At 62.7% G+C, this 90,746-nt stretch carries 98 protein-coding genes, 1 tRNA gene and 2 pseudogenes; 53 read left to right on the top strand and 48 right to left on the bottom strand.

Going from position 1 to position 90,746, the window contains the following annotated elements; genetic code table 11:
• Positions 1-504: 504 nt before the first annotated feature.
• On the top strand, positions 505-933 hold the full coding sequence (locus AC0L17_RS23710) for a CBS domain-containing protein (RefSeq protein WP_236392749.1): 429 nt from the start codon (positions 505-507) through the stop codon (positions 931-933).
• 201 nt (positions 934-1,134) lie between these two features.
• On the opposite strand, the gene AC0L17_RS23705 is transcribed toward AC0L17_RS23710, so the two are convergent.
• Positions 1,135-1,914 (bottom strand): alpha/beta fold hydrolase, encoded by a 780-nt coding sequence (locus AC0L17_RS23705; protein ID WP_473517594.1) that lies wholly within the window; start codon positions 1,912-1,914, stop codon positions 1,135-1,137.
• Positions 1,915-2,049: 135 nt separating this feature from the next.
• Between AC0L17_RS23705 and AC0L17_RS23700 the strand changes: the two genes are divergently transcribed.
• From AC0L17_RS23700 to AC0L17_RS23690, 3 genes are all read left to right on the top strand, one after another.
• Positions 2,050-2,979 carry a LysR family transcriptional regulator gene (locus AC0L17_RS23700; RefSeq protein ID WP_473517593.1) on the top strand — a complete coding sequence of 310 codons (930 nt, stop codon included), beginning with the start codon at positions 2,050-2,052 and terminating at the stop codon, positions 2,977-2,979.
• A gap of 259 nt (positions 2,980-3,238) precedes the next feature.
• Positions 3,239-4,399: an efflux RND transporter periplasmic adaptor subunit gene (locus AC0L17_RS23695; protein ID WP_128171160.1), complete on the top strand. Its 1,161-nt coding sequence runs from the start codon at positions 3,239-3,241 to the stop codon at positions 4,397-4,399.
• Positions 4,399-7,530, top strand: coding sequence for an efflux RND transporter permease subunit (locus AC0L17_RS23690; protein ID WP_473517592.1), 3,132 nt, complete (start codon positions 4,399-4,401; stop codon positions 7,528-7,530). Before AC0L17_RS23695 ends, AC0L17_RS23690 begins: the two co-directional genes overlap by 1 nt.
• A 31-nt stretch (positions 7,531-7,561) precedes the next feature.
• Here the strand turns inward: AC0L17_RS23690 and AC0L17_RS23685 are convergent, their stop codons facing one another.
• The gene (locus tag AC0L17_RS23685; protein ID WP_473517591.1) at positions 7,562-7,873 is read right to left on the bottom strand and encodes a hypothetical protein; all 312 of its coding nucleotides are present in this window, start codon (positions 7,871-7,873) and stop codon (positions 7,562-7,564) included.
• Positions 7,874-8,151: 278 nt separating this feature from the next.
• Between AC0L17_RS23685 and AC0L17_RS23680 the strand changes: the two are divergent.
• Positions 8,152-8,415 (top strand): annotated as a pseudogene (locus AC0L17_RS23680) (efflux RND transporter permease subunit); the annotation flags it as partial.
• Positions 8,416-8,422: 7 nt separating this feature from the next.
• Here the strand turns inward: AC0L17_RS23680 and AC0L17_RS23675 are convergent.
• Complete coding sequence (locus AC0L17_RS23675; protein WP_473510696.1) at positions 8,423-8,614, bottom strand: DUF2283 domain-containing protein; 192 nt, start codon at positions 8,612-8,614, stop codon at positions 8,423-8,425.
• Positions 8,611-8,874 (bottom strand): DUF4258 domain-containing protein, encoded by a 264-nt coding sequence (locus AC0L17_RS23670; protein WP_473517590.1) that lies wholly within the window; start codon positions 8,872-8,874, stop codon positions 8,611-8,613. The genes AC0L17_RS23675 and AC0L17_RS23670 overlap by 4 nt, the downstream gene beginning before the upstream one ends.
• 188 nt (positions 8,875-9,062) lie before the next feature.
• Here AC0L17_RS23670 and AC0L17_RS23665 point away from each other — a divergent pair, with 188 nt between their 5' ends.
• Both AC0L17_RS23665 and AC0L17_RS23660 read left to right on the top strand, forming a co-directional pair.
• Positions 9,063-9,878: an SDR family oxidoreductase gene (locus tag AC0L17_RS23665; protein WP_473517589.1), complete on the top strand. Its 816-nt coding sequence runs from the start codon at positions 9,063-9,065 to the stop codon at positions 9,876-9,878.
• 26 nt (positions 9,879-9,904) lie between these two features.
• Positions 9,905-10,399 (top strand): MaoC family dehydratase, encoded by a 495-nt coding sequence (locus AC0L17_RS23660; protein ID WP_268929563.1) that lies wholly within the window; start codon positions 9,905-9,907, stop codon positions 10,397-10,399.
• A gap of 5 nt (positions 10,400-10,404) precedes the next feature.
• On the opposite strand, the gene AC0L17_RS23655 is transcribed toward AC0L17_RS23660, so the two are convergent.
• Entirely contained in the window at positions 10,405-11,106 is a 702-nt protein-coding gene (locus tag AC0L17_RS23655) for a hypothetical protein (RefSeq protein ID WP_473517588.1), read from the bottom strand.
• 205 nt (positions 11,107-11,311) lie between these two features.
• Here AC0L17_RS23655 and AC0L17_RS23650 point away from each other — a divergent pair, with 205 nt between their 5' ends.
• Together AC0L17_RS23650 and AC0L17_RS23645 are read left to right on the top strand one after the other, a co-directional pair.
• Entirely contained in the window at positions 11,312-11,956 is a 645-nt protein-coding gene (locus AC0L17_RS23650; RefSeq protein WP_128173541.1) for a TetR/AcrR family transcriptional regulator, read from the top strand.
• A gap of 240 nt (positions 11,957-12,196) precedes the next feature.
• Positions 12,197-12,442 (top strand): DUF680 domain-containing protein, encoded by a 246-nt coding sequence (locus AC0L17_RS23645; RefSeq protein ID WP_473517587.1) that lies wholly within the window; start codon positions 12,197-12,199, stop codon positions 12,440-12,442.
• Between the two features lie 84 nt (positions 12,443-12,526).
• Here the strand turns inward: AC0L17_RS23645 and AC0L17_RS23640 are convergent, their stop codons facing one another.
• The 5 genes from AC0L17_RS23640 to AC0L17_RS23620 all read right to left on the bottom strand — a co-directional run bounded on the left by AC0L17_RS23640 (position 12,527) and on the right by AC0L17_RS23620 (position 18,023).
• The gene (locus AC0L17_RS23640; protein ID WP_023797528.1) at positions 12,527-12,757 is read right to left on the bottom strand and encodes a hypothetical protein; all 231 of its coding nucleotides are present in this window, start codon (positions 12,755-12,757) and stop codon (positions 12,527-12,529) included.
• Positions 12,758-12,808: 51 nt separating this feature from the next.
• The gene (locus AC0L17_RS23635; protein ID WP_473517586.1) at positions 12,809-13,387 is read right to left on the bottom strand and encodes a sarcosine oxidase subunit gamma; all 579 of its coding nucleotides are present in this window, start codon (positions 13,385-13,387) and stop codon (positions 12,809-12,811) included.
• A complete protein-coding gene (locus AC0L17_RS23630) occupies positions 13,380-16,388 on the bottom strand; it encodes a sarcosine oxidase subunit alpha (RefSeq protein ID WP_473517585.1) in 3,009 nt (1,002 codons plus the stop codon). The genes AC0L17_RS23635 and AC0L17_RS23630 overlap by 8 nt, the downstream gene beginning before the upstream one ends.
• Positions 16,385-16,681 carry a sarcosine oxidase subunit delta gene (locus AC0L17_RS23625; RefSeq protein ID WP_473517584.1) on the bottom strand — a complete coding sequence of 99 codons (297 nt, stop codon included), beginning with the start codon at positions 16,679-16,681 and terminating at the stop codon, positions 16,385-16,387. The genes AC0L17_RS23630 and AC0L17_RS23625 overlap by 4 nt, the downstream gene beginning before the upstream one ends.
• An 88-nt stretch (positions 16,682-16,769) precedes the next feature.
• A complete protein-coding gene (locus AC0L17_RS23620) occupies positions 16,770-18,023 on the bottom strand; it encodes a sarcosine oxidase subunit beta (RefSeq protein ID WP_091600443.1) in 1,254 nt (417 codons plus the stop codon).
• 260 nt (positions 18,024-18,283) lie between these two features.
• Here AC0L17_RS23620 and AC0L17_RS23615 point away from each other — a divergent pair, with 260 nt between their 5' ends.
• Both AC0L17_RS23615 and AC0L17_RS23610 read left to right on the top strand, forming a co-directional pair.
• Positions 18,284-19,042 carry an SDR family oxidoreductase gene (locus tag AC0L17_RS23615; protein WP_473517583.1) on the top strand — a complete coding sequence of 253 codons (759 nt, stop codon included), beginning with the start codon at positions 18,284-18,286 and terminating at the stop codon, positions 19,040-19,042.
• 82 nt (positions 19,043-19,124) lie between these two features.
• Positions 19,125-19,517 (top strand): SET domain-containing protein-lysine N-methyltransferase, encoded by a 393-nt coding sequence (locus AC0L17_RS23610; RefSeq protein WP_473517582.1) that lies wholly within the window; start codon positions 19,125-19,127, stop codon positions 19,515-19,517.
• A gap of 18 nt (positions 19,518-19,535) precedes the next feature.
• Here the strand turns inward: AC0L17_RS23610 and AC0L17_RS23605 are convergent, their stop codons facing one another.
• Both AC0L17_RS23605 and AC0L17_RS23600 read right to left on the bottom strand, forming a co-directional pair.
• A complete protein-coding gene (locus AC0L17_RS23605) occupies positions 19,536-19,967 on the bottom strand; it encodes a DUF6766 family protein (RefSeq protein ID WP_473517581.1) in 432 nt (143 codons plus the stop codon).
• Positions 19,954-20,463 carry a YciE/YciF ferroxidase family protein gene (locus tag AC0L17_RS23600; RefSeq protein ID WP_473517598.1) on the bottom strand — a complete coding sequence of 170 codons (510 nt, stop codon included), beginning with the start codon at positions 20,461-20,463 and terminating at the stop codon, positions 19,954-19,956. Before AC0L17_RS23600 ends, AC0L17_RS23605 begins: the two co-directional genes overlap by 14 nt.
• 409 nt (positions 20,464-20,872) lie before the next feature.
• Here AC0L17_RS23600 and rpsU point away from each other — a divergent pair, with 409 nt between their 5' ends.
• The 4 genes from rpsU to AC0L17_RS23580 all read left to right on the top strand — a co-directional run bounded on the left by rpsU (position 20,873) and on the right by AC0L17_RS23580 (position 24,485).
• Positions 20,873-21,145, top strand: a complete 273-nt coding sequence (gene rpsU / locus AC0L17_RS23595) for a 30S ribosomal protein S21 (RefSeq protein ID WP_023675331.1) — start codon at positions 20,873-20,875, stop codon at positions 21,143-21,145.
• A gap of 153 nt (positions 21,146-21,298) precedes the next feature.
• Entirely contained in the window at positions 21,299-22,144 is an 846-nt protein-coding gene (locus AC0L17_RS23590) for a tetratricopeptide repeat protein (RefSeq protein WP_473494290.1), read from the top strand.
• Positions 22,145-22,298: 154 nt separating this feature from the next.
• Complete coding sequence (locus AC0L17_RS23585) at positions 22,299-22,772, top strand: DUF992 domain-containing protein (protein WP_473517580.1); 474 nt, start codon at positions 22,299-22,301, stop codon at positions 22,770-22,772.
• A 276-nt stretch (positions 22,773-23,048) separates the two neighbouring features.
• On the top strand, positions 23,049-24,485 hold the full coding sequence (locus tag AC0L17_RS23580; protein WP_473517579.1) for an MFS transporter: 1,437 nt from the start codon (positions 23,049-23,051) through the stop codon (positions 24,483-24,485).
• On the opposite strand, the gene coaBC is transcribed toward AC0L17_RS23580, so the two are convergent.
• The 6 genes from coaBC to ubiE form a co-directional block, all read right to left on the bottom strand.
• On the bottom strand, positions 24,482-25,699 hold the full coding sequence (gene coaBC / locus AC0L17_RS23575) for a bifunctional phosphopantothenoylcysteine decarboxylase/phosphopantothenate--cysteine ligase CoaBC (RefSeq protein ID WP_473517578.1): 1,218 nt from the start codon (positions 25,697-25,699) through the stop codon (positions 24,482-24,484). The genes AC0L17_RS23580 and coaBC overlap by 4 nt on opposite strands.
• 19 nt (positions 25,700-25,718) lie before the next feature.
• The gene (locus AC0L17_RS23570; protein ID WP_353825807.1) at positions 25,719-26,126 is read right to left on the bottom strand and encodes a type II toxin-antitoxin system VapC family toxin; all 408 of its coding nucleotides are present in this window, start codon (positions 26,124-26,126) and stop codon (positions 25,719-25,721) included.
• Positions 26,123-26,377: a FitA-like ribbon-helix-helix domain-containing protein gene (locus tag AC0L17_RS23565; protein ID WP_023797510.1), complete on the bottom strand. Its 255-nt coding sequence runs from the start codon at positions 26,375-26,377 to the stop codon at positions 26,123-26,125. Before AC0L17_RS23565 ends, AC0L17_RS23570 begins: the two co-directional genes overlap by 4 nt.
• Before the next feature lie 2 nt (positions 26,378-26,379).
• The gene (locus tag AC0L17_RS23560) at positions 26,380-26,589 is read right to left on the bottom strand and encodes a FitA-like ribbon-helix-helix domain-containing protein (RefSeq protein ID WP_473517577.1); all 210 of its coding nucleotides are present in this window, start codon (positions 26,587-26,589) and stop codon (positions 26,380-26,382) included.
• A 75-nt stretch (positions 26,590-26,664) separates the two neighbouring features.
• Positions 26,665-28,239, bottom strand: a complete 1,575-nt coding sequence (gene ubiB / locus AC0L17_RS23555) for a 2-polyprenylphenol 6-hydroxylase (RefSeq protein WP_473517576.1) — start codon at positions 28,237-28,239, stop codon at positions 26,665-26,667.
• Positions 28,240-28,309: 70 nt separating this feature from the next.
• A complete protein-coding gene (ubiE, locus tag AC0L17_RS23550; RefSeq protein ID WP_091600456.1) occupies positions 28,310-29,086 on the bottom strand; it encodes a bifunctional demethylmenaquinone methyltransferase/2-methoxy-6-polyprenyl-1,4-benzoquinol methylase UbiE in 777 nt (258 codons plus the stop codon).
• A 148-nt stretch (positions 29,087-29,234) separates the two neighbouring features.
• Here ubiE and AC0L17_RS23545 point away from each other — a divergent pair, with 148 nt between their 5' ends.
• The 3 genes from AC0L17_RS23545 (at position 29,235) to AC0L17_RS23535 (ending at position 31,702) form a co-directional block, all read left to right on the top strand.
• Positions 29,235-30,209, top strand: a complete 975-nt coding sequence (locus AC0L17_RS23545; protein WP_473517575.1) for an adenosine deaminase — start codon at positions 29,235-29,237, stop codon at positions 30,207-30,209.
• 201 nt (positions 30,210-30,410) lie between these two features.
• On the top strand, positions 30,411-31,040 hold the full coding sequence (gene upp, locus AC0L17_RS23540; RefSeq protein ID WP_023797505.1) for a uracil phosphoribosyltransferase: 630 nt from the start codon (positions 30,411-30,413) through the stop codon (positions 31,038-31,040).
• A gap of 110 nt (positions 31,041-31,150) precedes the next feature.
• Entirely contained in the window at positions 31,151-31,702 is a 552-nt protein-coding gene (locus AC0L17_RS23535) for a TIGR02281 family clan AA aspartic protease (protein ID WP_473510716.1), read from the top strand.
• 61 nt (positions 31,703-31,763) lie between these two features.
• Here AC0L17_RS23535 and deoA read toward each other — a convergent pair whose 3' ends face one another.
• The 6 genes and pseudogenes from deoA to AC0L17_RS23505 all read right to left on the bottom strand — a co-directional run bounded on the left by deoA (position 31,764) and on the right by AC0L17_RS23505 (position 38,031).
• On the bottom strand, positions 31,764-33,083 hold the full coding sequence (deoA, locus tag AC0L17_RS23530) for a thymidine phosphorylase (RefSeq protein ID WP_473517574.1): 1,320 nt from the start codon (positions 33,081-33,083) through the stop codon (positions 31,764-31,766).
• Positions 33,083-33,887 (bottom strand): annotated as a pseudogene (locus AC0L17_RS23525) (purine-nucleoside phosphorylase). Before AC0L17_RS23525 ends, deoA begins: the two are co-directional and overlap by 1 nt.
• A 31-nt stretch (positions 33,888-33,918) precedes the next feature.
• Complete coding sequence (gene cdd / locus AC0L17_RS23520; RefSeq protein WP_473517573.1) at positions 33,919-34,311, bottom strand: cytidine deaminase; 393 nt, start codon at positions 34,309-34,311, stop codon at positions 33,919-33,921.
• Between the two features lie 78 nt (positions 34,312-34,389).
• The gene (locus AC0L17_RS23515; RefSeq protein WP_091600462.1) at positions 34,390-35,361 is read right to left on the bottom strand and encodes an ABC transporter permease; all 972 of its coding nucleotides are present in this window, start codon (positions 35,359-35,361) and stop codon (positions 34,390-34,392) included.
• Position 35,362: 1 nt separating this feature from the next.
• Complete coding sequence (locus AC0L17_RS23510) at positions 35,363-36,502, bottom strand: ABC transporter permease (protein ID WP_128169917.1); 1,140 nt, start codon at positions 36,500-36,502, stop codon at positions 35,363-35,365.
• Complete coding sequence (locus tag AC0L17_RS23505; RefSeq protein ID WP_473517572.1) at positions 36,499-38,031, bottom strand: ABC transporter ATP-binding protein; 1,533 nt, start codon at positions 38,029-38,031, stop codon at positions 36,499-36,501. Before AC0L17_RS23505 ends, AC0L17_RS23510 begins: the two co-directional genes overlap by 4 nt.
• 163 nt (positions 38,032-38,194) lie before the next feature.
• On the opposite strand from AC0L17_RS23505, the gene AC0L17_RS23500 reads away from it, so the two are divergent.
• On the top strand, positions 38,195-38,404 hold the full coding sequence (locus AC0L17_RS23500; RefSeq protein WP_091600472.1) for a SlyX family protein: 210 nt from the start codon (positions 38,195-38,197) through the stop codon (positions 38,402-38,404).
• Positions 38,405-38,693: 289 nt separating this feature from the next.
• On the opposite strand, the gene AC0L17_RS23495 is transcribed toward AC0L17_RS23500, so the two are convergent.
• The 3 genes from AC0L17_RS23495 to AC0L17_RS23485 form a co-directional block, all read right to left on the bottom strand.
• Positions 38,694-39,683, bottom strand: a complete 990-nt coding sequence (locus AC0L17_RS23495; protein WP_023797496.1) for a BMP family lipoprotein — start codon at positions 39,681-39,683, stop codon at positions 38,694-38,696.
• Positions 39,684-39,869: 186 nt separating this feature from the next.
• Positions 39,870-40,532 (bottom strand): peptide-methionine (S)-S-oxide reductase MsrA, encoded by a 663-nt coding sequence (msrA, locus tag AC0L17_RS23490; RefSeq protein WP_023797495.1) that lies wholly within the window; start codon positions 40,530-40,532, stop codon positions 39,870-39,872.
• A gap of 78 nt (positions 40,533-40,610) precedes the next feature.
• Entirely contained in the window at positions 40,611-40,928 is a 318-nt protein-coding gene (locus AC0L17_RS23485; protein WP_473517571.1) for a hypothetical protein, read from the bottom strand.
• Between the two features lie 363 nt (positions 40,929-41,291).
• Between AC0L17_RS23485 and AC0L17_RS23480 the strand changes: the two genes are divergently transcribed.
• Positions 41,292-41,381 (top strand) — tRNA-Ser (locus AC0L17_RS23480).
• Between the two features lie 338 nt (positions 41,382-41,719).
• On the opposite strand, the gene AC0L17_RS23475 is transcribed toward AC0L17_RS23480, so the two are convergent.
• The 4 genes from AC0L17_RS23475 to AC0L17_RS23460 form a co-directional block, all read right to left on the bottom strand.
• A complete protein-coding gene (locus AC0L17_RS23475; protein ID WP_473517570.1) occupies positions 41,720-42,364 on the bottom strand; it encodes a DUF1127 domain-containing protein in 645 nt (214 codons plus the stop codon).
• Between the two features lie 1,070 nt (positions 42,365-43,434).
• Positions 43,435-43,791, bottom strand: coding sequence for a hypothetical protein (locus tag AC0L17_RS23470; protein ID WP_473517569.1), 357 nt, complete (start codon positions 43,789-43,791; stop codon positions 43,435-43,437).
• A gap of 532 nt (positions 43,792-44,323) precedes the next feature.
• The gene (locus AC0L17_RS23465) at positions 44,324-45,040 is read right to left on the bottom strand and encodes a hypothetical protein (protein WP_473517568.1); all 717 of its coding nucleotides are present in this window, start codon (positions 45,038-45,040) and stop codon (positions 44,324-44,326) included.
• 360 nt (positions 45,041-45,400) lie between these two features.
• Positions 45,401-46,246, bottom strand: a complete 846-nt coding sequence (locus tag AC0L17_RS23460) for an ATP-dependent DNA ligase (protein ID WP_473517567.1) — start codon at positions 46,244-46,246, stop codon at positions 45,401-45,403.
• 122 nt (positions 46,247-46,368) lie between these two features.
• Here AC0L17_RS23460 and AC0L17_RS23455 point away from each other — a divergent pair, with 122 nt between their 5' ends.
• On the top strand, positions 46,369-46,557 hold the full coding sequence (locus tag AC0L17_RS23455; protein ID WP_091595632.1) for a DUF3606 domain-containing protein: 189 nt from the start codon (positions 46,369-46,371) through the stop codon (positions 46,555-46,557).
• A gap of 60 nt (positions 46,558-46,617) precedes the next feature.
• On the opposite strand, the gene AC0L17_RS23450 is transcribed toward AC0L17_RS23455, so the two are convergent.
• Together AC0L17_RS23450 and AC0L17_RS23445 are read right to left on the bottom strand one after the other, a co-directional pair.
• Entirely contained in the window at positions 46,618-47,025 is a 408-nt protein-coding gene (locus tag AC0L17_RS23450; RefSeq protein WP_091595630.1) for a hypothetical protein, read from the bottom strand.
• Between the two features lie 226 nt (positions 47,026-47,251).
• Complete coding sequence (locus AC0L17_RS23445; RefSeq protein WP_473517566.1) at positions 47,252-48,142, bottom strand: LysR family transcriptional regulator; 891 nt, start codon at positions 48,140-48,142, stop codon at positions 47,252-47,254.
• A gap of 138 nt (positions 48,143-48,280) precedes the next feature.
• Between AC0L17_RS23445 and AC0L17_RS23440 the strand changes: the two genes are divergently transcribed.
• From AC0L17_RS23440 to AC0L17_RS23350, 19 genes are all read left to right on the top strand, one after another.
• A complete protein-coding gene (locus AC0L17_RS23440) occupies positions 48,281-49,006 on the top strand; it encodes an SDR family oxidoreductase (RefSeq protein ID WP_473517597.1) in 726 nt (241 codons plus the stop codon).
• 85 nt (positions 49,007-49,091) lie between these two features.
• A complete protein-coding gene (locus tag AC0L17_RS23435; RefSeq protein WP_473517596.1) occupies positions 49,092-49,364 on the top strand; it encodes an Atu4866 domain-containing protein in 273 nt (90 codons plus the stop codon).
• An 84-nt stretch (positions 49,365-49,448) separates the two neighbouring features.
• On the top strand, positions 49,449-50,210 hold the full coding sequence (locus AC0L17_RS23430) for an NYN domain-containing protein (RefSeq protein ID WP_091595693.1): 762 nt from the start codon (positions 49,449-49,451) through the stop codon (positions 50,208-50,210).
• A gap of 132 nt (positions 50,211-50,342) precedes the next feature.
• A complete protein-coding gene (locus AC0L17_RS23425) occupies positions 50,343-50,573 on the top strand; it encodes a hypothetical protein (protein WP_473517565.1) in 231 nt (76 codons plus the stop codon).
• A 167-nt stretch (positions 50,574-50,740) separates the two neighbouring features.
• On the top strand, positions 50,741-51,001 hold the full coding sequence (locus AC0L17_RS23420; protein ID WP_473517564.1) for a DUF982 domain-containing protein: 261 nt from the start codon (positions 50,741-50,743) through the stop codon (positions 50,999-51,001).
• Between the two features lie 366 nt (positions 51,002-51,367).
• Entirely contained in the window at positions 51,368-51,556 is a 189-nt protein-coding gene (locus tag AC0L17_RS23415; protein ID WP_023797481.1) for a DUF3606 domain-containing protein, read from the top strand.
• Positions 51,556-51,738 carry a hypothetical protein gene (locus AC0L17_RS23410; protein WP_236375745.1) on the top strand — a complete coding sequence of 61 codons (183 nt, stop codon included), beginning with the start codon at positions 51,556-51,558 and terminating at the stop codon, positions 51,736-51,738. The genes AC0L17_RS23415 and AC0L17_RS23410 overlap by 1 nt, the downstream gene beginning before the upstream one ends.
• A 520-nt stretch (positions 51,739-52,258) precedes the next feature.
• On the top strand, positions 52,259-52,348 hold the full coding sequence (locus AC0L17_RS23405) for a K(+)-transporting ATPase subunit F (protein WP_023797479.1): 90 nt from the start codon (positions 52,259-52,261) through the stop codon (positions 52,346-52,348).
• A gap of 33 nt (positions 52,349-52,381) precedes the next feature.
• The gene (gene kdpA, locus AC0L17_RS23400) at positions 52,382-54,085 is read left to right on the top strand and encodes a potassium-transporting ATPase subunit KdpA (RefSeq protein WP_473517563.1); all 1,704 of its coding nucleotides are present in this window, start codon (positions 52,382-52,384) and stop codon (positions 54,083-54,085) included.
• Positions 54,086-54,109: 24 nt separating this feature from the next.
• Entirely contained in the window at positions 54,110-54,334 is a 225-nt protein-coding gene (locus AC0L17_RS23395) for a hypothetical protein (RefSeq protein ID WP_473517562.1), read from the top strand.
• Positions 54,331-56,424 carry a potassium-transporting ATPase subunit KdpB gene (kdpB, locus tag AC0L17_RS23390; protein WP_473517561.1) on the top strand — a complete coding sequence of 698 codons (2,094 nt, stop codon included), beginning with the start codon at positions 54,331-54,333 and terminating at the stop codon, positions 56,422-56,424. Before AC0L17_RS23395 ends, kdpB begins: the two co-directional genes overlap by 4 nt.
• Positions 56,425-56,436: 12 nt before the next feature.
• Positions 56,437-57,006: a potassium-transporting ATPase subunit KdpC gene (kdpC, locus tag AC0L17_RS23385; protein WP_473517560.1), complete on the top strand. Its 570-nt coding sequence runs from the start codon at positions 56,437-56,439 to the stop codon at positions 57,004-57,006.
• A 46-nt stretch (positions 57,007-57,052) separates the two neighbouring features.
• Positions 57,053-59,803, top strand: a complete 2,751-nt coding sequence (locus tag AC0L17_RS23380; RefSeq protein WP_473517559.1) for a DUF4118 domain-containing protein — start codon at positions 57,053-57,055, stop codon at positions 59,801-59,803.
• Positions 59,800-60,492, top strand: coding sequence for a response regulator transcription factor (locus AC0L17_RS23375; RefSeq protein ID WP_287122749.1), 693 nt, complete (start codon positions 59,800-59,802; stop codon positions 60,490-60,492). Before AC0L17_RS23380 ends, AC0L17_RS23375 begins: the two co-directional genes overlap by 4 nt.
• 403 nt (positions 60,493-60,895) lie before the next feature.
• Positions 60,896-62,122, top strand: coding sequence for a CAP domain-containing protein (locus tag AC0L17_RS23370; protein ID WP_473517558.1), 1,227 nt, complete (start codon positions 60,896-60,898; stop codon positions 62,120-62,122).
• Between the two features lie 78 nt (positions 62,123-62,200).
• Positions 62,201-63,961 carry a type I secretion system permease/ATPase gene (locus AC0L17_RS23365; RefSeq protein WP_473517557.1) on the top strand — a complete coding sequence of 587 codons (1,761 nt, stop codon included), beginning with the start codon at positions 62,201-62,203 and terminating at the stop codon, positions 63,959-63,961.
• Positions 63,958-65,412, top strand: a complete 1,455-nt coding sequence (locus AC0L17_RS23360) for an HlyD family type I secretion periplasmic adaptor subunit (protein ID WP_473517556.1) — start codon at positions 63,958-63,960, stop codon at positions 65,410-65,412. Before AC0L17_RS23365 ends, AC0L17_RS23360 begins: the two co-directional genes overlap by 4 nt.
• A gap of 394 nt (positions 65,413-65,806) precedes the next feature.
• Positions 65,807-66,049 carry a hypothetical protein gene (locus tag AC0L17_RS23355; RefSeq protein WP_287074527.1) on the top strand — a complete coding sequence of 81 codons (243 nt, stop codon included), beginning with the start codon at positions 65,807-65,809 and terminating at the stop codon, positions 66,047-66,049.
• Between the two features lie 129 nt (positions 66,050-66,178).
• Entirely contained in the window at positions 66,179-66,688 is a 510-nt protein-coding gene (locus AC0L17_RS23350) for an NUDIX hydrolase (protein WP_473517555.1), read from the top strand.
• Here the strand turns inward: AC0L17_RS23350 and AC0L17_RS23345 are convergent.
• From AC0L17_RS23345 to AC0L17_RS23325, 5 genes are all read right to left on the bottom strand, one after another.
• The gene (locus tag AC0L17_RS23345) at positions 66,664-67,515 is read right to left on the bottom strand and encodes a citryl-CoA lyase (protein ID WP_473517554.1); all 852 of its coding nucleotides are present in this window, start codon (positions 67,513-67,515) and stop codon (positions 66,664-66,666) included. The two genes, AC0L17_RS23350 and AC0L17_RS23345, sit on opposite strands and share 25 nt — an antisense overlap.
• Before the next feature lie 13 nt (positions 67,516-67,528).
• Positions 67,529-68,713: a CaiB/BaiF CoA transferase family protein gene (locus AC0L17_RS23340; protein WP_473517553.1), complete on the bottom strand. Its 1,185-nt coding sequence runs from the start codon at positions 68,711-68,713 to the stop codon at positions 67,529-67,531.
• Positions 68,714-68,728: 15 nt separating this feature from the next.
• Positions 68,729-70,252 (bottom strand): tripartite tricarboxylate transporter permease, encoded by a 1,524-nt coding sequence (locus tag AC0L17_RS23335; RefSeq protein ID WP_473517552.1) that lies wholly within the window; start codon positions 70,250-70,252, stop codon positions 68,729-68,731.
• Positions 70,253-70,256: 4 nt separating this feature from the next.
• Complete coding sequence (locus AC0L17_RS23330; protein ID WP_077379464.1) at positions 70,257-70,793, bottom strand: tripartite tricarboxylate transporter TctB family protein; 537 nt, start codon at positions 70,791-70,793, stop codon at positions 70,257-70,259.
• Positions 70,794-70,922: 129 nt separating this feature from the next.
• Entirely contained in the window at positions 70,923-71,900 is a 978-nt protein-coding gene (locus AC0L17_RS23325; RefSeq protein WP_091595596.1) for a Bug family tripartite tricarboxylate transporter substrate binding protein, read from the bottom strand.
• 192 nt (positions 71,901-72,092) lie between these two features.
• On the opposite strand from AC0L17_RS23325, the gene AC0L17_RS23320 reads away from it, so the two are divergent.
• On the top strand, positions 72,093-72,878 hold the full coding sequence (locus AC0L17_RS23320; protein WP_287222453.1) for an IclR family transcriptional regulator: 786 nt from the start codon (positions 72,093-72,095) through the stop codon (positions 72,876-72,878).
• Positions 72,879-72,923: 45 nt separating this feature from the next.
• Here the strand turns inward: AC0L17_RS23320 and AC0L17_RS23315 are convergent, their stop codons facing one another.
• Positions 72,924-73,463, bottom strand: a complete 540-nt coding sequence (locus AC0L17_RS23315; RefSeq protein ID WP_473517551.1) for a GNAT family N-acetyltransferase — start codon at positions 73,461-73,463, stop codon at positions 72,924-72,926.
• Between the two features lie 201 nt (positions 73,464-73,664).
• Positions 73,665-73,865: a YdeI/OmpD-associated family protein gene (locus tag AC0L17_RS23310; RefSeq protein WP_473517595.1), complete on the bottom strand. Its 201-nt coding sequence runs from the start codon at positions 73,863-73,865 to the stop codon at positions 73,665-73,667.
• Between the two features lie 182 nt (positions 73,866-74,047).
• Between AC0L17_RS23310 and AC0L17_RS23305 the strand changes: the two genes are divergently transcribed.
• Positions 74,048-74,503, top strand: coding sequence for a DUF2214 family protein (locus tag AC0L17_RS23305; protein ID WP_473517550.1), 456 nt, complete (start codon positions 74,048-74,050; stop codon positions 74,501-74,503).
• Here the strand turns inward: AC0L17_RS23305 and nth are convergent.
• Positions 74,497-75,300: an endonuclease III gene (gene nth / locus AC0L17_RS23300; RefSeq protein ID WP_473517549.1), complete on the bottom strand. Its 804-nt coding sequence runs from the start codon at positions 75,298-75,300 to the stop codon at positions 74,497-74,499. The two genes, AC0L17_RS23305 and nth, sit on opposite strands and share 7 nt — an antisense overlap.
• A gap of 22 nt (positions 75,301-75,322) precedes the next feature.
• Between nth and AC0L17_RS23295 the strand changes: the two genes are divergently transcribed.
• The 5 genes from AC0L17_RS23295 to AC0L17_RS23275 all read left to right on the top strand — a co-directional run bounded on the left by AC0L17_RS23295 (position 75,323) and on the right by AC0L17_RS23275 (position 80,171).
• Positions 75,323-75,817, top strand: a complete 495-nt coding sequence (locus AC0L17_RS23295) for a DUF2244 domain-containing protein (RefSeq protein ID WP_091595586.1) — start codon at positions 75,323-75,325, stop codon at positions 75,815-75,817.
• 236 nt (positions 75,818-76,053) lie between these two features.
• The gene (locus AC0L17_RS23290) at positions 76,054-76,932 is read left to right on the top strand and encodes a methylated-DNA--[protein]-cysteine S-methyltransferase (RefSeq protein ID WP_473517548.1); all 879 of its coding nucleotides are present in this window, start codon (positions 76,054-76,056) and stop codon (positions 76,930-76,932) included.
• A 146-nt stretch (positions 76,933-77,078) separates the two neighbouring features.
• On the top strand, positions 77,079-77,990 hold the full coding sequence (locus tag AC0L17_RS23285; RefSeq protein ID WP_473517547.1) for a ribokinase: 912 nt from the start codon (positions 77,079-77,081) through the stop codon (positions 77,988-77,990).
• A 5-nt stretch (positions 77,991-77,995) separates the two neighbouring features.
• Positions 77,996-79,444, top strand: a complete 1,449-nt coding sequence (locus AC0L17_RS23280; protein ID WP_473517546.1) for an amidase — start codon at positions 77,996-77,998, stop codon at positions 79,442-79,444.
• A gap of 112 nt (positions 79,445-79,556) precedes the next feature.
• Positions 79,557-80,171: a LysE family translocator gene (locus AC0L17_RS23275; RefSeq protein ID WP_473517545.1), complete on the top strand. Its 615-nt coding sequence runs from the start codon at positions 79,557-79,559 to the stop codon at positions 80,169-80,171.
• Between the two features lie 173 nt (positions 80,172-80,344).
• Here AC0L17_RS23275 and AC0L17_RS23270 read toward each other — a convergent pair whose 3' ends face one another.
• The gene (locus AC0L17_RS23270; RefSeq protein ID WP_473517544.1) at positions 80,345-81,286 is read right to left on the bottom strand and encodes a nucleoside hydrolase; all 942 of its coding nucleotides are present in this window, start codon (positions 81,284-81,286) and stop codon (positions 80,345-80,347) included.
• 142 nt (positions 81,287-81,428) lie between these two features.
• On the opposite strand from AC0L17_RS23270, the gene AC0L17_RS23265 reads away from it, so the two are divergent.
• Both AC0L17_RS23265 and AC0L17_RS23260 read left to right on the top strand, forming a co-directional pair.
• On the top strand, positions 81,429-81,854 hold the full coding sequence (locus AC0L17_RS23265; protein WP_023797450.1) for an Hsp20 family protein: 426 nt from the start codon (positions 81,429-81,431) through the stop codon (positions 81,852-81,854).
• Positions 81,855-81,917: 63 nt separating this feature from the next.
• The gene (locus tag AC0L17_RS23260; RefSeq protein ID WP_023797449.1) at positions 81,918-82,175 is read left to right on the top strand and encodes a BQ00720 family protein; all 258 of its coding nucleotides are present in this window, start codon (positions 81,918-81,920) and stop codon (positions 82,173-82,175) included.
• A 93-nt stretch (positions 82,176-82,268) separates the two neighbouring features.
• Here the strand turns inward: AC0L17_RS23260 and ptsN are convergent, their stop codons facing one another.
• The 6 genes from ptsN to lptC form a co-directional block, all read right to left on the bottom strand.
• Positions 82,269-82,733, bottom strand: coding sequence for a PTS IIA-like nitrogen regulatory protein PtsN (gene ptsN / locus AC0L17_RS23255; protein WP_023797448.1), 465 nt, complete (start codon positions 82,731-82,733; stop codon positions 82,269-82,271).
• Between the two features lie 129 nt (positions 82,734-82,862).
• Entirely contained in the window at positions 82,863-83,447 is a 585-nt protein-coding gene (gene hpf, locus AC0L17_RS23250; protein WP_473517543.1) for a ribosome hibernation-promoting factor, HPF/YfiA family, read from the bottom strand.
• Between the two features lie 269 nt (positions 83,448-83,716).
• Entirely contained in the window at positions 83,717-85,243 is a 1,527-nt protein-coding gene (gene rpoN, locus AC0L17_RS23245) for an RNA polymerase factor sigma-54 (protein ID WP_473517542.1), read from the bottom strand.
• A 189-nt stretch (positions 85,244-85,432) separates the two neighbouring features.
• Complete coding sequence (gene lptB / locus AC0L17_RS23240) at positions 85,433-86,251, bottom strand: LPS export ABC transporter ATP-binding protein (protein ID WP_027153062.1); 819 nt, start codon at positions 86,249-86,251, stop codon at positions 85,433-85,435.
• Positions 86,251-86,877 carry an LptA/OstA family protein gene (locus AC0L17_RS23235; protein ID WP_091595573.1) on the bottom strand — a complete coding sequence of 209 codons (627 nt, stop codon included), beginning with the start codon at positions 86,875-86,877 and terminating at the stop codon, positions 86,251-86,253. The genes lptB and AC0L17_RS23235 overlap by 1 nt, the downstream gene beginning before the upstream one ends.
• Positions 86,864-87,577 (bottom strand): LPS export ABC transporter periplasmic protein LptC, encoded by a 714-nt coding sequence (gene lptC, locus AC0L17_RS23230; RefSeq protein WP_091595571.1) that lies wholly within the window; start codon positions 87,575-87,577, stop codon positions 86,864-86,866. Before lptC ends, AC0L17_RS23235 begins: the two co-directional genes overlap by 14 nt.
• Positions 87,578-87,899: 322 nt before the next feature.
• On the opposite strand from lptC, the gene sppA reads away from it, so the two are divergent.
• From sppA to lhpI, 4 genes are all read left to right on the top strand, one after another.
• Positions 87,900-88,853: a signal peptide peptidase SppA gene (gene sppA, locus AC0L17_RS23225; protein ID WP_091595680.1), complete on the top strand. Its 954-nt coding sequence runs from the start codon at positions 87,900-87,902 to the stop codon at positions 88,851-88,853.
• Between the two features lie 68 nt (positions 88,854-88,921).
• Complete coding sequence (locus AC0L17_RS23220) at positions 88,922-89,206, top strand: integration host factor subunit beta (protein WP_023797441.1); 285 nt, start codon at positions 88,922-88,924, stop codon at positions 89,204-89,206.
• A gap of 81 nt (positions 89,207-89,287) precedes the next feature.
• Entirely contained in the window at positions 89,288-89,620 is a 333-nt protein-coding gene (locus AC0L17_RS23215) for a LapA family protein (protein ID WP_091595569.1), read from the top strand.
• A 134-nt stretch (positions 89,621-89,754) separates the two neighbouring features.
• Entirely contained in the window at positions 89,755-90,735 is a 981-nt protein-coding gene (gene lhpI / locus AC0L17_RS23210; protein WP_473517541.1) for a bifunctional Delta(1)-pyrroline-2-carboxylate/Delta(1)-piperideine-2-carboxylate reductase, read from the top strand.
• Positions 90,736-90,746 lie beyond the last annotated feature (11 nt).

The raw sequence follows: 90,746 nt of genomic DNA, 5'->3' as shown, positions 1-90,746 counted from the left end.
TCGTCGCCAGCGGCGCGCCGCCCTCGTTGGTGAGGCGTATATAGTCGGCGCCCATCCAAAGTGTCAACAACGATTTCAATCTTTTTTGCGGAGAACTGTTACGCTTTTGGCGTCTCAGTTCAGGGGCGCACTACACCATGTCTTAGGTGCGATTTGTTACCTATGTCTCCGCGCGGGACCCGGCGGAGGAACCGTCTCCCGTCCTTTCACCCTATATGGGAACAAAACGGGAAGCTTCAAGGGTCACGCAGCCCATGTCCGGTCTGCAAGGCGGTATTTACGGCAAACGGGACCGGAGCCCGATGGTTCCGACTGATATCTATGGCGGCGCGGCCACGGCTGGAACCATTCGGCCCGGCTGTTAGTTGCATCAGCGAAGAACGAGGCCGCCGAGCGAGCGTCGCAGCGCGACAGGCCTGAGGCCCTCAATACGTCTTCCAGACCAATCTCGCTCGACGACTGCCGGCGTTGATGCCGTTCTGGGCGCGAACAGGGAGATTCACCATGAAAGTCGCTGAGATAATGACCCCCAACGTCCATCTCGCCAGTCCTGGCGAGTCGTTGCAGAAAATCGCGAAACGCATGGCGGTTGACGATGTCGGATTCCTGCCCGTCGGAGAAAACGACCGACTCGTCGGAACGATCACCGACCGTGACATCGTCGTGCGTGCGGTCGCCGAAGGCAAGGACGGTAATGCCACGGTCCGCGACGTGATGACCAAGGATGTCAAATACTGCTTCGAGGACGAAGATATCGAGCACGTCGCCCAGAATATGGGTGACATCCAGGTCAGGCGGTTGCCTGTCCTCAATCGCGACAAGCGCCTGGTGGGCGTGGTCTCGCTCGCGGATGCGGCGCTGAAGGAAGATCCGGCAACCGCCGGAATCGCGATGTCCGGCGTGGTCGTACCCGGCGGCGCACACGCGACGTAAGCGATCTGCCCGGCTGCGTGGTCAAACTGAGTTCAGCGGCCCGCATTAGCGCTGTCGCGTCTCAAAGCGACGGCTCGACCGAGCAGTAAAAACCTTCCTGTCATAATGCCGGGGACGTCGATGACGCTCCCGGCTGCTCCAGTATCTTGCACGTTTCCCGCTTGCGCTCTTGGCGTGGCTCAGAGCTACGATTGGGCGATGTCAGTTCGGTGCCACCGCGGTATCGCCCAGCACCACACCCTTGGCAGCCTGTTCGATGACGTCGGCTACAGCCTGTGGCTGGGTAAGGAACACCACATGGCTGCCTTTGACCTCCGTGGTGACCGCCCCAATACGATCGGCGGTGCTCCGAAGCAGTTCGGGCGCGATAGCGCCGTCCTCAGTCGCGACAACGTACCAGCTTGGCTTGGTCTTCCACGCCGCCGTCGTCACCTTGGCCTCAAGCGCCTTCATAGCGATCGGCACCTGGGAGTCGCGCAGGAATGCGGCGTCGGCATTGTTGGTGTCCCCAGCAAAGCCGGCCTTAAACGTCTCAGTCTTCAGGAACGCGAAGCCATCGGGCTGCACATCAGGCTGAAAGTTCGGCGGCGGAGGAACCTCGGCATATTGGTCCAGCGTGGATTGACCGACCTCTGGCGCAAAGGCTGCGACATAGACGAGGCCCGCAACATTGGCAGCATCGCCGGCTTCTGTAATTACCGTGCCACCATAAGAATGGCCGACGAGAATGGCTGGCCCATCCTGCCGGGCGAGCACGCGGCGCGTTGCGGCGACATCGTCTTCGAACGACGTGAGCGGGTTCTGGACGATCGAGACTTTATAGCCACGACTTGTCAATTGGTCGTAAACGCCCCGCCATCCAGCTCCGTCGGCAAAGGCGCCGTGGACGAGAACGACGTTGCGGAGCGGCGCGCTTTTTGCGTCGGCAGCAGTTACCGAAAGCGTCAGCGCACCGACGGCGATCGCTAGGGATTTGATCATGGCAGTTCTCCAGTTGGTTTTTGCTGTTGATAGGACAATCATGATCTACCTTGACGGACCTGACTTGATTACCGAGCGGATTCGGACATCAATGTCTCAAAATGAGAGACAATCCGAACTTGCTGGAGGACTCATATGCTGCGCGACTTCAGCGATACGGTCGCTTTCGTAAAGGTGGTGCAGGAAGGGAGCTTCACAGCGGCAGCGCACGTGCTCAAGGTGCCGAAGACACGGGTCAGCCGGAAGGTGCAGGAGCTGGAATCCAGACTGCGGACACAACTGCTGAATCGGACAACCCGCAGCCTGAAGCTGACTGAAGCGGGAGCGGTATATTTCCAGCACTGCGAACGAGTGGTGAAGAATCTGGAGGATGCGGAGAACGCAGTGGCGGAGTTGCAGCAACATCCGCGCGGATGGCTTCGGATTGCCGCCTCGTACTGGCTGGCAACTCGCGTCCTCGCTCCGCTGCTCACAGAGTTTCGCCGCTTCTATCCAGAGGTGTTCCCGCAATTGCTTCTTGGGCACGAGGTCGTCGACCTTGTCGCCAAGGACATAGACATCGCTTTCCGGCTCCAGGAAGGCACCCTGCCCGATTCCACGCTCACGACTCGGCGGCTCGGCGCATTGCCGATGGGCATCTATGGGGCCCCGACCTACCTGGAACGTGCGGGGACGCCACAGCATCCATCGGAGCTGACGGAACATGCCTGTCTGTTGACAGAGTTCTATTTCAATCGTCCGGCAGTAGAATGGCCCCTATCGAGCGGCGGCGAGCGGTCCCAGTTCAAAGTACGAGCAATGGCCGTCGCCAGCGATCCAGAGGCTCTTCACGGGTTCCTGCTGGAGGGAGTTGGTCTGTTCATGACCAACCATGTGCGCGTCAAATCGGACGTTGCCGCTGGGAGACTGGTTCGTGTCCTACCCGAGTGGGCAGGACCCGAACCAACCCTCTATGCGATCCGGCCTGGAGGCGGCGTTCAGCCCCCCAAAGTTAAAGCATTTTTGGACTTTCTCATTCCGCGGCTCGATTTGAAGAGGATTGACAGCAAAGCGAGTCACATCTGAAGTCGATCCTGCCTACCATGCGCTTCTTCCACCGCAACGATTGTTTCAAACTGACCACTACCCCATTGGCTCAGCCGGCTGAGCCAGTTTGACTCAAGCGTAGGCCCTTACCAACGTTACACCGATTTAATGTGCAAGCGAGCGGGAGAATTGCCATAAAGCTTTGATATCGACGGGCCATCCCCTGTGTCGGATGGTGCCGTCGCATCTACTTCACCTTGGGAAGGGGTAGACGGTATCTTGCCAAACCGGAGTGCCGATGGCCGCCTGGAAACAGATTGTTTTTGCATTTGTGATCCTCGTCGCGGCCGCGGCCGCCTGGGTTCGCTTTTTTCCAGGCGCGCCGGATGTGCTGGCGCGCTGGGGCATCGAATGGGCTGATGCCGCGACGCCTCCGACAGCGACGAGCGCCGTCGACAACGCCGGGCAAGCGGGCCGCCGCAGCGACGCCGGCCAACTGGCGACTATCGTCGCATTGCCGGCGGCCACGGCCGTCATCAATGATCGCCTGCGGGCAATCGGCACCGGCCGAGCCTACGCCTCGGTGACGGTCAATCCCTACAGTTCAGGCCGCCTGGTCGAATTTCTGGTCGAGTCCGGCGCCCATGTCGAAAAAGGACAGATCATTGCCACCCTCGATTCCGACACCGAGGTGATCGCACAGGACCGCGCAAAGGTTGCCTTGCAGGACGCGCAGGCCAAGCTCGACCGGGTCAAATCGCTGCGGGCTTCCAACGCTGCGACGGCGGTTTCTGTTGCCGATGCCGAGGTGGTGCTGGCCAATGCAAAGCTGGCGCTTCGCGATGCGGAACTGGCCTTGCAGCGCCGCTCGATCGTCGCGCCGATCGCCGGCGTCGTCGGCATCCTGCCGATATCAGCCGGCAACTATGTGACCAGCCAGTCGGCGGTCGCCACCCTTGACGACCGCTCCAGCATACTGGTCGAATTCTGGGTACCGGAGCGCTTCGCCGCCGTCGTCAAAGTCGGCGCGCAATTGTCGGCGACGCCAATCGCCAACCCAAACAAAGCCTATACCGGCACGGTCTCCGCCATCGACAACCACATCGATGAAGCCAGCCGTACCCTTCTGGTCAAGGCAAAGATCGCCAATCCGGCCGATTCGCTGCGTGCCGGCATGTCCTTCCAGATCACCATGAAGTTCCCCGGCGACAGCTATCCTGCGGTCAGTCCGCTGGCGATACAATGGGGTTCGGACGGCGCCTATATCTGGACCATCGTGGACGGCAAGGCCAAGCGGGTTGCGGTGCGCATCATCCAGCGCAACACCGAGACCGTGCTGATCGATGCCCCGATCGTCAGCGGCGACATGGTGGTGACCGAGGGCACCCAGAGTGTCAGCGAAGGCGGCGAGGTCCGCATCGCCGGCGAACAACTGCGCGCCGCGGACGCCGACGGCTGATGACCGCAACCAACAACGCAGCCAGCGACACAGGATTCACCGCGCTGTTCATCCGCAGGCCGGTGATGGCCTTCGTTTTGAACACGCTGATCGCGGTCGCCGGCCTTGCTGCCTTTTACGGTGTCGAAATCCGCGAACTGCCGGATGTCGATCGCGCCGTCGTCACCGTCAACACGACCTTTGAAGGCGCTGCAGCCGAGACCGTAGACCGCGAATTGACCGACGTGATTGAGGGCGCGGTCGCCCGCGTCTCTGGTGTGAAGTCGATCTCGTCCACCTCGTCCTTCGGCACAAGCCGCGTCACCATCGAATTCAACGACGGCGTCGATCTCGACGTCGCCGCCTCCGATGTGCGCGATGGCGTCGGCCGCGTCGCCGACCAGATGCCGGATACGGCGGATGCGCCTCGCATCGTCAAGGCCGATGCCAATTCCGAGCCGGTGATGCGGCTGGCTGTCACCTCCGACACCATGTCGGTGCAGGACATGAAGGTGCTGGTCCAAGACCAGATCGAGGACGAGCTTGCCGCCGTGCCTGGCGTAGCCGACGTCCAGGTCTATGGCGACCGCGACAAGATATTTCGCATCGATGTCGATCAGAACAAGCTCGCCGGCCTGGGCTTCACCGTCGCCGACCTGAGGACAGCGCTGGCCTCGGTCGCTTTCGATTCGCCTGCCGGCTCGATCACCACGACCAACCAGGATCTGATCGTGCGTCCGACGGCGGACGTGACCACGCCGGAGGAGTTCGAAAACATCATCATCGGCGGCACGACCCGCATCCGCGACGTCGCCACCGTCACGCTCGGCCCCGACATCGGTCAGACCACATTGCGTTCGAACGGCAAGACCGGCATCGGTCTTGGCATCATCCGCCAGGCGGAATCGAACACGCTGGATATTTCGACCGGCGTCAGGGCCGCCGTCGCCGCGCTGCAGGCGGATCTGCCTCAGGGCATGTCGATCAAGGTCACCAGCGACGATGCGGTCTTCGTCAACGGCGCGGTGCATGAGGTCGAGATCGCACTCGGCCTGTCCGTCTCCATCGTGCTGATCGTCATCTATGTGTTTCTCCTCGACTGGCGCGCGACGCTCATTCCTGGGCTTGCGATGCCGGTCGCCATGATCGGGACAATCGCCGCCATCTATCTTGCCGGCTTCTCGGTCAACATATTGACGCTGCTGGCCCTGGTGCTGGCGACGGGCCTGGTCGTCGACGACGCCATCGTTGTTCTGGAAAATATCGTGCGACGACGCAACGAAGGCATGGGGCCACGCGCCGCGGCCGTGCTTGGCGCCCAGGAAGTGTTCTTCGCCGTCATCGCCACGACGCTGACGCTGGTCGCCGTCTTCGTGCCGATCTCCTTCCTGCCCGGCCAGACCGGCGGCCTGTTTCGCGAATTCGGCTTCGTTCTCGCCATATCGGTGCTTCTGTCCGCCGTCGTGGCGTTGACCCTTTGTCCGATGCTTGCCTCGCGCATGCTGTCGGTCGCGCCGCTTCATCACGAAGGCGGCAGCGGCATCGGCGCCCGCATCGGCGGCGCGCTGAACAGGCTCTACCGGCGCTGCCTGCGCACCTGCCTCGATGCGCCGTGGATCGTGCTCCTGGTCGCGCTGCTGTTTGCAGCCACCGCCTTCACGCTGTTCGGCACGATTCGCCAGGAACTGACGCCGACCGAGGATCGTGCCGTCGTGCTCATGCGCGTCGACGCGCCGCAAGGCGTCAGCCTCGACTACACGACGCAGCAGATGCAGAAGATCGAAAAACTGATCCAGCCGCTGCACGATTCCGGCGAAATCCGCAACACCTTCGAGAGCGCCGGCCGCAACGGCGCCTACAATGCCGGCTTCGTGGTGATGACGCTGGCGCCATGGGACGAGCGCACCCGCAGCCAGCAGCAGATCATGGCCGACATCAGACGGCTCACCCGGCAGGTGCCGAGCGTGCGCGTCTTTCCGATGCAGCCCAACAGCCTCGGTATTCGCGGCGCCGGCAACGGCCTGCAGTTCGCGCTGGTCGGCAACAACCGCGCGGCGCTCGGCAACGCTGCGGTGAAGATCATCGCGGAAATGCAGAAGGACCCCGGCTTCCAGTCGCCGCGGCTCTCCGTCGACCCGACGCAGCCCCAGCTTTCCGTCGCCATCGACCGCGAGCGCGCTTCCGACCTCGGCATCGACATCACCAGGCTGGCCGATTCCTTCCAGGCCATGCTCGACGGCAATGATGTCGTCGACGTCTATATCGCCGATCGCAGCTACGGCGTGAAGCTCGTCTCGACGACCAACCCGATCAACGATCCGACCGATTTGGAGAACATCTTCCTGAAGACGGCAGACGGCCGCTTCGTGCCGATGTCGACCATCGCCACTTTGACCGAGCGCGCCGTACCGCCCTCGCTGACCCGCGAGCAGCAGCAGCCGTCGGTGGCGATCACCTCCAACCTCAGCGGCGATTTCGCGCTCGGCCAGGCGCTCACCCGCGCCGAGGCAATCGCCACGCCGCTTCTGCCGCCGGGCAGCCGCATCGTCCCCTTGGCCGAGGCGGCGACGCTGGGCGAGACCAACAGCGCCATGATCACCATCTTCGGCTTCTCGCTTGTCATCATCCTTTTGGTGCTCGCCGCTCAGTTCGAGAGCTTCGTCAGCGCGGTCATCATCATGGCGACGGTGCCGCTCGGCCTCGCCTGCGCGATCTTTGCCCTTTTGCTCAGCGGCACCAGCCTCAACGCCTACAGCCAGATCGGCTTGGTGCTGCTGGTCGGCGTGATGGCCAAGAACGGCATCCTGATCGTCGAGTTCGCCAATCAGTTGCGAGACCGCGGGCTCGGCGTGCGTGAGGCGATCGAGCAGGCCTCCACCATCCGGCTGCGGCCGGTGATGATGACGATGATCTGCACCGTGCTCGGCGGCGTGCCGCTGGTGCTGGCGAGCGGCGCCGGCGCCGAGGCGCGGATCGCGCTCGGCTGGGTGATCGTCGGCGGCCTGGGTCTGGCCACCGTCTCGACGCTGTTCCTGACGCCGGTCGCCTATCTCCTGCTCGGCCGCTTCGTCACGCCGAAGGTGGAAGAGGCGTCACGGCTGAAGCGCGAGCTCGAACAAGCCGCCTACACCAATGTCGAGCCGGCTGAGTAGGCCTTCCGTTTGCGGAGAGGATGCCGTTTAACTAATTGCCTGTGAAATCCGGTAGTCGAAAATATGGCCTACGCGGATCATAGGGATACTTTGGTTCACCCTTGCCAGTTGAAACGGCACCGGCGATCAGCACCCCCTTCGGTCCAAATTGATAGTCGATGCCGGCGCAAAGGTGGGCGAGGTCCTGGTAGTTAAAACTACGCAGCGCACTACCACCTTCGAATGCAGCTGCCTTGAGTTGCTCAGGCGTGAGCGGGTCAATCATCCTATCGCGATAGGCTTTGACTTTGGCCTTATTGAGCTTGGACGACTGGCATTCCGCGCCGATAACTCGCGCCAGCATGATATTTCTAACTGCGGTCCCGGCTGGGTCATCCAAAAGGGGTCGAATATTTCTTGAGAAAGTAGTTCGTACTTGGATCGTTGGTCATCGACTTGCGCCAAAAAGGCGGGAACTTGTCTGCGGCCTCGGCGAAAATCGTACTTGCCATCGACACAAGGACAATCCCGACAAACCGTTGCAGCCGCATGGACGTAACCTCAAGCTATTCTGATTCTGGGCCCTATAAACACCTTGCCGTTGGGCTTCGCAAGTTCCGGCGGCAGCATCGCTTCGTCCATAGGCCGGTGATGATGACGATGATCTGCACCGTGCTCGGCGGCGTGCCGCTGGTGCTGGCGAGCGGCGCCGGCGCCGAGGCGCGCATCGCGCTCGGTTGGGTGATCGTCGGCGGTCTGGGCTTGGCCACCGTCTCGACGCTGTTCCTGACACCGGTCGCCTATCTCCTGCTCGGCCGCTTCGTCACGCCGAAGGTGGAAGAGGCATCGCGGCTGAAGCGCGAGTTCGAACACGCCGCCTACACGAATGTCGAGACCGCTGAGTAGGTTGGGGTCAGGCCGCCTTTAGGATCGCGGCGGGAAGGTGTTCTCGGGCATCCAGCACCTCCATGCCGACGATGTGACCGTCAGCATCATAGTCGAGGACTATGCCTGCGGAAACTTCCTCGCTTTCCTGGATCGCCTCCGAGGAAAAACGGATGTAGGCAGCATTAGCTTCCGGGTCATATTCGAGTTTGAGCGTCATTCCGGCCTTCTCGCCCCGCGATCGAAATAGACAGACAGTATACGGATTTCCTCAGGCGTTGCCACACAGACGACACGCAGGATGCGGCCGCCATTTTCGGGCACCTGCTTGTACAGACGTATCACCGAAGTGTCTTTCACATCAGCCGCTTGCCAATCCGGTTCCCACACAGCACGTTCGATCCACCGTTTGTCGAGAGACCGTTCACGAATGACGGTCTCGGCATGTTTGGTATACAGCAGTGGGCGTTTCGCAATCATTCCGCAGCTACATCCCGATGCACACTGTGCCGCCGGTCCTGGAAGTCAGCCAGCCCGCGTTTCATCGCCTCGGCTTTGGCACTTTACCCGCGGCAAGGATGATCGTAGTTCGGATTGCCTTGTCAGCGCGAGCCTTTTTGCCGGGAGCGCAAAGCAAGAGCGCGGAAGAATTGCCCAGAGGAATTGCAATGACCTATCTGGACGAGCTGTTTTCGGTGACCGGCAAGACCGCGCTTGTGACCGGGGCTGCGACCGGCATCGGCCGCATGGCGGCGACCGCTTTGGTCAGGGCCGGCGCCAGCGTGATGATCGCCTCGCGCAAGGGTGAGGACTGCATCAGGGTTGCCGATGAACTGAACGGCCTCGGCGGCACCGGCCGGGCCGAGGGCTTTGCCGGCGATGTCTCCAGCGAGGCTGGCATCGCGGCGCTGGTCGACGAGGTCAAGGCGCGGACCGAGCGGCTGAACATCCTGGTCAACAATGCCGGCGTCTCCTGGGGGGCGCCGCTGGAAAGTTTTCCCTACAATGCCTGGGCCAGGGTGTTCGGCGTCAACGTCACTGCGGTCTTCCAACTGACGCGCGAACTTCTGCCGCTGCTCGACGCCGCCGCCAGCGATGCCGATCCGGCCCGGGTGATCAATCTGGGTTCGGTGATGGGCACGCAGGCGCTGGCCGACGACGCCTACTCTTACTCTGCCTCGAAGGCTGCTGTTCACCATCTGACGCGCATCTTGGCGATCGAGTTCGCCGCCCGCCGCATCACCGTCAATGCCTTCGCCCCCGGCCCCTTCCAGAGCCGGATGACAGCTTTTGCCACCGCGAGCGAGGAACAGGCAAGACAAGTCGGCGGCCATGTTCCGCTTCGTCGCATCGGCGCGCCGGATGACATTGCCGGCGCAACGCTCTATTTGTGCAGCCGTGCCGGCAGCTATGTCACCGGCGCCATCCTGCCGATCGATGGCGGACAGTCGGTGCAGCATGGGCTGACACTGTTCAAGGAATGAAGCCGCTCGCGCTCCGGACGGTTGAAATGGAGGACATCAGCGTGGAACCGATCAGTCTCGATGTGCTTCTGGCCAGCGTCGGCAAGGAGGTCGGCGTGTCGCCGTGGCGGGTGGTCTCGCAGCGCATGATCGACCAGTTCGCCGACGCCACCGACGACCACCAGTTCATCCATTGCGACCCGGAGCGCGCCAAGCGCGAGACACCGTTCGGCGGCACCATCGCGCATGGTTTTCTGTCGCTTTCGCTTCTGTCGGCGATGACCTTCGAGACCATGCCGCCGCTCGAAAACAGCAAGATGGGCGTCAACCATGGTTTTGACTCGCTGCGCTTCCTGGCGCCGGTGAAGACCGGCGCGCGCATCCGCACCCGTTTCGTGTTGGCCGACGTCAAGGTCAGGCCGTCGGGGTGGGTGCAGACCGCGCATGACGTGACGATCGAGATCGAGGGCTCGAAAAAGCCGGCGCTGACCGCGCGCTGGCTGACGCTGACATTGATCGAGCGCGAGCCAGAAGCGGCCTGAACGGCTCAACGAACCTCGCCAGAGATCATCTTCATGTGCCGGCCGACCTGCAGGGCAATGTAGACGACCAGTGCGCAACCGATCGGAAACACGATCTCGTTGAGGCCGGTTGTGATCGCCCGCGGCAATTCAAGTGCAACGCCGTTCGCCGCGGCCGTCTCAATCGTCAGCACCGTGATTCCGCCGCCGAACACCGCGCCGATCGCGGTGCCTGCCAGCGCAAAATGGAGCGGACGGGGTTTTTCCTTCGACGCCAGCGAGGCCAGGATCCAGCCGAGCAGGCCGTATTCGATCGCCCGCAGCACGCCCAGCGTGGTGAGCGAGAGGGTGGCCGGTTTTGTGGCCGCATCAAGAGCAGTTACCATGACCTTTTGCGACCCCTTGGCGATGGCCATCGCCAGTGGTGCCGAGATCGCAGCGATCAGGCCGCCGAGCGAGGCTCGTACCTTGGCGATCGCCGTGCCGAGGCTGAGACCGGCGCAGACGAAGAACGCCCACGTCACGCCTTGCGCCAATTCGATCAGGATCAGGGTGGTAGCCGGGTGAGAACCCGCTGCAAGCCTGCCAGCCAGAGTAAGCGCCTCCATGGCGAATCCGAGCGCGATCGCCAACCATGCAACCATGACCACCCGCCTGAGGGCCAGCAGGGCATCGTGAGAAAGTGGATCTGCGTTTGGCGCAACGGAAGAAAGCTCGGTCATGGTCATCTCGCCCTAGCAACAAAATCTCTTGGCCGGGCCGCAGCTAACCTCTGGTTGTAACAGTCCGATGTCGCGTCGTTCTGCCCGGGTAACATTTGTGATCGATGTTTGGGCGAAAATGGCTGAGAAGGACGCCGATTTTTGACCGCGCCTTGTCCGATTCCGTACAGCGTATATAATTTAGCCAGCCACAACAGAAGGCAGGCGAAAATTGCCGCTTAGCGTCCAGACACGCCGCGAGAAACAAAAGGCCGAACTGCGCTCCGAACTTGTCGACGCCGCGCACAAGCTCGTCCAGGAAGAAGGCTATGAAGGCCTCACCATCCGCAAGCTGGCCAAGCGTGTCGGCTATGCGCCGATGTCGGTCTATTCCTATTTTGCCGACAAGCAGGACATCTTGTTCGCGTTGGCCGAGGACGCGTTCAAGACTCTGGCAAAGCGTATCGAGGATCACCCGGCCGACGATCCGATCGAGGCGCTGCAAGTGGTGATGACCGAATATGCGGCCTTCGGCCTTGGCAACCCCAACGAGTATCGCACGATATTCATGACCGAGAAGGTCAAGCCCCCGGAAGGCAGGACCTTCGCCGAGATGCAGGAGGGCAACCCGTTGATGAAGGTGCTGATCAAGAGGGTCGAAGCCTGCGTGGCCGCCGGCAGGCTGAAGGGCGATCCGCGCGCCATCGCCACCATGCTGTGGGCGGTCGGCCACGGCACGATCTCGCTGCTGATCACCTTTCCCTTCTATCCGTTCGGCGACCAGCAGGCTTTCGTCAAGCGGATGTGCGACTTCACGCTTGCCGCTCTGGCCACGCAGGACGTGCCGCCGCTGACCGAGACGCCGGTCAACTGCTGAAGGGTTTTTGTTCGGTTTCGGATAGCTGACAGGCAAGCGAAACAGGGCGAAGGCCTGGGGAATCAATCTATGCGTGTAGGATCCTGGTGGCTGGGATCGCGACCCGGCAGGCTAGCGCCACGCTCGCCGTCAAATATTTTGTACATGTACAATTTCCGACTTGAACTTCATATTCGCCGGTCGTATATGTACGCTATGTCGTACATGTACAACTCCAGTCATCCAGCCCGGAGACAGACCATGAAAAAGACAATCCTCACCGTCGCGGCAGTGCTTGCATTCTCGGGCGCTGCCTTCGCCGACCAGAGTCAGGCCGGCAAACAGGCGCCGGCCGCGGCCTGCGCCGACACCGGCATCAAGCTCGATTGCGGCGCGACCGGATCGGTCGAGAAGGCAGGCACGGCCACCCACAAGGGCTCAACGGAAAGCAAGGACCCGCGGCTCGGCATCGACATCGACCCGTGGATCGTGCCCAGCACGTTCTGACGTTCGAAAACAAAAGCGGCGACAGGAAATCCTGACCGCCTGCTCTCGTGGCCGGCGACCCGGCTCGCTGGAGCCTGATGGATGTTATTTCCTGCGCTTCTTCATTCCGGCCACGATCTTGGCCTTGCCAGGTCTTGCCGGTGCGCCGGGAATCGAAGTCCCGGTGATCGACACCGGATCGCTGGCCGGAAACGTGTCCTCGAGCCCTTCCTCGAGTTCCTCTTCAATGTTTGGTTCTTTGTGCTGCTCGTGTTCGAACGAGCGCACGGCCGGCGTCTTCTGAGCCGCTGGATTCGGCGCGGATTTCGACGGCATCGACATTCTCCCCGACTTGCTCCGGCAAACGGTCGAGCCCAGCGAACATTCCTAAGCCGCTGCGTCGCCGGCCGCCTCCGACAGGAAAGTAAAGACATAATCGGAAAAAGAGCGCCAGCATTCAACCCGGAACGCGTCGGCTGCGAAGCGCAACAGCACGATCTCGGCCTTGCCCAGGATGGTGCGCGAGGCCGCGCCCACCGGAAAGACGTCCAGCGACAGATCCTGCGGACAGCCTGAATTGATCGTCGCCGCCGCCGCTGGACCGATAACCGAGATGGCGACGTTGCGATGCGAGATGCCGACCGCCGAATGCAGCACTGTGACCTCGGCGCAATCGGCGAGCGGGTCTTTTCCCACCTCGTCGATGACCAGCCATTCGTCCGGCCCAAGCCACAATGCCGTACGCCCGGCCTTTGCCGCCGAGGTTTTGGGCTTCCGCGGCAGGTTCACTCCAAGCGCCTTCGAAAGCGCCGCGACCGAGGCGTCCGGCGCGCGCAGCGAAATACGCTGCGCCGGCGGCAACACAGCAAGCGTAACGCCGGTTACGGAAAGCTCCTGACCGGCGAGAGCCGGCCGGCGTTCGATCGATATGGGAGCAGCAATCTTGTCAGCAGCAGCCTTAGCCATTGAGGCGTTCCCCCTTGTCGTCGAAGAACACCATGCCGGTGACCTCCACCTCGATCGTCGCATTGGGCATCGGCACGTAGAGCGTCTCGCCCATCCGGTCGCGGCCGCCGGCAACCAGGGCCAGCGCGATCGAGCGGCCGCAATTTTCCGACCAGTAGCTCGAGGTGACATGGCCGATCATCGTCATCGGGATCGCCTGCTTCGGATCGCCGACGATCTGCGCGCCTTCTTCCAGCACTACTTTTGGGTCTTTGGTCTTCAGGCCGACCAACTGCTTGCGGCCCTTGGCGACCAGGTCGGGCCGAGCCATGCCCCTGATACCGACGAAATCGGTCTTCTTCTTGCCGACCGCCCATTCGAGCCCGGCATCGCCGGGCGTCACCGTACCGTCGGTGTCCTGACCGACGATGATGTAACCCTTTTCGGCACGCAGCACGTGCATCGCTTCGGTACCGTAGGCACAGGCGCCGTGCTTCTGGCCCTCGGCCCACAGCGCTTCCCAGACGGCCTGGCCGTAGTCGGCCGGCACGTTGACCTCGAAGCCGCGCTCGCCGGTGAACGACATCCGGAACAGTCTTGTCGGCACGCCGCAGATCCTGCCCTCGCGCACCGACATATGCGGCAGCGCCCCGTCCGACATGTCGATGCCCTCGACCAGCGGCGCGATGATCTCTCGCGACTTCGGTCCCTGCACGGCGATCACCGCCCACTGCTCGGTGGTCGAGGTCAACCATACGTTGAGATGCGGAAACTCGGTCTGGAGATAGTCCTCCATATGGTTCATGACGCGCGGCGCACCGCCCGTCGTCGTCGTCACGTGGAAGCGGTCGGCTGCAAGCCTGCCAACGACACCGTCGTCATAGATGAAACCGTCCTCGCGCAGCATGATGCCATAGCGGCAGCGGCCGGGCTCCAGTTTCTCCCACGGATTGGTATAGAGCAGCTCCATGAACTTCGCCGCATCCGGCCCGACCACCTCGATCTTGCCCAGCGTCGAGGCGTCGAACAGGCCGGCCGTCTTGCGCACCGTGACACACTCGCGATCGACCGCGGCGTGCATGTCCTCGCCCGCTTTGGGAAAATACCAGGCGCGCTTCCATTGGCCGACATCCTCGAACACCGCACCTTGAGCCTCGGCCCACGGATGGATCGCCGTCTTGCGGGTCGGGTCGAAGAGCGGACCCCGCGCGTGTCCGACGATCGAACCGAAGGTCACCGGCGTGTAAGGCGCCCGGAACGTCGTCAGGCCGACTTGCGGGATCGGCTTGCCCAGCGTCTCGGCGGCGATCGCCAGGCCGTGCATGTTCGAGGTCTTGCCCTGGTCGGTCGCCATGCCATTGGTGGTGAAGCGCTTGACGTGCTCGATCGAGCGCATGCCTTCATGCACCGCCTGGCGGATGTCCTTGGCAGTGACGTCGTTCTGGAAGTCGACGAAGGCTTTTACTGTCGTGTCCGGCCCGGCTCCGGGCGCCGCACCCAGCATACCGCGCGACCAGCTCTCGCTGGCGTCGACCTTCGGCTTGGTGCCCTTGACGGCGTTGGCCCCGGCATTCTTGACGCCCGCATCCTTCGCCGCTTTGGCGCCCGCCGCATAGGCCTCGTCGATCGTCGCCGACAGCCCGTCGGTGCCGTTGCAGGCGCCGACCGAGACGCAATCCTGGGCGTAGGTGCCGGGCACGAAACGCTTGGTCTCTTCGTTGAAGGCGACCTTGCCGCGCGATTGCGAGAACAGATGCACCGACGGCGTCCAGCCGGCCGACATCAGGATGGCGTCGACCGGGATGGTGCGCTCGCCGCCGCCATTCTTCGGCTGAACGGTCATCGACGAGACGCGCAATTTGCCGCCGGCGCGGATCACCGCGCGGCCGAAATTGACCTCGATGCCGAGCGCCCTCGCCTCGTCGATCAGCGATCCGGTCGGGTTGTCGCGCAGGTCGACTATCGCCGCCACGCCGATGCCGGCCTTCTTCAGGTCGATCGCCGCCGCATAGGCGGAATCATTGGCCGTATAGACGCCGACATTCCTGCCCACCGCGACGCCAAAATGGTTGAGATAGGTGCGCGCCGCCGACGCCAGCATGATGCCTGGCCGGTCGTTGTCGGCAAACACCATGTGCCGCTCGATGGCACCGGTCGCCAGCACGACGCGTTTGGCGCGGACCTGCCACAGCCGCTCGCGCGGCAGTTCGCGGCCGGGGTTCTGCAGATGGTCGCTGACGCGCTCGACCAGCCCGACGAAATTCTGCGCGTAATAGCCGAAGGCCGTGGTGCGCGACAGCACGCGGACATTGTCCATGGCCTTGAGCTTAGCGACTGCACCTTGCGCCCAGGCAAAACCGTCCTGGCCGTCGATCCTGGCGCCGCTTTCGAAGCGCAGGCTGCCGCCGAAATCCACCTGCTCGTCGGCAAGGATGACGCGTACGCCGGTTTCGGCCGCGGCAAGTGCGGCGGCGATGCCGGCAGCACCGCCGCCCAGCACCAGCACATCGCAATGGGCAAAGCGCGCCGAATAATGGTCGGGATCCGGCTGGTCGGGAGCGACGCCAAGCCCTGCCGCAGCCCTGATCCTGGGCTCGTAAAAGTTTTTCCAGGCGGACTTCGGCCACATGAAGGTCTTGTAGTAAAAGCCCGCCGAAAGCAGCGGCGAGGCGATGTCGCCGAGCGCGCTGACGTCGAAGGCCAGCGACGGCCAGCGGTTCTGCGACTGTGCCGTCAGCCCGTCATAGAGCTCCTGCACGGTGGCGCGAACATTTGGTGTCCTCCTGGCCGAGTCGCGCTTGATCTCAACCAGCGCGTTGGGCTCTTCCGCCCCGGCGGACAGGAAGCCGCGCGGCCGGTGATATTTGAACGAACGGCCGACCAGATGGACACCGTTGGCGAGCAGCGCCGAGGCCAGCGTTTCGCCCTCGACGCCGGCATAGGACTGGCCGTCGAAGCTGAACCGCGCGGTCTCTGCCTGCTTGAGGCGCCCGGCGCCGGGAATGCGGAACGTCGCGATCATTCGGAGGCTCCCGGCAGCTTCGCCGGCTTCGGCTCGCCGGCCTTGTAGGTCATCAGGAACTTGTCGCTGACGGTGTCACGCACGGCATTGAAGAACCGCGCGCAGCCATGCATGTGCCGCCAGCGCTCATAGATGATGCCTTTGGGATTCGAGCGGATGAAGAAGAACTTTTCGAAATCGTCGTCGCTTGTCGCGGCCATTTCCGCCGAACGCGCGATATGTGCCTCGCCGGCGTTGCGGAATTCGAGTTCCGGACGCTCTTCCTCGCAATAGGGGCAGCGGATGAGAAGCATGGTTGTTCCTACAATTCGCCGTGGCCGACGCAGGCGCCGGCGGGTTGATCGCAAAGCCTCTGGCCCAACATCACAAAGCGGGCCACCATCAGTGTGCCACCGCCGCCGCCGCCGCCTCGTCGATCAGGCGGCCGGTGCGGAAGCGCTCGATGGTGAAGGGCGCGTTGATCGGGTGCGGATCGTCCCTGGCGATGGTGTGGGCAAAGACATGGCCCGAGCCCGGCGTCGCCTTGAAGCCGCCCGTGCCCCAGCCGCAATTGACATAGAGGCCGGGCACTGGCGTCTTGGCCAGGATCGGCGAACGGTCGGGCGTCACGTCGACGATGCCGCCCCACGAGCGCAGCATCTTCATGCGCGTGAACATCGGGAACATCTCGCAGATGGCGTCGAGCGTGTGTTGCAGGATGTGCAGGCCGCCGGTCTGCGAATAGGAGATATACTGGTCGGTACCGGCGCCGATGACCAGTTCGCCCTTGTCGGACTGCGAGATATAGGCGTGCACGGTGTTCGACATCACCACGCAGGGGAAGACCGGCTTGACCGGCTCGGAAACCAGCGCCTGCAGCGGATAGCTTTCCAGCGGCATCCGCACGCCGGCCATGTCCATGATGACCGACGAATGGCCGGCGGCAACGACGCCGACTTTTTTGGCGCCGATGAAGCCGCGCGTCGTCTCGACGCCGGTGACCGAACCGTTCGGCGCCCGCTTGACGCCGGTGACCTCGCAATTCTGGATGATGTGGACGCCGCGCGCCGAGGCACCGCGCGCATAGCCCCAGGCGACCGCATCGTGGCGGGCGGTGCCGCCGCGACGCTGCAGGGTCGCGCCCATCACCGGATAGCGGGCATCGCGCGAAATGTTGAGCGGCGGGCAGAATTCCTTGGCGGCTTCCGGCGTCAGCCATTCATTGTCGATGCCGTTCAGACGGTTGGCATGGACGTGGCGTTTCAAGACCTGGATGTCGTGCACATTGTGGGCCAGCATCATGACGCCGCGCGGCGAATACATGACGTTGTAGTTGAGCTCCTGGCTGAGCCCGTCCCACAGCTTCAGCGCGTGGTCGTAGATGCCGGCGCTCTCGTCATAGAGATAGTTGGAGCGGATGATGGTGGTGTTGCGGCCGGTATTGCCGCCGCCGAGCCAGCCCTTTTCCAGCACCGCGACATTGGTGATGCCGTGCACCGTGGCGAGATAATAGGCGGTGGCCAGGCCATGGCCGCCGGCGCCGACGATGATGACGTCGTACTCCTTCTTCGGCTCTGGCGAGGACCACTGTTCCTCCCAGCCCTTGTGGCCGCGCATGGCCTCGCGGGCGATGGCGAATACCGAGTATTTCTTCAACGTTCCAGCCTCGCAGATAGCGGCCGGACATCCAATCGAGCCCCGGCGCGCGAGGTGTATCACTAGCGAAACAGCGCTGCCACCCTTGCGCTGTTTGCGACGGCGCTTGCCGTTTTGCGCCACGGCCAAAAAGACCTGTCGAGCAACGAGCCGAACGACGCATCCGGACGCCTTCAGGTATCGGGTGGCTCGTGCCGCCTCGATCTGCGACCAAGCATCCGATTGCCGGCGAAAGCTGGCGCGAAAGAAGGATGCAAAAAATGCTCGCACTCGCCAACAAGATCGCCATCGTCACCGGCGCCAGTTCCGGCATCGGCCGCGCCACGGCAAAACTCTTTGCCGAGGAAGGCGCCAAGCTGGTCGTCGCTGCCCGTCGCCAGGCAGAGCTGGACGCGCTCGTCGCGGAAATCGAGGACGCCGACGGCACGGCGATCGCCCTTGCCGGTGACGTCAGAGACGAGGCGTATGCCAAAGCCCTTGTCGACCTGGCAGTCGAGAAATTCGGCGGGCTGGATATCGCCTTCAACAACGCCGGCTCGGTCGGCAAGATGGGCCCGATTTCGGAGCTGTCGCTGGAGGGATGGCGCGAGACGCTCGACACCAACCTGACCAGCGCATTCCTCGGCGCGAAATATCAGGTCCCGGCGATTGTCGAACGCGGCGGCGGTTCGCTGATCTTCACCTCTACCTTTGTCGGCCATACCGTCGGCATGCCCGGCATGACCAGCTATGCCGCAAGCAAGGCCGGGCTGATCGGGTTGACGCAGGTGCTTGCCGCCGAAAATGGCGCCAAAGGCGTGCGGGTCAACGCGCTCCTGCCGGGCGGCACCGACACGCCTTCGGCAACGTTCAAGACACCTGAATCGCGAGCCTTCGTCGAAAACCTGCATGCCTTGAAGCGCGTCGCCGAGCCTGAGGAGATCGCCCATTCGGCGCTCTATCTGGCTTCCGACGCATCGAGCTTCACCACCGGAACCGCGCTGTTTGCCGATGGCGGGGTCTCGATCAATCGGACGTGAGGCAATGTCGCAAAAGCGGTCTTGCTTTCCAGTGCGATTGGGCGATTTCTTCGGACACTTTTGTCGAAGACGGGCCTAGAACATGCTGCTGATCAGGACCTACATCGCTGCTAGCGCAATCCAGGGCGTCGGCGTGTTCGCCGCCGAGCCGATCAAGAAGGGAGCGTCGATCTGGCGGCTCGATCCGGATTTCGACCGGCTGATCCCGATCGAAAAATATAGGACGGCGCCGCCCCACCTAAGGGAATTGCTCGACAGATATGCCTATCCAAGCCCGGACCGGCCCGGATTCATCGTCTATGAGGTCGACAATGGCCGCTTCATGAACCATTCCGAAAGACCGAACACGGATTTTTCTCGGCATGGCGGGGCAACCGCGGTCCGCGCCATAGCGGCGGCTGCGACTACGGCGAGTTCTTCGAGGATTTCGAGCGGCTTCATCTGGCCATGGCATAGGGGGAGCCCGCCAGCCTGAGCCGAAGTTATGATCGGATCAGTTCCGATGGGCGTGCGGCTGGTCAGTGTGGCGGCCGTCATACTGCAGGTCCAGTTCGCGAATCGCCTCCTTGCCCTTCTCCGGATCGACAAGCCTGAGAAGGGCGTCGATCTTGGCCTCCATACGGTCGGTACTCTCCTTCGATTGCGGCGATCCGACGAAGAGCAGGAACGCCAGGCCACCGACCTGCCAGAGCAGCTGCAGGAATTCCGACTGCCAGTTCTCGAGCGTGTCGCGGCTCATCTCGATCAGATAGCCGCCGAACTCAGGCGGTTGGCCAAGCGCTCGCTGCTCGTCGAGATAGGCGAACCAGCCGAAAACCCAGTGGCCGACAAGCGAGATGATGAAGAAGCCGAGGGTAATCCAGGCATAACTGTAAGCCCGCCAGACCGAAGGTCGCTTCACGTTGCTGTCGTCATCGCTTGGCATTGTCGCTGTCCGACGCCGAGCGAGCCAGGAACTGCTCCGTAGTCGCGGGCAGCTTGTTGTGCAGCCACTCGGCCATCGCCTCCTCTTCACGCAGGTTTTGTTCGCAGGCCCGGGCGATCTCCGTTTCGCCGAGGGACTCGGCGGTTGCGATCAGGATCGTGTAGGATGCGATCTCCATGTGCTCGAAGGTGTAGCTCGCCAGTGAGCCTTTCATCACCTCGTCGCCGGCGAAGACGCCGCTTAGCGACTGCGCCATCGCCAGCAGCTTGCCGCCGGCGTCCTTCAGCGCGGATGTATCTTCGCCCAGTCTTTCCAGGCAGATTCCGAGGCGCGCGGCGTGTCCCTTCGTCTCATCGAGGTGCAGCCTGATGCGCTCTCTGAGCTCGGGATAACTCTCCAGCCGATTGAGCTGGCCGTTCAGCATGGTTTCGGCCTGCTCCTCCATCGCATGCGCATCCTTGAGCCATTGGACGAGCCATTCACGGGTGCCTGACATCGGTTTTCCCCTGTGCTTGCTTCGCCGCAACAACCATTGGGGAACGAGGTTGGTTCCTTCGTTGATAGAGCCGGGCGGAGCGTTTTGCCGGGATTGGGGCAGCAAGAATTTATCGGTGTCGGAGAAAACGCCAACGATCGCTCATCGGCGCGGAGAGCCCGCCCGAGCAGGCGAATATGCTACCAGAGGTCGTAATTCCTTGCTTTGTGACGGCAGTTATGCTATTGGCTTGCGCATCGTGTGATTTGCGCCGACGACCCGCCGCTGAGGCGGGTTTTTCGTTTCGGCAGTGGACAGAGCGGCATGATTCTGCTATCAGCCGCCACAATTCGTGGTGTAGACCGCCGCGGAGGCAAGCGACTATGGCCACTTGCCTGTTGTTAACAAAACCCGAAAGACAGGATTGCCCGTGCAGGTACTCGTCCGCGACAACAATGTTGATCAGGCGCTTCGCGCGCTCAAGAAAAAGATGCAGCGCGAAGGCATCTTCCGCGAAATGAAGATGCGCGGACATTATGAGAAGCCTTCCGAGAAGCGCGCCCGCGAAAAGGCGGAAGCCGTTCGCCGCGCCCGCAAGCTGGCACGCAAGCGCGCCCAGCGCGAAGGCCTGCTGCCGATGACGCCGCGCCCGGTGGCGGCTGGTGCCGCTGGTGCCGGCGCTCCGCGTCCGCCGCGGTTCTGACGCCAATTTTTCGTCCTTTTCGAAGGATACCCAAGGTGGCGCGATGCGAAATCGCCGCCACCTTTTTATTTTGAATTCGACCAGCTCGCAGAGGGCCGGTTCGGAGAGGGAACAGACCTGACGGCGCGGGCGGGCAGTGAGGACAGAGCAGACATGAACGCAATTAGCGTGGAGCGCAGAACCGCAATGCGCGGCTTCGCCCTGACGGCAGCCCTGCTTTCTGGCTTGGCGCTCGCCGGCTGCCAAACAGCCCCGACCGGCGAATTCACCAACATCGACAAGGCACAAGGGTCGGCCGAGAACATCTCCTCGCTGTCGGCTGTCATCCAGCGCAGTCCCCAGGATCCGGAAGGCTACAATGTGCGTGGCTCGGCCTATGGCCGCGGCGGCCAGTATCAGGCGGCGCTCAAGGATTTCAACACCGCCATCCAGCTCAATCCGAATTTCTACCAGGCCTATTCGAACCGCGCTCTCATCCAGCGTTTCCTCGGCGATCAGGCGGCCGCGCTTGCCGACTACAACCGCTCGATCCAGATCAATCCCGACTATGACGCCGCCTATATCGGCCGCGGCAATCTCTACCGCAAAGCCAACCGCATCCAGGAAGCGTTCAACGATTTCCAGAAGGCGATCCAGCTCGACACGACAGACGCGCGCGCCTATCACAATCGCGGCCTGATCTATCAGAGCCAGGGCCAGCACGCTTTCGCCATCGAGGATTTCTCGACAGCCATCTCGCTGGCGCCGGACGCCGCCGATCCCTACAATGGCCGCGGCCTCTCCTATCTCGCCATGAACGACGAGGACAACGCCTTCGCCGACATCAACATGGCGATCAAGCTCGACGGCAAGAATGCCGAGGCCTGGTCCAACCAGGCGCTGATCTACGAGCGGCGCGGCGACAAGGCCAAGGCGGCAAAAGCCTACCGCGAGGCCGTGCGCCTCAGCCCCACCTACCAGCCGGCCAAGGACGGCCTGGCGCGCACCAGCGCCGTCTGACCGACGGCGGCGTTTCGGCCTGACATGGCAGGCCTGCCGTTTGGCATGGCTTCGAAACCTTCAACGACTGACGCCTTGATCGCGCCAAGTTCTCGGCGGAACGCTCGGGACGCTTAGCCGTTGTTCAAGGCTATTCGCGAAAAGGACCGCTCCCATGATCAAGAAACTCGCCTGTGTCGCCGCCCTCGCCGCTACGATTCTCGCCGCCCCTGCCAGCGCAGGAAGGCTGCAGCTCGGTGTGCTCGACTGCACCATCGACGGCGGCACCGGCTATATCGTGACATCCAACAAAGGCGTGGCCTGCACCTTTCGCCCTCATCATGGCGGTCCCCCCGAATCCTATACCGGGGTCATTTTCAAGCTCGGCGTCGACGTCGGCAGGACCCACCAGGGCGAATTGATATGGGCGGTTCTGGCGGCCACCCGCGACCGTGATGCCGGCGATCTTGCCGGCAGCTATTATGGCGTCAACGCCGAGGCCAGCGTGGTAACCGGCGGCGGCGCCAACCTTCTGGTCGGCGGGCTGAACAGCGCCTTCTCGCTGCAGCCTCTAAACGTACAGGCGCAGACCGGCGTCAACCTGGCAGTCGCCGTCACCTCACTGCAACTGATCCACTCTTTCAAATGAATGCCATAGCGTAGCTCTGCATGCGGCGCGGAACAGGATAGGACGGTTCCGCGCCGCACGACTTTGGGAACCGCCGTGCCAGGGAAGATCATCGCTGACGCCATGATCGCCAATCTTGACATCCCGCCTTCATCAGCACCCTCAGCGCACCCGCAAAAAAACCGCTTGAGCTCAACTGCGGTTGAGGTTTTACAACCCATCCCCGAAGTGCCATTTGGAGACGAAGAGCGCTCCACCATTTCTTTAATCGGCGTTTACGAAAGTTCGGGAGGGCGGGTGATCGAAACCAGCACAAACAGGGTCGACTGGCGGGCGCTGTGGGCGAGCGGCGATCTGGCGCGCTTCTGCTTCATCAGCCTCGGCATCCTGCTGCACGCCACCAACGAAACCATGGTGGCAACGGTGATGCCGGCGATGGTCGGCGAACTCGCCGGGGTTCAGCTGGTCGGCTGGTCGCTGGCGATCTACGAGCTCGGCGCCATCGTCGCCGGCGCTGCCGCCGGACGGCTGGTGAGCTATGTCGCGTTGCGCACCAACATGGTGGTTGCCGCCCTGCTCTACGCGGCCGGCGCCCTGGTCTGCGCCATCGCGCCGTCCATGCCGCTGTTCCTGGCCGGGCGCCTGATCGAGGGATTTGGCGGCGGCGCGCTGGTGTCGCTGGCCTTCGTCTCGGTCGAGCGGCTGTTTCCACGCGCCATCTGGCCGCAGCTTTTCGGCGTTATGTCGGCGATCTGGGGCGTCGCCGCCTTCAGCGGGCCGGTGCTCGGTGCGTTGATGACCGAGTTGCTCTCCTGGCGCTGGGCTTTCGGCGTCTTCACACTTGGCGGCACCGCCATGGCGTTGGCGAGCTTCATCGTGCTCGACACGCCCGAGGCGACCCGGCCGCAGGCGATCACTGGAACCGCGCCGCCCTTCCCCTTTGCCGCGCTCGGCTGCCTTGCCGTCAGCGTCGTGCTGATCGCCACGGCCGGTGTCGAGATTGCCCTGCTGCGCTCCTCCCTGTTGCTCATCCTCGGCCTGATCGGGCTCGCGCTGTTCATCCGCATCGATGCGCTGAAGCCGGGCTCGCGGCTGTTCCCGTCGCGGCTGTTCTCCTGGCGCTCGCCGGTCGGCGCAGGCATGACCATGGTCGCCGCGTTTTCGGTGGCAACCTGCTCCTTCGCCGTCTACGGGCCGCTGCTTCTGACCAGCCTGCATGGCATTCCGATCCTGACCACCGGTTATATCATCGCCGCCGAATCGATCGCCTGGTCGATCCTGTCGATCCTCGTCGCCAATGCGCCGCCGGAGCGGGAAAGACTGATCATCACCGGCGGCGCGCTGATGATCGCGGCCGGCATCGCCGGTTTCGCCTATGCCGTGCCGGCCGGTTCGATTCCGCTGATCCTGTTTTGCGCCTTGCTGCAGGGCGGCGGCTTCGGCATTGCCTGGCCCTTCGTCACACGCGTGATCGTCGCATCGGCCAGGGACGGCGAACAAACGATCGCTTCCGCCGCCGTGCCGACCATGCAGCGCATCGGCTATGCCGTCGGTGCCGCGTTGACCGGTATCGTCGCCAACGCCAGCGGTTTCTCCGAAGGCCTGAACCGCGAGGCGGCGGCGAATGTCGCCACCTGGCTGTTCCTCGCCTTCGTGCCACTCGGGATTCTGGGATGCCTTGCCGCGCTGAGGATCTCGGGGCCGGCAGCCCGGCCGCAGGAAGCGACCGGCTAGACAGTAATCGTCTTCAGCCGTTCGGCGATCAAGGCGGCGAGCCGCGTCGCCACCTCGTCCTTGCTCATCTCGGGCCATTCGTCGACGCCGGCCTTCGAGACGATCCGCACAGTGTTGCGGTCGCCGCCCATCACCCCGCTTTCGTGGGATACATCGTTGGCGACGATGAAATCGGCGCCCTTTTTCCTGAGCTTGGCCTCGGCGTTCCTGACCAGATCCTGCGTTTCGGCGGCGAAACCGACGACCAGGCTGGGTCGCTTCCTGTGATGGCCGACGCCGGCAAGAATGTCAGGGTTTTCGATCATCTGCAGCGCCGGCGGCCCCTCGCCCGCCACCTTCTTGATCTTCTCGCCGGCCGAAGTCTCGCTGCGCCAGTCCGCAACCGCCGCGACGAACACCGCCGCGTCCGCCGGCAAAAGCTGTTCGACCGCGTCCTTCATCTGGTTTGCGGTTTCGACATGCAGCGTGGTGACGTCAGCCGGATCGGCAATGCCGACCGGACCGGAGACGAGGCGCACATCGGCGCCCAGCCTTGCCAGCGCCGCCGCGATGGCATGGCCCTGCTTGCCGGACGAACGGTTGGCGATATAGCGCACCGGATCGATCGGCTCATGCGTCGGCCCTGAGGTGACGATGATCTTTCTGCCTGCCAGCGGCTTCGGACTGATATCGAGCAGCGCCTCGATCGCAGCGACGATTTCCAGCGGCTCGGCCATGCGGCCTTCGCCCGCCTCGTTGCTCTCGGCCATTTCGCCCTTTGCCGGGCCGACGAATCCGACGCCGTCCTTCCGCAACGTCGCCCGGTTTCGCCGGGTCGCGGGATGCGACCACATTTTCGGGTTCATGGCGGGCGCCATCAGCACCGGCTTGTCGGTCGCAATGAGCACGGTCGAGGCAAGGTCGTTGGCATGGCCGTTGGCGAGCTTCGCCATCAGGTCGGCGGTAGCCGGCGCCACAACGACAAGATCGGCCTCGCGCGACAAGCGGATGTGGCCGACATCGTGCTCGTCATTGCGGTCGAACAAATCCGTGAAGACGTGGTCGGCCGACAGCGCCCCGGCCGACAGCGTCGTGACGAATTCCTGCGCCGCGGCAGTCATCACCACACGCACGGCGGCACCGCGCTCGCGCAGCCGGCGGATCAGGTCGAGCGCCTTGTAGGCGGCGATACCGCCGCCGATGATCAGCAGGATGCGCTTGCCGGAGAGGGTCATGCCCAGTTCTTGTCCGATGTCATGCCGGCTTCAGCGCCGGTTCGATGTCGGTATGGATGAAATCGTCGCCCTTGAAAAGCAGCGGCAGGTTTCGCGTCTTGGCCAAGGCGTAGGCGAAGCAGTCGCCCATGTTGAGATTGGCGCGATGGCCAGTACCTCGACCATACAGTGCATAGGCTTCAATTCCGGCTTGCGCATGTTCGGCGGAGAGCGCGACGATAGTGACTTTGAGTCTAGCAAGAAGGCCCGTCAACTCGGCCGTGCCAGCCGCGCCATAGCGGCGGACAATTACTGTGCCGCATTCCATCAGAGTTGCGGCGCTCATCAATATCCGCTGATTTCCGGCGAGGCGCTGGGCGAACGCCGGAGCATCGGGCTCCTGCTTCAGGATGGCCACGATCGCTGAAGTGTCGACCACCACGGTCATTCCTCCTCGATGAAGGACCAGAGGTCATCAGTGAATTTCTTCTGATCGAAATCCGCTTGTTGCAGTCGTCGGCCGAATTCGAGGATTTCCTCCGCCGTAACAAAATCGCCGTCACGTTCTTTGGTGACTGCCACATCCTTCAGCAAGAGATTTCTTGCCTCCTGCTCCATTGACACGCCATGTCTGGCAGCCCGCTCGCGCAGCTTTTGCTTCAGATCGTCGTCGAGATTGCGAATGGTCAGGGTGCCCATAACTACCCTTGCCCCCGTGTGGTCGGTCTGACCTTGGCTTCGTCCTCGGCTGCAATGGCCGCCGAGTCGAAACCTTTGGTGGTCGGAAACCCTAAGGATGCGGCGAGCACGTCCCGCGCCTCCTGCTCCATGGAAACGCCACGCGCGGCGCCACGCTCCCGCAGTCGCCGCATGACACTCTCATCCACATTGCGAACAGTAATCCGGGCCATGATCGCGCTCCCGCGACCTAATATAGCGACACCGGAGCATGACTGCAATGACAGCACTGCTGTCACTGCTTACAGTCAGAGCAGCTTCCAGGCGATAAAGACCAGCGTCAGCGCGATCACCCACAGCGCCAGCCGGCCGGATCTGCTATAGCGCGCCTCGGCCTTGCCGATGGCGTGCGCCGTCCTGTCGTCGAAACGCAGCCCGTGTTCGGCCATCAGATCGATCTCGCGCGACAGCCGCTCGGTGCGGGCGGCGAGGTCCGGCGCCTGGCGGGCCAGCGCCAGCAACGCGTTGGCGCCGTCGCGTGCGTCGGCCAGCAGGGCACGCGGGCCGAGATTGCCTGATATCCAGCCTCCGACCACCGGTTCTGACGTCTTCCACATGTTGAATGCCGGGTCGAGGGTGCGGGCAACGCCCTCGACCACCACCATGGTCTTTTGCAGCAGCACCAGTTCGGACCGCGTCGCCATGTCGAAGAGGTCGGTCACCTCGAACAGAAGCGCCAAGAGCTTGGCCATCGAGATGGTTTCGGCCGGCTGGCCGTGGATCGGCTCGCCGATGGCGCGGATCGCCTGGGCGAATGCCGCGACGTTATGCAGGCGCGGCACGTAGCCGGCCTCGAAATGCACTTCGGCGACGCGCAGATAGTCACGAGTGATGAAGCCGTAGAGGATTTCGGCGAGGAACCGGCGCTCCTTCTTGCCGAGTCGGCCGGCAATGCCGAGATCGACAGCGACGATGGTGCCATCGGGCTCGACGAACAGGTTTCCCGGATGCATGTCGGCGTGGAAGAAACCGTCGCGCAGCGTATGGCGCAGGAACGACTGGACCAGATTGGCGGCGATCGCCTTCAGATCGTGGCCGGCGGCAGTCAGGCCGGCAATGTCGTTCATCTTGATGCCGTCGACCCATTCCATGGTCAGCACGTCGCGGCCGGTGCGTTCCCAATCGACCGTCGGCACGCGAAAGCCGGGATCGTCCCTGGTGTTTTCGCCGAGCTCCGAAAGCGCTGCCGCCTCGAGCCTCAGATCCATCTCGATCTTCGTGGTCTGCGCCAGCGTCTGGGTCACCTCGACCGGCCGCAGCCGGCGCGACGACGGGATGTATTTTTCCTGGAGACGGGCGGCGAGGAAATAGCTTTCGAGATCGCGAAAGAAACGGCGCCGCACGCCCGGTCGGATCACCTTCACCGCCACCCGCGAACCGACGCCGTTCTGCAAGGTTTCGGCGGTATGGACCTGAGCGATCGAGGCCGCGGCGACCGCCTCGCCGAAACTGGCGTAGAGCTCGCCGACCTTGCGCCCGAGCGAGGCCTCTATCGCCGCAATGGCCTCGGTCTGCGGAAATGTCTGCATCTTGTCCTGCAGCATGGCGAGATCGAGCGCTATGTCGTTGCCGACGACATCGGGTCGTGTCGCCAGGAACTGGCCGAGCTTGACATAGGATGGGCCGAGCCGGACGACGGCCTTGGCCAGCCGATCGCCACGTTCATAGGCAAGCGCGCGGCGGCGGGTGAACAGCCGTGCCACCCGCCAGCCGAATTTCGGCAGGCCGAACAGCTCATCACCCGGCAACGCCGCGACGACGCCTTCGCGGACCAGCACCCAGCCGGCCCGTACGAGCCTGAAACCAGCGCCGACACTGCTCATGAATGCGCTTGTCCTGCCGGTTTTCTAGACCGGCGAAGGGCAGGTCGCGTATAAAAAATACGGGCCTGCCTCAAAGCTTCCAGCCCGAATGAAGCGCAGCTATGCCGCCGGCATAATTGCGAAAAGACACGCGGTCAAAACCGGCGCGGGAAATCATCGCGGCAAAATTCTGCTGATTGGGAAATTTGCGGATCGATTCGACCAGATAGGAATAGGGTTCGTTTTCGCCGGTCACCGCCTTGCCGATCCTGGGGATGGCGTTGAACGACCACGCCTCATAGACCTTGTCGAGCAGCGGCATGTCGACCTCGGAAAATTCAAGGCAGAGAAAACGCCCGCCAGGCTTCAGCACGCGAAAGGCTTCGGCAAGCGCCACATCGATACGCGGCACGTTGCGAATGCCGAAAGCGATCGTGTAGGCGTCGAAACTGGCCTCAGCGAAAGGCAGCTCCTCGGCATTGGCCTCGACGAAATCGGTATTTGCCGTCAGGCCCTTTTTCTCGGCCCGGTCGCGGCCGACGGCGAGCATCGAGCCGTTGATGTCGAGAACCGTGGCATGGGCGTTCCTGCCGCTCGCCTCGACGATGCGGAAGGCGATGTCGCCAGTGCCGCCGGCAACGTCGAGAACGCTCCAGCCCGGTCGTTTCGGTGGATTGAGCCATGTGACCATGGCGTCCTTCCACAGCCGATGCAGGCCGCCCGACATCAGGTCGTTCATCAGATCGTAGCGGTTCGCCACCTTGTGGAAAACGTCGTTGACCAAGGACTGCTTCTCGCCTGCCCCTACGCGCTTGAAACCATAGGAGGTTTCCATGCCGCCAACGGCCGTGGTTCTCTCAACCGACATTATTTTTGATCCGCCATAAAACCGGCGGGACCATAGCCGATCGATGATGCCGACGCTATTGTTTAAGGCGCGGTGTTCGGCCGCGCTTCCCGGTCGTGGGATCACGCTTATGGCTCCATGTCCTGGACTGACCTGACGGGATGATTGCATGCCTTTGAAAGCAGAACTGCACTGCCATATCGAAGGGGCAGCGGCGCCCGAACTCGTCATCCGCCAGGCGCAGAAATACGGCAAGGACACCTCGCCCTACATTCAGGACGGCTCCTTCGTCTGGCACGATTTCAGCTCCTTCCTCGCCGCCTATGACTTCTCCTCCGACCTGTTCCGCACAGAAGAGGACTATGCGCGGCTGGCCGATCATTATCTGACCAGCCTCGCCCGCGACGGCGCGATCTATTCCGAGATCTTCACCTCGACGGACCACGCCGGGAAGGCCGGCCTGTCGCCCAAGGCCTATACGGACGCGCTCGGCGAAGGCATGGCGCGCGCCAAGGCCAAGACCGGCATCGAAGGCCGCATGATCGTCACCGGCGTGCGCGATGCCGGCGTCGAATCGATCGAGCAGGCGGCGCGCTTCGCCGCCCGCTGCGGGCATCCGCTGGTCACCGGCTTCGGCGTCGCCGGCGACGAGCGGATGGGCGATCTGGAGGACTATGTCAGGGCCTTCGAAATCGCGCGAGAGGCCGGCCTTGGCATCACCGTCCATGCCGGCGAACTGATGGGCTGGGAGAGCGTCAAGGCCGCACTCGACCACATTCGCCCCGCCCGCATCGGCCATGGCGTGCGTGCCATCGAAAACCCCGACCTTATCCGGCGCATCGCCGACGAAGGTGTCGTGCTCGAATGCTGTCCGAGCTCCAACATCGCGCTGAAGGTCTTCGACAGTTTCGCCGATCACCCTTTTCCGGCCCTGTTGGCGGCTGGCTGCAAGGTGACGCTAAATTCCGATGATCCGCCCTATTTCCGGACGTCGCTGAAGCGCGAATACGACATTGCCGCCGAGCATTTTTCGATGAACGACAAGGCGCTCGCCGCCGTCACCAGAACCGCCATCGACGCCGCCTTCGTCGACAGGAAGACCAAGGCAATGCTGCTGGGCCGGCTCGACGTCAAGGGCAGGTGATTGAATGGTGAATGGTGAATGGTGAATGGTGAATGGTGAATGGTGAATGGTGAATGGTGAATGGTGAATGGTGAATGGTCCACGCGGCGCTTCGGTCCGTCAACCGCGAGTTTTCCGCTGAACCAAGGACTCGCAAACCTGTTCACTATTCACTATTCACCATTCACTACTCACTTTCACCTGCGCAGCTAGGAGACCACCATGCAGGGCGTCACCGTCGTCGACCACCCGCTTGTCCAGCACAAGCTGACCATCATGCGCAAGAAGGAAACCTCGACGGCCGGCTTCCGGCGGCTGCTGCGCGAGATCTCGCTGCTGCTCGGCTACGAGGTCACCCGCAACCTCGAACTGACGACGACGACGATCGAAACGCCGATCGAGACGATGGAAGCGCCGACGCTGGAGGGCAAGAAGCTGGTTTTCGCCTCAGTACTGCGCGCCGGCAACGGCCTGCTCGAAGGCCTGCTCGACCTGGTGCCGGCGGCGCGCGTCGCCCATATCGGTCTCTACCGCGACCACGAAACGCTGGAAGCGGTCGAATATTTCTTCAAGGCGCCGAGCGATCTCGCCGACCGGCTGGTGATCGTCGTCGATCCGATGCTGGCGACCGCCAATTCGGCGATCGCCGCGATCGACAAGTTGAAGGGACGCGGCGCCACCAACATTCGCTTCCTCTGCCTGCTGGCGGCGCCAGAAGGCCTCGATCGCTTCATCAAGGCGCATCCCGATGTCCCGGTCTTCACCGCTTCCATCGACCGCCAGCTCAACGAGAAGGGCTACATCATGCCCGGCCTCGGCGATGCTGGCGACCGCATGTACGGGACCAAATGACCGTGGCGCCGCTCGTTTACCGATCGTTTACGCAAACGACCGCTTTCTGCATCTGTTAAAGCGGCAAACACCATGCCGCGATAAGCATGGGTCTTCACGAAGGCCGGTCCATGCTGCGCAATCTTCTCATCCTTGGCGTGCTCGCCGTAGCATCGGCGTCGTTCCCGATGCTCTACCAGTCGAATCCGCAGATGTTCGAAGGCCTGCTGAAATCGGCGGTCGGGGCCAGGCCGGCGGTCGAAACGGACCTGAATCTGGCCACGGTTCCCGACAGGCCGGCGCAGCCGCTCGGCCGCAAGGTCGTGATCCCGGCTGACGCGCGCGGGCATTTCACGTCGGCGTTCAAGCTTAACGGTCGAACGGTCGACGGCATGATCGACACCGGCGCAACGCTGGTCGCCATCAACAGTTCGACGGCGCGCAGGATCGGCGTTTCGCTGAACGCGTCGGATTTCAAGCACCAGGTCAACACCGCCAACGGCGCGATCAAGGCTGCCTTGGTGACCGTCGATCGGCTGCAGATCGGCAAGATCACGCTCGACGGTGTCCAGGCGGTGGTGCTCGACGACAAGGCGCTGCGCACCAATTTGATCGGTCTGAGCTTTCTCCAGCGGCTGGAAAAATACCAGGTCGAGAACGGCTCGCTGCTGCTCGTCCAGTGAACCATGATCCCGAAAAGTGGAAACCGGTTTTCGGAAAGATCATGGTCCAATTAAAAAAACTTCATCCGCGCGGCAGGATCCGCCGGATAACGGTTTTTTCCGCGGGCGGCTTCGAAGCGCCGATCGTATAGGCCGAAAGCACGGCGGCGGCGGCCGCCTCGGCATCCCCGGCATTGCGGGCATGGACCAGCGCCAGCGCCTCGCCGGCCCGCACCTCCGCGCCGACAGGCAGCAGCCGGGTGATGCCGACGGCATGGTCGATCCTGTCGTCCGGCCGGATGCGCCCGCCGCCAAGCCCGACGACGGCAAGCCCGATGTCGCGGGTGGAGATACCGGTAACGAAGCCGTTTTCGGCGGCCTTGACCGCAAATTCCGTCGCCGCCCTCGGCAGGTGTTTTTCCGGGTTCTCGACGAAGTCGGCCGGACCGCCGAGCCCCGCCACCATGCGCGCGAAGACGGCCGCGGCACCGCCGCCGGCAAGCGTCTCGGCGGCGCGCCGCATGCCGTCCTGGTTGGACGAGACCAGCCCGGCCGACTGCAGCATGTCTGCGGCCAATGCCACCGTCACATCCTCCAGACGCCGGTCGCGGAAGCGGCCGGTGAGGAAATCGACGGCATTGCGCACCTCGACCGCGTTGCCGGCTGCTGAAGCCAGCGGCTCGTTCATGCCGGTGACCAGCGCCGAGGTCTTCAGGCCGGCGCCATTGGCGACTTCGACCAGGCTGTTCGCCAGTGTCGTTGCGTCGCGCGACTTTTCCATGAAGGCGCCGTTGCCGACCTTTACGTCGAGCACCAGCGACTGCAGGCCGGCCGCCAGCTTCTTCGAGAGGATCGAGGCGGTGATCAGCGGCACCGATTCGACGGTTCCCGTCACGTCGCGGATCGCATAGAGCCGGCGGTCGGCGGGCGCGAGATCGGCGGTTTGGCCGATGATGGCGCAGCCGGCTTCGAGCACTGCCTTGCGGAATCCCGCGACATCCGGCTGGCTGGTATAGCCGGGGATGGCGTCCATCTTGTCCAGAGTGCCGCCGGTATGGCCGAGGCCGCGGCCGGAAATCATCGGCACATAAGCGCCGCAGGCAGCGACGATCGGCGCCACCAACAGCGAGACATTGTCGCCGACGCCGCCTGTCGAATGCTTGTCGGTGACCGGGCCCGGCAGGTCCGACCAATCGAGCACGTCGCCGGAATCGCGCATCGCCAGGGTCAGCGCCACCGCCTCGTCGCGGCTCATGCCGTTGAAGAACACCGCCATGGCGAAGGCCCCGACCTGCCCGTCCGAGACGGTGCCGGCGGTGAGGCCTTCGATGAAGCTGGCGATCTCCTGCGTCGACAGCTTGTGGCCGTCGCGCTTGCTGCGGATGATTTCCTGGGGAAGCATCAGGCCGGGACCTTACGCTCCGGCAACCCATCCTGGAACACACGCTGGAGGATCGTCGCCAGCCGCGCGCCGCCAATCGGCGCCATGTCCTTGGTCTCCTGGTGCGAAAGCTCCGCCCCTGTCATCCCTGCGGCGAGATTGGTGATGACCGAGCAGGCGGCGACGCGCAGGCCGAGGAAACGGGCGAGAATGACCTCCGGCACGGTCGACATGCCGACGGCATTGGCGCCCATGACGCGCGCCGGGCGTCTCGAAGCACGGCCCGGAAAACCACATATAGACGCCCTTGTGCAGCGCGGTGTCCGTCGCCTTCGCGGCCGTCTCGATCGCTGAGCGAAGACCGGCATCATAGGCTTCGGTCAGGCCGACGAAGCGGCGGTCGCTCGGCTCGCCGATCAGCGGATTGGAACCCGAGAAATTGATGTGGTCGGTGATCAGCATCACCGAGCCCGGCCCCATGCCCGGATCGACCGAGCCGGCGGCATTGGTGAGGATCAGTTGCGAGATGCCGAGGCCGGCAAGCACTTCAAGCGCCGGCCGCATCGCCGCCGCGTTGCCGTGCTCGTAGTAGTGAGCGCGGCCGGACAGCATCAGCACAGGCGTGCCGGCAAAATGTCCCGCCACCACCTCTCCGGCATGGCCGGTGACGCCGCTTCTGGGAAAGCCCGGCAATTCGCCATAGGAAATGCGGACAGGATCCTCGACCTGGTCGACAAGCCCGCCAAGGCCCGAACCCAGCACCAGCGCGGTGGCGGGCGCCAGCCCGTCCAGCCTTTCGACCAGACGATCAAGCGCTTCCTTCATGTCAACCAGCTCTTCATTTCAACCAAGCTCTTCATTTCAACATATCGCCCTGAAAGCCGTAGGGCAGCATCTCGCCCATGGTCACGGTTTCGACCACGCCGGCATTGTCGCAAAGATAGAGTTTGGCGTCCGGCCGGCAGAATTCGGCCAGCCGCTGCCGGCAGCCGCCGCAGGGCGAGCATTTAGCCATGCGCTTTGCGATGACAGCGATCTCCGTTATCCTGCCGCCGCCGGCCATGATGAAGTGGCCGAGCGCGGTGGTTTCGGCGCACCAACCTTCCGGATAGGACGCGACCTCGACGTTGGCGCCAGTAAAGACGCGGCCGTCCTCGGTGCGCAGTGCCGCCCCGACCGGGAATTTCGAATAGGGCGCATAGGCCTTGGCCATGGCGGCCTTGGCCGCTTCGAACAGATCATGCGACATTGTTTTTCCATTGCATGATCTTGTCCGAAAGCCGGCTTCCACTTTTCGCTGACGCGGACCTGCGGTTCGAAATCACGCTTAGCGTTCCTTGACATAGGGCACGCCGCCGGCGCGCGGCGGAATTGCCTTGCCGATGAAGCCGGCGAGCAGGATGACGGTGAGGATATAGGGCAGCGCCTGCATGAGCTGCACCGGCACCTTGCCGATCAGCGGCAGCGGCGTGCCCTGCAGGCGGATCGACAGCGCGTCGAGGAAGCCGAACAACAGGCAGGCGAACATGGCGTTGACCGGCTTCCACTTGGCGAAGATCAGCGCGGCCAGGGCGATGTAGCCCTTGCCGGCAGTCATGTCCTTGACGAAGCCGCCATTCTGCACCATCGACAGATAGGCGCCGGCAATACCGGTGAGCACGCCGGTGCAGATCAGCGCCCGGTAGCGCAGCCAGGCGACCGAGATACCGGCGGTGTCGACCGCGGCCGGGTTCTCGCCGACCGCGCGCATGCGCAAGCCGAAACGGGTGCGGAACAGCACCCACCAGGTGAACGGCACGGCGAGGAACGCGACATAGACCAGCACGGAATGGCCGGAGACCAGTTCCGAATATATCGGTCCGAGGATCGGCACGCCCCTGAGCGCGTCCGCACCGGGCCAGACGATCGCCCCGAACCGCTCGTCCGATGCCAGAGCTGGCGTACGTCCACCTTGCTGGAACCAGGCCTGGCCGAGCATGATCGTTGATCCGGCGGCGATGAAATTGATCGCCACGCCGGAGACAATCTGGTTGCCGCGATGGGTGATCGAGGCAAAGCCGTGGACCAGCGCAAAAGCGACCGAGATGAGGATGGCCATGCCGAGGCCGATATAGGCGGAATGGAAGACGGAGGCGGAGGCGGCACCGGCGAAGGCGCCGACCAGCATCTTGCCCTCGAGCCCGATGTCGAAAATGCCGGCCCGCTCCGAATAGAGACCGGCGAGGCAGGCGAGCAGCAGCGGCACCGACAGGCGGATGGTCGAGTCCAGAACCTGGATGATGGCGTTGAACAGATCCATCTCAGGCACCCTTCCCCTTGATCGCTTCGATGCCGACAGATCTCGGGCTGAGCGAGGCGAACAGCGCCTGGACATAGGGCCGGAACATATGCTCGAGCGCGCCGGCGAACAGGATGACCAGGCCTTGGATGATGACGATCATGTCGCGGCTGATCGCCGGCATTTCGAAGGCGAGCTCGGCGCCGCCCTGGTACAGCATGCCGAACAATATTGCGGCGAGCACGATGCCGACCGGGTGCAGGCGCCCCATCAGCGCTACTGCGATGCCGACGAAACCGGCGCCCGAAACGAATTCGAGCGCGACATTGTGCTGGTCGCCCATCGTCGGGTTGAGCGCCATCATGCCGGCCAGCGCGCCCGAAATCATCATGGCGACGATGATGATGCGGGTTTCCGAAATGCCGGCATAGCGCGCCGCTTTCGCGCTGTGGCCGTAGGTGCGCATCTCGTAACCGAGCCTGGTACGCCAGATCAGCACCCAGACCAGAAACGCCATGGCCAGCGCCAGCAGGAAGCTGATGTTGAACGGCGCCGAGCGGATCTTGGCGCCGAATAATTCGATGACCCAGTTGAGCTTCGGCAGTTGCGCGCCGTCGAGGAAGGTGCGTGTCTGCGGCGCCATCGAATTGGCCGGCTTCAGGAATCCGACCAGCGCGTAGACCATGACGCTGGCGGCGATGAAATTGAACATGATGGTGGTGATGACGATATGCGAGCCGCGCCTGGCCTGCAGATAGGCGGGGATCAGTGCCCACAGCGCCCCCATCGCCGCAGCGGCAATGATCGCCAGCGGAAAGGTGAGCCACCATGGCAGCACGCTGTCGAACGCCAGGCAGACGATGCCGATGCCGAGACCGGCGATATAGCCCTGGCCCTCGCCACCGATGTTGAACAGGCCGCAATGCGCCGCAACCGCCACCGAAAGCCCGCTGAAGATGAAGGTGGTGGCGTAGAACAGCGTGAAGGCGATGCCTTGCCCACGGCCGAAGGCGCCCTCGACCAGGACGACGGCAGCGCGGAACGGATTTTCGCCAACCAGGAGCACGACGAAGCCGGCGACGAGGAAGGCAACGGCGAGATTGATCACCGGGATCAAGCCGTAATCCGCCCAGGCCGGCAGCTTGGCATAAGGCGTGCTCATTCCGCCGCCTCCCGGTGCTCGACGCCGGCCATCAGCAGGCCGAGCTCGCCTTCGGTCGCCTCGGGGCCGCGCTCGCCGACGATGCGGCCGGCAAACATCACCAGGATGCGGTCGGAGAGCGAACGGATCTCGTCGAGCTCGACCGACACCACCAGCACCGCCTTGCCCTGGTCGCGCATGGCGATGAGCCGCTTGTGGATGAATTCGATGGCGCCGACATCGACGCCGCGCGTCGGCTGGCCGACGATCAGCACGCCCGGGTCCTGTTCCATTTCCCGCGCCAGCACGATCTTCTGCTGGTTGCCGCCGGAGAAATTCGCGGTCTTGAGACGGCAGTCCGCCGGGCGGATGTCGTATTTGGCGATCTTGTCCCTCGCGTCGTCGCGGATCGCGTCGATGTCGAGGAACGGCCCCTTCAGGTATCGCGGATCGTCGTGATAGCCGAGGATCGAATTCTCGTTCTCCTCGAAGGCCAGCACCAGCCCGACATGATGACGGTCTTCCGGGACATGGGCGAGGCCGCGGTCGCGCAGTTCGCCGGGATCGGCAGCCCCGGTCAGATCGATCGGCCTGCCGTCGAGCATGACGGAGCCCGAGACGGCGCGCCTGATGCCGGAAATCGCCTCGAGCATTTCGGATTGCCCGTTGCCGGCGACGCCGGCGATGCCAACGATCTCGCCGGCGCGCACATCGAAGGAGACGTCGTCGACCATGGTGACGCCACGCGAATCCCTCACCGTCAGGTTCTTCACCGCCAGCTTGACCCCCCCGGCTTCCGCCTCGCCCTTCTCGACCCTGAGCAGCACGCGGCGCCCGACCATCAGCTCGGCCAGTTCCCCGACCGTGGTCCTCGTGGTCTGCCTGGTCGCCACCATCGTGCCCTGGCGCATGACCGAGACCGTGTCGGTGATCGCCATGATCTCGCGCAGCTTATGGGTGATCAGCACGATCGTTTTACCCTGCTCCTTCAACTGCCTGAGGATGCGGAACAGATGGTCGGCTTCTGCGGGCGTCAGCACGCCCGTCGGCTCGTCGAGAATCAGGATCTCGGCGCCGCGATACAGCGCCTTGAGGATTTCGACACGCTGCTGCAGTCCGACCGGCAACTCCTCGATGATCGCATCGGGATCGACCTCCAGCCCATATTCGCGCTCGAGCCGTTCCAACTCGGACCGCGCCTTGGCGATGCTCTTCTTCAGCAGCGCATCGCTTTCAGCGCCGAGAATGACGTTTTCCAGCACCGTGAAATTGTCGACCAGCATGAAATGCTGATGCACCATGCCGATGCCGAGCGCGATGGCATCGTTGGGCGATTTGATCGACGCCGGCTGGCCGCCGACGCGGATCTCGCCGCTGTCGGCCTGGTAGAAACCATAAAGGATCGACATCAGCGTCGACTTGCCAGCGCCGTTCTCGCCGACAATGCCGTGGATGGTGCCGCGCGCGATCTCCAGATTGATGTCGCGATTGGCGCGCACGGCGCCAAAACTCTTGTTGATGCCGATCAGCTCGATTGCGGCTTGCGCCATGCAGCCTTTCCCATCGTATTTTTATCGCTTGGTCAAAACGCCTAGCATGACGCCCCGCCTGTGCCAATTGCCGGAGCAGCGTTCACTCTCGACAAATCCCCGCGCGCTTGTCAATTTCGAACGTGGCCGCAGCCTGCACAATCGCCTGGATCGAGGAACTCAAATGACCATGCCCGACGACCGGCTGACGACGCTGGAAATCCGCGCCGCCGAGCAGGAGAAGACCATCGAGGAACTGTCCGGCCAGATCGCCGAGCAGTGGAAGGTGATCGAGCGCATGCAGCGCAAACTCGATGCGCTGGCCGACCGCTTCCTGGCGCTGGAGGAACAGGCCGCGCCCGACGTGCCGGTGACCAAGCCGCCGCACTGGTGAGCTTGCTGATAAGCAAGAAACCGCCGGGTTTTCACCGGCGGCTTCGAGCGGATCGGCAAGGTCGCGATCAATAGCTGGGCTACGCTGTGGAAAGCCGACGCTTTCGCTCTACGATGTACCCCCACCCCTAACCCCTCCCCACAGGGGGGAGGGAGACTTCCGTTGGCGCTGACCTCGGCAAATTGGCTCGCGGCAGCGTTCCCTCCCTTGTGGGGAGGGTTAGGGTGGGGGTCCTCTTCGCAAGAATCCGGTCCACCTTCGCAAGACACCAAATGCGATTGCCCTGCGATCAATAAGGGCAGGAATTGTCCGACATGTAATCGTGCACCTTGATGGTACCGGCGATGATGTCGGCCTTGGCCTTTTCAACCGCCGCCTTCATCGCGTCGTCGACAAGCGCCTTGTTGTTGTCGTCCATGGCGTAGTCGACACCGCCTTCCTTGAGGCCGAGATCGTTGATGCCGCCGGTGAACTTGTCGTTCTTGGCATCCATGAAGGTGTTGTAGACGGCAACATCGACGCGCTTGACCATCGAGGTCAGCACCTTGCCGGGCTGCAGTCCATTCTGGTTGGAATCGACGCCGATGCCGAGCTTGCCGCCGTCGGCCGCTGCCTGCAACACGCCGACACCGGTTCCGCCTGCCGCTGCGTAGATCACGTCGGCGCCCTGGTCGATCTGCGTCTTGGCGATCTCGCCGCCCTTGGCCGGATCGTTCCAGGCTGCCGGCGTGTCGCCGGTCATGTTCTGGATGACATCGGTCGCGCCGGCCGCCTTGGCGCCACCGACATAACCGCAGCCGAATCGGCGGATCAGCGGAATGTCCATGCCGCCGATGAAGCCGACCTTTTTGGTCTTCGAGGCCATCGCCGCCATCACGCCGACGAGATAGGAGCCTTCCTGCTCCTTGTAGACGACGGAGCGGACGTTGGGCTTGTCGACGACCATGTCGATGATGGCGAATTTGGTCTCGGGAAACTCGACGGCGATCTTCTCCAGCGCATCTGCCCAGGAGAAGCCCGCCATGGCGATTGGATTGCGGCCATCCTCGGCGAAACGGCGCAGCGCCTGCTCGCGCTGGGTGGCGTTTGAGACCTCGAATTCCACATAGGCGATGCCGGTTTCGGCCTTGAACTTTTCGGCGCCGTTGTAGGACGCTTCGTTGAATGACTTGTCGAACTTGCCGCCGAGATCGTAGAGAAGTGCTGGCTGGATGTCCGCGGCGAAGGCCGGAAGAACCATCGCAGTTGCGGCCAGGAGGCCGAGAACGATACGTTTCATGTGATCCACACCCTGTCGGTTATTTTTCCGTTATGCACCGCCTGCCTGCCCGGTTTTCCGGCAGGCATGCGACATCAGACAGGAGTGTCTTCCTCCCGCTTCGGGCCAATTTGGCACGGCCCGAAGCAAAATTCACGCGGAATTTTGACCTGTTGGAAAAGCCGGGATCATCGTCCCGCCAAGGCCTCAGGCGGAGACGGCAGCCGGGATGGCGCAGGTGACGCCGGTGCCCTGCAGATTGCAATAGCCGTAGGGATTCTTCGCCAGATATTGCTGGTGGTCTTCCTCGGCGAAGTAGAATTCCGGTGCCGGCGCGATCTCGGTGGTGATCTTGCCGCGCCCGGCGCCGCGCAGCGAGGCCTCGTAGGCGTCGCGCGAGGCGATCGCCGCCTGGTATTGCGCATCGCCGAAGGTGTAGATCGCCGAGCGGTAGGTGGTGCCGACATCGTTGCCCTGGCGCATGCCTTGCGTCGGATCGTGGCTTTCCCAGAACAGCTTCAGAAGCTGTGCATAGGACACGATTTTTGGGTCGTAGACGACCAGCACGACTTCGGCATGGCCGGTCAAACCGGTGCAGGTTTCCTGGTAGGTCGGATTGGGGGTGACGCCACCGGCATAGCCGACGGCCGTGACCCATACGCCCTCGACCTGCCAGAACATGCGTTCCGCGCCCCAGAAGCAGCCCAGCCCGAACATCGCCTTCTCCAGCCCGTCGGGATAGGGGCCCTTCAGCGGCCGCTTCGAGACAAAATGATTGGATGCCGTCGGGATAGGATTGGCGCGACCCGGCAGCGCCTCGGCAGGTTTCGGCAGGTTGAGCTTCTTGTTCAGCATGTCGCTAAGAAACATGTGCAGTTTCCTTTCCTTTTTGGTTGTGGACGCCTTGGTTGGGGACGCCAGAAGATCCTTAACAACAAATTATCAAGTCTAGGCGAACCGCCCGGTTGCCCGCTCCCGCCTGTAGCCGATCATGTAGAGAATGAAGGCAAGCCCCGCGAACACCGCGAAGCCGGGCTGGTTGAGCACCCAGGCGATGGCGCCGTCCCACAGCAGCGGACCAAGCCTGTCGCGGACGAAGCTTTCGAAGGCGCTTCGCGTATCCGGCGAGACGGCGAGCCAGCTGGTGTTGAGCGGGGTCATGACCAGGGCGGAGGCCGCCACCGAGCGCGTCGCGTCGACCACCGCCATGATGACCGAAACCGAAAGCGCAACCATTGCGGCAAGACGGAAGACGAAGCGGAACATCCTACCTCCCCGCAAGCTTTTCAGAAATATCTGTATCGGCCTGATAAATAGGATCTGCGCGCTTTATCCGCAATGCGACACGCGAAGTTGAACCGACGCCGCCGGTTCGCGTCGGAGAGGCGTCGGTCGGCTAGGAACAGAGCAACTCTATCCGACAAAGCGAATAGAGCGTCTTGGCATTCGGCACCGGATCGACTAGATGAGCCCCGCGCCCTGTTGCTTTGACGGCTCAGGAGCGGGGGAAAGGGTGTCCGCTGGTTGACGGCACCCACGGTGCGGCGTTTCGCACCGGAATTTCCCGAGGGAGACGGCATCTCCCCAACCCGCGCGCGGCGAAACCGGCCGCGGTGAAAATGCCAGGACGGAGAGGTGGCCGAGTGGTTGAAGGCGCACGCCTGGAAAGTGTGTTTACGGGAGACCGTAACGCGGGTTCGAATCCCGCTCTCTCCGCCATATGCCATTGATTTACTTGCGCAAATGGTTTTTCCTTTCTTCTTGCGTACGAATTTAGGTACGACATGAAGTTGCAGAAATTCAGGCCGAGATGGAGATATGTTGCTTCGTTAGCGTGCACGAAGCTGCCCCAATTTGCGAGCCTGGTGCCGGTCCTTGGGTAAGCTGTGCTTTGGGGCGACTCGTTTCAGGCGTTTGTGATGGAATTTTCCAAGCTCGGCCCATCTCTGTGGTTTTAGGCGGGGCGCGACCCGTATGCAGAAGACCCGCCGCTACATTTGCGAAGCGACGGGCCTCCACCCCACCCCATATCTTACCAGGCAAGTACGGTGCCAGACTTATTGACCCATTGCGGGGCGTAAGGGGTGACAGCCTGGCTCTGTGATTGTGGCCCCGTGCGTAAACCAGTGCGTGCCGGACTCGGCCGGCTTGAGTTCATTCCGCCAATGATGGCCCTGCTCCGCAATTTCAAAATGACCCACTACCGCAGCTTCTGGGCTCTCGCCCGGAATGGCGTCATTCTCTCTTCGGGGAGAGCGGGCGTGGGCAAAGGCCTCCGCAGGGCGGGTGGCGCGGCTTCGCAAAGCGCACATGATTTCGTCACGAGAGATGCCGATGTCGCCAAGGACGCCATCGGGTAAACGGCTCAACTGGTCCGTTGCCGATAACAGAGCCTTTCGCTCGGCGTGCGTGCCCATACGGCGGGCGGTGGCTGGCCCCGGGCCACGCATATAATAAAGCTCCGGCCGGTAGCGTCGCGCGGCGAATTTGCGAAACGCCGCAGCAAGTTTTGTGACGGGAGCCAAGAATTTCATGACCGTTCCCTTTCCCTTCGCCGGCTTGAACGAGCCGGCGGGCCTGGATGTTGCAAACAAGGATATGCCAGTCGAACCAGGCTCGGCTGTGGGAATTCCCACACCGGGGAAAACATTGGAAAAATCCGCTCCCAGTTTTGCTTTCCGGAAAGCGGGGCCTGCGGCCATCAAATTTCCTTGGATAGGGAGTACACCTGATTGAACAAGAGGCTGTTGTGACAGGCTCTCCGGCCTTCATCTCAAGACCTTGCGATGCCGACCTCGCCGCGCTGACCGAACGGTGGCACGAGCGCAGCTATCGACACAACGAGCTAATCATTTCCCACGGCGACACTGGTCATGCATTGACTCGCAAAACCGCGATTTCAATTAGCATGCGCTTAATTAGTTCCAATTTTAACGAATCGTTGACCGCGCTGTCCCAGAATAGGACGGCGCGGTCAAACCCCAACCCGGGATTGCGCAGGCGGCTCCGGCAATCCAGCTCCCCCGCCTCACTGTCGGAGCCGCTTCCACACTCCTCTAGAATTACCAGCAACGGTTGAATCAACTGTTACCGCACTTGCTTTCCAGTGCGCTTCCCAGTCGTTAAACTTTGATGGATCAGGGCTCTCGCCTTCACGGTTTGACGCTGAGACACCCATCAGCAGCGGTGTGGCTTCTAGCCGCAAGCAATTGCTTGAAGCAGTTCCCGATACCACATGGTGTTCCATAGCCAGCCAAGCGAGATGAACTCGCCCGACGCAGTCGCTGCCCTCCACGGTGGAAACCAGACTATTGGATCATGGCGATGACGTACGGCCAACCTTTAGGAACCAGAAAGACATCATGCCTGAAAATACCAGACTGCCAACGAGTGACGTCCCCCTCATCAAGCTGGGCAGTTGTCAATGCCGCTTCCCGGTTCGCGAAGATCGGTCAGTGCCCGGCGGTCACCGCTTTTGTGCTGGGCCAACTTCGCCTGACCGCGTGTACTGCGATCACCACCACAGCATCGTGACCGCCGTCGAGCCTCGTAGAGCCCGTTCGGGTTTCCACCTCGCTCAACGACGCGCCGCGTAAGTAGATACCGGGCGGCTGCACCTCGAACCGGTCTCAAGGGCTCGATGTGATGCTCTCCCACGTGTTCGGGCACCCACATCGTCGGGCCGAGCAGTCCAAGAGCGCCGCAGAACCATCCGCATTCCATTGAACTCGCTGGAGCCATCGAATTGCGGTGGCTGCCGGTGACAATGGTATCAGCCACGCATCATCGAGTGCAGGATGGCCTGCATGTGCTCTTCCAGGTCAAGTTCGCCCCGTGCCTCAGTGGCTAACAGGTACTCGGCCTTGGCTCGGCGGTCGCCTCGACTGATCGCAGGATAGGAGCAGATGGCCAGCAATGCTTCCTCTTCAATTCGGTCTGCCCTCTTGCGGTCGTGGCTGCTACTGCCCGCTCGATGAACAACCCCGTGGAGCGCGACATAGGCCGCCTCATGGGCTCCGATCAGCGCCTGCAATTCGGGCGAGGTACCTTCCCCTTCAGCAAACGTCGGGTCAACAACCGAGGCTACGGCGGTGAACGCAAGAAGTGTACGGCGGGTGATTTCGGGCATGCCTCATATCCTTGCAGTCTGATCATGCAGGAACACCATAGCACCGAAACAACAGTTCGGAGAGGCGCTATGGAATGGGGCAGCGTTGTCTGCTGACAAAAATGTATCCGTTCCCGCAGTTGCTTGCCTCGCCTACTGCTGGCCGGTTGGGCCCGTCCTGTCGCCGTTTGGATTTGGTGCCGGAGCCTCGCGCACGTCTCGTGGCGGCGGGTCCACATGTTCAGGCTCCGGCGATGCTTCCTTGTCGGGACGACGGACAGGTGTCTTCTTCGGGGCGAGCTTCGGTGGCGGGTCTTTGATCTTGTTTGGCATATCCAGTTAACCGGATCGCCAAGCTCTGGTTCCGGTGTGCCCATCAAAAGGCCCCGCCACCGTGAGGCAGCGGGCAACGGGTTGCGGGAACAGAAGAAGACAAAAAGGTGCACGTCACGGTAGAAAACCTTCGAGTGCCGGCGGCGGCTGAAAGGAAAGCCGGGCACGGCTCAGATCAGCTGCTTCAGCCGGGAAGGCAGCAAGGTCGCTTCGAGGAAGCTTACCTAAGAAAATCCGGCAACGTTATCTTGTGTCCATTCCGGTCGAATTCCGAGGTAAAGCTGTAGGACCGCGAGAACTCGAAGCTGACCTTGTCGTACAGGCCGGGTTTGCTGGAATAATCCTGCAGCTCTTTAAACAGGATTTTCTGCTCGAAAGGCCAAGCCAAACCATCGTCCACGCCAGGCACCTCGCCGCAACCGACCTCGATGTCGACGACAGTCTTTCTCGATTGGACGTCCCCCAGAAAATGAAGCTGTCTATGACGGTCGGCGCGTTTGGTGTGCCCGTAGCTGTTCAGCTTGAAAACCTCCACAAGATACTTGACTTCTTTACCGACAATCTTCCTGTTCTTTTGATAATATATCTTGGTTTGCCTTACCCGCTGGATCAAATATTCCCTCTTGCACTGCGGTGCCGAGATTGAATTGTGGAATAGCAGGTAGTGCACTGCTCTGTTGGCTCCAGATTCCTTCCGAAATCCTTTCGCATAGTAATCATCCAGGAATTGGTCTATCTCGACGCCAGCTTGCGCTGCGGGCTCCTTTTCCTCACGGTACACCTTGTTTTTGCTGTAGGTTTTCGGATCGTCCAAGGCTCCCGACTGCCTGGTGTCGCCTTCCATCCCTCGGCGCAATGTGACCTGCTCCAGGATGATCTCCGATGCCGATAAAGGTACCGAAAAGAGCACAATGCCCAGAGACAACAGATACTTCATACTTCACGCACCTCAGCGATAGCATGAGCCACGGCAGACAGTTGAACCGGGACATTGCGGCCAATTCGCGGCCTGGTTGCCGCCCAGCCGGGCATGTCCGTAGCGGGCTCAATCGTCGCATAATCGCATAATACAGCGGTGGGCACGCCCATTGCCGAGCGCCCCACACAGATCCGACGAGCCCAATCAAGGCAAGGGGCATACGGCTCCTGCTTCGGCTGATTGACGGCGAAGCGCTGGTGCGGCCAAGGATGAAGGTTTGGGCAGCCAGTCGTTGGCCAGCCGCGTGAACCAGGTCACGACGTCCTTCTGGCTGCGGCGCCGAAGCGCCCGTCGCCCAAAGGACGCAGGCAAAGCGCACTACTCCTCGTCACTAAAACCCAGCAGCGACGCGTTGCGTATCTGGCTGTGGTCGCCGCGAAGATGCTTGATGCGCAGATTTACCCCGGGCCTGAGCCATTGTGTCCCCGGCCGCTTCTTCATCGCCTCCGGCGGCGGCCCGGCGTGCTCCCGAACCCGCTTGAACAGCCGCTCCTTCATGTCGCGGCCGAGGCTGATCAGGGCAGAACCGACATATTTCCCGGTGCCGGGCTGTGCCAAAAGGGCGAAGGCTGCCTCGCCGGGCTGGCGCTCGACGCCCAACAGTTCGAATTCATCGACCGTGAAGCTCTTGGTCGTCAGCCAGTCCGAGGTCAGGCCGCTGCAATATCTGCTGTCGGCGCGCTTTGAGACAATGCCCTCAAGCTCGACCTCCTCGACGAGGTGGAAGTGCGACTGCGCGTCACCAGGCAGGGCCTCGCTGAACCGAATCCGGCTGTGCGGCTTGATGATACCGCTGAGAATTTCGCGCCGCGCCTTGCAGCCGATGTCGCGCAGGTCATGGCCGTTGAGGTGCAGAATGTCGAATGCGCACAGGTACATCCCATAGGGGTTTTCGTGGAGGGCGTTCTGGAGCGCGTTGAAGTCGGGCATGCCGGCCGTGTCGGTGACGACCGCCTCGCCGTCGATGATGGCGTTTTTCACCTCAAGCTCCGCCGCGGCTTCCAAAATGCCCAGGTACTGACGCGTCCGGTCCTTGCCGGTCTCGGTATAGACGCGAATATCCTCGGGGCTGTTGATAATGACCTGGGCGCGGCAGCCGTCCAACTTGATCTCGTGAATCCAGTCGTCACCCTCGGGCGGCATGGCCGCCAGCCTGGGTTCCATCGGGGGAATGAACTCTAGCCGGCCGGTGCCGGCATCTGCCCGCCTGCGCATGGAACCCAGTCTAGGTCATCGGCGTATATTAGCCATAGTGAATATGATAAAGTTCTAAAAGGACGTGCGATATGGCAGACGACAAAAACAAACGCGACTTTCGCGACCGCAACAAGATATCGGCGGACGATGATTATGAGGTGAACTTTTTCGCTCTGCAGAACAACATCACGCCGGAGCAGGTGCGCGAGCTGATCCGCAAGCACGGCAACGATCGGGCAACTCTGACCGCTGCCGCGAAGGCATTGCCGGCACAATGATGACCAAACTCTCAGAGGTGCCGCGAGCCTTTTGTTGGCTCAGCAATATCCTGACATCGTTTAGCGTGGAACCGCAGGCATTCCCGAGACTGAGCGCGCCGTTTCGGCGGAGAAAACCACGAAGGCAAAGATGAGCACGCTGGCAGCGACGATCATCGAGCCGGTGGCGACGATCGGCTCAAGCGCCGGATTTCCATGCAGCATCAAGTAGAGGGCCGGCAACATCACCACCAGGCCAAAATTATAGACGCCATAATGGACCATTGCGATAGTGCGGGCGGCTTTTGTCGGGTTCAGGGCGTAGTACCCACCGAATATTGCACTTGTTACCCATCCCAGGAGATTGATGTGTGCGTGAGCCGGGTAGGCGCCGTGATTGCCTGAAATTGCCATTTGCAGGCCGGCCGCAATTCCCAGAATAAGAAAGACGATCGCTGTCTTGAAAAAGAGTTCCGAGATTTTCGGCATGTCATGTCCTCCCAAGCCGTTGCAGGCGGCCCGGCAGCCTGTTGGGGGTGACCGGCTGGCCACCGGGCCTAACCGGCTTGCGCCGGCTGATGAAAACATGCGCTCACACTAATATAAATGCAACATCGAGATACCGGGTGCGCACAGCGGAGTTTGACGATCTGGACTCCCGTCCCGAAGCGGGCGGCCGGAAAGCGATTTCGGTTCAATCGTCGCGTGGAAAACGCTAGTCAGGACGCCGCAGGTGTTCGACAAGCGCGCGCAGCTTCGGCGCGACGTTGCGACGGCTCGGATAATAAAGGTAGAAGCCGGCAAAGCGCGGGCAATAGTCGACGAGAACCGGCACCAGTTCGCCCCGAGCGATCCACGGGCGAAAGCTTTCCTCCATGCCGAAAGTGATGCCGGCGCCGGCAATGGCCAGCTTTATCATCAACGCCATGTCGTTGGTCGTGATCTCCGGCGCAACCGCGACGCTGAACTCCTTGCCGTCCTCGGCGAATTCCCAGCGATAGGGCGCGACCTTCGGGGCGCGGCGCCAGCCAATGCAGCGATGGCCCGCGAGTTCCTGCGGATGCGACGGCTCGCCAAACCGATCACGATAGGCCGGCGCGCAGGCGGCCAGCTGCCGCTCGTCACCGGCGACAGGCACCGCGATCATGTCCTGCTCGATCACCTCGCCGAGCCTGACGCCGGCATCGTATCCCTCGGCGACGATATCGAATTCCTCGTCCGTCACCGTGATGTCGACCTGAACCTCGGGATTGGCTTCGGCAAAGGCCGCCAGGAACGGCCCTGAAAGAAAGCGCTCGGCGATCGACGAGACGGCGAGCCGCAGCTGCCCGCGCGGACGCCCGCGCAGGTCCCCGGTGCTCTCCATTGCGGCGCGCATGTCGGCAATGGCGGGCGCTATCTCGGCGTAGAGGCGTTCGCCAGCCTCGGTCAGGCTGACGCTTCGCGTCGTGCGCTGGACGAGCGCGATACCGAGCGTCTCTTCCAGCCGCTTCATCGTCTGGCTCACCGCCGAGCGGGTGACGCCCATTCGGTCCGCAGCCGCGCGAAAGCTCCGCTCCTCGGCGACGAGGGCGAAGACGGCAAGCGCATTGAGATCCGGCTGCATTGGTTAGCTGTGCTTTCGACGCTGTAAACGAATGGTCGTCTTATCGCTACAGTGAAACAGATCCATCTTCGTGGCAACCGCTGCATGGCGGTTCAAGGATCAACCAGACGGAGACCGAACATGTCCCTCAACCCAAACTTGTCCCCCAACAAAGTCGTGCTCATCACCGGGGCTTCGAGCGGCATTGGCGCCGCCATCGGCCGGGAGCTCGGTGCCGCCGGGGCAAAGGTCATGCTGGGTGCGCGCCGCACCGATCGGCTGAACGCCCTCGCAGAAGAGATCAGGGCAAAAGGCGGGGAGGCACTGACACGCCGCCTGGACGTGACCGACCGCGCCGATGTCGCCGCCTTTGCCGAAGCGGCGCGCCAGGCCTGGGGGCGCATCGATGTGATCGTCAACAATGCCGGCGTCATGCCGTTGTCGCTGATGGCCTCGATGAAGATCGACGAATGGGACCAAATGGTCGACGTCAACATCAAGGGCGTGCTCTACGGCATCGCTGCGGTGCTGCCGCAGATGACGGCCCGAGGCTCCGGCCATGTCGTCAACATCGCCTCCATCGGCGCGCTTTCGGTATCGCCGACAGCCGCTGTCTATTGCGCAAGCAAATACGCGGTCCGCGCCATCTCCGATGGCTTGCGGCAGGAGCACGACAACATCCGCGTCACCTGCATTCATCCCGGCGTGGTCGAGAGCGAGCTCGCCGACACGATCACCGATCCGATCGCAGTGGAAGCGATGAAGACCTATCGCGCCATTGCGCTGCAGCCCGACGCGATCGGCCGTGCCGTGCGCTTTGCCATCGAACAGCCGGACGATGTCGACGTGAACGAGATCGTCATCCGGCCGACAGCCAGCAGGTAGTCCGATGAAACAGATCTCCATACTTGCCGCTGCCGTGCTTGTTGCCGGCGCGGCCGGCTTATCCGCACAGAAAGGCTTCGCCCGGATGAATATCGCACAAAATACCGCTGCACGACCTTCGGCAAGCCACCCCTATGTCGGGATGTGGGTCACGGCGGATGGCCATATCCGCCACAACTTGCTTCCAAATGGTCGCTATGACGAAGCGCGCGGGAACCGTGACAGCGCATACCAGGGGCGCTATGAGATCCGGGGAAATCACATCGAATACTGGGACGACACCGGCTTTACCGCTGACGGAACGTTCATCGACGGCGTGCTGCACCACGCCGGCATGATCTTGTATCGGGCGAAGTAGATGACGTCCGTATCTCGATAAAAAGGTTTCGCATGGCGCCGCTGCACCATATGCATTTGGTACAGCCAAAAACAGGGGCTCACCTTGCCGACCGAACCACGTTCTCCACGGCTTGCAGTGCTGATCGACGCAGACAATACCTCGGCCAAGATTGCCGACGGTTTGTTCGAGGAAATCGCGAAGATCGGCGAGGCAAGCGTCCGTCGCATCTACGGCGATTTCTCCAGCACCCGCTCAAAGGCATGGGCCGACGTGCTGTCGAAGCATGCGATCATCCCGCAGCAGCAATTCGCCTACACCACCGGCAAGAACGCATCCGACATCACGCTCGTCATCGACGCCATGGACCTTCTCCACAGCGGGCGGTTCGAAGGCTTCTGCCTGGTGTCGTCCGACAGCGATTTCACCCGCCTTGCCGCTCGCATCAGGGAGCACGGGATCGACGTTTATGGGTTTGGCGAGCAGAAGACGCCGGAGAGTTTCCGGCAGGCTTGCCGCCGGTTCGTATACACCGAGAACCTGCTGCCGACTGCGCCAGCCAACGCGAACGATGCGGCGCCGACGAAGTCCTTGCAGCCGCCCAGCGCCGCGACGCCGATCATCACCAGGGTCATTTCACAGATGGGAACCGAGGACGGCTGGGTGCCGCTCGGCATTGTCGGCAATCAACTCGCCAATCTGGCATCGGACTTCGATCCCAGGACCTTCGGCTTTCGCAAGCTGAGCGATCTCGTGCGCAAGACCAATGCCTTTGAGATCGATCATCCCGAGGGCGGAGCGATGCGTATAAGGGTCAAGCCAGCTGCGAAGGGCAGAGAGAAATCGAGGTCGGCAGCATCGCGCTGAGCCCTGCAAAAAGCTAGCTGTCCCAGTCCAATCGGTGTCCGATCGGCCTCTGGTCGGACCACAATTTCGCTGGCGGAAATCGCCGTTCGGCGTATCATTCTGGTGGGAAAGGCTTCATGGTGGAGGATGCCAATGAACGTCGTTTCGAGAGCGCCTGTCGTTGACTTGCCGGCCCATGAACTCGTTTCATCTGCGCTTTCAAAATTCCGCGCCGGCGACACCATATCGACCAGAGCCGCAATAGACACCATCCGCCGGGCAGGCCCAGCTTGTACGGACAGCGACGACCAACTGGTCGAGCTTATCGTCATGACCGCAATCGGCAGGACCATGGGGATCGTGTTCGACCATCGGTGCCGCTGATGCACATCGCCCGGCCCGCAATTGGCTTGCGCACTGTCTAAAATGAGACTGGCGACATAAGCCACTCAGTAACCATGAATTGTGATCGGGATTGATCGCGCCATTCGCTGTCGGAACGAATAATCCGGCTGCGCCGTTGCTGTCCTTGGAGTCGAGGAGTGGCGGCAATGCGTGATGAACAGTTCGACGTTCCGGTGACGATCGAGAGCGAACGCACCGGACGCCGGCTTTCTGTGACGAGGACGGTCCAGGCGGCCTCGCTTCTGGTCGACAAATGGCCAACCGAAAAGCGCGGGCCGAAATATCGCGCGGCCTTGAAAGCCATGATGGATGCGATGGAGCAGCGGCGGGCGGTTGGCACTGCGCGGCGTGCATTCACGGCGGCAGCCAAGGAAGCCCATGTGTTTGTGCGCGAAGGCCGGCGTTAAAGCGCGTCACGTCTGAAAAGCTCGATGCGACGTGCTTTTGGTTCTTGTTTTTAGGGATGTCGTTGCCCAAGACCGCTGCGCAGCTTTGGGCGACATGCATTGCTCCTGTTTATGCATGTCGTTGTCCCAAAACCGCTGCGCACTTTTGGGCGACATGCATTAAGGAACCTCACGAAATCTCCGCCGTTATGCTCCAGGTCCAAGAGACTGTTTCGAAAGTCGCTCCGGCGAGTCATATGGTGGTGGTTTCGAGAACCGGAGCGCAGCGGACGTTCGGGTCCGTGAGCACCGGAAGCGCAGAAAACGCCATCAGATGGCCGCCGGAGTAGACTTTCCAAACAGCCTCTAAGTGAGGAGAGAACTACCATGCCAGACGACAAGACCAAGACCGACAACCGCGATCGCTCACAAGTAGCCGGCGACGAAGACTATGAGGTGAGGCATCTCGCCGAGGAAGCCGGCATCACTCCCGACCAGGCTCGCACGCTGATCAAGCGCCACGGCACCGACCGCAAGGTGCTGAACGAAATCGCCAAGAGCATAAAGGCATTGTGATGGCTGACAAACGGACCGAAATGGCCGATCGGAAGAAACGCGAACCGGACGACAAGGAGGCCCTGCGCCTGGCCGAGACCACCGACGTTTCGCCCAACCAGGCGAAGGATCTGATGCGCAAGCACGGCAAGGACAGCGCCAAGGTCGAGAAGGAAGCCAAGAACTTCAAGGCCGAAGGCTGAGCAGCCGATTTGGCGGAGCGCGTCCGCCCTTCGACTTCCCGCATCAGCTTCGCACCCGCCAGCCATTCGCACGCCGGACGACAGCCCCATCCCATTCTTCGATGAACTCGGCTGGAAGCGGGCGTATGCGGACGACTACGCCGTGATCTATACGCGAAACCGCTGATTTTCAGCGGCTTCGCCCCGCCGCACGACTTGTCTCTTGAGCGCCGCGCTGAGAGCCGCGATGGCAAATCCTTTATAGGATTCTTATTTCTTTCCTCTTCGCCACGTCTCGAACCTTTATGGGGTTTGGATCCATATTCCGTCGGGAAGGACACATCTCGGTCGCCATTATCATCGCGACAGAGTGTCTTCACATGACTTCAACGCTGCCCGGCTGCAGGCAAGCCAGTGCAAAAACGAAAATAAGGAACAGCTCCGATGGACATCATCGTTCTCGGGATAGGATTTTTGTTTTTCGCCCTGTTCTTCGCCTTCGTCAAAGCCTGCGATAGTCTTTAGGCGGAAGGACCGCAACATGCTTGTCGACTATATCCTCGGTGGCGCTGTGACCCTGTTCCTTCTCGTCTACCTGACATACGCCCTCATTCGCCCAGAACGTTTCTAACGGCAACTGGCGCAGGCACGGAAGGCTATTTCAATGACTTTCAACGGATGGATGCAGATCCTCGTCTATTGCGGGATCGTCGTTTTGCTGGTGAAGCCGCTCGGCGGCTACATGGTTCGCGTTTTCAGCGGCGACCGCACGTTCCTTTCGCCGATTTTGGCTCCTGTCGAGCGCAGCCTTTATCGCATCTCGGGGATCAGCGAGCGTGAGGAGCAGCACTGGACCACCTATGCGGCGGCCGTGCTGTTCTTCAACCTCGCCGGCTTCCTGGTGCTCTACGCCCTGCAACGGCTGCAAGGCAGCCTGCCTTACAATCCGGCCGGCATGAGCTCCGTCGAACCCGGGCTCGCCTTCAACACCGCCGCCAGCTTCATGACCAACACCAACTGGCAGAACTACGGCGGTGAAAGCACGATGTCCTATCTCGTGCAGATGGCCGGCCTCACCGTGCAGAACTTCCTGTCCGCAGCGACCGGCATCGCCATCGCAATCGCGCTGATCCGCGGCTTCACCAAGGCCTCCGGCAAATCGATCGGCAATTTCTGGGTCGATATGACCCGGTGCACCCTTTACCTGCTGTTGCCGCTCTGCATGGTGCTGACGCTGGTCTATGTCTATCTCGGCATACCGCAGACGCTCAGCGCCTATCTCGACGCCACAACCCTGGAGGGCGCGCGGCAGACGATCGCGGTCGGGCCGGTTGCCTCGCAGATCGCCATCAAGATGCTCGGCACCAATGGTGGCGGCTTCTTCAACGCCAACGCCGCGCATCCCTTCGAAAACCCCGACGCGATCTCGAATCTGATCCAGATGGTTTCGATCTTCGCCATCGGTGCGGCGCTGACCAACGTCTTCGGCCGCATGAACGGCGACCAGCGCCAGGGTTGGGCGATCTTGACTGCAATGGGCGTCCTGTTCATCGCCGGCGTTGCCGCCTGCTACTGGGCGGAAGCATCAGGCAATCCGCTGGTGCATGCGCTGGGCATCGACGGCGGCAACATGGAAGGCAAGGAAACGCGCTTCGGCATCGCTTTGTCGGCGCTGTTTGCGGTGATCACCACCGCCGCGTCCTGCGGCGCCGTCAACGCCATGCATGACAGCTTCACAGCGCTTGGCGGCATGATCCCGATCATCAACATGCAGCTCGGCGAGCTCATTGTCGGCGGTGTCGGCGCCGGTCTCTACGGCATCCTGATGTATATCGTGATCGCCGTCTTCGTCGCCGGACTGATGGTCGGACGCACGCCCGAATATCTCGGCAAGAAGATCGAGGCCAAGGAGGTCAAGATGGCGATGCTCGCCATTCTCTGCCTGCCGCTGGCGATGCTGATCTTCACCGCCATCGCGGTGGTGCTGCCGACAGGCGTCGCTTCGATGGCCAATGCCGGCCCGCACGGCTTCTCCGAGGTTCTCTATGCCTACACCTCGGCTGCCGCCAACAACGGCTCGGCCTTTGGCGGCCTGACCGGCAACACGCCCTGGTACAACGTCACGCTTGCCATCGGCATGCTGATGGGCCGCTTCCTGGTCATCATCCCGGCTCTGGCGATCGCCGGCTCGCTGGTCGCCAAGAAGACGGTGCCCGCCTCCGCCGGCACCTTTCCGACCGACGGGCCGCTGTTCGTCGGGCTGCTGGTCGGCGTCATTCTGATCGTCGGCGGCCTCACCTTCTTCCCGGCACTGGCGGTCGGACCGATCGTCGAGCACCTGGCTGGCATCCACGGGCAGACTTTCTGAACCGTCCCACCTTGGATCAATGTCATGTCCTGGCTCGAAACCATACGTCGCAAGATTCGGCATCGAGACGATCGGAAAGGGGCAGCCCCGCCTCCTTTCCTGACCCCGCCGCCTTTTCCGACCTTGTCCACGTTCTTCGGCATTGCGGCAGTCATGATCGTGATCTGGCTGCTGGCCTCCGGGCTTCCGCATCTTCGTTCGGCCTACGATCGGTCGGTCACCAACACCGATACTGGAGCCACCAAATGAGCCAGTCCAAATCCGCTGTCATCATGGATGCCCGTATCCTGCTGCCCGCCGTCGACGGCGCCTTCAGGAAACTCAACCCGCGCACCTTGATGCGCAATCCGGTGATGTTCGTCGTCGCCGTCGTCTCGGCGCTCACCTCAGTCCTGTTCGTCAAGGATCTCGTCACCGGCGGCGGCGATCTCGGCTTCTCGCTGCAGATCATCATCTGGCTGTGGTTCACCGTGCTTTTCGCCAACTTCGCCGAAGCGGTCGCCGAAGGCCGAGGCAAGGCCCAAGCCGATTCGCTGCGCAAGGCTCGCACCGAGAGCCAGGCCAAGCTGTTGAGCGGCGACGACCGCACCAGGTTCAAGCTGGTGCCAGGCACCAGCCTGAAGGTCGGCGACGTGGTGCTCGTCGAGGCCGGCGACATCATTCCGTCGGACGGCGAGGTGATCGAAGGCGTCGCTTCGGTCAACGAGGCGGCGATCACCGGCGAATCCGCTCCGGTAATCCGTGAATCCGGCGGCGACCGTTCGGCGGTGACCGGCGGCACGCAGGTTCTGTCCGACTGGATCCGCGTGCGCATCACCGCGGCCTCCGGCCACACCTTCCTCGACCGCATGATCTCGCTGGTCGAAGGCGCTGCGCGCCAGAAGACGCCCAACGAGATCGCGCTCAACATCCTGCTCGTCGGCATGACGCTGATCTTCGTACTGGCGACGGCGACGATCCCGAGTTTCGCCTCCTATTCCGGCGGCACCATTTCGGTGACCGTCCTCGTCGCCCTGTTCGTCACCTTGATCCCGACGACGATCGGCGCGCTGCTTTCGGCCATCGGCATCGCCGGCATGGATCGCCTGGTGCGGTTCAACGTGCTGGCGATGTCGGGCCGCGCCGTCGAAGCGGCGGGTGACGTCGACACGCTGCTGCTCGACAAGACCGGCACGATCACGCTCGGCAATCGCCAGGCGACGGCATTCCGACCGGTCAAGGGCGTCACCGAGCAGGAGTTGGCCGACGCGGCGCAGTTGGCCTCGCTTGCCGACGAAACGCCGGAAGGCCGCTCGATCGTCGTGCTGGCGAAGGAGAAATACGCCATCCGTGCCCGCGACATGGCAACACTGCATGCCAGTTTCGTGCCATTCACCGCGCAAACCCGCATGAGCGGCGTCGACATCGATGGCTCTTCGGTTCGCAAAGGCGCGGTCGATTCGGTGCTCGCCCACGTCAATCAGTCGACCGTCGCCTCGCATGGCACGCGCCCCGGCAGCGACACCGTCCGCGACCTCCAGGCGATCGCCGACGACGTCGCCAAATCCGGCGGCACGCCGCTTGCGGTCGAGCGCGACGGACGCCTGCTCGGCGTCGTCCATCTCAAGGACATCGTCAAGGGCGGCATCCGGGAACGCTTCGCCGAACTGCGCAAGATGGGTATCCGCACGGTGATGATCACCGGCGACAACCCGATGACGGCGGCGGCGATCGCGGCGGAGGCCGGCGTCGACGATTTCCTGGCCCAGGCGACGCCCGAGGACAAGCTGAAGCTCATCCGCGACGAACAGGCCAAGGGCAAGCTCGTCGCCATGTGCGGCGACGGCACCAATGATGCGCCGGCCCTTGCGCAGGCCGATGTCGGCGTCGCCATGAACACCGGCACCGTCGCCGCACGCGAAGCCGGCAATATGGTCGATCTCGACAGCGATCCGACCAAGCTGATCGAGATCGTGGAAATTGGCAAGGCGCTGCTGATGACGCGCGGCTCGCTGACGACCTTCTCGATCGCCAACGACGTGGCCAAGTATTTTGCCATCATCCCGGCCATATTCGCCGTCTTCTACATCGCGCCGGGGCAGACGTCAGGCCCGCTGCAGGCGCTCAACATCATGCATCTGGCAACGCCGCAGAGCGCCATTCTCTCGGCCATCATCTTCAACGCACTGATCATCGTCGCGCTGATCCCGCTGTCGCTAAGAGGCGTCAGATATCGCGCCGTCGGCGCCGGCGCGCTGCTCGGCCGCAACCTTCTTGTCTACGGCCTCGGCGGCCTCGTCGCCCCCTTCGTCGGCATCAAGGCGATCGACATGGCCATCACCGCGCTAGGCCTCGCATAGGGAATCAAGTCCATGCTCAAGCAAATCAGACCCGCGATCACCATGATCGTTTTCTTTACCATCCTGACCGGCCTGATCTATCCGATCGGCATGACCGGCATCGCCCAGGCCTTGTTCCCGCGCCAGGCCAATGGCAGCCTGATCGAGAGGGACGGCAAGCTCGTCGGCTCCGAGCTGATCGGCCAGGCTTTTGCCAGCGAGCGCTATTTTCATGGCCGGCCGTCGGCTGCAGGCGACGGCTACGACGCCGCCGCTTCGAGCGGCTCGAATCTCGGGCCGACCAACGCCAAGCTGATCGACCGCGTCAAGAGCAATGCCGACAGGCTGAAAGGGGAAAATCCGAACCAGCCGGTGCCGATCGATCTGGTCACGACTTCAGGCAGCGGCCTCGATCCGCATATCAGCCCCGAGGCCGCCTATTTCCAGGTCGCCAGGGTGGCCAGGGCCAGGGGCGTCGATGAAGCCAGGGTCAAGTCGCTTGTCGACAGCCATGTGGAGCACCGCGAGCTCGGCTTCATGGGCGAGCCTGTGGTCAATGTGCTGCAGCTTAACCTGGCGCTGGACGAGGCCATCAAGCAATGAATGGTGGGGTCGACACCATCCTTGGCGCCATTCATGATCGACTGTGATGCCGGACGACAGAAGCAACGAGACCAGACCCTCACCCGACGCCCTGCTTGACCACGCGGAGCGCGAGGCGCGCGGTCGTCTGCGAATTTTTCTGGGCGCCGCCCCCGGTGTTGGCAAGACCTCTGAAATGCTGATGTCGGGCCGTGCAAGATTGGCCGACGGAGTGGACGTGGTGATCGGCGTCGTCGAGACGCACGGCCGCAAGGAAACCCAGGCGCTGGTCGACGGCTATGAGGTGATTCCGCGTCGTCGGGTCGACTACAAGGGGCGCGCCCTCGAGGAAATGGACCTCGATGCCATCCTTGCCCGGCGTCCGGCGCTGGTCCTCGTCGACGAACTGGCCCATACCAACGCGCCGGGCAGCCGCCATCCCAAGCGCTATCTCGACGTTCAGGAAATCCTGACGCACGGCATCGACGTCTACACCACGCTCAACATCCAGCATGTCGAAAGCCTGAACGATGTCGTGGCGCAGATCACGCGCGTCAGGGTGCGCGAGACGGTTCCAGACTCCATCATCGACCAGGCCGACGACATCGAGATCATCGATCTCACGCCCGACGACCTGATCAAGCGGCTCGAGGAAGGCAAGGTCTATATCCCCAGCACCGCCCAGCGCGCGATCGAGAACTATTTCTCGCCTGGCAATCTGACGGCGCTCAGGGAACTGGCGCTGCGCCGCACCGCCCAGCGCGTCGACGAGCAGTTGCTGACCCACATGCAGGCCCACGCCATAGCCGGACCCTGGGCGGCCAGCGAACGTGTCCTGGTCTGGGTCGACGAGGATCCGCGCAGCGCGTCGCTTGTGCGCTATGCCCGCCGCCAGGCCGAGCGACTGCGCGCATCATGGCTGGCGCTCTATGTCGAGACGCCGCGTTCGACCAGCCTGTCCGAGCAGGATCGCGACAGGCTCGCGGCAACGCTTCGCCTTGCCGAGCAATTGGGCGGCACTCCCGTCACCATACCCGGTCAGGACGTCGCCACCGAGATCCTGCGCTATGCGGCGGCAAACAACGTCACCCACATCATATCAGGCAAGCCGCGCAAGCCGCGCTGGCGGCAATTGTTCGACGGCTCCGTCACCTATGACCTGATACGCGACGCCGGCAAGATCAGCGTTCATGTCGTCTCCGGCGACGACCAGGCGCAAGTCCAGCCGTCACGAGGTGTCATTCCGGTTCAACCGGCGCGCCTCGACATCAGGCCCTATCTGATCGTCACCGGCTACGTCGTCGCAGGACTGCTTTTCGGGCTGCTGCTGTCGCGCGTGCTCGACGTGCGCAACATCGCCCTTGTCTTCCTCATGTCGGTGCTGGTGTCTGCGGTCACGGCAGGCCTGTGGCCTGCGATATTCGCTTGCATCCTCAGCGCGCTGGCATTCAACTTCTTCTTTCTCGACCCGCTCTACACGTTCAACATCAGCGCTCCGGAAAGCGCCGTCGCACTCGGCTTCTTCTTCTGCGTGGCGATCATCGCCAGCAATCTGACGGCGCGGGTACAGCGCCAGGCAGTGGCGGCGCAGTCTCGCGCTCGCACCACCGAGGACCTTTATCTGTTCTCGAAGAAGCTGGCCGGGACGGGAACGCTGGACGACGTGCTTTGGGCGACTGCCTTCCAGATAGCCTCGATGCTGAAGCTGCGGGTGGTGCTGCTGCTGCCCGAAAACGGCACGATCACGGTCAAGGCCGGCTATCCTCCGGACGACACGCTGGCTGAGGCAGACATCGCCGCGGCGCTCTGGGCCTGGGAACACAACCGCGCCGCGGGGCGCGGCGCGGACACGCTGCCCGGAGCAAAACGCCTCTATGTTCCGTTGCGGACGGGGCGCACCGCTGTCGGCGTCGTCGGCCTCGACAATGACAAGCAAGGTCCGCTGCTGACGCCCGAGCAGCAGCGCCTGCTCGACGCTCTCACCGATCAGGCGGCGGTGGCCATCGAGCGTATCCAGCTGGTCGCCGACGTCGACCGGGCCAAGCTCGCTGCCGAGGCGGACCGCTTGCGCTCGGCGCTGCTGACCTCGATTTCCCATGACCTGAAAACGCCGCTTGCCGCGATCATCGGCGCCGCCGGCACATTGCGGGAATTTGCGCCAGCGCTTCCCGAAGCGGACCAGGCGGACCTGCTGTCGACCGTGCTCGACGAATCGGAACGGCTGAACCGCTTCATCGCCAACCTGCTTGACATGACCAAGATCGAATCCGGTGCGATGGAGCCGAACTACGCGTTCCACTATGTCGGCGATATCGTCGGTTCCGCTTTGCACCGGGCGAGGAAAATCATCGGCGAACACAAGACCGAAATCGATATTCCCGCGGACCTGCCAATGCTGCGGCTCGACCCCGTCCTGTTCGAGCAAGCGCTGTTCAACCTTCTCGACAATGCCGCCAAATACGCGCCGCCAGGTTCGACGATCCACCTGCAGGGCTGGGCCGACAATGGTTCCGTCATCCTGCAGGTCATGGACGAGGGGCCGGGCATTCCGCGCGCCGATCTGGAACGCGTTTTCGACACGTTCTACCGGGTGCGCAAGGGCGATCAGGTCCGTGCCGGCACCGGGCTTGGGCTCTCGATCTGCCGCGGCTTCATCGAGGCGATGGGCGGGACGATTTCGGCGACCAGCAGGACCGACCACTCAGGGGCGGTTTTCACAATCAGGATGCCGGTGCCGACGGAACTGCCCGCGGTGGACGACGACCCCAACGGCGATGACCGAAATGTGGACGACCCCGACGTGGCTAAATTGGCATGACGAACCTGGACGTCAGGATATTGGTCGTCGATGACGAACCGCCGATCCGCAAGCTGCTCCGCGTCGGCCTTGGCAGCCAGGGCTATGCGATCAGCGAGGCGCCGAACGCCAAGACGGCGATCGAACTCGTGGAGACGGAAAAGCCGGACCTGATCCTGCTCGATCTCGGCCTGCCCGGCATGGGCGGCCACGAATTGCTGCGCAAATGGCGGGACGACGGCCTGGATGTTCCCGTCGTCATCCTTTCCAGCCGCACCGACGAGGCCGGCATCGTCTCGGCACTTGATCTCGGCGCCGACGACTATATCACCAAGCCGTTCGGCATGAACGAGCTTGTCGCGCGCATCCGCGTGGCGCTCCGCCACAAGTTCCAGCAGCAAGGCGAGAAGCCGGTCTTTAACACCGGCGATCTCACGGTCGATCTGGTGAAGCGCATCGTCATGATCGAGGACAGGGAGATAAAGCTCTCGCCGAAGGAGTACGACATCCTGCGCATCCTCGTTCAGCACGCCGGCAAGGTTCTCACCCACCAGTTTCTTTTGAAGCAGGTCTGGGGCGATTCGACCGACGTGCAGTATCTCAGGGTCTATGTGCGGCAGCTCAGGCAAAAGATCGAGAAAACGCCCGACCAGCCGCGTTACATCACCACCGAAACCGGCGTAGGATACCGCCTGCGCGAAGTCGACTGAAGCGAGCGCCGCGGGCGAGCTCAATCGGCCGAGAGCTCCGCGGTCCGGACAAGTGCGCCGCTGAAGCCGGCCAACGAGATGGCACGCGCGTTCCGGATGTCCAGGATCGGCGAACAACCTTCGGTTAATGGGAATGGTCGAGGCGAGGCGTTCAGGACCTCGCAGGTCCTCACGGTCTGGCGCAAGTCGCGCATCGCGAGTACGTGCACAATCAAGTGTCATATTGGTTGCATTGCAGTATGAAATTTTACGTTATCGCATTCCCACAAATTCTCTTTAACAAAATCATGGTTAACAGGCGCCTGCCGCAGCTTAGCCACAGTCGGCTTTTACCAAGCACCATGGGGGAAATTCTACAGCTTGGCGGGACCGTCCAAAAACGAAACAGTGGAGCGACGACCTAATGCCGCAACATAGCGCACAAGAACAATATCTACTTGAACTTATCAACGCCCAGAGGGCCAAGGCCGGCGTGCAGCCACTGGCCTTTGACAATGATCTCAGCGAGTCGGCTGAGGGGCACAGCAGATGGATGCTTGCAACCGACACCTTTTCTCACACGGGGTCGGGAGGGTCCTCGCCCACCCAGCGAATGAAGGCGGCTGGCTACACCCTCGCGGGCTCCTGGGCGACAGGGGAGAACATCGCATGGGCTACGACCAGGTCACCGACAGGCTACAATGACGAGATTCTGCTTCTGCACAACAACCTGATGAACTCCCCGGGTCATCGTGCCAACATCCTCAATGGGAATTTCCGCGAGGTAGGTCTTGGCTTCGAGGTTGGCGATTACCGGGGGCGCTCCAGCGGTTTCGTGACGGAGAATTTTGCCAAGACCGGATCAGACCTGTTCCTGACCGGTGTGGCGATCGACGACAAGGACGGGGACAGGTTCTACGATCCCGGTGAAGGTCTGTCCGGTCTCACCATCACAGCGAAGAGTTCGACGGGCGCGACGTTTACGACGAAGACCATGGCCGCCGGCGGCTACGACCTCGCGCTCAAGCCGGGCACCTACACAGTAACCTTCTCGGGGGCGGGCATCGAAGCTTCGACGCGCACCGTCTCTGTCGGGAGCAAGAACGTCAAAGTCGATCTCGTCGACCCGAAGCAGGGCGCCGTCGCTGCCGTTCAGGATGAACCGGCGGCCGTTTCGGATCCGGCGCCGCAGCAGGACCCGACGCCAACCGCGCCAACTGAACCGGCCCCGACACCAACGGCGCAAGCTGAACCGGCCCCGACAACGCAGCCGGATTCTGGTTCCCAGTGGCTTGCAAACTTCTTCAGCAAAAACGGCGCAAACTTCCGGTCCGACCAGACCTTGGCCGAACATGAGGAGGCTGAAGCAACGCCTGGCACGGCCAAGGAGAGCGGTGCACAGGTGGCTCTTGACGGCGATAACATCGTGTTTCCACAACTCGGGAACGTTCGCGGCCAACTCGACGACGCTATCGAGCAGGTCCGGGACGCTGCATCGACCGCATTAGCAAATGCGGGCGATCCGAGACCGGCTTTTGATTGGGCAGAGTATGCACATACGCAAGCGGGCGATGCCGACGCGCTGGCTGCGAAACTCATCGAGCAACTGTCTGCGCATAACAACAGCGTGATCACCGATCAGGCCGCGTAGCCAATGCCGGACGATGCGGGCCTGCAGTTATGGGCCTGCATCGCCTGCTGACGCACGCGGTTGATCGAGGGGACATCAATGTCACAATCTGGTTCAGAAAAGCTCCGCCCGCCGAGGGCGAAGTCCGAATTGGCTGCCTGCCTGGCGCATTTCCGGCGCGCCTTTTTGGCGGTGGCGGGTTTCAGCGGCCTTATCAACGTGCTGATGTTGTCCGGCTCGGTGTTCATGCTGCAGGTCTACGACAGGGTCCTGCCCAGCCGTAGCGTGCCGACGCTGGTGGCTCTGGTCCTGCTGATTTCGATTCTATATGTTTTTCAAGGTGCACTCGACGCGATCCGCGGCCGGGTGCTGGCGCGTATCGGCAGCGGACTCGACGAGCGCCTGAGTGAGCGGACCTACCGCGTGATGTCGCAATTGCCCTTGGCCAGAGGCCGTTCGGGCGAGGGCATGCAGCCGGTGCGCGATCTCGATCAAATCGGCGGTTTCCTGGCCAGCGGTGGTCCCGCCACTCTTTTCGACCTGCCGTGGATGCCGCTTTATCTCGCGCTCTGTTTTGCCTTCCATCCTTGGCTCGGCCTGGCTGCGCTGATTGGGGCGATCCTGCTCTTGGCATTGACCGTGCTCACCGAGAAAACGGTCCGCCGTCCAGCAATCGAAATGTCTGGATATGCCGGAGCGCGCAGCAATATCGCGCTGGCAAGCATCCGTAACGCCGAAGTGCTCGAAGCGATGGGCATGAGATCCACCCTGGCCTCGCGCTGGGCGGAGGCGAACGGCAAATACAGGCAGGCGCAGATGCGCGCCAGCGATGTCACAGGTTCATTCGGCGCGCTCTCCCGCGGCTTTAGGATGCTGCTGCAATCAGTCGTTCTCGCGATCGGAGCGTATTTGGTGATCGGTGGGGAAGCCACGCCCGGCATCATCATCGCAAGTTCCATTCTCACTGCGCGAGCGCTGGCGCCGGTCGAACTCGCAATTGCGCACTGGAAGAACTTTCTTGCCGCCAGACAAGGCTGGCACCGGCTGAACGAACTTTTCACGCAGTTCCCTGCCACAGAGGATCGCTTGCAGCTGCCGCCGCCGCAGACACAACTCTCGGTTGAAGCGATCAGCGTCGTCCCGCCAGGCGAAAGCCGTTTTGTCGTACAGGACATTGCGTTTTCGCTGAACGCCGGCTCCGCGCTCGGTGTCATCGGTCCGAGTGCATCGGGCAAATCGTCACTGGCGCGGGCGCTCGTCGGCGTCTGGCCGGCAGCGCGCGGCAAAATCCGCCTGGACGGCGCCGCCATCGAACAGTGGCCGGCTGAGGCACTGGGGCGACATATCGGGTATCTGCCGCAAGATGTCGAACTTTTCGCAGGCACCATTGCTCAAAACATTGCCCGCTTTGATCCTTCTCCGGATCCGGCAACCATTATCGCGGCGGCCAAGACCGCGGGCATGCACGAAATGATCCTGCGCTTGCCTCGCGGATATCAGACCGAGATCGGCGAGGGCGGCGCATCGCTTTCAGCAGGACAGCGGCAGCGCATTGGACTGGCCCGCGCGCTTTATGGTGATCCTTTCCTCGTTGTTTTGGATGAACCGAACTCGAATCTGGACGCTGGAGGCGAGCAGGCTTTGACCCAGGCGATCCTTGCAGTCAAACAGCGGCACGGCGTGGTTGTCGTAATCGCCCATCGTCCAAGCGCCCTGGCGGCAGTGGACCTTTTACTTGTTCTCGACTCCGGCCGTCAGCACGCATTTGGGGCGAGGGATCTGGTCGTCCGGGGCACGACGCGGAGTGCCTCCGTGGGAACGCTTCAAGCAGTTGCCCCGGAGGAAAAGGCATCAGGATGACGTTATTTCATGATCGATCGTTCTTTGGCGCGCGTAACGGCGTGAGGGGGATGATTCCGCATATTCGTGCCGGAGCGAGCCATCTGGCCGGCGTCAAGGGCAAAATCGGCGGGCTGGCGTTCGTTCGGGCTAACCTCCCTACCGATGTGCGATCGCAGCCGACGCAGAACGACTTATCCCTTCGCCGGTATATGCTTCTTGGCGCCGCAACCGTGGCGCTGCTTGTCGGCGGCCTTGGTGCATGGGCCGCAACGACGGAATTGTCAGGCGCCGTCATCGCTACCGGCCATATCGCAGTGGAATCCAACGTCAAGGCGGTTCAGCATCCAAGCGGCGGCGTTGTGGGTGAGATCAACGTGCGCAACGGCGATGAAGTCAGAGCAGGCGATATTTTGCTCCGTCTCGACGACACGCTTACACGCGCCAATCTCGCCGTCATAACCAATACCCTGGACGAACTCTCGGCGCGGGAGGCACGCCTCACAGCGGAGCGTGAGGGTGCCGAGGCGATAGCCTTTTCCGAGGATCTCACCAGCCGCTCCTCTGTCGGACATGTGGCGCGTGTGATCGGCGGGGAGCAGAAACTTTTTGCTTTGCGCCGGGGAGCTTACCGTGCCCAAATCGAGCAACGCAGGCAACGGGTGAGCCAGCTCAAGGAGGAGATAGCGGGCCTCGAGGCACAAAGGGCGGCCAAGGAGCACGAGATTGCGTTGGTCCGCGACGAGATCAAGGGCGTCAGGGGCCTTTGGGAAAAGAAACTCGTCCAGCGGTCGCGACTCCTGGACCTGGAGCGGGGCGAGGCTCAGATCGAGGGAGGGCGCGGCCAACTCGTCGCTGCGATAGCCGAAGCGAACGGCAGAATCAGCGAAACAGAAATGGCCATCATCCAGATCCAGCAGGATTGGCGCAGCGAGGTCGCGAAAGAATTACGCGAAACGGAGGCTCGAACCACAGAATTGGCAGAGCGAAGGATCGCCGCGGAGGAATTGCTTAGACAGACCGATATTCGTTCACCCCAGAACGGACGGGTGCATCAGCTTGCGATCCATACGGTCGGCGGCGTCGTCACGACCGGCGAGCCAATTATGATGATTGTCCCGACCGCTGACGAATTGACTGTGGACGCACGCATCGCGCCTCAAGACATCGATCAGGTCCAGCCCGGCCAGCTTGTCCATCTGCGGCTGTCGGCGTTCAGCCAGCAGGTCACACCGGAAATCGAAGGACATGTAGCAACGGTTTCTCCCGACCTCGTCGAAGACGAGCGGAACGGACTATCCTACTACAGCGTGCGGATCAGGCTTGACGAAGGCAAGCTTGGCTCGTTGGATCCGGAAAGCCTCAAGCCAGGCATGCCGGTGGAGGCGTTCATGCGCACGACCGATCGCACCGTCATCTCGTTTCTGATGAAGCCGTTGACCGACCAGATCAGCCGCGCATTCCGCGAATAGTCGCGCGGCTGGCCTATCGCCGTGCCGTGGCCACGGCTCCGGGGAACGCAGCCCGGCCATGCCGAGCTTTTCAACTGTGTGATGTTGCGGTTCAAATTATCTAAGCCAGGCCTGAAAGGTATGGAGCCGCAGGATGCTCTCCAGCTTCTTGTCGTCGGCCTCGTATTGGTGCCCTTCGCCAGCACACATCGGTCGACGGGCTTTGCGCCCTGACTGGCTAGCCCGCCAATTCCGCTCCGGCGAGGCTTTAGCCATGGCATCATCAGACAAACGCCCTATATAATCGCAAGGTTCTGTTTCGTGCGGGGCCCAAGGTTCTGTTTCGTAAGGGAATGGATGGATGTCGCCGCTTCGCCTTTCGACGATCTTGATGTCGGCAACCCTGGCAACAGCGATGCTGTCGGGCGCGGCTGTCTCCGCGCAGAACGTCGCTCCCGCCAATCGCAATACCGTGGTCCTGCAAGGCGAATTGCAGATGCTGGAGAACAGGCTGCGACGGCAGCAATTTCAGCAGCAGCAACAGCAGTTCCGTGCCCAGGATCGCGTGGTCGTGCCGCAACGGCCAGATGTGCCGCAGATGGCGCCTACTTGCCAGTTGCGGCGATCGGGCAGCCGCTTCATCAGCGTCTGCCGCTGATGGCCCGGCGTTTTCATTTATTTAGCTGATATGCTTGAACGCCGCTCTACTTAAAGTAGCATCAAAGGCAGTTTTGATTTTCGCAACGTGCCTTTGCGCTTGGGCACTGCCCTGATTGGATCGCCGGCAATGGCAGCCACCAAGAAGAAGGTCGTGCGCAAGGCGAGGAAGGGCGAGCGGATCCGCCAGGTCGCGGCAATTCCCTTTCGGCTGGGCAGGCATGGCGGCGTCGAGGTGATCCTGGTCACCTCGATATCGACAAGACGCTTTATCGTGCCCAAGGGCTGGCCGATGAAGGGCAAGAGTGGGCGCAAGGCAGCCACCATCGAAGCGCGGGAGGAAGCCGGCGTCCTCGGCAAGACGCTGAAGCAGCCGGCCGGCACCTATTCCTACTGGAAGCGGCTGACGAACCGCTTCGTCCGCGTCGACGTCACCGTCTACCTGCTGGCGGTGACGGAGGAACTGGCCAACTGGCAGGAAGCCAAAAGGCGGCAGCGGGCATGGCTGGCCCCGGCAGACGCAGCCGTGCTTATCGACGAGCCCGAACTTTCAACGCTGCTGAAGAACTTGAAAATTCCCCAGCCAGCGCCCGCTGGCGAACTTGAACCAAGGTCTCATTTGGCGTCGTCCTCTCCCTGAGGGAAAGACCGCACCGGCGTGCCGGTATAGGCCCACAACCATTCGCGCGGCAGTGGTCCTTTGTTGCGGTCGCTCTGTTGCGACTGTTCCCACGCATGCGCCAAGATGCCGACCGAGCGCGACAGCACGAAAAGGCCACGCGTCAGCGGCGGCGGAAAGCCGAGCTCGCCATAGATGACGGCGGTGGCGCCGTCGATGTTGAGCGGGATCTTCTTGCCCTTGCGCCGCGCGACCTCGGCCTCGACAGCCGCGGCGATATCGGCGAAACGTCCGCTGACGACGCCGCGCGCGGCAAAATCGCGGGTCAGCTCGATGAGACGCGGCGCCCGCGGATCGACCGGGTGGAAGCGATGACCGAGCCCCGGCACATAGGATTTCTCCTCGGCGAAGAAGCGATCGAGCCGCGACGCGACGGCATCGGCAAGCGTCACGCCTGCGTCCAGTGCCGCGGCGATGTCGCCGTAGAAGGCAAGCGCCTGCTCGCCGGCGCCGCCATGCACGTCGCCAAGCACATTGATGGCTGAAGCCATGGCGCTGTTGATGCCGACGCCGCAGGTGGCCGCCATGCGGGCAATGGCGATCGACGGCGCCTGCGGCCCGTGGTCGACGGCCGCCCCCAGCGCGATACCGAGCAGCGCCGCCTGCTCCTCGCCAGGCAGTTCGCCGCGCAGCATCAGCCAGATCATCGCCGGAAAGCTGACGCGGCCGATCAGGTCCTGGATCTCATAGCCACGCAGCCGGATCACGCCAGGGCGCATTTCGATGATATCGGTCTGCCACCATTCCTCACCGCGCTCGCGGCCGGTTTTTTTCTCAACGTTGCTCATGTTCTCGCGTCGCTCATGCCTGCGCCCTTTTCTTGACGCGCGGCGGCAGACTGGCAAACACCTCGTCCATGTGCTCGCCCAGCGCCGGCGGCGGCCTGGTCGGCAACGGTGCTTCGCCATCGACCATGAACCCGCCGCGCACGACGGTCAGCGGTCGGTCGATGTTCGGCATGCTATCGAAACGGGTGGTCATGTCGCGCTCGATCACTTGCTGCTCGGCCAGCACCTGCGGGATCGTCAGCACCCTGCCCGCCGGCACGCCTGCGCGATTGAGCGTCTCCTCCCAGGCTGCGGCCGAGCTGTTCGCCAGGGCATCCTCGATCAGCGCCTTCAAGGCGATGCGGTTGCGCTTGCGCGTCTCGCGCTCGGCAAAGCGCGGGTCCGACGCCAGCTCCGGCAGCCCGACCAGCCGGCAGAGCGTGACGAACTGTTCCTGCTTGTTGGCGGCGATGTTGAGCAGACCGTCGCCGGTGCGAAACGTGCCGGAAGGTGCCGCCGTCATGTTCTCGTTGCCCATCGGCTGCGGCTCGACGCCTGCCGTCAGATAGTTGGAGACCGGCCAGCCCAGCGCGGAAAGCGTGCATTCGAGCATCGACACGTCGAGGAAAGCGCCCTCGCCTGTCGTCTTCTGCTTCACAAGTGCCGCCGTGATGGCGAACGCCCCGACCAGCCCACCCAGCGTGTCGGCGACGGGGTATCCGACACGCAACGGCGCGGTCTGCGCTGTGCCGGTGATGCTCATGATGCCCGAAAGACCCTGGATGATCTGGTCGTAGGCCGGATTGTCGCGCATCGGCCCGGTCTGGCCGAAGCCCGAAATCGCGCAATAGACAAGACTGGGGCGGACCTCTTTCAGCCTGGCATAGCCGAGCCCCAGCCGATCCATCACGCCGGGGCGGAAATTCTCGACCAGCGCGTCGGCGGAGGCGACCAGATCGAGGAAGCGTTCGCGATCGGCCTCTTTCTTGAGATCGAGCATCACCGATCGTTTGCCGGCGTTCTGCGCCAGGAATGAAGCGCCCATGCCGGTGCTGTTGAGTTCCGGCGAGCCGCCGAGCTGGCGCGCCAGATCGCCGCCTTGCGGCGCCTCGACCTTGATCACATCGGCCCCGAGCAGCGCCAGCTGATAGGCACAGTAGGGGCCAGCCAGAACATTGGTCAGGTCGAGGACGCGGATGCCGGACAGCAGATCGGTCATGATGTCACAAACAGGTCAGGCATCGCCCGGCACGTGTTCCGGTCCACGCGTGCGGCGGCGTTCGATGTAAGCGTAGACATGCGGCCCGATCAGCCCGATGAATGCCAGCGTCAGCAGTGTCAGCGACAGCGGATGTTTGTAGAACACCGACCAGTCGCCGTTCGAGATGGTCATCGCGCGGCGGAACTGCGTTTCGGCGAGCGGCCAGAGGATCATGCCGATGATGACCGGCGCCGTTGGGAAATCGAAGCGCCGCATCAGGAACCCGGCCCCGCCGAGCAGATAGAGGATGACGAGGTCGGTCGGCGACTGAGAAATACCGTAGGTGCCGACCGTGGCGAACACCAGGATGCCGGCATAGAGCTGCGGCGCCGGGATTTTCAGCAGCCGCACCCACAAACCGATCAGCGGCAGGTTGAGGATGACGAGAATGATGTTGGCGATGAACAGGCTGGCGATCAGCCCCCAGACCAGATTGGCCTGCGTCATGAACAGCATCGGCCCGGGATTGATGCCATAGCTTTGGAAGGCCGACAGCATGATCGCGGCCGTCGCCGAGGTCGGCAACCCAAGCGTCAGCATCGGCACCAGCACGCCGGCGGCCGATGCGTTGTTGGCGGCTTCCGGCCCGGCAACGCCTTCGATGGCGCCGACCGTGCCGAACTCCTCCTTGTGATTGGAGAGCTTTTTCTCGATTGCATAGGACAGAAAGGTCGGGATTTCGGCGCCGCCGGCCGGCAGCGCGCCGATCGGGAAGCCGAGCAGGGCGCCGCGCAGCCAAGCCTTCCACGAGCGTGCCCATTCGGCCGCCGTCATGTAGAGCGAGCCCTTCAGCGGCACGATCTCGTCCTTGCCGGCGTAGCGGCGCGAGGCCATGTAGAACGTCTCGCCGACCGCAAAGAGGCCGACCGCGACGACGATCACGTCGACGCCATCGAGCAATTGGCTCATGCCGAAGGTGAAGCGCGGTTGCCCGGTCTGCAGGTCGACGCCGATCATGCCGATGACGAAACCGATGAACAGGCTGGTCAGGCCACGCACCGACGATGAGCCGAGCACCGCCGAAACCGTGATGAAGGCCAGCACCATCAGCGAGAAATATTCGGCCGGGCCGAAGGACAGCGCGAATTTGACGACGACCGGGGCCAGGAAGGCGACCCCCAGCGTGCCGAGTGTACCGGCGACGAAGGAGCCGATCGCCGAAGTGGCAAGTGCAGCGCCGCCGCGGCCGGAACGGGCCATCCTGTTGCCTTCCAGCGCAGTGACGATGGTCGCGCTTTCACCCGGCGTGTTGAGCAGGATCGATGTCGTCGAACCGCCATACATGGCGCCGTAATAGATGCCGGCAAACAGGATGAAGGACGCTTCCGGCGCCACCTGGTAGGTGATCGGCAAAAGCAGCGCGATGGTCAGCGCAGGTCCGAGGCCTGGCAGCACGCCGATCGCTGTCCCCAGTGTCGTGCCGAGCAGGCACCACATGAGATTGACCGGCGTAAAGGCGACCGAAAATCCGTGCGCGAGATGGCCAAGCGTTTCCATGGCTTCAGCCTCTCAACATACGGATAATGGAATCGAGGCCGGTGTTCAGCTGGTTCTCGATGAAGCCGGCGCCGATGTTGACGCCGAGCGCCCTGGCGAAGCCGAAATAGGCGGCAAGCGCCAGGATCAGGCCAAGCAGCACGTCACGCAGCGGATGTCTGCTGCCGAATCCGTGGCAGATGAGAACGAACATGATCACCGAGGCTGCGGTGAAGCCAAGCGGCTGGATCAGAACAAGATTTGCGACCAGTCCGACGGCGACGATGCCCATCGCCTTCCAGTCGGTCGGGGTTTCCTTTTCTTCCTCCGGCTGCCAGCCACCCCGCAGAGCGGCGACGATCAGCAGCAGGGAAAGGACCGTCATGCCGACCATGGTGATGTAGGGGAAGACGGTCGGGCCGACCTTGGAGTAGAGCGGCGACACCGGAATCGACAGCGTCTGCCAGGCCACTGCGCCGGCGCAGGCAAGAAGCCCGATGCCGATCAGCAATTCGGGCACGGCAAGGCGCGGCCGCGCCGCCTGCTGGTCGCTGGTGCTCATGATCGTCCTCCCTGGATAGCCGGTCTCCCACGGCCGACCTCACCGCAGTTTCACTCGCGCCGGATCGTATGTCCATGCGGCTGGCGAACATCGGAAAGGGGCAGTGCAGACCGCCCCTCTCCGGGGACATCAGGCAAGGCCGAGGTCCTTGAGGATGGCTGCGATCCTAGCCGTGTCTTCGGTGAGAAATTTCGCGTAGTCGTCGCCGGTGAGCAGGATCTGCGTCCAGTTGCGGTTTTTGCATTCGGTGGCCCAGGCTTCGCTTTTGGCCATCGTCTCGACCAGCGTGATCATCGCCGCCTTGTCGGCGTCGGAAACGCCCGGCGGTGCGAAGACGCCGCGCCAGTTGAACAGTTCAACATCGATGCCGGCTTCCTTCATCGTCGGTGCGTCGATGCCTTCCTGGCGCTTGTCCGCGGAAATGGCAAGCAGCCGAAGCGCGCCTGCCTTGACCTGTTCGGAGAACTCGCCGTAGCCGGAGATGCCGGCCGCGACCTGGTTGCCGAGAAGCGCCGACAATGCCTCGCCGCCGCCGGCGAACGGCACGTAAGAGAGGTTGGCTGCCGGAACACCGGCCGTCTTGGCGATAAGGCCGAACAATATGTGGTCCGAACCGCCGGCCGAACCGCCTGCCACCGGAACCTTGGTCGGATCGGCCTTGAGGGCGGCGACGAAATCCGCTGCTGTCTTGAACGGCGAGGCCGCCGGCACCACCAGCGCCTCGAATTCGCCGGTGAGGCGGGCGATCGGCGTGACCTCGGTGAGATTGTTGGCCGATTTGTTGGCGATGATGGCGCCAACCATGACCATGCCGGCAACCATCAGCGAATTGCCCTTGCCGTTCCACTGGCTGATGAATTGCGGCAGGCCGACTGTGCCGCCGGCGCCGCCGACATTGGTGATCTGCGAACCGGAGATCAGCTTCTCACTGCGCAGCACCTGGTCCATCGTGCGCGCCGTCTGGTCCCAGCCGCCGCCGGGCGCTGCCGGCACAAAGATCTGGATCTGCGGTGCGTCCTGCGCGAAAGCGGGCGAGAGATGCAACGCTGCGAAACCGGCGGCGCCGGCAGCGGCGGTGCTCGTTAAAAATCTGCGTCTGTTCAGCATGGGGATCCTCCAATCACGACACCTCCTCCGGTGCCTGCCAGCAACGTAGCCTGAATTCAGACCCGCTCGACAAAAATTCATGCAGTCTTTGCATCGTTCTGTCAACCGGAATGGCATTCTGCTGGACAGAACTGTCCGGATGCGGCACAATTGTTCCGATCGGCCCTTCTGTCCAACTGGGAACGGAACGACGTGGTCAAGCGGACAACCGTAACACAATCCAAGCCTGCGTCGACCAACGGCGTTGCCGCGCTCGATCGTGCGATCGCCATCCTCGATGCTTTCGCTGCTGCCGACCGTTCGCTCAGCCTGGCCGAAATCGCGGCGCGCACCGGCCTCTACAAGAGCACGATCCTGAGGCTGGCGAACTCGTTGCTGCGCGGGCAATTGCTGGAGCGTCTCGACGACGGCCGCTATCGTGTCGGCCCTGCCACCTTTCGGCTGGGCGCCCTATACCAGCGTTCGGTGGTGGCGATCGACATCCTGCTGCCGATCATGCGCGATCTGGCCGAGCGAAGCTGGGAAAGCGTCGCTTTCTATGTCCGTTCGGGCGACGTGCGCACTTGTCTTTACCGCGTCGAGTCCAAGCATCCCATCCGCTACACCATCCGGGAAGGCGACGTGCTGCCCCTGCTGGCCGGCACAGGCGGCCGCGTGCTTGCGGCGTTTTCCGGTCAGCAGGGTGAACCATACGAGACGATCCGCAAAACCTACCATTGTTTGTCGGTCGGCGATCGCGACCCCGAGACGGCGGGCGTTTCAGCACCAGTGTTCGGGCCGGGGCACACCCTGCTCGGTGCGTTGACGCTGTCCGGCCCGAGCACGCGCGTCGACGTGGCCTTTCTGCAGCGCATGAAAAATCCGCTGATCGAGGCGGCCGCGCGCGCCACCCGCGCTTTCGGCGAAGACGGCTCGATGCTCGAACAGGCGGCCCTAAAGGCCGAAGCGGAAGGCCCGGCGCTGAAGCGGCAGGCGTAGAAAGCCTCAATTCGACCAGAACCACAGGATGCCAGGCCGCAACCGCTAGGGCTGCCGTTCCAGCAGGATCGTCGCATTGTCGTGATAGGTGGTCCGCAACACTTCGCTGTAGCCGCATTTGGCCGCGACGCTCAGCGAAGCGGTGTTTTCCGGATCGATGATGCAGACAGTCCTTGCACGCCCGAATGCCTCGTCGCCCCAGGCGAGAGCCCGTCCGACGACTTCGCTGGCGAACCCTTGGCCATGTGCGCTCGGGACCACCGCCCAACCGGCTTCCGGAACGCCTTCGATCGACGGCACCATGTCGCGCTTCAGATCGTGGAAGCCGGCCTCGCCGATGAAGCGGCCGGATGCCTTGTCCTCGATCGCCCAGAAGCCGTAGCCCAGCAGCGACCACAGGCCGGCATGACGCAGGAAGCGCATCCAGCTTTCCTCGCGCGTGCGCGGCTTGCCGCCGATGAAGCGGGTGACCTCCGGATCGGCCCACATGGCAACATAGGCATCGAAATCATCGAGCTGGTGTGGCCGCAAGATGGTTCGCTTCGTCTCGATGACCGGTGCACTGGCTGCTCCTGGATTTCCCATAACTCTGCCTCGCGGCGCATGATCGCCGAAAAACCGCCTCCGAAACGATCATGCGCAAATTCAAAGTGGTTGTTTGCCGGTGCCTCATGCATGTCGCCCAAATGTCCAACAAGAGCCAGGACAGGGCAGATCATCTTCCAGCGCGAGAAACGAGGTCGAGGCGCTTCGACCGCGGGAAACTGTGACCTGACAAGCGCGGTTTCAGCGGCGCCAGGGCATGTTCATGTAGACGCCGCCGCGCTTCAACTCGTCCAGCATCTGGTCGAGCCGCTTGTGTCTTGTCTCGGCGCGTTTGGCACGAGCGATCCAGCCGAGATAGTCGTTCTTCTGATAATCCGGTCTGTCATCATAGGCCGCCATCAATCCCTGCTTTGTCAAAGCGGTTCGAATGTCTTCCGGCATCGGGTTCAAGGCGCGTTTCAGCCTGGTCATGGGCAAAATTTAGTTTGTCAGGATTTGGCGTCAACAAAGCAGGGACGTAGTCGCGAACGCCAGCTCCGGCATGGGATTCTTGCCGAACGATGCTACCCTTCGCACGAAACTGATTCAGCGTCCGCTGTGCCGTCCGACGGAGGGAAAAGGGCATGGATACCACCGATCTTCTGCTTGCCATCTTTCATCATCTGCTGGTGTTTTCACTGGCCGGCATCATCGGCGCCGAATTTGTCCTGATCCGCGGCGATCTGCCCGCCGCGACGCTTCGGCGGCTTGTCGGCATCGATCGCCATTACGGCATCATCGCCATGCTGATCATCGTTGTCGGCATCGGACGCGTCATCTACGGCCTGAAGGGTTGGGAATTCTACGTCTACAACTGGGCGTTCTGGGCAAAGATGGTGGCCTTCGTCACCGTCGGCCTGCTGTCGATCGTCCCGACGGTCCGCTTTGCGTCCTGGAGCAGGCAGGCCTCGGCCAGCCCCGGCTTTCAAGTGCCGACAGCACAACTTGCATCCGTTCGAACTTATGTCCGCGCCGAAGCCTTGATCTTCCTGCTGATCCCGGTCTTCGCCGCGGCGATGGCGCGCGGCTACGGCTACTGAATTTCGCTTAACGGTTCGAGCGGCGCAATTTCGACCAGCGGCGCCGGAACATCATTCGTCTTCTCCTCAGCCTTGCAGATGTCGGCGATGACACAGACCGGGCAATCCGGTTTGCGCGCCTTGCAGACATAGCGGCCATGCAGGATCAGCCAGTGATGCGCATGGCGCATGTATTCGTCCGGAATGATCCTCAACAGCCCCTGCTCGACCTGTTCCGGCGTCTTGCCGGGCGCCAGCCGCAGGCGGTTGCCGATGCGAAAGATATGCGTGTCGACCGCCATGGTGTGCTGGCCGAAGGCCATGTTGAGCACGACATTGGCGGTCTTGCGCCCGACGCCCGGCAGCTTGACCAATTGATCGCGGTCGTCGGGCACCTCGCCACCATGATCGCGGATCAGCGCCTCCGACAGCGCGATGACGTTCTTGGCCTTGTTGCGCCAGAGCCCAACGGTGCGGATATAGTCGCCGACCTTGGCTTCGCCGAGAGCCAGCATCTTTTGCGGCGTGTCGGCGACCTTGAACAGCGCCCGCGTTGCCTTGTTAACGCCGACATCGGTCGCCTGTGCCGAAAGCACCACCGCCACCAGCAGCGTGAAGGCGTTGATGTGTTCGAGCTCGCCCTTCGGCTCGGGCCGCTGAACGGAAAAGCGTCGGAAAATCTCGTGCACTTCGGCCGGGCTGTAGCGCGAATCGGACCGCACCGGCCGGGCACGCGGTTTGGCGTTCGCACCGTCGCGTCGGCCGGGGAGCAGTTCATTTTTGGGTGTAGAGGAATTTTTGGACTTGGGGCTCGTCATCCCCTTCCTATAATATCCCGGCATGAGCGACACAAACGCCTCATTTCAGGCCGACGAGCCATTCTTCCAGGCGTTGCTGATACCGCATCGGTCGCTGGGCAAAACCGGCTTTGCCATCCTGATGGGCGCTCTGCTGTTCGGCTCGTTGGTCACCGGAGCGTTTTTCCTGTCGCGCGGCGCCTGGCCGGTGTTCGGCTTCCTGGGTCTCGACGTCATCGCCGTCTACATCGCCTTTCGCGCCAATTATCGTGCCGCCCGCGCCCGTGAGGAGGTGTCGGTCTCGCGCACCAGCCTCGACATTCGCAAGACCGCGCCATCAGGCAAATCGGAAGCCCATCGCTTCAATCCGTTCTGGGCGCGTTTTTCGGTCGCCCGCCACGCCGAAATCGGCATCACCAGGATGGCGGTGGAAGCACAAGGCCAGAATGTGCCGATCGGCGGCTTCCTCAATCCCGATGACCGCGAGAGCTTTGCGTCAGCCTTTTCGCGCGCCCTGGCGACCGCGAAAGCGCGCTGAATGTGAGCGAACCGCCTCGTTCGCGAACCGGTTCTGCGGTGCCTCATAAACCGGCAATCGGCCAAGAACGGTAATCGGCAGCGTCTACTTCTCCCTGCTGGAATGCACCTTTTTGCCAGCCCTCGTCGGCTCCTTGCTCGAAGCCAGATCTATCTGGATGCACATGACGAGAAGGCAAGTTTCGGGTGGTGATCGGAGCCGCGAAGGACGATATTCACGATCAAGGAGATGGCCCGATGAACGCACAGACAGCTATTCTGAAGAAAGACATCACACCCGAAGGCGGTGACTACGAAGTTGTTCGGCGCGCGATCGAGAAGATCAGCCTTGACTATCGTGACCAGCCGTCGCTCGAAATATTGGCGGAGGAAGTCGGCGAGACGCCGACCGGGTTGCAGAAGCTCTTCACTCGCTGGGCCGGCCTGTCGCCCAAGGCGTTTCTGCAGGCGGTCACGCTCGACCATGCGCGCAAACTGCTCGATTCCGGCATGCCGCTGCTCGAGGCTTCTTTCGAGGTCGGCATGTCAGGCCCCGGCCGGTTGCACGACCTTTTCGTCACCCACGAGGCGATGTCGCCGGGCGACTACAAGACGCGCGGCGCCGGGCTGACGATCCGCTACGGCTATCATATCTCGCCTTTCGGCATCGCCCTGATCATGGTCACAGATCGTGGGCTTGCCGGCCTCGCCTTCAGCGATGCCGGCGACGAGCGCGCAGCCTTTGCCGACATGTCCGGCCGCTGGCCGAACGCAAATTATGTCGAGGACATGGCCGCGACGGCGCCCTATGCGGCGCGCATCTTCGACCCGGCACTGTGGCGCGCCGACCAGCCGCTGCGCGTCGTCTTGATCGGCACCGACTTCCAGGTCCGCGTCTGGGACGCCCTGCTGCGCATCCCGATGGGCAAGGCCTGCACCTATTCCTCGATCGCTGCCGGCATCGGCGCACCGAGCGCCAGCCGGGCGGTGGGTGCCGCGGTTGGCGCCAATCCGATGTCCTTCGTGGTGCCGTGCCACCGGGCTCTCGGCAAGTCCGGCGCGCTCACAGGCTACCACTGGGGCCTGACGCGCAAACGCGCCATCCTTGGCTGGGAAGCGGGACAGGTCGGATCCTGAAATCGCGCGCCAATTGTCGATGTCGGCACCGCCGACGCCTGGAGTTGCGCTGAGAAGCGCGTTCAAACCTGACGCGATTAGATCGCGCGGTCTGGCAAGCGGCGGCCTTACGGAGTAGCTTCCCGCAGTCAGCAGGGAGGCACCACTTGATAATCGTTGTCGGCTCGATCAACCTCGACCTTATCGCCAATGTCGACCGCTTGCCCGCACCGGGCGAGACGGTCCGTGGCTCCGGTTTCGCCACCGCACCCGGCGGCAAGGGCGCCAACCAGGCGCTGGCCGCCGCGCGTGCCGGCGCCAAGGTGCGCATGGTCGGCGCGGTCGGCAAGGACAATTTCGCCACCGAAGCGCTGGCGCTGTTGCGGGACGGCAAGATCGACCTGTCCGGTGTCGGTGAAACCTTCGCCTCGACCGGCACGGCCTTGATCTTGGTCGCCGACCACGGCGAGAATGTCATTGCCGTGGTGCCGGGCGCCAATGATTCGGTCGTCATAGGCGACCTCTCCAAGGCTTTCATGAAGACGGGCGATGTCGTGCTCCTGCAGCAGGAAATCCCGCTGCAGACTGTCGATGCAGCACTGGACGCAGCACGGGCGGCAGGCGCGGTTACCGTGCTCAACACGGCACCGTTCCGCGCAGAGGCGGCCGCCTTCCTCGGCAAGGCCGACTATGTCGTCGCCAACGAAACCGAATTCGACCTCTATGGCGAGGCGCTGTCGCTGAGCGGCCGCGATCGTCCGGCGCGGATGCGCGATTTCGCGGGGACGACCGGTCGCACAATCGTCGTCACGCTCGGCGGTGACGGCGTTCTGGCCGCCACGCCAGCCGATCTCCTGATGGTTCCGGCGTTGAACGTCACTCCGGTCGATACGGTCGGCGCCGGCGACACGTTCTGCGGCTATTTCGCCGCCGGGCTGTCATCGGGCCTGCCGCTCGACCAGGCGCTCGCCCGTGCTGCAGCCGCTGGTTCGCTCGCTTGCCTGAAGCCCGGCGCCCAGCCGGCGATCCCACTAGCGAAGGACGTCGAGGCGGCGCTCCAAAACACGCCAGCCAGGTGAGAGCCATGCGTCCGGCCACAAAACACGCCGTGCCGCCTGCCGGCAATATCTGCCGCCTGTCCGCCGTGGATCTTGCCGAGGCGATCCGGCGCAGGCGGTTGTCGGTGCGCGAGGTGGCGACGGCATTCCTCGACCGGATCGACGCGGTAAACCCGCTGGTCAATGCCATCGTCTCGCTGCGCGACCGTGCCGACATCTTGCGCGAGGCCGACAGGGCAGACGCCCATCTGGCGCATGCAGGGCATGCCGGACCGCTGTTCGGTCTGCCGATCGCCATCAAGGATCTCGCGCAGACCAAGGGCCTCAGGACCAGCTTCGGCTCGCCGATCTTCGCCGATTTCGTACCGCAGGAAGACGATTTCTTCGTCGAGCGCATCCGCAAGGCCGGCGCCATCATCATCGGCAAGACCAACGTTCCCGAATTCGGCCTGGGCTCCAACACCTACAACACGGTGTTCGGTTCGACACTCAATGCTTTCGACCCGGCCTTGACCGCCGGCGGTTCGAGCGGCGGCGCGGCGGTCGCACTGGCGCTCGACATGGTGCCTGTCGCCGACGGCAGCGACTTTGGCGGCTCGCTGCGCAACCCGGCCGCCTACAACAACGTCTATGGCTTCCGTCCGTCGCAGGGGCTTGTCCCGGCCGGCCCCGAGCTTGACGTCTTCCACGCACAGATGGGCGTCGAAGGACCGCTGGGCCGCAGCGTGCGCGACATGGCGTTGCTGCTCGACGAGCAGGCTGGCTACGACCCTCGCGCGCCGCTCTCGCATCACAAACAGGGCTGCTTCCTGCAGGGACTGCAAACGCCGACGGCCGGCGGCCGCATCGCCTGGCTCGGCGATCTCGGTGGTCATCTGCCGGTCGAACCCGGCATTCCTAGTCTTTGCGAGGCCGCTCTCGGCCGGTTCGCCGCGGCATCCTTTCAGACCGAAGCGCTGGTGCCGGATTTCGATTTCGAAGCGCTGTGGCAGGCCTTCGTGACGCTGCGCCAGGCGAGCAGCGGTTGTGCGCTCAAGGCGCATTACGACGATCCCTTGAAACGCGCTCTTCTGAAGCCGGAGGCCGTGTGGGAGGTGGAACAGGCGCTGCAACTCACGGCGCCGCAGATCCACGCCGCCACGGTGAGACGCTCGTCCTGGCATCGAACGTTGCTGTCACTCTTCGACCGCTTCGACCTGATCGCGCTGCCAACCGCGCAGGTTTTTCCCTTCGATGTCGGTACTCCTTGGCCCAGGGAGGTGGCCGGGCGTGCCATGGACAGCTATCACCGCTGGATGCAGGTGTCAGCGCTCGCCACGCTGGGCGGCTGCCCGGCGGTCAGTGTACCGGCCGGCTTCGATGGCAGCGGCAGGCCGATGGGCATGCAATTGATCGGACGGCCGCGCGGTGACATGGCCGTGCTGAGAGCGGCGGCAGCCTACGAGACGACGCTGCCGTGGCTGGCTGGAGCCTAAAATAATCCAGGTCAAGGTTGCGGCGACATCTCCTGCCGGCTTGCAGCCGCGTTACTGTCATGCATTGATCGCGGTCAGCCGTGTCGCAAAGCCGCATACTGTTGAGGAAACCATGTCGCTGGAACTCTATGCCACCTATCTCGTCGCCTGCCTTGTCATCATCCTGGTACCCGGACCGACGGTCACGCTGATCATCGCCAACAGCATCCGCCATGGCTCTCGCGCCGGCCTCGCCAACGTCGCCGGCACACAGGCCGGACTGGCGATCATGATCGCCATTGTCGGCATCGGATTGACCTCGCTGATCGCGGGAATGGGCCATTGGTTCGAATGGGTCAGGCTGATCGGTGCCGCGTATCTGATCTGGATGGGTGTGCAGATGTTCCGCTCCAAGGGCAAGCTGAACGCCGACGGATCGGCAAAGACACCGCGCGGCGGCTTCTTCCTGCAGGGCCTGCTGGTGGCGATCAGCAATCCCAAGACGCTGGTGTTCTTCGGCGCCTTCTTTCCGCAGTTCATCGCCCCTGACGGCAGCTATGGGTTGCAGATCGGCGTCATGGGTCTCACCGCCATGATCTTTGCCGCCGTATCGGATTCGACCTACGCGCTGGCCGCCGGCCGCGCCGGACGCCTGCTTTCGGCCGGCCGCGTCAAGCTGCTGTCGCGGATAAGCGGCAGTTTTCTGGTCGGCGGCGGCCTGTGGCTGGCATTTTCAAAGGCGAAGTGAGCAGCGGCCGCACCCTTTTTTCCTTCTCCCCTTGTGGGAGAAGGTGGATTGGCGCGCAGCGCCAAGACGGTTGAGGGGTGCTGGACGGATCGCCGTCGGTGCCAAGCTGGAGCACCCCTCATCCGACCGCTTCGCGGCCACCTTCTCCCACAAGGGGAGAAGGAAAAAAAGCCCTAAAGCCGGCCCAGCCTTTCCAGCAGCAGCGCGAACAACGCATCGTGGTCGATGTCGCGCATCACCATGGCGTTGCTCGGCCGTTTGGTCACGCCCCACCAGTCGATCACGGTCATGCCCATGGTGAGTTCCGAGGCGGTTTCCACAGCGACGTTGCAGTTGCGGCCCCTGAACAGCTCGGGTTTCAACAGATAGGCGATGACGCAAGGGTCATGCAGCGGACCGCCGTCGGTGCCGTATTTCGCTTCGTCGAATCGTTCGAAGAATTCCAGCATCTCCGCCGTGGCCGTGCCGACCCTGGTGCCGAGCTTGCGGTAGGCTTGGGTGCGCTTGGCCGTGGTCAGCGCCTTGTGGGTGACGTCGAGCGGCATCATGACGATCGGAATGCCGGATTTGAATACGACATCGGCGGCATGCGGGTCGACATAGATGTTGAATTCGGAGGTCGGGGTGACGTTGCCGCCTTCGAAGAAGCCGCCGCCCATCAGCACGATTTCCTTGATGCGCGGCGCGATCTTCGGCTCGCGGATCAGCGCCAGCGCTATGTTGGTGAGCGGACCGAGCGCGCACAGGGTGATCGTGCCGCTCTCTTCCTTCATCAGCGTCTCGACGATGAAATCGACCGCGTACTGGTCCTGCAGCTCCATTGTCGGTTCGGGCAATTGCGGACCGTTGAGCCCGGTCTCGCCATGCACCTCCTCGGCGGTGACCAGTTCGCGCGCCAGCGGCCGGATGGCGCCGGCATAGACCTTGATGTCGGGCCGGCCGGCCAGCTCGCAGATCTTGCGTGCATTCTTTTCGGTGAGTCTCAGCGGCACGTTGCCGGCGACGGCGGTCATGCCGACGATCTCCAGCTCGGCGCTGCCGAGCGCCAGCAATATGGCGACGGCATCATCCTGGCCGGGATCCGTGTCGATGATGATCTTGCGGGATTGGGGCATTTCAATTCCTTTTTAGGGAGTCTTTTTGGGCGGGGATTTTGACGGCTTGAACTCGACCGCCGGGCGGACCATATCAAGACCATCGGGAAAAATGCCATACGGGTTTTTCCGCTTTATGTCGCTCTTGAGAGGACAGTGTAACATGAGCCGAATGACGCCTTTTTCCAGCCCGCTTCTCCTGGGTTTCGACGCCATGGAAAAGACCCTGGAGCGTCTGGCGAAGTCGGGTGACAGCTACCCTCCCTACAACATCGAGCGCCTCAGCGGTGCCGACGGCAAGGCCGAAAGGCTGCGTATCACACTCGCTGTCGCCGGTTTCGCCGAAAACGATCTCGATGTGACCACGGAGGAGAACCAGTTGGTCGTGCGCGGCCGTCAGAACGATGACACCGAGCGCGAATTTCTGCACCGCGGCATTGCCGCGCGCCAGTTCCAGCGCTGTTTCGTGCTGGCCGACGGCATGCGGGTGATCGCGGCCGAGCTGAAGAACGGTCTTTTGTCGATCGATCTCGATCGGCCCGAGTCCGAACGGCTGGTACGGAAAATAAACATATCGGTGAAAGACTGATTTTTACCGATTGCTCTCATGCGAGGCGGCCTTGAACGGGGTCCTCGCAGCACGGAGGCTTAAATGACCAGAACTGACGAAAACCTTATCATGACCAGCGGCGAGTTCGCCCATCTCGGCGAAGGCTCGGTGGCCTATCTCAGGAAAATCTCTAGCGACGATCTGCGCGGCCGTTTCCCGGGCCTCGGCGAAATCGCGCCCGGGCTGGAACTGTGGGCCCTGTTTGCCGCCAACGGCCAGCCGATCCTGCTTTCCGACGCTCGCGAGCGGGCGCTGGCCGGCGCCCTGGAAAACGACCTGACCCCCGTCGCGATCCACTAAGTCGCCATCCACTAACAAGACGGCGCAGCGATCTGGTTAGAATCGGGATAGGGCCGCTCGCGGCGGCCCTTTAACCGAACTGATCGAAAAAACTCAGGCCGCGTGCGAGGCTTGTGTATCCGATAAAAGCGCATGGATCGCGGCGGCGTCGCGGGTGCCCCTGATCTTGGCCACCGTGTCGGCGTCGCGCAGCACCCGCGCAATGCGCGACAGCGCCTTGAGATGGTCGGCGCCGGCGCCTTCGGGCGCCAAAAGCAGGAACACCAGATCGACCGGCTGGTCGTCCAGCGCCTCGAAATCGACCGGCGTCTCCAGCCGGGCGAAAACCCCGGCGATCCGTTTCACCCCGGCCAGCTTGCCATGCGGAATGGCAATGCCGTTGCCGACACCGGTCGAGCCCAGCCGTTCACGCTGCAGGATGGTGTCGAACACCTCCCGTTCCGGAATGCCGGCAATCGCCGCCGCCCTTTCGGACAGCATTTGCAGCAGTTGCTTCTTGGAGTTCGCCTTCAACGCCGGCAAGATTGCCGGAACGTTGATAAGATCGCTCAGGTCCATACTTGAAATCCCTTGTTCGCCTGCCGTCGCCAGCCCTCACTCTCGCGTGCGGCTGGTGCCTTATCCCAGTGCGGCCTTGGCCATCAGACCGCTGCGGCCTTGGCCGTCAGCCCAGTGCGGCCTCGGCCGTCAGCCCTGCGCGACCTTGGTCGTAGACGGGTCGATCCAGCCGATGTTTCCGTCCGGCCGACGATAGACGATATTGAGATGCTCGTTTCCGGCGTTGCGGAAGACGAGGACCGGGCTGTCCTTGGTGTCGAGTTCGATCACCGCTGACGCCACCGACATGGTCCGCAGCGTCATGGTTGATTCGGCGACGATGGCCGGCGCGAAATTCTCCGGCATTTCCTCGTCATCGTCGGCAAGCGGCGCCATCACCGTATAGGCGACGTCGGTGGGTTCGCCATTGGCGTTGCCTGAACTATGCGACTTCAGCCGACGCTTGTAGCGCCGAAGGCGGGTCTCGAGGCGATCCGCCGCCGCCTCGAAAGCGAGCGTCGGATCCTGCGCTTCACCGGTCGCCTGCAGCGAAGCGCCGGAATCCAGCCGGATCATGCAATCGGCCGTGTAGCGCGACCCCGATTTGACGACTACAATTTGCCCAGAAAAGCCCCGATCGAAATATTTCCCGATCACCTCTCCGACACGGTCGTTGATGCGCGTACGGAACGCATCGCCGATATCCATGTGTTTTCCTGATATGCGCAGCGTCATCTGAATACTGACCTTCCTTGCTCAGGCTTCAAACTGTCCCGAGTTTATACCCGTGGTCTGAGCGCACAAGCTTTGCGGCGTCACTTGCGCCGATTTTAAATCCGAACTTTTCCGATTGATCACAAGCCGCCTTCTTGACCGTCCCGTGGCCAACGTCGTGACGGACCATCCGCATGCGGGCAGTAGCCCGTCCCATGCGGGCGGGCTTCTAGCCACTTCATTGCGGCTTGTCAATGAAGTGCGAAAGCTGTCGAAAATTCAGTCGGAGATCAACGTCCGGCGCTGGCCAAAGCGCGTTTTTCACGCCGCCGCTGCACCGACGAGGGAATATTCATGCCCTCCCGATACTTGGCGACCGTGCGCCTGGCGATATCGACGCCGCTTTCCCGCAACATATCCACAATCGCGTCGTCGGAAAGCACGTCGGCAGGTTTCTCCTCGTCGATCAACTGCTTGATGCGGTCGCGCACCGCTTCAGACGAATGCGCGTCACCGCCACCCGACGAAGCGATCGAGGCGGTGAAGAAATAGCGCAGTTCGAACACGCCGCGCGGCGTCAGCATGTATTTGTTGGCGGTGACCCGGCTGACGGTCGATTCGTGCATGCCGATGGCGTCGGCCACCGTGCGCAGGTTGAGCGGCCTCAGGTGACGCACGCCATGGACGAGGAAGGCGTCCTGCTGGCGCACGATTTCTGAGGCAACCTTGAGGATGGTCTTCGCCCGCTGATCGAGGCTGCGCGTCAGCCAATTGGCGTTTTGCAGGCACTCCGCCAGGAAATCCTTTTCCGTCTGATTTTTCGCATGCGGCGAAACCCGGGCGAAATAGATATGGTCGACCAGCACGCGCGGCAGCGTTTCGGGGTTGAGTTCGATCACCCAGCTCCCGTCATTGGCCGCACGCACTTCGACATCGGCGATGATCGCGTCGCTGGCGCCGCCCGAAAACGCCATCCCCGGGCGCGGATCGAGCGCACGTATCTCGGCCAGCATGTCGAGCAGATCCTCCTCATCCACCCCACAAATCCGTTTCAGGGTCTGGAAATCGCGCCGGGCCAGGAGTTCGAGATTGGCAATCAAAGCCTTCATCGCAGGGTCGAGACGGTCGCGGACGGCAAGCTGCAGCGACAGGCATTCGGAAAGATCGCGGGCAAAGAGGCCGGTGGGCTCGAATGTCTGGCAGACCGCGAGCGCATTTGCCACCGCCGCTCTGTCGGTGCCGAGACGGGTGGCGATCTCAGCCATGTCGGCGCGCATGTAGCCGGCCTCGTCGAGGCCATCGGCCAGTTCGCTGGCGATCAGGCGTGCTGCCGGGTCGGCGAAGGCAAGCGCAACCTGCTCGGCGACATGCTCGCGCAGCGTGATGGCTCCGGCCGCCATGTCTCCGACGTCAAAACCGTCGGAAGAGGATGCGGAACCGTTGCCGGATGCCGATTTCCACTGGGCCGTCAGGTCGGGACCGAGTCGCTCGCTGGTGCCGGGGTCGTCGGGAAACAGGTTTTCCAGCGAAGTATCGAGCTTTTCCGAGATCGCCTCGGCGCTCCACGCCGTGTCCTTCTCGAACCAGTCGCCGGCGGTGGCCGTTGCCGGCGCGGCATCGATCTTCTGCGCCTGGTCGCTGACGGCATCGTCTTGCGGCTCGGCGCGCTCGAGCAAGGGATTGCGCTCGATCTCGTCGTCGATGAAGCGTTCCAGCTCGATGTGGGTGAACTGCAGCAGCCGTATCGACTGCATGAGTTGCGGCGTCATCACCAGCGACTGGGACTGTCGTAGCTGTAGTTTTGCCGCCAACGCCATGGTTCGGTTTCAAACGCCCTGTCTACGCATCCGGACTGCCGGAAGGAGTTCGGCATAGAAACTGGCCCGGCTTTTGCTTGTCAAGGCGACGGCGATCAAAACTCGCCTGTCCGTGCGTATTCCGACGAGAAATCGAAGAAAAAGCTCTGTCTCGCGTCAAAAACCGCGTCTGGACAGAAATTTTCACGCTTAGAGTGTAAAACCCTCACCGAGATAAAGCCGCCGCACATCCGGGTTTGCCACCACTTCGTCGGCCCGGCCATGGGTCAACACCTGGCCGGCATGGATGATGTAGGCGCGGTCGATCAGGCCGAGCGTCTCGCGGACATTGTGATCGGTGATGAGCACGCCGATGCCGCGCGCCGTCAGATGGCGCACGAGTTGCTGGATGTCGGCGACGGCGATCGGATCGATACCGGCGAAAGGCTCGTCGAGCAGCATGTATGCGGGGCGGGTCGCCAGGGCGCGCGCGATTTCAAGGCGCCGCCGCTCGCCGCCGGAAAGCGACAGCGACGGGGCCTTGCGCAGATGGCTGATGTGAAACTCCTCGAGCAGTTCGTCGAGAATGCGTTCGCGCTCCTTGCGGCTCTTCTCGACCACTTCGAGCACGGCACGGATGTTTTGCTCGACGCTCAAGCCGCGAAAGATCGACGCCTCCTGCGGAAGGTAGCCGATGCCAAGGCGGGCGCGGCGGTACATCGGCATAGAGGTGACATCGAAGCCGTCGATTTCGATCGTGCCTTCGTCGACCGGCACCAGGCCGGTGACCATGTAGAAGCAGGTGGTCTTGCCGGCGCCGTTGGGGCCGAGCAGCCCGACCGCCTCACCGGCGCGCACGCCGATCGTCACGCCACTGACGACTTTGCGGCCCTTGTAGCTTTTGGTCAGCCCTTTGGCGATCAGGGTTCCCTTGAATTTTACCTGATCGAGGTTAACCGCGGCCGGTGCCGCAAGTTTGCTGGCGGCGCGTCCTGGAAGACGCGCCAACAGCGATGCTACGTCGACCATCAGGGGTTCGCCGCTCCCGACTTCGGCGGCGTGATCGACATCATGACGCGTCCACCGCCGCAGGGGTCGACCTGGGCCAGACCGCTCTTCATCTGCACGGTCAGCTTGCAGCCGACCAGTACATTGTCGCCTTGCGAGAGCACGACTTTGCTGCCTGAAAGCACCAGCACTTCCGTCTTCATGTCGAAGGTGCCGCTGTCGCCCGTGGCGACCTGGTCGTCCGATTTGATATAGACCTTGTTGGCGACCTCCAGACGGTCGATGTCGGCCGAGCCGGTCATCGCGGCACCCGAGGCCTGCTCACCCTTGGCGGCAGCGTCCGGGTCCTTGACGTAATAGACCGTCATCTTGCCGGCCTTGAGCAAGGTCGGACCCTGGACGACGTTTACATTGCCGGTGAACACGGCGACGCTGTCCGCTTGGCGGACCTCGAGCTTGTCGCTTTCGATCTGGATGGGCTTGTCGCCGGACAGTTTGAGGCCCGACAGCTGGCTGGTGGTCCTGGACTGCGCCAGAGCCGGCGCCGCCGCCAAAGTCAGCCCCAAAGCCAGCCCCAGGGCGGCCAGCCCTACGGCCGGCAACGCCGAAGCCGCGGCCACGAGCCGTGTCGAACTACTGAACCGCATTGGATTCTCCGCTCATTGCCTCTGCCGCCTTCAAGCTGGCGGGATCGATGTTGACACGCACTCTGTTCTCGAAAACCACGATCTTGCCGTTGTCCTGGACAGACATCGAATCCGCGGTAATCCGCGACCCGCCACGGCTGACGTCGACCGGATCGTTCGTCTTCATAGTGCCTTTGCCCATGTCGAGAAAGACCGATTTGAACTTTGCCGCCAGACCATCGGTGGTGGTTATGGTGACATCGCTGGTCAGGCTCATCGTGTTGCCATCGCGATTGAAGCTACCGTGCGGGGCATTGATGGCCGCCACATTGTCGGTTGATATCGGCAGCTTGGCGTCGATGCCTTCCAGATTGATGATACCTTGCTGGCTCACGTCCTGTATGGCGCGCAAAGCCGTCATGGAATAGGGCAGTTTCTGCTTGGTGAACCCGTTGAGCTTGGGGTTGGCCATCACCAGCTTGCCATTGGCGAACGCGCTGGCGTCGGCCTGGACTTGGATTGAGCCAGGTGCCATGAGATAGGAATAGACCGGGACGGCGACCGCGATCGCGGCAGCGGCCAGCGGCACCGCCAGCTTCAAGATACGCACGCGGCGCGAATGGCGCTGGGCGATGCCGAAGGCGTCGACTCGCGCCGGGCCTACGTCCGGGGAAGCCAACTCCGTCTCGGTGTTGGTCGGTTCGATCGGTCGCGCTAACATAACTGCTTTCTTCTAAGCCCCTGCCGCCAAGCACCCCTATAGGTGGGATGCCGGCGCCCTCAAGCAAGCACAAGCGGAGGAAAACCGCAAAAGTGTGACGGTTGCTGTTGCACAAACGAAAATGAAACCGGCACAACTTGCACGTCATACCAGATACGGGCGGACAGCGTTAGGGGCTGTGGATTGGTCTTTTATGTTCTCTCGTAACGCCGGCTCGCCAACGTCGAGACCTTGTCTTTGGCGCAAGCTCGTCAGGAATCGGTAGCCGGGCGCGGGCGGTTGCTTTAAAAGCATCTGCTCCCCACCGACTATGAGGCTGACCATGGTACTGAGAGCCGACGACCTGATCGACCGCCGCCGCTTGCGCCGCAAGCTGACATTCTGGCGCGTTGCAGCGCTTGTCGTCGCAGCAGCCGGGCTGATTGCCTTTTCGACCTGGATTTACGGCGATGACTTCACTGGCGCGGCGGTCGACCATATCGCCAAGGTCAAGATCGAGGGCACCATCACCGAAGACGACGACCTGATCAAGCAACTGGACGCCATCCGTCAATCCTCGAGGGTGAAAGCTGTAATCCTGTCGATCGATTCACCTGGCGGCACCACCGTCGGCGGCGAATCGATCTACGAGGCAGTGCGCGAGCTGGCCGCCGAGAAGCCGGTGGTGGCCCAGGTCGGCACGCTGGCCGCATCGGCGGGCTATATGATCGCCACCGCGACCGATCATATCGTCGCGCGCAAATCGTCTATTGTCGGCTCGATAGGCGTGCTGATCCAGTATCCGGACGTCAGCGGCCTCATGAACAAACTCGGCGTCAAGCTCGAGGAAGTGAAATCCTCGCCGTTGAAAGCTTCGCCGTCGCCTTTCAAGCCGACCAATGACGACGAGCGCACCATGGTCCGCAAGCTCATTCTCGACAGCTACGACTGGTTCGTCGGCATCGTCGCCGAACGCCGCAAGATGACCAAACCGGAGGCGCTGGCGCTGGCCGACGGATCGATCTTCACCGGCCGGCAGGCCGTTGCCAACAAATTGGTCGACGCGGTCGGCGGCGAGACCGAAGCGATCGACTGGCTCGCAACCAAGGGCGTCGACGCCAAGCTCAAGGTGGTGGAGTGGAAGGACGCGGAAAGCGGCGGTTTCCTGTTCTCGAAGGCGATGGCGCGAACCATCGGCAGTGCGCTCGGCCTGCCCGACTATGGCGGCGACATCATTCACGAACTTGGTGCCGATCGCTTGTTTCTTGACGGTCTGGTTTCCGTCTGGCACCCTTGAGACGAGTGAAAAAGCAAATAAAATCATCCTCATAATTTGACCGCAGTGTTTTCACGGGGAGCCTTCTCATGATCAAATCCGAACTTGTGCAGATCATCGCCACACGCAACCCGCACCTTTTCCTGCGTGACGTCGAAAACATTGTCGGCGCGATTTTCGACGAGATCACCGACGCGCTTGCCGAAGGCAACCGGGTCGAGCTGCGCGGTTTCGGCGCTTTCTCGGTGAAAAACCGCCCCGCCCGCACCGGCCGCAATCCGCGTACCGGGGAATCCGTTGAGGTCGAGGAGAAATGGGTGCCGTTCTTCAAGACCGGCAAGGAATTGCGTGAAAGGCTGAACAGCGGCAAATAAGCGCCGCGCGGGCTCATGCGCCATGCCGGCCTTTTCAGGAGGGCCGGCCTTTGGTAGAGCCCGCCTTCGACAGGAAATTCTATGTTCAATCGTTTCATGCTCATCGTGGTCTTCGTGCCGCTGGCCGTCATTCTGATTGCGCTGGCGGTCGCCAACCGCGATCCGGTTGCCTTCACCCTGGACCCATTCAACCCCGGCAATCCGGCGCTGACGATGACGCTGCCGCTTTTCATCTTCCTGTTCGTGGCCCTCGCCATCGGCATGATCGTCGGCAGCCTGGCGACCTGGATCAAGCAGGGCCGCTATCGCAAGCTGGCGCGCCAGCGCGGCGTCGAGGCCGAGAACTTGCGCCAGGCGGTCAGCCGGGCACCGGCCGCGCAACAAGGCCCCTCCTTGCCGAAGCCGACGGGCTGAGCCGGAACCGCCGCGCGTCCTTTTTGGGCGCGCAAAGGACGCTGTACCATTTTTGATTGCGCATGATCTTTGCAGAAAATCGCTTCTGATTTCGCGGTCATGCGTCAGGCGTATTTCTCTCGACGGAGTTTCTTATGTTGAGCATTTCGGCGGCCGAGGTCGATCAGGCGCTGACCTTTCCCGGCCTGGTCGAAACGCTGCGCGCGGCTTTTCGCGATGGCGCGGTACAGCCGGTCAGGCACCACCATACGGTCGAACGGCCCGACGGCGCGGCCTCGACCCTGCTCCTGATGCCGGCCTGGACCGACTTCAATGCCGCCGGCTCGTCGGCAGGCGGCCATATCGGCGTCAAGATCGTCACCGTGTCGCCCGACAACAACGCCGTGGGCAAACCCGCTGTGATGGGGCTTTACCTCCTGCTCGACGGTGCGACCGGCGAGCCTGAAGCCATGATCGACGGCCAGCGCCTGACGCAGTGGCGCACGGCCTGCGCCTCGGCGCTGGCAGCCTCCTATCTGGCCCGCGAGGACGCTTCGCGGCTGCTGGTGGTCGGCGCCGGCGCGCTGTCGCCGTTCCTCGCCAGGGCGCATTGCGCGGTGCGGCCGATCACCGTCATCCGCATCTGGAACCGCACGCCCGCCAATGCAGAAAAGGTTGCGGCGGAATTGCGCGCCGAGGGCTTTGCGGCCACCGCCGCGAGCGATCTCGACGCCGAACTCGGCCAGGCCGACATCGTTTCGTCGGCGACGATCACGACCACGCCGCTGATCAAGGGCGCGCTGTTGAAGCCGGGGACCCATGTCGATCTGGTCGGCGGCTTCACCCCGGCCATGCGCGAAAGCGACGACGATGCGATTGCGCGCGCCCGCGTCTACGTCGACACCCGGGCCGGCGCCACCAAGGAAGCGGGCGACATCGTCCAGCCGCTGGCCTCGGGCGTGCTGGAGGCGCAAGCCATCGTCGCCGACCTTCATGAATTGGCACGCGACCAGAAGAAGGGCCGGCAGAGCCCCGGTGAGATCACGCTGTTCAAATCGGTCGGCGCAGCCCTCGAAGACCTCGCCGCCGGCATTGCGGTGTACAAGGCGATGGGGAGTAGGGGAGTAGGGGAGTAGGGGAGTAGGGG

It is taken from the genome of Mesorhizobium sp. WSM4829, assembly GCF_055811475.1.
This window is presented reverse-complemented; position numbering and strand designations above follow the sequence as displayed.

Coding starts and splice junctions, on each gene's coding strand:
- AC0L17_RS23710 (WP_236392749.1), top strand. CDS start 505: ATGAAAGTCGCTGAGATAATGACCCCCAACGTCCATCTCGCCAGTCCT.
- AC0L17_RS23705 (WP_473517594.1), bottom strand. CDS start 1,914: ATGATCAAATCCCTAGCGATCGCCGTCGGTGCGCTGACGCTTTCGGTA.
- AC0L17_RS23700 (WP_473517593.1), top strand. CDS start 2,050: ATGCTGCGCGACTTCAGCGATACGGTCGCTTTCGTAAAGGTGGTGCAG.
- AC0L17_RS23695 (WP_128171160.1), top strand. CDS start 3,239: ATGGCCGCCTGGAAACAGATTGTTTTTGCATTTGTGATCCTCGTCGCG.
- AC0L17_RS23690 (WP_473517592.1), top strand. CDS start 4,399: ATGACCGCAACCAACAACGCAGCCAGCGACACAGGATTCACCGCGCTG.
- AC0L17_RS23685 (WP_473517591.1), bottom strand. CDS start 7,873: ATGCTGGCGCGAGTTATCGGCGCGGAATGCCAGTCGTCCAAGCTCAAT.
- AC0L17_RS23675 (WP_473510696.1), bottom strand. CDS start 8,614: ATGACGCTCAAACTCGAATATGACCCGGAAGCTAATGCTGCCTACATC.
- AC0L17_RS23670 (WP_473517590.1), bottom strand. CDS start 8,874: ATGATTGCGAAACGCCCACTGCTGTATACCAAACATGCCGAGACCGTC.
- AC0L17_RS23665 (WP_473517589.1), top strand. CDS start 9,063: ATGACCTATCTGGACGAGCTGTTTTCGGTGACCGGCAAGACCGCGCTT.
- AC0L17_RS23660 (WP_268929563.1), top strand. CDS start 9,905: ATGGAGGACATCAGCGTGGAACCGATCAGTCTCGATGTGCTTCTGGCC.
- AC0L17_RS23655 (WP_473517588.1), bottom strand. CDS start 11,106: ATGACCATGACCGAGCTTTCTTCCGTTGCGCCAAACGCAGATCCACTT.
- AC0L17_RS23645 (WP_473517587.1), top strand. CDS start 12,197: ATGAAAAAGACAATCCTCACCGTCGCGGCAGTGCTTGCATTCTCGGGC.
- AC0L17_RS23640 (WP_023797528.1), bottom strand. CDS start 12,757: ATGCCGTCGAAATCCGCGCCGAATCCAGCGGCTCAGAAGACGCCGGCC.
- AC0L17_RS23635 (WP_473517586.1), bottom strand. CDS start 13,387: ATGGCTAAGGCTGCTGCTGACAAGATTGCTGCTCCCATATCGATCGAA.
- AC0L17_RS23630 (WP_473517585.1), bottom strand. CDS start 16,388: ATGATCGCGACGTTCCGCATTCCCGGCGCCGGGCGCCTCAAGCAGGCA.
- AC0L17_RS23625 (WP_473517584.1), bottom strand. CDS start 16,681: ATGCTTCTCATCCGCTGCCCCTATTGCGAGGAAGAGCGTCCGGAACTC.
- AC0L17_RS23615 (WP_473517583.1), top strand. CDS start 18,284: ATGCTCGCACTCGCCAACAAGATCGCCATCGTCACCGGCGCCAGTTCC.
- AC0L17_RS23610 (WP_473517582.1), top strand. CDS start 19,125: ATGCTGCTGATCAGGACCTACATCGCTGCTAGCGCAATCCAGGGCGTC.
- AC0L17_RS23605 (WP_473517581.1), bottom strand. CDS start 19,967: ATGCCAAGCGATGACGACAGCAACGTGAAGCGACCTTCGGTCTGGCGG.
- AC0L17_RS23600 (WP_473517598.1), bottom strand. CDS start 20,463: ATGTCAGGCACCCGTGAATGGCTCGTCCAATGGCTCAAGGATGCGCAT.
- AC0L17_RS23590 (WP_473494290.1), top strand. CDS start 21,299: ATGAACGCAATTAGCGTGGAGCGCAGAACCGCAATGCGCGGCTTCGCC.
- AC0L17_RS23585 (WP_473517580.1), top strand. CDS start 22,299: ATGATCAAGAAACTCGCCTGTGTCGCCGCCCTCGCCGCTACGATTCTC.
- coaBC (WP_473517578.1), bottom strand. CDS start 25,699: ATGACCCTCTCCGGCAAGCGCATCCTGCTGATCATCGGCGGCGGTATC.
- AC0L17_RS23570 (WP_353825807.1), bottom strand. CDS start 26,126: ATGACCGTGGTGGTCGACACTTCAGCGATCGTGGCCATCCTGAAGCAG.
- AC0L17_RS23565 (WP_023797510.1), bottom strand. CDS start 26,377: ATGGGCACCCTGACCATTCGCAATCTCGACGACGATCTGAAGCAAAAG.
- AC0L17_RS23560 (WP_473517577.1), bottom strand. CDS start 26,589: ATGGCCCGGATTACTGTTCGCAATGTGGATGAGAGTGTCATGCGGCGA.
- ubiB (WP_473517576.1), bottom strand. CDS start 28,239: ATGAGCAGTGTCGGCGCTGGTTTCAGGCTCGTACGGGCCGGCTGGGTG.
- ubiE (WP_091600456.1), bottom strand. CDS start 29,086: ATGTCGGTTGAGAGAACCACGGCCGTTGGCGGCATGGAAACCTCCTAT.
- AC0L17_RS23545 (WP_473517575.1), top strand. CDS start 29,235: ATGCCTTTGAAAGCAGAACTGCACTGCCATATCGAAGGGGCAGCGGCG.
- upp (WP_023797505.1), top strand. CDS start 30,411: ATGCAGGGCGTCACCGTCGTCGACCACCCGCTTGTCCAGCACAAGCTG.
- AC0L17_RS23535 (WP_473510716.1), top strand. CDS start 31,151: ATGCTGCGCAATCTTCTCATCCTTGGCGTGCTCGCCGTAGCATCGGCG.
- deoA (WP_473517574.1), bottom strand. CDS start 33,083: ATGCTTCCCCAGGAAATCATCCGCAGCAAGCGCGACGGCCACAAGCTG.
- cdd (WP_473517573.1), bottom strand. CDS start 34,311: ATGTCGCATGATCTGTTCGAAGCGGCCAAGGCCGCCATGGCCAAGGCC.
- AC0L17_RS23515 (WP_091600462.1), bottom strand. CDS start 35,361: ATGGATCTGTTCAACGCCATCATCCAGGTTCTGGACTCGACCATCCGC.
- AC0L17_RS23510 (WP_128169917.1), bottom strand. CDS start 36,502: ATGAGCACGCCTTATGCCAAGCTGCCGGCCTGGGCGGATTACGGCTTG.
- AC0L17_RS23505 (WP_473517572.1), bottom strand. CDS start 38,031: ATGGCGCAAGCCGCAATCGAGCTGATCGGCATCAACAAGAGTTTTGGC.
- AC0L17_RS23500 (WP_091600472.1), top strand. CDS start 38,195: ATGACCATGCCCGACGACCGGCTGACGACGCTGGAAATCCGCGCCGCC.
- AC0L17_RS23495 (WP_023797496.1), bottom strand. CDS start 39,683: ATGAAACGTATCGTTCTCGGCCTCCTGGCCGCAACTGCGATGGTTCTT.
- msrA (WP_023797495.1), bottom strand. CDS start 40,532: ATGTTTCTTAGCGACATGCTGAACAAGAAGCTCAACCTGCCGAAACCT.
- AC0L17_RS23485 (WP_473517571.1), bottom strand. CDS start 40,928: ATGTTCCGCTTCGTCTTCCGTCTTGCCGCAATGGTTGCGCTTTCGGTT.
- AC0L17_RS23475 (WP_473517570.1), bottom strand. CDS start 42,364: ATGGCCGCAGGCCCCGCTTTCCGGAAAGCAAAACTGGGAGCGGATTTT.
- AC0L17_RS23470 (WP_473517569.1), bottom strand. CDS start 43,791: ATGCCCGAAATCACCCGCCGTACACTTCTTGCGTTCACCGCCGTAGCC.
- AC0L17_RS23465 (WP_473517568.1), bottom strand. CDS start 45,040: ATGAAGTATCTGTTGTCTCTGGGCATTGTGCTCTTTTCGGTACCTTTA.
- AC0L17_RS23460 (WP_473517567.1), bottom strand. CDS start 46,246: ATGGAACCCAGGCTGGCGGCCATGCCGCCCGAGGGTGACGACTGGATT.
- AC0L17_RS23455 (WP_091595632.1), top strand. CDS start 46,369: ATGGCAGACGACAAAAACAAACGCGACTTTCGCGACCGCAACAAGATA.
- AC0L17_RS23450 (WP_091595630.1), bottom strand. CDS start 47,025: ATGCCGAAAATCTCGGAACTCTTTTTCAAGACAGCGATCGTCTTTCTT.
- AC0L17_RS23445 (WP_473517566.1), bottom strand. CDS start 48,142: ATGCAGCCGGATCTCAATGCGCTTGCCGTCTTCGCCCTCGTCGCCGAG.
- AC0L17_RS23435 (WP_473517596.1), top strand. CDS start 49,092: ATGAATATCGCACAAAATACCGCTGCACGACCTTCGGCAAGCCACCCC.
- AC0L17_RS23425 (WP_473517565.1), top strand. CDS start 50,343: ATGAACGTCGTTTCGAGAGCGCCTGTCGTTGACTTGCCGGCCCATGAA.
- AC0L17_RS23420 (WP_473517564.1), top strand. CDS start 50,741: ATGCGTGATGAACAGTTCGACGTTCCGGTGACGATCGAGAGCGAACGC.
- AC0L17_RS23415 (WP_023797481.1), top strand. CDS start 51,368: ATGCCAGACGACAAGACCAAGACCGACAACCGCGATCGCTCACAAGTA.
- AC0L17_RS23410 (WP_236375745.1), top strand. CDS start 51,556: ATGGCTGACAAACGGACCGAAATGGCCGATCGGAAGAAACGCGAACCG.
- AC0L17_RS23405 (WP_023797479.1), top strand. CDS start 52,259: ATGCTTGTCGACTATATCCTCGGTGGCGCTGTGACCCTGTTCCTTCTC.
- kdpA (WP_473517563.1), top strand. CDS start 52,382: ATGACTTTCAACGGATGGATGCAGATCCTCGTCTATTGCGGGATCGTC.
- AC0L17_RS23395 (WP_473517562.1), top strand. CDS start 54,110: ATGTCCTGGCTCGAAACCATACGTCGCAAGATTCGGCATCGAGACGAT.
- kdpB (WP_473517561.1), top strand. CDS start 54,331: ATGAGCCAGTCCAAATCCGCTGTCATCATGGATGCCCGTATCCTGCTG.
- kdpC (WP_473517560.1), top strand. CDS start 56,437: ATGCTCAAGCAAATCAGACCCGCGATCACCATGATCGTTTTCTTTACC.
- AC0L17_RS23380 (WP_473517559.1), top strand. CDS start 57,053: ATGCCGGACGACAGAAGCAACGAGACCAGACCCTCACCCGACGCCCTG.
- AC0L17_RS23375 (WP_287122749.1), top strand. CDS start 59,800: ATGACGAACCTGGACGTCAGGATATTGGTCGTCGATGACGAACCGCCG.
- AC0L17_RS23370 (WP_473517558.1), top strand. CDS start 60,896: ATGCCGCAACATAGCGCACAAGAACAATATCTACTTGAACTTATCAAC.
- AC0L17_RS23365 (WP_473517557.1), top strand. CDS start 62,201: ATGTCACAATCTGGTTCAGAAAAGCTCCGCCCGCCGAGGGCGAAGTCC.
- AC0L17_RS23360 (WP_473517556.1), top strand. CDS start 63,958: ATGACGTTATTTCATGATCGATCGTTCTTTGGCGCGCGTAACGGCGTG.
- AC0L17_RS23355 (WP_287074527.1), top strand. CDS start 65,807: ATGCTGTCGGGCGCGGCTGTCTCCGCGCAGAACGTCGCTCCCGCCAAT.
- AC0L17_RS23350 (WP_473517555.1), top strand. CDS start 66,179: ATGGCAGCCACCAAGAAGAAGGTCGTGCGCAAGGCGAGGAAGGGCGAG.
- AC0L17_RS23345 (WP_473517554.1), bottom strand. CDS start 67,515: ATGAGCAACGTTGAGAAAAAAACCGGCCGCGAGCGCGGTGAGGAATGG.
- AC0L17_RS23340 (WP_473517553.1), bottom strand. CDS start 68,713: ATGACCGATCTGCTGTCCGGCATCCGCGTCCTCGACCTGACCAATGTT.
- AC0L17_RS23335 (WP_473517552.1), bottom strand. CDS start 70,252: ATGGAAACGCTTGGCCATCTCGCGCACGGATTTTCGGTCGCCTTTACG.
- AC0L17_RS23330 (WP_077379464.1), bottom strand. CDS start 70,793: ATGAGCACCAGCGACCAGCAGGCGGCGCGGCCGCGCCTTGCCGTGCCC.
- AC0L17_RS23325 (WP_091595596.1), bottom strand. CDS start 71,900: ATGCTGAACAGACGCAGATTTTTAACGAGCACCGCCGCTGCCGGCGCC.
- AC0L17_RS23315 (WP_473517551.1), bottom strand. CDS start 73,463: ATGGGAAATCCAGGAGCAGCCAGTGCACCGGTCATCGAGACGAAGCGA.
- AC0L17_RS23310 (WP_473517595.1), bottom strand. CDS start 73,865: ATGCCGGAAGACATTCGAACCGCTTTGACAAAGCAGGGATTGATGGCG.
- AC0L17_RS23305 (WP_473517550.1), top strand. CDS start 74,048: ATGGATACCACCGATCTTCTGCTTGCCATCTTTCATCATCTGCTGGTG.
- nth (WP_473517549.1), bottom strand. CDS start 75,300: ATGACGAGCCCCAAGTCCAAAAATTCCTCTACACCCAAAAATGAACTG.
- AC0L17_RS23295 (WP_091595586.1), top strand. CDS start 75,323: ATGAGCGACACAAACGCCTCATTTCAGGCCGACGAGCCATTCTTCCAG.
- AC0L17_RS23290 (WP_473517548.1), top strand. CDS start 76,054: ATGAACGCACAGACAGCTATTCTGAAGAAAGACATCACACCCGAAGGC.
- AC0L17_RS23280 (WP_473517546.1), top strand. CDS start 77,996: ATGCGTCCGGCCACAAAACACGCCGTGCCGCCTGCCGGCAATATCTGC.
- AC0L17_RS23275 (WP_473517545.1), top strand. CDS start 79,557: ATGTCGCTGGAACTCTATGCCACCTATCTCGTCGCCTGCCTTGTCATC.
- AC0L17_RS23270 (WP_473517544.1), bottom strand. CDS start 81,286: ATGCCCCAATCCCGCAAGATCATCATCGACACGGATCCCGGCCAGGAT.
- AC0L17_RS23265 (WP_023797450.1), top strand. CDS start 81,429: ATGAGCCGAATGACGCCTTTTTCCAGCCCGCTTCTCCTGGGTTTCGAC.
- AC0L17_RS23260 (WP_023797449.1), top strand. CDS start 81,918: ATGACCAGAACTGACGAAAACCTTATCATGACCAGCGGCGAGTTCGCC.
- ptsN (WP_023797448.1), bottom strand. CDS start 82,733: ATGGACCTGAGCGATCTTATCAACGTTCCGGCAATCTTGCCGGCGTTG.
- hpf (WP_473517543.1), bottom strand. CDS start 83,447: ATGACGCTGCGCATATCAGGAAAACACATGGATATCGGCGATGCGTTC.
- rpoN (WP_473517542.1), bottom strand. CDS start 85,243: ATGGCGTTGGCGGCAAAACTACAGCTACGACAGTCCCAGTCGCTGGTG.
- lptB (WP_027153062.1), bottom strand. CDS start 86,251: ATGGTCGACGTAGCATCGCTGTTGGCGCGTCTTCCAGGACGCGCCGCC.
- AC0L17_RS23235 (WP_091595573.1), bottom strand. CDS start 86,877: ATGCGGTTCAGTAGTTCGACACGGCTCGTGGCCGCGGCTTCGGCGTTG.
- lptC (WP_091595571.1), bottom strand. CDS start 87,577: ATGTTAGCGCGACCGATCGAACCGACCAACACCGAGACGGAGTTGGCT.
- sppA (WP_091595680.1), top strand. CDS start 87,900: ATGGTACTGAGAGCCGACGACCTGATCGACCGCCGCCGCTTGCGCCGC.
- AC0L17_RS23220 (WP_023797441.1), top strand. CDS start 88,922: ATGATCAAATCCGAACTTGTGCAGATCATCGCCACACGCAACCCGCAC.
- AC0L17_RS23215 (WP_091595569.1), top strand. CDS start 89,288: ATGTTCAATCGTTTCATGCTCATCGTGGTCTTCGTGCCGCTGGCCGTC.
- lhpI (WP_473517541.1), top strand. CDS start 89,755: ATGTTGAGCATTTCGGCGGCCGAGGTCGATCAGGCGCTGACCTTTCCC.